Genomic DNA, 115,343 nt, shown 5'->3' with positions numbered 1-115,343 from the left:
TATTCCGTTCCACGTTGGGAAAAGACCCAATCTGATACACCTAATACATTGTCCGTCAATGTCGTATACAAATGGTTTTTCATTTGTTTTTGTTTTTCTTGACGAGCACCATTGATGACCACAGACCATAGCGGCAAAACAAATACCACGATCCCCAGCAACAGCAACATGACCAAAGCAAACCACACCGAAAAATAACCTAAGCCAATAATCAAAAAGATATATAAGATCCACGCAATCACTGTTGGGAAAATCGTGCGTAGATACAGATTTTGGATATGGTTGATATCTTCAGCCAATAAACCGAGGATATCTCCTGTACGATGGGCTTGTTTAAAGAAGATTGCATCTTTTTCAACCACATTGTATAACTTCAACCGCAGATTTGACGTCATACGCAATACCCAACTATGGCTCGTCAATCGTTCTAAATAGCGAAATACCGGTCGACCAATCCCGAATGCCCGTGTCAATACAATGGGAATATAAACCAGCAAGATATTTTCAGGGATCGAAGCAGATCGACTGATCAAGAAGCCAGAATTAAACATCAGAGCGCCGCCGCAAAAGAAGGTCAGAAAACCTAAAAACAACGCCAAAGCCAAGACATTCTTATATTTCGTCAAGAATGGTTTGACCCACGTATCGGTTTTCAACGACTGAAATAACCCAATTTTATTCAAGCTGTTTCCTCCTCATGCCACGAACCAAGTCCGTAAATGCGCCTTGTTTTTCTTGTAGTTCTGCGCGTGTGCCTCGCTCAACGATCTGCCCTTGATCCATTACAATGATCTCATCCATCTCTTCCATCCAGTGCAAGCGATGCGTGGCAAAGAAAACCAAGCGGTTCTCCATCAAAGGCAGCATACGTGCCTTTAGTGCAACTTCTGTTTCAATATCTAGATGCGCGGTTGGCTCATCAAAGAGCAGCACTTTTCGCTCCTGATCTAAGAAGGCACGGGCTAAGGCAATCCGTTGCGCTTGCCCCCCGCTAAGGTGACGTTCTCCTTCACCGAGCATCGTATCCAAACCTTGCGGCAACTCTTCCAGTAGCTCAGTCAGACCAGCAACCTCGATTGCCGCTAACACTTGTTCCTTCGTTGCAGTAGGCTGGTAGAAGGCCACGTTCTCTTGGAGCGTCATCCGATAGATATAAGGATTTTGCGGAATATAAATCAATTGTTCTTGCCAATCAGGTTGGCGCAGTGCTGTTACATCAACGCCATCAATATCTATCTGACCTGAAGCAGGAACAAAAAAACCACTCAAAAGATTGATCAACGTGGACTTTCCAGATCCGCTTAAACCGATGATACCAATTTTTTTAAACCCTGTGACAGACAAGTCAATGTCAGACAACGCCGTTTTCTCTTCGTAATCAAAGGTCACGCCTGACAGGGATAGGTTGGTTTGTTCTTGCCAGCGTGGGATTGAAACGGCATCGATTTCTGCTTCTGGTTGATTCAAAATTTCCGTAACTGCCGTCATTGCATTTTTGCCATCTAATGTTGCATGATAATCACTCGAAAAATCACGAATCGGTAAAAAATACTCCGGTGCCAAAATCAGAATCGTCAATGATGGAAACAAGAAAATCCCTTCATTGATCAGCCGCAACCCTAGTAAAACAGCAACGACTGCAATAGATAAGGTGGTAAAGAAATCCAATGCAAAGGTCGATAAAATCCCGACTTTGAGTGAGTCCATGGTAGCTTTTCTAAAACGTTCACTTGAAGCAAAAATGCTTTTGCCATATTTTTGACTCACACCAAACAACTTTAATGTATCGATTCCTCTCAACGTATCAATGAAATGGTTAGACAATAGTTGAAACGTGCGGTATTGTTTTTCGGCTTTGCTTTGCGCGGCATAGCCCAAGATGATCATGAAAATAATGATCAAAGGAAAGACCAGCAGCAAAACCACACCTGATTCCCAATCAAGGTAAAAAACCAACGCCAAAATCACCCATGGAATGATGGACATATTCATGATCTTCGCCAGAATCAATTGCAAGTAGTTCTCTACTTGATTGATCCCTTCCAAAAGCATCGTAGTGATATTCCCTGTCCCTTGTTGCTGCGCAATTTGAGGTCCTACACGAAAAAGTTTTTCTAAAAGTTGATCTCTCAAAGCGGCAGATTGTTGGTAACTATAGGTATCTAGCTTTTGTGAACGCAGATAAATCACACCTTGCCGAGCAATAAACGAACAAAAGAACAGCAGAATCCAGCCCCACTGTTCCTTTAAAGGATGTCCTTCCCATAAGCCAGTGATGGCACTTGCCAACCCATAGGCCTGCCCAATAATGAAGAGTGCTTGCAAGAAAGATAATCCTGCAAGCAAACCCAATAACTGCTTCATTCCAGGGAGTTTCATGATTTGTTTGTCAATCATTTATATCCCTCCAACGCCCCCGTATGCTTGATCCGTTTCCGGAAAATATAATAGCTCCAAGCTGTATACGCCAATACAAAAGGCAAAATCGTTAATGATAAATAGCTCATGATTTTCAAGGTATAACGACTTGAAGAAGCATCTGCAATCAGCAAGTCATAACTTGAATCTAGGGAACTAATCAGCACGCGTGGGAATAATCCCGTGAAAATCAAGACGACTAACGCAATCAACGTGAACCCACTGGCTAAAAATGCGGTCATTTCCATCCCTTTAAAGACACTGAAGTTCGCTAAGATAGTCAACAACACGATCACGATCAGCAATCCTAGTGTCGTCGCAAAGTGAAGGTCAAAGAAATCTGTTTCAAAATAGAGCATCACAGCAAATACGATCAATCCTGCATACAAAATACCATAAAAGACACTCGCATAATTGCGTGCCCGTGCCCGAATCGGTCCTTCCGTTTTCAAGGCAATATAGTTCAAGCCATGCAAGTAGCACAATAACGTCATCGCAATACCGCCGACCACAGAAAATGGATTGACATAATCTGTAAATGTTGCTGTCATATTGCCATCCGCATCCAAAGGCATCCCTTGTATCAACGCAACAAACATCAAACCGAAGAAGAAAGGCACCATCGTACTGCCGATCGTCAACGTCCAGTTCCAGATGTTTTTGCGTTCTTTCGGGAAGTTTGCCCGAAACTCAAAGGATACGCCGCGAATGATCAAACCGACCAAAATCAACAATAAAATCAAGTAAAATCCACTGAACAATGAGGCATACCAGTATGGAAATGAAGCGAACATTGCCCCGCCTGCCGTCAGCAGCCATACTTCATTGCCGTCCCAGACAGGCCCAATCGTTTGCACGATTTGGTCTTTTTCATCTTCGTTATGGGCCAAGGTCTGAACGGACATTCCTACACCGAAGTCAAATCCTTCTAAAAAGAAGAAGCCTGAGAATAAAATCCCAATCAATGTAAACCACAATAATTGTAAACCTGTCATCCTTAAAACGCCCCCTTGTCAAATGGATCATCATAGTCATTTTGACTAATTTCGCCAAAAGCGTCTTTTTCTGGACCATGGTTCATTTCACGTCGGACAAGATAAATCATCGTTGCACCCAATCCAGCAAACAATAAGAAGTAAACGATATTGGAAATCATTAATGAAGTAGCCGATACATTTGGCGACACACTATCTTCAATAGTAAACAACCCATAAACAGTCCACGGATAGCGGCCCAATTCTGTGATCAACCAGCCAGCTGTGTTGGCCAAGAAAGGTGTGAACAGCGTAAGGCCAGTCACCCAAAGCAGCCAGCGCTTCTCAAAGAGCCAAGGTTTCTTCTTACGCGTGAAGAACAGTCCTAAACCGGATACCAGCAGCATCAATGCCCCGAATCCAGCCATCACACGGAAACTCCAGAATAATGTATTCACAGGGGGATAATAATTCCGCTCCCCATAGCGGGCGATCAAATCTTGATTGACAGTATCCATCCCATCGATCGATCCGAACGGTTCATTAAAAGCCAAAATACTGAGCATATAAGGAATAGACACACCAAACACTTGATAATGCTCAGCCTCATTCGCCCAAGCCACCACAGTCCAGGCAGCCGGGCTGCCAGTATCTTCATACGCACCTTCCATCGCCGCAAATTTCATTGGTTGTTCTTCTACTAGATACTTCATTTGTTCATCTCCAGCAAGCAACACCGTAAATGAACCAAATAATGCGACGGCAAAACCAATACGCATTGATTTTTTGAAGAACTCGCGGTCGATATCTTGATCTTTTTTCAACAAACGAAAAGCCGATAAACCAGCCACGATGATCCCGCCCATAGCGATTGCGGCTGTGATCACGTGAAGAAATTCGTACCAAACTTGCGGGTTGGCTAATAACGCGCCAAAATCAGTCATTTCTGCCCGACCATTATTCAAGGTATACCCTACTGGATGCTGCATAAAACTATTGGCAGCCAATATCCAGAAAGCAGACAGCATCGATCCTAAGGTAACCAGCCAAAAGAACGTCACATGGACTTTCGGGCTCACACGATCCCAAGTAAAGATCCATAGTCCTAAGAAAGTTGACTCCAAGAAGAACGCCAACAAAGCTTCTAAGGCCAATGGTGCCCCAAAAATATCCCCGACAAATCGTGAATAATCAGACCAGTTCATGCCAAATTGAAATTCTTGAATGATCCCCGTCACCACACCAACAGCAAAACTTAATAGAAAAATATTGCCCCAGAACTTCGTCATGCGTTTATATTTTTCATCTTTTTTTATCACATATAATGTTTCCATGATTGCAACAACAACCCCTGTACCAATGGAAAAAGGCACAAAAAAGTAGTGGAAAATCGTTGTCATGGCAAACTGGATCCGTGCTAATGTCACAATATCCATTTTACATCCTCCTAAACTCTAACCAAATAAATGATAATAATTCCAATGAAAGAAAAATTCCAATTACGAATATACTCCTCTCATACTAAAAAAAGAAGCAACTTGCTTGCTATTATCGATTTTTAATCACTTCCTTTCTGATTCTTAAACATAAGGCGGTTTCATAGGCTTGTCAATCATTTTTTTGCAAAAAAAACCTACTATTTATGTTTATATTTTACCACCAATAATTGGTTAATACCAATTATTGACACTTTGTCACCCTCTGCTTATTTAACACTCTTTTCACACAGAAAGCAACGGGTCATTTAATAAAAGACCTAGGAAATTATCCGTCAACACCAATTGCTTGAGTTCTCGATACTCAGCCAATTGTTTTTTGAACCCTAAACGTTCCAACCAGAATAGTGTTTCATCCATGCGTTCTTCTGCCCCGGCTTCCCCTTTTAGCCAAGCCACCCAACCTTCATAAAAAGGCAAAAAAACAGCTTCCTTGACATGTTCTTCTTGCGCGATCCGTGTGCGCCAGAGTAGGAAGGTTTTTTCAGCATAGTCGTTTTCCTTCAATAAACAAAATATCGAAAAAATCGCCGTTAAGGTTTCATAGAAGATATCTTGATTTCCTGGCAGTTTGGCAAACTGATCGCTTTTCTTGATGGCAACCTGGAGACAACGCCACAACAAAGAAGGTTCCATAGAAATCCCCACACGTGCAAATAGCCGCAGTTCATAGACACCCCAAGTATCGGTGTTGAGTAAATATTGTTTTGCGCCAGATAGACAGGCACTATACTTTTCGCGCGCTGCCAACGATGGCAATCCACTAAAAATATCTTTCTTCATACAGTAGTCAAAATGAAATAATTGCAGCAAATGGTCGATCTCTAGTGAATAGTGTTGTTGCTGGTATAGGCATAATGATCGATATTTCTCTGCTAATCCTTGTAATTCTCCTACGTCACTAATCTCACCCATCGCCGCTACATAATCTAGGATCTCAGCCTGTATTGGAGAAAGGGTTTGCCCCGTTCGCAACAACTGAAACTCATCAAAGCGGACTTCAAGTTTGTCCAGCAAACGATGAAAGCGTTCGCAAGATATCGTGGTTTTGTCATTCTCAAATTGCGACAACAAAGACAAAGACAACTGTTCATCCACCAGTTCCTTCAATAGTAGACCTTTACTCTTTCGGATTGCTTTGATTGTTGCACCATAACTTTGCATGTAATCCACCTTCTTTTTCAATATATTGAATTTTAGACATCCTCTATCCTATTAGGCGGTATGCTCTAATTATCTTATAGAAACGAGGAAGAAGCTATGGTAAACCCTATAAAGAAGCAAATGCTTCACGTGAAACATTTACAAAAAAGCTTCAAAGACAATACCGTTTTGGAAGATGTCACCTTTGACGTCACTTCTGGCGAAGTTTTTGTCTTACTAGGGTCAAACGGCGCTGGAAAAACTACTCTAGTCAAAATTTTGTCCACCATCCTACCTTTTGATCAAGGAACCGCGTGTATCAACGGGATCGACTTGACCAAAGATCCGGCAGCGATTCGCGAGAAAATCAGCCTGACAGGTCAATTTTCCGCCGTCGATCAAGAACTGACAGGCCAAGAAAACTTGCTGATGATCGCTGCTTTGCGCCATGTCAAAAACAAACAGGAGATCGTGGAAGATTTGTTAACGCGTTTTGATTTGGTGGATGCCAGCAATCGACTAGTCAAAGATTACTCGGGCGGAATGCGCCGGCGATTAGACATCGCCATGAGTTTTATCGGCGAGCCTGACCTGCTCTTTTTGGATGAACCAACGACAGGTTTAGACCCGCAAAACCGCTTAGCCACATGGCACATGATCAAAGAGATCGCAGCGCAAGGACGAACGATTTTTCTGACGACCCAATACTTAGAAGAAGCTGAATTTTTAGCAGACCAAGTTGCCATTTTGCATGAAGGGAAAATCATCTTGCAAGGAACACCAACTGAAATAAAAAAACTGCACCCTTCGCAAACGATGGAAATCAACGTACTGACGAAAGAGCACTTGCAGACATTGCGTCAGCATCTTTCTGACGTTCCGTTACAAGTCAATGTGTCCAATCTCTCTCTGACATTGCCCGTCAGCCAAGACTTCCATCATGCCTTCACACTTTTACAAGATCTCAATCAATTACCGATCACCATCACCAGCTTTAGTCAAAAGAACGTTTCTTTAGAAGATATCTTTCTGACACTTGTCCAAGGAGGAACCCAATGAAAGCTATTCTAGAAACCAACACCTTATTCAAACGCAATCTCTTGCTATCGATTCGCAGTATGGAAACCTTGCTGAGCGGTATTTTGACCCCAGCGATTTTAATGATCCTCTTCGTCTATGTCTTTGGCGGAGCCATGCACGTCGGCGATACCGCTTATGTCGATTTTGTTGTTCCTGGTGTCCTCGTTCAGTGTATCGCCCAGAGTGCCTCCTCCGTTGGGGTAACTGTTACGGAAGACTTAAAATCGGGTATGGTGGAGCGACTGATGACCTTGAACATTTCTAAATCAGCTTTTTTAAATGGCCATGTCTTCGCCGCGACGCTTCGGAGCTTGATCAGCACCTTGGTCGTGTTGAGCGTTTCTCTGCTCATCGGTTTTCGCCCACAAGCCACACTTGCTGGCTGGGGGCTCGCAGTCCTATTGATCTTTTGCTTCACCTTCGCCTTTACTTGGATCTCAGTTTTGGTTGGACTCATCGCCAAAAGTTCCGAAATGGCTGCTTTGTTCACTGTCTTGATCACCCTTTTGCCCTACTTAAGCTCCGGTTTCGTGCCAACGGAGACCATGCCGCGGCCGTTAGCCATTTTTGCTGAATACCAACCAATGTCACCAATCATCCATGCACTTCGCGCCCTGATGATGCAACAACCACCTGCTCCATTGCTTCAAGCCTTCATTTGGTGCGGTGGAATCACTATCGTGAGCTGGTGCACGGCAACTCTTATATATCAGCGCCGCGTGTTGCGGGGGTAATCATTTTTTATGACAACTATGAAAAAAGAAGCAACAGTCCCTCGACCGTTGCTTCTTTTGACACTTATTTAATCTAAATTCTCGCCATTTGTTGCAATCACTTGCTTGTACCAATCAAATGATTTTTTCTTCGAACGATCCATTGTGCCGTTGCCTTCATCATCAAAATCAACATAGATAAAGCCATAGCGCTTGCTCATTTCACCGGTTGATGCACTGACAAGGTCAATACAGCCCCATGGGGTATAACCAATCAGGTCTACGCCATCTTCAATCGCTTCACCCATCGCTTCGATGTGGCGGCGCAAGTAATCGATGCGGTAATCATCTTCAATCGTCCCATCTTCAGTGAACGTATCGATAGCCCCTAATCCATTTTCAACAATGAACAATGGTTTTTGATAACGATCATACAACTCATTCAAAGCAATGCGTAATCCCTCAGGGTCGATCTGCCAACCCCACTCGCTCGCTTCTAAGAATGGATTACGCACACCACCTAGCAAATTGCCTTGCACTTCATCGACTTCTTCAGTGGTCACATCTACAGCAGAAGACATGTAATAACTGAAGCCTACATAGTCGACTGTGTATTGTGCAATCAAGGCCAAATCTTCTTCCGTAATGTCAAGATCCGCGCGATCAACACCATATTCTTTGTACAAACGATCCGTGAATGCTGGATACTTCCCACGGACTTGAACATCTGCACAATAATAGTTGAAGGCTTGGTTATGGATCAATGTTGCCGTTTGGTTGATTGGATTTGCATCGATACTATACGTTGTTGCATAAATGATCATACACCCAATTTGCAAATCTGGATTCAATTCATGACCGATTTTCACCGCTTTACTGCTTGCTACAAATTGATTGTGCCAAGCTTGAATCACATTTGTGAAGTTGTCCGCCCCTGTACTGTTGACCATCCCTTGGCTCAACGCAGAGAAGTGAAAAGCTGAATTGATTTCGTTGAATGTCATCCAATATTTCACTTTACTGTGGAAACGTTCCAATACCACTTTGGCAAAACGTTCATAAAAATCGATCAAAGCCCGGTTTTTCCATCCACCGTATGCTTTTGCCAAATGCAATGGCATTTCATAGTGAGAAATCGTGATCACAGGTTCAATCCCATACTTCAAGCATTCATCGATCAAGGCATCATAAAAAGCCAAGCCGGCCTCATTCGGTGTGGTTTCATCTCCTTGCGGAAAAATACGTGTCCAAGCAATCGAAAAACGGTAGCTCTTGAAACCCATTTCTGCAAACAAGGCAATATCTTCTTTAAACCGATCGTAATGGTCAATACCGCGATGATTTGGATACGTATATGTGTCTTCATCGATCGTCCAGTCAAACGTATCACTGCCTAAAATGGCTAAACGCTGTTTGCCTCCAGGCATTGCGTCTGCTACAGATAGTCCTTTGCCATCGCGATCAAATGCACCTTCTAATTGATTGGCAGCCGTAGCGCCGCCCCATAAGAAATTCTCTGGAAATTTTGACATCTTCTCTACTCCTTCACTTATCTTATTTTTTAGTCAATACACGTCTGTTGCCTCATATTGACCATTCCAACCATAGAAAAAACCCCGATAAACATAAAAAACCTAAATAAGAGTCGCTGCAAAGAGCGTTATCTTATTTAGGTTTTGCCTGATCGAGTCAGTAACAATCCAACGTGGGTTTTCTTGGATTAACTATACCATGAAGTATAAGGCTTGTCATCTTAAAATCGCTTACTTTTCTTTACAAGCTTTGGTTAATACTAGAAAAATAATGATGTCGACTTTAAAAATCCATAACTGCTCATCAATACTGAAACAAAAATAAGAACAGGGATTTCATTGATCGTATGATTAAATACCTAATCCATTATCCTGCATCGACTACTTCATCCAATGATTTAACGTATAGACGCCAAAAAGGTAAGTATATAACCAAGCCCACAAAAAATGCCATAACTGGAATAATAATTGTTTTCCAATCACCCGTACCTAAAGGTCCTAACAAAAACGGAGGTGTTGCCCAAGGAACCAATGCATAAAACTTGCCTAAAAAAGGACTTGCCATCAATAAATATCCGATGCCCGTAGCAATTGTTCCGCTTAGAACAAATGGAATCATTAAAAAGGGATTCAATGCAATTGGTAATCCATAAACTACTGGCTCAACAATTGTAAATAAACCCGGTCCAAAAGTTGTCCACCCTAAAGTCTTCAAAAATTTATTCTTAGAAATAATCATAAGAAAAATCAACGGCCACACTGCCGAAGTCCATATTGATAATCTAAGCAATCCCGTTTGGCCTAAACCAGCCAATACTTGGGGAAGTTCATTTGCCGGAACTCCCTGACTTAAAGCCTCTGCATTCTGGTTGATCCACATTAACCCAAAAGGGGTAAATAAAGAAAGCAGCATATTATCTCCATGTAACCCAATGCTCCACAAGAGTAATACTAGGAATGACAACAACATAGCTGTCCATATCGAGTCAGACCCCGATATTACTGGTTCCAAAACAGAATTCAAAAAAGCAACAAAATCAAAATTTAGTATTGAACGAATAAACCAAGCTACAGTAAAAGAGATTGCATATGGTATCAATGAAGCAAATGCCATCCCAACATTTGGCGGAACAGAACTTGGCATCTTTATCGTAATATTGTGATCGATACACCATTTAAGAATAGTGACACTTAACAAACTAGTAATGATACATGCAAATAAACCACTTGCACTAAAAGAATTGATTAAAATTCCACCATCACTATCTAATCCCCCTATGGTAAATAGAATGAATGTAGCAATTCCCATAAGCGCTGCACTTTTCGTACTTACCTTTTTTCTCTCCGCAAATGTATAAGGAATAGCTACTGAACAATAGAGTGCCATCATTCCTAAAGTAGCATTATTCAACCAAACAAAATTTGCTGTCCATGGTGATAAAAAAGGCAGTAAGGCCTTTCCGCTGGTGCCGACATCTGGCGAACCTAATACATAAAAAATTAGAAAAATTGAGCCAATCATTATAACAGGCATAACAGCAGTTAAGCCAGAAACAATAGAAAAAATAGCGTCAGTATTAGCAAATTTTCCTAAGGGTTCAGAAATCTTCAAAGCAAAATCAGTAAATCGATCCATTATACTTTTCTTCTTCATCTTATCACTTCTCTCATTTACTATTTTTCAAGCACTGATCATTGCTACGGGCCCAACACAATGTAGTTCTTGATTGACTTAAAAATAGCAAACAGTTCAACTTTGTGAAACCGCCGAACCAAACAATGGTAATCGCTTTCATTTATTTTAATTCTTTTTGAAATCTGGTTTCATGTATTGCTAATTACACTAATGTCTTGAAAATAAATTTCAAAGATAGCAATATTTATAGAAACCTCGGACCAATTTATGAAACATCTATATTTCTGCTTTTTTTCGGATGATATATTGAAAACGAAAAAAAGAAAGGAATGATTTTTATGTTAATAGTTGCTTATATTGGTTTTGGTAATAGTGTCACTCACTATCACCTCCCTTATGTTGAGGAGAAAAAAGATACAATTAAAGTAAAATATATTTATAGAAGAGAAGAAGATCGAATCGGGGATACCGAACGTGAAACATGGTATCCAAACTATATTTTCACTTCAAATATCAATGAGGTTATGGAAGATCCGGAGGTAAACTTGGTTGTAATCAATACCCCTGACGCATTTCATGTAGATTATTCTATATTAGCTCTTTGCAAAGGCAAAAACGTGCTGTGTGAAAAACCTTTCGCATTAACAAAAACTGATGCACAAAAGGTATTCCATTTAGCGGAGAAAAACAACTTGGTGGCAATGGCTAACCAAAATCGTAGGTTTGATGCTGATTTTCTTACATTAAAGAAAGTAATTGATTCTGGCGTATTAGGTGAGTTAGTAGAGTTGGAATCTCATTATGACTACTTTAAACCTGCTATCAAGGAGAATAAAAAATTTGGTTTTTTATATGGTTTAGCTGTCCATCCTCTAGACCAAATAATCAGTCTATTTGGAACACCTAATAAAGTTACTCTGGATTGTCGAAGTATAGATAATCCAGGACTAGCAGACGACTATTACGATATGGACTTATTTTACGCTCAGGGATTCAAAGCTACAGTGAAAACAAGTTGTTACGTCAAAATTGATTATCCAAGATTCATCCTGCATGGAAAAAAAGGGAGCTTCACTATGCCTAGTTTAGGGCATAACTCCAATAAAACATACAAACCAGGACCAATCTTACTAGAAGACACGGTTTATTCAGAATCACTTTGGGGGAACCTATCCTATGTCAGTGAGGATGGAACCGATGTACACCTGAAAGTTCCTATTGAAACAACAAACTATGGTGCCATTTATGATAATTTATTAGAAGCTATCGAAAATAAGCAACCAAAGATTGTAAAGAACGAAGAAGTATTAGCAGTTTTAGATATTATTGAGCAAGGTACTATAATTGCAAAGGAGGCGGTCAAATGAAGTTAGGCATAATAGGTGCAGGTATGATTGTCCATGATTTTTTAACCTTTGCTTCTGAGATTCCAAACTTAGATTTACAAGCCATTTGTGCCACAATTGCTGAGAAAGAAGTAATTGAGCACCTTGCTGATTCAAATAGCATAAACAAAACTTATACAGACTTCAAAGAATTTCTATTAGATGAAGATGTTGATACGGTGTACGTTGCTGTTCCTAATCATTTACACTTCCAATTTAGTAAAGACTCTCTTAATGCAGGGAAACATGTTATCTGCGAAAAACCCTTTACATCAAATTTAAGAGAAGCAAAAGAACTATTCGAATTAGCGGAATCAAAACACTTATTTATCTTTGAAGCAGTCAGTACTCGATTTTTACCAAATGTCCAAAAAATAAAAGAAGAATTACCTAAGTTAGGCAACATTAAAATATTTACAGCAAACTATTCGCAATACTCTTCTAGATACGATGCTTTTAAAAGTGGTGAAACATTGCCCGCATTTGATCCACAAAAATCTGGTGGCGCTTTAATGGATTTAAATATCTATAATATAAATTTAGTTGTTACATTATTTGGTAAACCCGATAATATAGACTATCATGCTAACATTCAACGAGGAATTGACACGTCAGGTATACTCGTACTGGACTATCCTACTTTTAAATTTGTCGGAATTGCTGCAAAAGATTGTAAAGCACCAATTATGACAAATATACAAGGCGATGAAGGATGCATCAGTGTTGATTCATCGGCCAATATTGTTAGTCAATTTACTTTAAGTTTAAACACTAAAGACTCTAAAACGGAAACGATGAATATAAACCATGGAAAACACAGAATGTTTCATGAATTTGAAGCCTTCATTTCTATTATCGAAAATGAAGACTTTTCACAAACAAAATATTTACAAGACATTACTTTGACTACTATGGATATTCAAACAACTGCGCGACTGAAAGCTGGTATTCTATTCCCATCTGATTGATTTCACACACTTCTATCTAAAACATTTTATATATGATATGTTAGGCATATAACTAATCATATAGGAGTGATTGTAATGATTTTCCAACAATTAGAAGATATTACAAAGTTCACATTTCAAGAACAAGCAATTGCTCAGTTTATAACTGAACATCCTGATCGATTAATTGATTTATCCGCTAAGGACTTAGCCAATAAAAGTTTTACAAGTCCTGCAACTGTTGTCAGATTTTGCAAAAAATTAGGGTTCAAAGGATATCCAGATTTTCAATTAAAATATGTAAAAGAATATACGAAAAAGTATGAACGTAAAAACTTACTTCTTTCACCTGATCTTTCTAGTATTGAAGTATCTTCCTATGTTTCTGCTGTTTATGCTGATACAATTCAAGAAACAAAGGATCTTTTAAATAAAGATACGCTCAATAGGGTAATCAATTTATTGTGTCATGCGCCAAAAATCGATTTTTATGCAAGCGATATCAATTTCCCCAGAGTACAATCTGCTTGCCTTAAATTAAACAATTTAAACATTCATGCTCAAGCTTTCAATTCATTGAATGAGTTCTATATTTCTTCCTCAGGAGCAGCCAACGCTATATCATTTGTGATCAGTCACTCTGGGAAAAATCAAACTATGATCGATATTGCTTATAAACTTAGAAAAAGTAATAGGAAAACTATCGCTATTACAAGTTTTTTAGAAAAAGATTTATCACTTGTCTGTAATGAAAGTTTCTATTTGTATTTCTCTTCAAATGAATCTTTTAGCGCCATTCAATATGGATTGTCATTAGAATATATCTTAGACACGATATATTCATGTTTAGTATTAAAGAAAAGCAAATAGAAAAAAGTGGACGTATAATCCTACGTCCACTCTCTATTTATGTCACTAAACAGTCTCTGTTGTCGTACTAACCGTTTCAACTTGTGCTGCTTGTGTTTCAGCTTCGGCCGCAGCTTCTGATTTTAATTTTTCCTTATCTAAGATTTTAACAAAAGGAATATATAAGACGCAGCCAGCTAGAACACAAACCACTTGCAAGACAGCAATCTGCCAACCTCCGGCTAAGAACCCGTTTAGAAAAATTGGTGTCCCAAACGGTACTTGCACGCCACTTAGGCGAGGTGCGATACCGCTCCAAATAGCTAAATAGGCAACTGACACCTGAACCAACGGTGTTAAAATAAACGGAATTGCCATGATTGGATTCAAAATCAACGGTAAGCCAAAAATCATTGGCTCATTGATTGTAAATAGACCTGGGACTGCACTTAGATTTGCGACTGTTCTTGATTGTTTGGACTTCGCAATCAGTAGAATCACAATAACTAACGATAAAGTTCCACCTGCGCCTCCAATACCTGCAAATAGATCATAGAAAGATTTGCTCAAGATATTTGGTAACTCTGATCTAGCTACACCTGAAGCCAAGGCGTCCATATTCTCCACATCCATCGGTAAATATAAAGCTGTAATAAAACTCCCAACTACTAATGAACCATGGATGCCAAAGAACCAAAGAGCCATTTGGATCAAGACGATCACTAACAAAGAGCCAACACTTGAAGATAAGCTTTGTAATGGCAGGGCTAAGATTTGATAAATAAAGTCAGAAAATGAGCCATAGGCTGTAAAACTAAAAGCCCAACTAATGATAATCGCAATGAAACCTGTGATGATCGCAGGAATCAGTCCAGCAAAAGTGTCCGTCACAAACTGTGGTACTCCTGCAGGCATTTTGATTGCAATATTTTTTTCTAAAATAAAACAATAGATTCTCGCAAACACCAATCCACAAATCATTGCGGTAAAAAGACCTTGCGCACCTAATTTGCTCATATCCAAAGTGGTTGTGTCTTCTAGCGTGATTAAAGGTGTCATCATTAAAAAAGCAAACAATGACACGATCCCTGCTGGAACAGCAGATTGCTTAAATTCCGTTGCTAGTCGATGACCAACTAGAAATGATGCATATACCGAGATGACGCCTACAGTCATACTATACCCAACAGAAAAATACCCGCCAATATTGATAGATGTAATAAAATTAGTCCAACCCTGAATAGGTAAGACGGCGAGCAATAAGGCAATCGATCCTATAATATTAATAGGTAATGTTGCCATCAATCCATTTGAAATAGCTTTTAAATAGCGATTATTTGAAATCTTATCAGCAAAAACTAGGACATTATCCATATATTTTTCCATCTTTTTCACTCCTTATTTTGTATGATCAACAGGACATCTTCTTGACACATATGCGGTTTGAATATAGTGACATTATCTGAAACAGTATAGCTAGGCTTGAAAAAACGTCTTTCTTTTAAATCAACGAGTGTCACATTTGTAATCGATACATCTCGAAGACAAATTTTGGTATTGCTTGGCAGATAGATCAGAGAATACCGTTGATCTTCAGTAATTGCCATCCGAATCTGGGCATGTGTATCAATCAAATGTTGTTGACACGGAATCAATTGATGGATTGATAGCAATTCAAATAGTTGCTTGATATAGCCATAATCATTAGCACCCGGAAAATGCAGTGCCTCTTGCCAAATCATCGGACTGTCAAATGCTTCCCCAATATCTTCAGCAAATGCAGATTCTTGTGTTTGCCAACTCCAAATTCCATGCGCCCCATAGGTGATACCAGCCGATCCGCCGGACAAAATAGATTGCCATGCCGCTTTTCGAACATCTCGTTGCTCGAAACGACCGTAAACCTGTCTGGCAAATCCCATCTGTTCATAACAAGGTTCTGAATTGATGATTGGTAATTGTGGTTCTAAATGACAAAAGTGTTCCGCAAGGGTGAACGGCATATCTAAAAATGAATGATTGTGCCCTGATTGATATAAAAACAGATCCAAATGAGAAACAATGGATGCTGGAATGTCTTTGAACCTTCCTTTGATATGGATCGTTTTCAATGTTTCTGGTGAGTGTGTTTCAAAATAATCAAACGCTTCCAAATAAGTGTCGATCGTGTCTTGTGTAGGGAAATCTGTATCCCCTCCAATAAAATATAATGGCTGAAACGCATCAAATGTATCGATGACTTGTTTGTAGTATATTTGTCGTTCTGCTTGGGAAATTATATTGATACCACCATCAAGATCACTGGCCCATGTATCTGCCACATAGTTTGACCATAGTACAACGAGTGCTAACGTGAAACCTTTTTCTTCAGCTATTTGACATAGTTTATGAGCTCTTTCAAAATATGCAGTGCGTACTTGTCCAAAGTCAAATTTCTTTCCATCAATTGGGTAAGGTAGCATATCAAAAGTGCCTTTACTGCGATCCCATTGGGGAAGAATGTTGATTTGAACGGTATTAAAACCTTGTTCTTTACGCTTATCTAAATAGGTGATCCAGTCATCTTCTTGAATGCTGGTAAAAGCACTCCAACAAGTATCTGCAAGATAAAAGAAATGATGGCTATCTCTTTGTAAGGTACGATTATTTGGGCTAACTGTTAGTTTCACTTATCTATTCCCCTTTCTCATGAATGCGTCTTAATCAGGCGTATCAATATAGGCATGAAGCCACCCTTCACAAAGGGTAAACCATTGCGCCACATGCGGATTGAGATGACTTGCCTTTCGAGCAGTAGTGCGATCCCCCAGCGCCAATCCATGTTCTCCTTTTTCGAAGATATGCATTTCAAAAGGACGTTTTTTTTCTCTTAATTTAACACCCAATTTGAGAGAATGGTCAACATCTACTAACACATCTTCTGTGGTATGCCAAATGAACATCGGTGGTGTCCATTCATCCACATAATGCAGCACATTCATTTGTTTGATTATTGTATCAGTTGGCTCTTTCGTGCCAAAGAACCGTTCATTGGCCGTCAAAGGTTTACCGATCAAAGATGATGCAAACCCTAAATCATCCGGCTCAAATGCTTGATCTTGATAGACGAGCGGATAGCCAGCAATCGCTAAATCAACTTTAAGATGGTCGCTGGTCACACCCAATATATCTGAGAGCATAGGGTCGTGCCATCTTGTTGCCAATTGCAAAGCCAGATGACCACCAGCAGAAAAACCGCAGACAATAATCTTTGTTTCGTCTACAAGCCATGCATCTGCCTGTGCACGAATATATTGAACTGCTTGTGCTGCTTCTATAAGTGCATTTTGCGGCACATGTTTTACTTGATCGCCTGTCGTGTACCAAAGAACGACACTATGCAAGCCTATACTATTGAATTTTAACGCAATGGCCTCTGCTTCTCGGTCACTTGTGAAGGCATAGCCTCCTCCTGGACAAACAATCACTAATGGCTTTTTTTTACCAACATTGAATTCTTGCGATTGGTGCAGCAAATATGTATCCACATATGCCGTATCATTGATTCGAAATCCTGTTGTATCCATCTTCTCTTTACTCCCCTTCCAAAGCTACAGACAAATCAATTAACCGTTTCCATTTTTCATATTTCAAACGAATCGTTGCTTGATCAGCTTCCGGCTGGATACGTTCTTGCCGCCAAGGATGCGCCATTTGTTGTGGTCTTGCCAAGGTCATTGTGCCAATCGCCGAGAATTCTTCTACTTCACTCACGATCACCTCTTTATGCAGCAATGTTGCCAACATGGTCATCAATGGGTGATTTTTTGACATCCCGCCATCGATCATGACGTGATTGATCATGCGGCCAGAGACTTCTTCCATGACATCGATGACTGCTTTGATCTGAAAAAGAATACTTTCTAAGACGGCCCGCAGTAAATCTTGCTGTGTCGTCGTACGTTTCATCCCTAAAAAGCTGGCTGTCAACTGGTTATGCCAAAATGGTGCCCCCATCCCTTGTAACGCTGGCACAAAATAGATTGCTTCATCTGTATCGCGAACCAATACTTGATCGCAAATCGCGGCAACGTTTGGCAATGGCGCAATCTGTTCACTGAACCAGTTGATGGCATCGCCGCATGAGCGAATAATGCCTTCTAATGCGAACACACAGCCTTTTTCTGTTTGCCAGGCAGTAGTGGTCAAAATGCGTTGATCCCTTAACTGGTTTTGCTGCTGTACTTGCATCATGATCGAGCAGCCTGTACCCATAGTGATTTTGACATCGCCGACTTCTTTGCACCCTTCACCAAACAATGCAGCCTGTGAATCAGCCAATACACCTATGATCGGAATCGTTTGATAATACCCAAAAATGGTATCTGCCGGGGTCAATTTGGGCAGATCTATCACATCAATCCCAAATAATTCGATCAATACCGGATCCCAATCCATCGTCGAAATATTATATAGTAATGTTCGACACGCATTGCTTGCTTCAGTGGCAAAGGTTGCCCCTTCAGTCAAGTTCCATAGCAGCCAACTATCCATAGTGCCAATCGCCAAATCACCGCTTCCCGATTTTTCTTTGATTGCAGTGATTTCTTTGACCAACCAGTTGATTTTGGTTCCGGAAAAATAGGGGTCGATCCTTAAACCGGTTTTTTGATTGATCATTGGTTCAAGACCTTTGGCAATCATCTCTGCGCAAATCCCAGCACTGCGGTTGCACTGCCAGACAATGGCATTATACAAAGGTTTGCCGGTACTACGGTCCCAAGCTACGATCGTTTCTCTTTGATTGGTGATCGATATTGAGGCAACCTCTGCTGGTGTAATTTCTTTTTCCGTGAATACATCACTCAAAAGTGTTTGTACATTGTGCCAAATTTCAAGCGGGTCATGTTCGACCCACCCGACCTTGGGATAAATCTGCTGATGTTTCTTGTCTTTGCGATAACCTATCCGGCCATTCTCAAACAAGAGCAATTTGGTACCAGACGTACTTTGGTCTAAAACTATTTGGTACGGTTTCTCCATATCACCCTCCAATGAACGCTCGCGCTGTTTTGGCAATCGATGCCCCATCTAAGCCATAGTGCGCAAACAATTCAGGTCCAGAACCGGTGATCAACGCATCGTCAGGAAAAGCCACGATTTTTTGGCGAATCCCGGTTTCTGCAGCCAGCACTTCCGCCACTGCCGCCCCTAAACCGTTATACAGGCTATGTTCCTCAACTGTGAGCACGACACCTGTTTTTTTGGCCACTCGCAGTACGGCTTCTTGATCGAAAGGCTTCAAGGAATGGACGTTCAAGACTGTCGCTTCGATCCCTTGCTCAGTGAGTAGTGCAGCAGCATCTAATGCTTGTCGCACTGTTTCACCAGTGGCAATCAATGTGACATCCGCGCCAGTGCGCATTTCCACAGCTTTTCCAATTTCAAAAGAATAATCTGTAGATGGATAGCAATCTTCCACGGGATTTCTGCCCAAGCGAATATAGGCAGGCGCATCTGATTGTGCCAATGCTTTGAACATTTGAATGGTTTCAAAGCGATCTGCTGGCAATAACACTTGCAAATTAGGGATGGCGCGGGCAACAGCAATGTCTTGCAAAGAATGATGACTCATCCCTAGCGCACCATAACTAACGCCGCCACTGATTCCCACAAGTTTGACATTTTTGTTTGAATAGGCGACATCGACTTTGACTTGTTCGATACTCCGCATACTTAAGAAACAAGCGGGCGATGCGACAAATGGCCGTTTGCCCATGTGGGCCAATCCAGCTGCAATGCTGACAATATTTTGTTCCGCGATCCCTACTTCAACGATTTGTTCAGGTAATGTATGAGCAAAATCCGCCAATGAAGCGGAGCCGCGAGAATCACTGGTTAAGACCGTGATGGCTGGATTCTTTTTGCCCTCTTCAATGAGCACATCACACATTGCTTGACGGTTTGCTATGTTATTCTTTCCCATTGCGTAAGACCTCCATCTGCGCGTCAATTTCTGATACAGCTTGCGCGAGTTGTTCTTCAGTTGGCACTTTATGATGCCAGTGGGCTTGATTCTCCGCTTCTGAGTACCCCTTGCCTTTTACTGTTTTGGCAATGATCATTTTGGGTTTATCTTTTTGATTTGGCTGTGACAAAACTTCGACCAAAGCGACCATATCATTGCCATCAACGATATGGACATCCCAACCAAAGGCACGCCATTTCTCGTCCAATGGTTCAACAGACATGACATCTTCAGATGCACCTGTAATCTGCAACCCATTGCGGTCGATAATTGCCGTCAAATTATCCAGTTTGTAATTTGCTGCAGCCATCGCGCCTTCCCATACTGACCCTTCAGCGAGTTCTCCATCTCCCAATAGCGTGTACGTGTGGTAAGGACGCTGATCAAGCTTCCCAGCTAAAGCAATCCCAACAGAAACTGGTAACCCATGCCCTAAAGAGCCGGTATTCATTTCAACGCCATCAACTTTATTATTGGGGTGACCAATCAAACGTGAATGGAGTTGAGAAAAAGTGAGCAGTTCTTCTTTTGTCAGAAAACCTTTATCTGCCAAAACAGTCCACAATACTTCCGCCGCATGTCCTTTGCTTTGTATATATTGATCGCGATCGATCATATTTGGTTGTGTCGCATCAACATGCATGACTTGGTAATACAGTGCGACGAGGATATCCGTACAAGATAAATCTGATCCTGTATGTCCAGTTTTGGCATGATAAATCAACTTTAAGACTTCTTTACGGATTTCTAATGCTTTCAATTTCAGTGCTGTGATCTCCATGGTCAATCTCCTCTCAAATATGCTTTCACATCTTCTTGGATTGGATCATAAAAGTCGGGTTGAACCCCTAAATATTTACATGCTTCATATAAAATCGGGACTACGTTTTTTCTAACAGCCGCCACATGATGGATATATGGCCCTTCAACTAATTTGAACTCTAATCGATTGAGATTTTCAAATTCTAAATACAAATAGGTCCCTTGATTGTATGGTCCATCAATGCCCTTACCTGTGCCCATCAATAGTGAATAGGCCCCATTGTCCCCATCAAAACGACATAATGTATACTCGTCTTTGATCGCGCGAAATGCCACGGATCCAGGATAATCAAAAACAAAATGACGTTGTGGTAAAATCGGTTTTGTTTCTGCTGTTGAATAAGCGAAGACCCCTAGATGCTGCAGCAATTCGCCGTTTTCATTTTCAGGATGACGGCAATTTACATCGGCGAAAATCGCCCGATGTTCTCCCAAAGAAGCCGCCTCAACCAATAACTCAGAAATCGCGCCATGGACATCTGTTTCACAAACAAATGGTAAACCCTCTTCTTGTAACAAAGACAATGAAGCATAGGGTAAAATACCAATTTCATCTTGTAAAGCTGTCCAGCATTGAATAACACCTGCATTACAGCCATAGGTTTGACACAAACTTTGCAAAGCGACTTTTAGCGCAGCAACCATCTCTAAGTCTTTCCCAGAGATTTGAACTTCGGTATTGGTTTTGAAATAGGTAATGACTGCTTGCACGTCATCTGCTTGCGTCTTTTTGACTTTTTCGATTTCTTGGACCAATTCTTTGATTGGAACTGGTGACAACGAAATATTGAATCTTTCCAATAACTCGCCTTCATTACAAATCACTGTCCAAAAATCAAATGGACGCGGCCCTACTTGCAAAATACGGGTTTGCTTAAATGTTTTGACGACATTACAGACTTTGATAAAATCTTGTAAACCGCGAGCGAATTCTGGTGAATCGATATCCGAATTTTTGACATACGTAAAAGGGACTTTGAATCGACGCAGTACTTTACCGATCGCGAATAGTCCACATTGTGTATCTCGCAGACGGGAGCCATCTGCTGCTGGTGTTTCATCTTTCGGGCCCCATAACAAAACAGGGACGTCTAGTTTTTTGGCCAATCGTGCGCAAGCATATTCTGTCCCAAAATTTTCATTGGCGATAAATAGACCATCTATTTTTGCAGCTTTAAATTTTTCAGCGATTTTTTCAACACCTTCATCATCATAAAGCAGACCATCTTCATTGATGTCCAAAATATCAACATAATCAATCGCTAGTTCATCCATTTTCTCACGGGTGAGATTGGCATATTCAATCGCTGCTTTTGCACTGAATAGATTTCTTCGTGTTGGTGCAAAACCGATTTTTACTTTGTCCATAAAAATCCTCCTAAAAATTTAGTTGTTTAGCTAAATGTTTATTTCATCAATAACTCTTTGTAACCGTCGCGAGCGAAATTCTTCTTCCGTTAGTAATATAATGTGCTTATCTGGAAATGCTGATGCGACTTTATCTTGATTGAAACGTGTATGCGGTGCCAATAAAAGACAATCAAATTCTTTTCCCGTCATAAAAATTTCTGAGAAAGGCGCGGAATGAATGATGTACGCTTCATTATTTGCACCTAATTGTTCTTTTAATGCTTGCACAAGAAGTGCAGAGGATAATCCTGTCGTGCAATATAGACCAATAGTTGTCATTCTGACACTCCTTAAAATGAAATCCCTTACTTTTACACCTTCACTATATCATAAGCTAAATATTTTGCAATACTTTTAGATAAATATTTTTGTAATAAAACTAAAAAAAGACTAAACACTCCAAAAGTGTTTAGTCTTTCCTATTGTATGCTCTCGCGTTCAACGATTGTGGTCCCCACGAGCATTTTCACATGATTGGTGTCTTCTGTAGTAATTTTTTCAAACAAACGCCTTACTGCCTGACGGCCAAGATAGACTTTATCCACTTTCACTGTGGTCAAAGGCGGACTGCAAAACTCTGCCAAAGGGATATCATCGAAACCAACAATCGTTACGTTTTCCGAAGATTGCGTTTCTTTGATGGCCTTCATAGCACCGATTGCAATATTGTCATTGACCGCAAAAAAAGCCGTCGGTAATTGGCGATCGTGTGCAATCATTGATTCTAAATACACCTTCATATCCTGATAGGAACCTTCTAATGTTGGTTCAACCAATGCTTCCGTTTCTTCATAATGAATCAAATCATGCTCTTGAATGGCTTGGAGAAATCCTTGTTTGCGTTCACGAAAATTATTGATTTGAAAAGTAGAATTGATAATGCCGATATCACGGTGCCCTTTGTCGATCATTTTCTCCACGATTTCATATGCACTGTCCCGATTATTGATTGCCACAAAATCAAAGTCTTGTGTGTTGAAAATCGTATCTAAAATCACTAATGGAACGCTGATTGATCGAAAAGCCTCCAAATCCTTTTTCTCTAACTCAGTACCTAAAAGCAATAAGCCATCTGCTGCTTCCGGCCGAATCGTTTCTAGCGGATCTTCGTTTGAAGCCAACGTGATATGAGAGATAACCAGTTCATACCCTAATGTACTGCACTCCATTTCGATCCCTCGTATGAGTTCAGAAAAGAACGGCGTATCTCCCACTACATTTCCTTGCTTATTCATCACGACAAATTTTATTTTCTGATTCTCTGTTTTTTTGATTTCCCGTTGATCAAAATAGCCCATATCTCTAGCGATTTTCAAAATCGCTTGTCTTTTTTGTTCACTGATCCCTTTGCGATTATTGATGGCATTGGATACTGTACCACTAGATACACCAGCTTGACGGGCGATATCGGAAATGACAACTTTCATCTATCCACCACTTTCTCATGTCTGTTCTTATAAAATTATATCAAAGCTAGCATCTTTTTACTACAAAAAAGCTAAATCAAACTAAATATTTTAGTTTGATTTAGCTTTTAACCTATTCCCCTTTATTCGCCACGCATTTTCACCCATATCATAAAGTGCAGTGGTGCAATGACTGTATCTTCCACTGGGCGTCCTTCAACCCCAGCACCAGTTTGATCAGCAACTAGAAGCCATTGTTCATTTTCTGCAGGTTTTGGTAAAGTCAATGTCCAATGATCTTCGCCGCTATTTGCCGCAACGATCAAGGATTGCCATGGATGCGTTGGTTCGGCATTCGGTATTTCATAAGCCACGATATTGTCAGATTGCGTGTCAAAGAAATGCATTCTGGCAGCAGTGCCCGTCGTCTTATCCCGCAACGGTGCAAAATGTTGACGGATTTGCCAAAGACCGCGATAGAGCGCACGCAATTCTTTGAACGCCTTGGCACGTTGCCAATCCAATTGGTTGATCGCTATCGATGATCGGAAGGAATTTTCATCGCCTTCTTTGGTACGTCCGAACTCTTCACCCGCTTGTGTCAAGACCGCTCCTTGACTTGTAAAAAGAAGAACTGCAGCTAATTTATTCCGAGCAAGCAGTGTCTGGTCTTGGCTATAAACCCGTTGATCCAGATCCGGTGTCATCGTAGCGACCAACTTATCCCAAAGTGTCAAATTATCGTGGACAGATGCATAGGCAACTACTTGTTGGGGAGATTTAGCCCAGCGATTCTCTGCATGATGGTCATCAAAACGTGTATTGCCTTGAATAGCAGTGGTCAAATCATGGAGATAAAACGTTTCTTTCGTTTGCGCACGTCCGTTCATACCTTGAATAAAGGCACCGTCCGTTTCTTCAAATACATCCCCTTTGATACTGTCCCGCAAATCATCACTAAAGACGGCGATTCTCTCATCCAATGCCCAGACATTGCTTTTGTTGGCTGGAATATTCGGCGCCATGATCTGGTTGCTGCCGGCATCCCATGGTTCGCCATATAAAATAACATGCTCCAAACCTTCTTCATCTAATCGCTGGCGCAATTGATTCATCGTATCCACATCATGCAAGCCCATCAAATCAAAGCGAAATCCATCAATTTGATACTCTTTTGCCCAGAACAAGACAGAATCATGGATAAACTTGCGCATCATTTTACGTTCTGAAGCCGTTTCATTGCCACACGCAGAACCGTCCGCAAAATCTCCCGCATTATTTTGTCGGTAGTAATAATCAGGTACCGTCAAATTAAACCATGATTTCTCCGTAATGGCCGTATGGTTAAAAACAACGTCCATCACAACACCGATATTTTCTTGATGCAATGCTTGAATCATTTGTTTACACTCGCGAATACGTACGGCTGGATCATACGGATCTGAAGCGTACTTCCCTTCAGGAGCATTATAGTTCTTAGGATCATAGCCCCAGTTATACGTTGTTGATGTTTCATCATTGTCATAGTCAAACATTGGCAATAAATGCACATAATTAATACCTAATTCCTTTAAATAGGCCATACCTGTCGCTTGGTCTGGATCGTTCAAAAGATGTGTATCTGGCTCCGTGAATGCCAAGTATTTGCCGCGATTTGCTGCTGAGATGCCACTATTCGCAGCACTGCTAAAATCTTCCACATGCAATTCCCAAATATACGCATCTGTGATAGCATCAGGTACTGTATAATTTGTTTCTAGCCAGCCTTTAGGATTGGTCGTGCGCAAATCAAGAATCGCACCACGATCCCCATTGATCCCTACAGCTTTCGCATATAAATCAACGGTTTCCACCGTTTCGGTACCACGAGTGATACGATAGGTATAAAACAATCCGTGGATATCTTGTTTCGTTGTCACTGACCAACAGTTATCTGCTTGTGTCATCGGAACTGTCATCAACTGATCTGCCTTACCAACTTCACCACTTTGGTAAATTATCACTTCTATTGCCTCTGCTTCTGGCGACCAACATTTAAAAGTCGTTTGGCCCTCTTGAAAGGTGACGCCTAAATCATTGCCTTGATACGTGTGTTCTTCCAAAAAACCGATCCGTTGATCGATTTGTATTTTTTTTAATCCGTAAATGCCTGTTTGTTCCAATGTCTTCTCTCCGTTCCTATCTTCAACAGTTTGTCTTCGATCCTGCTTCCTTAGTCTACCTTCTCATATTTCCTGAAAAAAGCCAATAGTAAAACACAGCGCAAGTACAGCCAGCCGCTGATGCTGAAAAAACAAGCGCTATATAGTCCGAATATAAATAAATAGGGCGATAACAACATCAGAAAAAAAGGAAACAGTGTGAGGCTATGCAACAAAATGGATCTGAATGGATGTTTTATGAGTAATTTGACATCAGTAACGAGGATAGACCGTAAACTACTGTTATACCTCGCTAAAGAGAAGAATACACATTGAAATAGATGAAAACAAATGATCGTACTGATACTTAATCCGATGATCCATCCATTAAGCAATTGATTCATTTGTATATAATACAGCCAGTTCACGCCTAATAACCACACAAATAATAGCAGTGCGATCCATACTACACTACTCTTGACAAATGACTGGCGAAATACGTGTAAAAACCTTGGCACGATCGCTACTTCTTTCCCTTGTGTAAGTTGAAGGAGAACATGAAATCCAGCTGTCTGGGCAGCACCGATCGTGACGATCGGTATGCTACTCAACAAAATCAACGCGTTTATGATCAGCAGCTGCCCAAACTTAGTAAATATTCGCGCGATCCATCCTTCTGAATGAAAAAAATAAATCATTTTAGATTACTCCTTCACCGAGCCAACCACAATACCTTGGACAAAGTATTTTTGCAATAGTGGATAGATAATCAACAAAGGCACTACAGCAACGACGATTTTTGCAGCATTTAAATTACGATCAGAAACAGCCAGTAAGCTTTGCAATTGTTCTGAACTTAAGTTACCTGCCCGCTGCATCGTTTCAGCGATATTGACTGACAAAGATTGAATATAGGTCATCAAAGGATAATTTTCAGTTTTTGTCATATAGATCAAACCGCTAAAGAAATCATTCCAGCTACCTACAATACTGAACAAAGAAACTGTCGCTAAACATGGTAACGACATGGGGATATAAATACGGGTCAAAATCTGCAATGGGTTTGCACCATCGATACGGGCAGACTCCTCAAGAGACTTAGGAATACCGCGAAAAAAGTTCATCACCAAAATCACACTACCAATTGGCACTGCACTTGGCAAAATCAACGACCACACTGTATTCAACAAACCCAAATTTCGCACAACCAAGTATGAAGGAATCATCCCCCCACTGAACAGCATCGCAAAAACCATAATTCCCATCAAGACACGACGCAAGCGAAACACTTTTTTTGTTTTTGATAATGGATAAGCCATCGTAACGATCATCAACAAGTTTAATAGCAGTGAAACGACCACACGAAAAACAGAAATGTTGAATGAACGCCAGAACTGCTGATCACCCATGATCTGTTCGTAAGCCGCAAAGGTCAGATCGACTGGCCATAAACCAACGCTATTGGCTGCTACAGCGTGACTGCTGCTCAAGGATATTGCCACTACGTTCATCATCGGAATCAAACAAGAGAGTGCCAATAAAATGACAATCATATAAATAAATCCATGACGTAAGCTAAATTTTTCTTTCATTTGTTTTTTCCTTTCCTAGAACATCACTCGATCGGTTTTCTTTTCAGCAATCTTATTCGATGTATAAATCAATATAAGACCAATCACAGATTTAACCAACCCAACTGCCGTACCAAGGCTGTAATCTCGGCCAATCAAGCCAATCCGATAAACATACGTGTCAATGATATCCCCACTTTGATAAACCACTGGAGAATATAAATTGTAGATTTGATCGAAGCCAGCATTCAAAATATTCGGTAAAGATAAAATAGTCATTAAAAGGATAAATGGCAGCATACCTGGCAAAGTAACATGCCAGACTTTTTTCGACCAACTTGCACCATCCATTGTTGCCGCTTCGTACAAGCCAGGATCGATTGCTGTAATTGCTGCTAAATAAACAATCGAACTATACCCAAAGCTTTTCCACACATCGGTTCCGATCAGTAAACGAGGAAACAAATGATTATTTCCTAAGAAGTTCAATGGCTCCAACCCAAAATTTTGCAGAATCTGATTGACTGTTCCATCTAAGCTGAATAAATTAACAACGACCGATGCTAAAATAACCCAAGATAAAAAATGAGGTAAATAAACAATCGTTTGAATCGAACTTTTCAACCACTTCATTCGCACCTCATTCAATAGAATCGCAAATAAAATCGGTACGATTGTATTAAAGACAATTTTCCAAAACGCGATAAAAATCGTATTCTGCGTAACTAAAAAGATATCTGGCAAACTAAATAAATAGCGGAAATGTTCCAACCCGACAAATTCCGAGCCCAACACCCCTTTTGCGGGGACATAATCCTGAAAGGCCATCAACAAACCAAACATAGGCCCATAAGAAAAAATTAAAATAAATATAATACCGGGAATAATCATGCCTAGAAAAAACAATTGATCTTTAGCAAAAATGCGCTTCTTTTTCTGGTTGACTACTTTCTCAGATGAAAGCTCCATTTCTTCACTCCTTTGACTTTAATGAACTGAGTAAAACCAAAAAACCGATCAACTATTGGAAATCAGCCGCACGGAACGTCCTGTCGACTTCATTCATCTTTGATCGGAAGTTTGGCAACATGATTTGATTTAAGGTACAAGATACCTACTCTCTTGCGTCAACGACCTCTTGCATTTCCGCTAGGATCGCAGCACCACCTTGGTTGTTCCATGTTTCGACATACGCATCGAAATTGTCTAATGATTCTTCGCCAGTAATAAACTTGATAAATGTTTCTTCTTCCAGTTTACCTACCTGTGCGCCATTACGCTCATTGGCTTCAATAGTATCAAATCGTGGTGGGATCACTTCATCCAAGATACCTTGCTCTCTCACGCCACCCATCACATTATTGACCGCCAAATACCTAGAAGCAAAGCGCGTCCAATCAACTGGGTCTGTATCTTCCGGCGATTCTAATGTCTGTTTGATCTTTTCGGCATTATCCTTGATAAAGAAATTAGAAATATCATCCATATCTGTTTTGCCTAATGCCGCATTAGAGGCTTCTACCGCATCATCGATTTCACTGTAAGCTTTTAAAAATACGACATTCCACGGGCGAACCGTGCCATCGACATCAATTTTGGCATAATCGTATATTTCTGGAAATTCCGCTTCTATGTCTTCTGATTGAGCGACTTCGCCATAGATCAAATTGATCATTTCCATGATTTTCTCAGGTTCTGAGAATCCTTTGCGGACCACGATATATTGACCCGTTCCTCGGTTTGCTATTGCATTGACTCTTCCATCACCATTGGCATTTTCAACAGCATAAGGCACGAACGCTGCATTCGGATCATTTTGCTTTGCTTGAACCAAACCCCAATCTGGCATATGCCATGGGCCAAAAATCACACCAGATTCACCATTGACCATCATTGCATGGATATCATCATACGTACGTGTACCAAATTGCGGATCCATGAACCCCTCATCTTGCCACTCTTTTAGCAGCGTCAACGCTTGTTTCATTTCATCTGTATTGGATCCATAATACATTTGTCCGTTTTCGTCTTGAAGATATGATTTAGGATAGGCGCCAAATGCATTCATGATCGCTGTTCCAGTATATGCTGTTCCACCATGACCTGAGGAAGAAAGCCAAAATGCGAGTGGTAGCCCTAATGCTTTGCCCGTATTCCCGAGGTCATTTTCCTGAAAAGCAATGGCTACTTCTTTGATTTCATCTAATGTAACGGCTTGATTGCCATCTTTATCTAATTCGATCCCTAGCTGATCCAACCAATCTTGACGCATCCAGACTAGATTTGGTCCAAAGTCATCGCTTGTCGAAGGAATGGCCATCAATCGATCATCAAAAGTTGCTGCCTCTAATTGAATACCATCAAAAGAATCATAAATATCTTTCAAAAAATCATCCGCATATTCATCGAATACTTCAGTTAAGTCCTCCACTAGGTCATTGTTGACTAATTCTTCTAATTCATCGCGGCTGCCGACAATCATGGTATCTGGCAGTTCACCAGAAGCGATTGCCAAAGACACTTGCCGATCATAGTCTTCCCCATGCGCTTCAAAAGCACTTTCCAACTCAATACCCAAGCGTTCTTTGATCAATCGCGTATAGGCATTGTCCCCATAAGTATCTCCCTCAGGAAGCTTAGAGTTTGGCGCAGTTTGGCGTCCAATCGTAATGATGACATCACCATCTTCATTCGTCTTGGCTTCTTCTGAACCGCACCCTGCCAATATCAATACTGAAGAAAATAAAGCAGCAAATGTCGCTATTCTTCTTTTCATTTTAGACCCTCCTTATTTTTGACTCATCCACATTATACGCAAACGATTTCACTATAGATATAGCACGATTTTCAGATTTATAGCACAATCTCCAGAAAGGATAAAACGTTTACAAAATCACTGTGTATTTTCTTTCATTTATCCTTTATCATGAGAAAAGAAAACAATCCATATGTTCGGTTGAAGAAAGGGAGGGAACACGGATGTATCAGTTGCTTATTGTAGATGATAGTTATGACCAAAGAGAGGTGATCAAATTTTTTGTCGCCCAGCGTGTAGAAAAATGGCTGATCCACGAAGCGAAGCATGGACGTGAAGGATGGGAAATGTTTCAAAAAGAACCATATGATCTAGTTATTACTGACGTAAAAATGCCTTTTATGGATGGACACGAATTTGCTCAGCGAATGAAAAGTAAGAGTCCTGAGACACCAATATTGTTTATTAGCGGCTACGAAGATTTTCATTTTGTCAAAAAAGCATTACAACTTCAGGCTGTTGATTATTTGCTAAAACCGCTTGATCCAGATTCCTTTAAAGAACAGATCAATAAAATGCTTGCTATCGTTCAAGCGCTGAATGATCAGAAAAAGCAAAAAAAATTAGACGATCGTCGATATTTGAAAGAGACATTGACGAAGCTTTTCCTCGGGATTCCTTGGCGAAAACTTTCTGACGAAGAGCAATCGATTGCACAATTTTTTTTAAAAAATAATGATCGTTTTACTGTGCTGCCTTTACCAAAAGACAGACACAATCCAGTCCCTTTTTTGGCTGCTTTGATCAATGAACGACCCGATATCTGTTTGTTGCCTATACATTCTACACATCTCATTTTTTTCGATTCTACAGGTTTGACAAAAGAATCACCTATTAAAAAAACGATCCATGACCTTTTTTTGTCACACTTTCAGACACCTCCTACATTTGTTACTAGCGAGCCAATTAGGCATCCGATCGCCACCTACTCTATATATCATTCATTATTGATGACAGATATGCATTCTTTTTATCATCAAGAAAAGAAACAAACCTGTTTGCTGTTGCCTGACCATCACTATATCGTAAAAACGGGGATTCCCTTGAAAATCAGTACGTATATACAGCAAAGTGATATAAAAAAAATCACACAACTCATTCAAATGGTTTATGCATCCTTTGAAGCGAGTGGTAGTGAAGCACCTGCAACTGTCAAATATTACTTTGCTACGCTTTATCAAACACTTGTGGATCATGCAAATGGCTTATTGGATGCTACTTCTCTAAGACAGCAAATAAGCCGAATTTTAGAAGCTGATAGCCTTGAAAAGACAATAGCCATTTTTGATGAAATTTTGTCTTTTCTCAATGAAAATATCGATCTTACTAAAAACGATCATCCCAGTGGGTATGTTCGCCAAGTCAAACATTTTATTTTTTCTAATTTCCATCAGGAACTTAGCTTAGAGATATTGGCTAATGAAGTGAATATCAACCCGAATTACTTGAGTGAACTTTTTAGTAAATATGAAGGGATGGGCGTGACAAAGTACATCAAGTCCTACAGAATCAAGCAAGCACAGACAAAACTAAAAAATAGTACCTACAGTATCCACTCCATTTCAAAGCAAGTAGGATTTAACCATTACTCCTACTTTTGCAGAACATTTCGTGAAATAGTGGGTATGACACCTGATGCTTATCGAAAGAAAGGAGTCTGAATGCGCAGCAGTATAAAGCAACGATTCAAAAATTTACGTTTTCAAAAGAAAATCATTGTGATTTCCATTCTTTCCAGTATCCTACCCTTGATTCTCTTGACTATCATAGGTGTATTTGTCATTCAATTTTTTATTCAGCAACAAGAAAAAAATGCCTATGATGATAATTTAACGAGCATTCGCTATCAATTAGAAACGAGGATCACCAGTTACCAAGATAGTTTGCTCTTCTTAGCGAACAATGCAAATTTGATTCAAGAGCTTTCAAAACAACGTTTCTCAAATTTTAGTCAATACGACCTATACAAAAATACAGTAGTCCCTTTATTTCAAAGTGTTACTTTTCAAAAAAATGATATCCATAAACTCACACTTTTCACATCCATGGATTTATATGATCATGGAGAGTACGTGAAGCAAATCAACGAAGAGAGTATTGTGCATGCTTTTGATCAGCAAAAAACGACTGAAGTCCGTAGTTATTTTGACCGGACCAATCAGATGCTCTATTTTTATACAAATATTTTTTTAAAAGGGAATGCTATCGATACGCAAAATTTCCTTGTCTTGACGATTGAACCCGATGCGCTTTTCACACACCTTAACGACATATCTAATGAGCCCTATGATTTGCTGGTTTATTCTGAATCAAACCACTTGCTCTTTCAATTTGACCGTCTATCCCAGCAAGAAGCGCTGCACGGCAATCAGTTGGTCAAAGCCACCTATCTACATGATGGTCCAATTACCCTAAGCAATCAGTGGCGCATTGTTTTTGTGAAGACCACTCAAACTGTGTTTAGCAGTATGTTTTATTTGATTACTGCAGCAAGTTTCATGTTTGTGATCGTATTGATCATTCTCATTCTCTCCAGCTGGTGGCTAGCCAAAACCGTGGTTCACCCCGTCAATGCTTTGACCAAACAAATGGCCGCGCTCTCCATGGAGCATTTGAAAATCGAAGACTTCTATGAATCAAAAGATGAAATTGGTCAGCTCTACTCGAATTTCCAGCAAATGCTCGATCAGATTCACAAATTGATCAATGACGTTTATCAATCTGAAATCAAACAAAAAAAATATGAACTACGGTCTTTACAGGCGCAAATCAATCCACACTTTTTCTATAATTCGCTTGCTTTGATTAGTAATACGGCAATGATCAATCGACAACCTGAGATTAGTGAGATGGCACATCTTCTTTCCAACTTTTATCGACTCAGTTTGAACCACGGCAATAGTCGATTAACCGTCCGTAAAGAGTTAGAACTCACGGTGACATATGCCAAGATTCAACAAAAAATGCATCATCATTCTTTTGACCTGCATATAGCGATCGATGAAGCGACAAAGGACTATGATGTGATCAATTTATTGCTACAGCCATTTGTCGAAAATGCGATTTTTCATGGCATCGATCATATAGAGGACGGGCGGCGTGGTGCTTTAACGATCCGCAGCTATTGCACAGAAGACCATTTAATATTTGAGATTCATGACAACGGACCCGGCATGTCGGAGGACCAATTACAACTGATCACACAAAAAACAAGCACACATTACGGTATCCATAACGTGTGCCAGCGTATCGCTTTGTATTACGGAGTTAAAGATGCCCTGTTGATCACTTCTTCACCCAAAAATGGAACACGCGTCCGCATAATGCTTCCCTTTTATTTGCCAAAAAGCTTGAATCATTCATTGACAAAATAAAAAACTGCGAAGATACGTTATCAAAATATTCTGAACCTTCCCATCAACAGTGTTCAGCAACTTCATCCCACATATTTAAGCCGGCATCGATCAAAGATTGTGGAATAATGTCTTTGTACGCTGTTTTAGGGTCAACGATCCTACGATACCAATAATCCTGAGTATCTTGTATAAATGCCGGCATATCCATCATGTCGGTATGTTTAGGATAGGTCAAGACAAGACCTACAAAAAATACCAACGCTTGATCGTGGATCATACGCAAATTTGTATAACCTGCTTTAGCAAAAATTTCAGAACGACTGACAGATTGAACAAAATACTGGTATGAAAAATCATTGATACAGTCTCCGCAGCCAATATCTTCTAAAAACAACGCAAAAAATAAATTCCTATTTCGACAGGCAAAGCTATAATAACTGGACCAATAGCTATAAAGTGGATCAATTTTTTCTCCATCCGCATTGGCTCTTTGATGAATATCTACAAACACGTCTTCAATCATCGCTTCTTTAAACCTCTGCATATTTGAAAAGTTTAAATAAATTGGTTGTGTCGATGTGCCAGCATAATCAGCAATCCTTCTCACGGTTATCTTTTTTTCATAATCCTCAGAAAGATATTTTTTAAAACACATAATCAAGTATTTCTTGGTAATTTTGGCTTTTCTCATCACTATCTTTGTCCTTTCTTTACAGCCATGTCCGCGATTCTGCTATCACCTCCCAGTTGAACCGAGCTAACTTGCTGCAACGTTTTCTTCCGCCTCTTCCTCACTTGACATAATGGGACACTGCATTGTATTGAGTAATAAATTAAATGGTTACTACTACTTTATCAAAAAAGGGAACAGTATCCTATATAAAAAGTCAAATAAAATGGTTTATTTTGTTTATATTGAATAATCACATCGATTTGCACTTACATTTAGGATCTCTCATTCTTAAGACTGATTTTTGTTTTAATGGGTTGTTCCTCAATACTATGTATTGTATAGTATTGATAAGAAATGGAGGGAAAGCAGTGGATGCACAATTAAAAAAAGGGTTGTTAGAGGTGTGTGTATTGGCTTTTCTACAAAGAGGTGATTCTTATGGGTATGAAATGGTCAAGCATATTTCTCCCTTATTGCCCATTTCAGAATCAACCCTCTACCCTATCCTAAAAAGATTAGAAGCCAGCCAATCGGTTCAGACGTATACAAAAAGTCATCAAGGGCGCACGCGAAAATATTATCAAATCACAGCACAAGGCAACACCCGGATCAATGAGTTTTTGACCACAGACTGGCCGCAATTGACCATGATCCATCGATTTATCAAAGGAGGCGTTTAAAATGGAGAGAGTGGACTTTATTAAAGAATTGGCAGCGGAGTTATCTTACAAGACTAAGCCGAGGGAAATACATCAGCTGATCGACTACTATGATGAAATGATCGAAGATTTGATAGAAGAAGGTTTGTCAGAAGCAGAGGCGGTGGCGCGATTGGGCAAACCTAAGGACCTCGTCAAAGCGTTGCATACAGAAGAGGAGATCGTAGTTGAGATTCCAAGGCGTTTTCATCCTTTTTTGTATGTCTTGCTGATATTAGGGTTTCCGTTGTGGGGAAGTTTGTTGTTGGCTGCTATCTTGCTGATGCTTAGCGTATTGCTCGTTTTATGGTGTGGACCCTTTACAACTGGGATTCTAGGGATAACAGGTGTATTAAGTGGGATTGCCAGTGTCGTTTTAAGTCCTTTATTGATCACTGACGGACTCTTTCTCCTGTTCTCACAACTCGGCGTTGGCCTTTTCTTATTTGGTTTTGGGTTGCTCTGCCTATTAGCGACTTATCGGATGAGCAAGTTGTTTTCAGGCCTTTCAATGGCCTGTATCTTGTGGCCAAGACAATTATTGACTAACTACAGAAAGAAGGTCATTTAAATGATTACCATCAATAAAAAATTTCTAGTCTCTGTCAGTTTGGCATTTATGTTTCTGGGTTTAATCGTAGGATTTATCGGTTTTGCCATGAGCGGTTTTTCTGTTCAATCTTACCAATTAGATGAACGGCACTGGTATCAATTGGTGAACTTCTATACAGAATAAAGAGCAAAAGTTCAATAATTTCACAGAATAGTGAAATTATTGAACTTTTCTTTTTAGATACAACGTATTACTATAAATATACATCCTGTATCCTATTTCATAGGGTAACCGAAAAAATCCATACCATCCTATGGATTTTTTTGTGTATCATTGAACAACATAAAAACGCGACACCGACTTTTGATCGCCCTTTGTACACGTCTCTCTATGTGCTCGACTACTCTTTGATTGCTTGAATTTCTTGAACTGTACCAATGGGGAACAAGCCTCGGAAAATGCCACGGATGATTGGTCCTGCTACAAAAAGCTGTAATGGCAAAGCAACGATCACGTTTTTACCAATATTGATCAACCAGTTGATCATCAGCGAATGTGCTGGATTGCCGTGCATGATCGCACCGAACAATGACATGAAGAAGACCATCCCAGCGATCATCAATGAAGAGATCAACCCGATTTTCTTCCAAGTTGCAGAGGCCGGGGTCAAGTATTTAAAAGCAAAACCTTTTGCAGGTCCTGATACGATGAACCAATCAAGAATGAATGCGATACAAAGTGCCAATGGCAACTCATTCCAAGCTAGCTGGAATGCTTCTAGAGATACACCTACTTGGAACATTAGGTTATAAACACTCATAAAGTACACCATAAAGAAACACATCAAGGTGGTATAAATCAAACTTTCTTTTTTGTTGATAGGCATGAAACAACTTCCTTTCTTTTTGTGTTACCCGACCATTCTAGCAGAATTAAAATTTTCGTGTAAGTAAAAATTTTCACATTTTCAAAAAAAGTTTTCATACCTTTTTAAGCACACCTCTTGACACAGTTCCCCCTAATCAGTAGAATAGCTAATAGATTAAATCGTACAGATAACAAGCGGTGACGCTTGTCGAGAGAGAGGCGGTTTCTATGTAAATAGAAACGGTCTTTTTTTCTGCGAATTTTTAGAGGTGAATTTATGGAAAATAACAAAAAACTCGTGGGGGCTATCCTCGCGACTGGACTGATGTCATTTGCAGGTGTTTTGATAGAGACAGCGATGAATGTCACCTTTCCAACCTTGATCCAACAATTTGGGATCACAACTTCAGATGTCCAGTGGGTCACAACGATTTATTTATTGGTGATTTCGATCATTGTCCCTATTTCGACTTTTCTTCTGAAGAGGTTCCAATTAAGAACCTTATTTTTGGCAGCCAATATGTTCTTTCTAGCCGGTTTGGTGATTGATTTTTTATCGCCGACATTTGCGATTTTACTGTTGGGCCGTTTATTCCAAGGTGCTAGTACCGGCATTGCACTTCCCTTGATGTTTCATATTATTTTGACGTATTCTCCTTATGAAAAACGAGGCGCAACGATTGGGTTAGGCAACTTAACGACCTCGATCGCTCCTGCAATTGGACCAACTTATGGCGGATTACTGACAGCCCACTGGTCTTGGAATGCGATATTTTTATTTTTGATCCCAGTTTTGTTGATCTCGCTATTTCTTGGCCTATCCTCGATTCCAAAAAACACCGTCCAAAGAAGTGGTCATTTAGATAGTCTCAGTGTCTTAGCGATCGTGATGCTCTTTAGTGGTTTCTTACTCTTCCTTAACCAATTGGGAACGATTGCTAGTCTTGTCCCACTTGCTATAGGTCTGATCGGCCTAGGACTGTTTTGGCAGCGTGCCAAAGGTCCTCATCCTTTGATTCGTTTGGATGTCTTGCAAAATCAAAGTTTCCGACTCTTTTTAGGTGGTTTTCTTGTGTGCCAATTTCTACTTTTAGGTGTGTCATTCGTCTTACCTAATTTCGTCCAAATCGTCTTAGGCAAAGACGCCTTTACTGCTGGTTTGATCATGTTGCCAGGGGCTGCCATTGGCGCAATACTGGCACCGATCGCAGGTCGGTTGCTGGATAAAGTTGGTCCTAAAAAACCGATTTTACTAGGAATGGTGCTCATTGTCATCGGCTGGTTGGCTCTAGCGCTCTTATTACGCAGCATATTCATTTGGGGATTGGTCGCAGGGCATGTATTTTACATGATTGGGATTGGCTTATCGTATAGCAATATGATGACGACGGGCTTGAATAAATTAACACCCGAATTGTATGCGGATGGCAACGCGATTTTCAATACGCTGCAACAATTTTCAGGGGCGGTTGCAACCGCCATTGTTGCAACGATCATTAATCTGTCACAACGCAATGCCGGGTATCTGCAAGGAACGATCCTTGGCTCCCAAATCGCCATGTTTGTGCTGTGGGCGATGGTATTGGTTATTCTTTTCTTTATGGTCCGCTACTTCTCCCAACCAGATCCTAAAACAAAATAAAAAAATCGTCATTGGCTTCTTCGTACTGAAGCCAATGACGATTTTTTTTGTTCCTTTAGTTCAATGTCGCAGAACCAATTTGATCTTTTGCTTTAACCGTTCCTGTTTTTGCCAATGAAAGTTGATCGACCTTCTCTGCATTGGTGATGACCGTTAATATATCAGTCTTCTTGCCAGCTGCTGTTACTGCATCTAGATCCATCACAGCAATCTGTGTTTCTGGTGTGACTGTATCGCCTTCGGCCACAGTGATCTCAAAAGGTGCACCTTTTAATTCAACTGTATCTAATCCCATATGAACCAAGACTTCTGCGCCACCAGGTGTAAGAATCCCAATCGCATGTTTGGTTTCAAAAATACTGGAGATTTTTCCCGCTACTGGCGCATAAATCAACCCATTGATTGGTTGGACAGCAAAACCATCACCCATCATTTTTTGAGAAAAGACGGGGTCTGATACTTCAGTGATCGCAATCATTTGACCATCCGCTGGCGCATAAAGTGTTTCCGTAGTTCCTGCAGCTGTTACAGGTGCTGCTGCTGTTGCCGCCGTGTCAGATACTTGTGGCGCAGGTCCTGTTGCAGGATCGCTCTCACCTTCAACCAAAGCCAAATCTGGTTCTAATTTATTGAGGAACTTCACTTTTCTTAAGATAAGTGTAAAGACGAACGTCAGAACGATCGTTAAGGCCATTGATAAGAAGACCATCGGATAATTTTCAATCTTAAATGATAGGAATCCTGGCAGTCCGCCGACACCAATGCCTAACGCCCGAGTATTGGTTGCTGTGATCAGCATACCGCCGAAAGCTGAACCAATCATTGCTGCAACAAATGGATAAACATACTTAAGATTGATCCCGAACATCGCTGGTTCTGTTACACCCATGTATGCTGAAATCGTTGCTGGCAGAGACACTTGCTCTTCTTTTTTGTTGCCACGGTGTAAAAACCAAATCGCAAATACTGCCGTACCTTGTGCGATATTTGAAAGCATGATCATCGGCCACAAGTTTGTTGTGCCGTAATCAGCGACAAGTTGTGTATCAATGGCCAAAGTTGTATGGTGCAACCCTGTGATAACCAAAGGTGCATACAAACCGCCGAAAACAAAACCAAATAACCAATTAAGTGGTGAAGTCAAACCTGCATTTACGACCCATGAAATACCAGAGCCAATTTGCCAACCAATAGGGCCTAAAATCATATGAGCTGCTAAAATAGTTGGTAACAATGAGAAGAGTGGTACAAAAATCATTGACACTGCTTCTGGAATCCATTTACGGAAAAACCGTTCAAGGTAAACCAACAAGAAGCCGGCCAACATCGCTGGTATAACTTGTGCTTGGTACCCAATTTTATCAATTGTAAAGAAGCCAAAGTCCCAAGTATAATTTTGAAGAATATCTGCGGCACTTGTAGAACTCACAGAATAAGCATTCAATAATTGCGGTGACACTAATGTAATCCCTAAAACAATACCAAGAATTTGTGTGGTACCCATTTTACGGGTAATACTCCAAGTAATCCCTACTGGTAAAAAGTGGAAGATTGCTTCACAAGGTAGCCATAAAAATCCATTTACCCCATTCCAAAATGTGGAAGCTTGTGTGATTGTTTGTCCATCTAAGAAACCAAGAGGAACACCTTCTAGAAAGTTTCGTAGACCAAGCATTAGCCCCCCAACAATAATTGCTGGTAATAAAGGTGTGAAAATTTCGGCTAATGTCCCGATTGCACGCTGAACGATATTTTGATTATTTTTGGCAATCGATTTACTTTGCTCTTTTGAAACGCCTTCAATTCCAGATACATCTGTAAAATCGTTATAGAATGTTGAAACATCGTTTCCAATAATTACTTGAAATTGTCCGGCATTCGTAAACATACCTTTTACGCTAGGAATCTCATCGATCGCCTTTTCATCTGCTTTTGATTGATCATTCAAAACAAAGCGCATCCGAGTGGCACAGTGTGTGACAGCCGCAATATTCTCTTTCCCGCCGACATACGTTAACAGCTTTTCAGCATCATCATGATACTTACCCATCCTAATAAACCCCTTTCATATACACTTGTATATATATGTTTTTATTTCGTGATAATCATAACTTTATATTTATTATTTTGCAAGCGTTTCATGCTGTTTTTTTAGATTTAAAATCAAGAATAATTTAAAAACATTTTCTGATTTTTAGCAAAAAGCTTATATGACAGCGTTTAAAAGAGTGTTTTTTTACAATAAAATAATAACTTCGGAATGTTTATTTGTTCAAAAGACAGCTAAAAAAAATAAAAAAACAAGTAAGATAAATTGTAAAAGCTTACAAAATAAGATATAATCATTTTGCATGTATAGACAAGTTAAAAGGAGGATATCTACTGTGAACATAATTACAGTGTCCAATGAACAGTGGTTGCTGCGAGAGGCCCATGGCGAAACAACCTCTTTTGCTGGACCATTATCAGAACGAGTAACCGAACTGACATCTTATTTAAAGGATACACAAACCGGTGGCGTCATATCAGAAACAATTGTATTTACCAATGAAGAAGGCACCTTTTCGCTTGACCAATGGTTAACTGAAAAATTAAATCAGCCTTTTGTCTGTGGAACTAAGGAAGCATTTGATGAAAAAAAGGCTGCTATTCCTTGGACATTGGAGTATTACGGCTATACACCTGGAAAAGATGAATATTCTGTCGAATCATTACTAACTGTCGGAAATGGCTTTATTGGGTTGCGTGGAACCACACCGGAAATGTCAATCAGCGAAGAAAATTATCCTGGCTTATATATTGCCAGCCTTTACAATACAGTAGAATCAGATGTGGCAGGACATACCATTCGCAATGAAGACTTTGTGAATGCACCTAATCTGCAAAAAATGTATATCATGATCGATGATGAAGTGATCGATATTGCCCACAATCAAATTGTATCTTTCAAACGAACATTGGATCTACGTACCGGGTTATTCCAATCAACGGCCGAAATTGAAACCAAACAGCAAAAACGCGTTCGGATCGAAACGAAAAAAATCGCGAATATGAAAGATATTCATCAATATAGTTTAGTTTACACATTTACACCACTGAATTTTTCAGGAGATGTGATATTGGTTAGTGAAGCAGACGGTGCTGTTTACAATTACAACGTAGCTCGTTACCGTAGTTTGACCAATCAACACTTACATGTACGTTCTGCAGATGCTGAGGAAGCCAAAGCACAGCTTGTAGCAGAAACCACAAATTCTCAAATTACAGTTGTTCAATCATCTGAAATATTTGCTTCGGCTTCTTTATCAGAGATAACCTCTGACGTAACTGCCACTGGTGTGAAGCAGTCCTTGCCGCTATCTGTTGAAGAAGGACACACCTATCAATTTGAAAAATCAGTCACTGTAGCAGCCTATCGTTCCAATGAGGAACAACCTGCTAGCCCATTGAGCCAATTGGCGCTTCCGCGCTTCGATGTGATGTACCAAGAGTCGCAACAAGCATGGGCGCAATTGTGGCAAGATGCGGCCATTGAAGTCACAGGTGATTTGATGTCGCAAAAAATGCTGAATCTGCACACGTATCATGTCTTGGTATCTGCTTCACCGAATGCCTACCAAGACTCCCTTGATGCTAGTATTACAGCACGGGGATTACATGGTGAAGCCTATCGCGGTCATATTTTCTGGGATGAGTTATTTATTCTGCCTTTCTATATCGTTCATTTTCCAGACACTGCCAAAGAAATCTTGCGATACCGCTATCGTCGCCTAGCAGCAGCCAAAACGGATGCCAAAAAAGCCGGCTATCAAGGTGCGATGTTCCCATGGCAATCCGGATTAGATGGCAGTGAGCAATCTCAAGAACTGCACCTGAATCCGATTAGTGGTGAATGGAAGGAAGATCACAGCCGCCTACAGCGCCATGTTTCATTAGCTATCGCTTATAACGTTTGGCAATATTGGCACAATACCAAAGATAAACAGTTTATGGCGGACTACGGTTTAGAACTGATGCTGGAAATCGCCCACTTTTGGCAAAGTGCAGCAACCTGGGATCAGGAAGCACAACGCTACTTTATCGATAAGGTGATGGGACCAGATGAATTCCATGAAAACTATCCCAACAGTGAAATTGGTGGCTTGAAAAACAATGCTTATACCAATATGATGGTGGTATGGTTGTTTGAAGAGATCGATCATTTACAAGCTGAAATCGATACAGACATCTTTACAGGTATTCTGCAAAAAACAGAGTTGACTCCTGCTGACCTAAATACAATGGCCGACATTCGGACAAAATTAGGTTTAGAAATCGATGCAGATGGAATCATTGCCCAATTCGAAGGCTACTTCCAATTAGAAGATTTAGACTGGGATCATTACAAAAAAACCTATGGCAATATTTACCGAATGGATCGCATTTTAAATGCTGAAGGCAAAAGTGCTGATTCTTATAAAGTAGCCAAACAAGCAGATAGTTTAATGATTTTCTATAACTTCTCCAAGCAGCAAGTCAATCAAATTTTGACTGATTTGGATTATGAACTGCCAAGTGACTATGTCGAAAAAAATCTCAACTATTATCTACAACGGACCTCTCATGGATCAACACTGTCCCGCATCGTTCATGCGCAACTAGCGGCTATGGTTGATGACCAAGAGTTGGCATGGTCGTTGTATCAAGAAGCGTTATCTTCCGACTATCGTGATATCCAAGGTGGAACGACCGCAGAAGGTATCCACGCTGGCGTGATGGCTGCAACATTGTTTATTCCATTAACGACTTTTGCGGGAATTGATCTTAGAGAACGACTTGTTCAAATTGCACCAAACTTGCCGAAAGCTTGGGCATCACTGGCCTTCTCATTGCACATCCGCGGTGTGCATTACCAAATCAATGTTACACATGAAACATTGACGATAACAGTGGATCAACCGGAAACGATCTTAGTTAAAGGCAAAGAGTATCAGTTGTCCCCTCAAGAGCCACAAACAATTACTTATTAGGAGTGTTCATGATGAAAAAAGGTTTTGTATTTGATTTAGATGGCGTAATTACCGATACCGCTAAATATCACTATATTGCATGGAAAGAACTGGGTGCAGAGATTGGTATTGAGATCGACTTGAAATTCAACGAACAATTAAAAGGAATCAGTCGTATGGATTCATTAGAACGTATCCTCTCTTTAGGCAACAAAAATGATGCGTATACTGAAATTGAAAAAGAAGCATTAGCCACGAAGAAAAACACCCAATATGTCCAATTGCTGCAAAGTTTAACCCCTGACGATCTATTGCCAGGTGTCAAAGAATTCTTAGCGCAAGCGAAAGAAAAAAATATTCCTTGTGCCATTGCTTCGGCATCAAAAAATGCGCCCTTTATTCTTGATAAATTAGGGGTGATGTCTGACTTCGCTACGATCGTTGATCCAGCCACATTAAAAAAAGGCAAGCCAGATCCTGAGATCTTTGTTCAAGCAGCACTTGCATTAGGTATCGAACCTGCTGAAGCAATTGGTTTTGAAGATGCACAAGCGGGTATTGATGGCATTAAAGCTGCAGGCATGTATGCGGTGGGTGTGTATTCCGGAGAAGCGCTTCATGGGGCTGATGTCATTGTCGAAAAACTGACAGAGTTGAACATTGACGAGCTACTGGCAAAATAGCAGATTGCTTTTCCAAAAATGCCTCGCTATAATAACCTGTGAGGAGGCAGTCGAATGAATAAGTTTAAAGAAATATTCTTAGATTTAGAACAAAAAATCGTGGCCAAAGAATACCCCCCACACACTTTGCTGCCAAGTGAGAATCAACTGATTCAAACGTATGGTGTCTCACGAGAAACAGTCCGTAAAGCGCTAAATCTATTGCGTAATGCCGGTTATATTCAAAAAAAACAGGGTAAAGGCTCGATTGTATTGGATCTCAATCGCTTTGATTTCCCGATCTCTGGCCTAACCAGCTTCAGAGAGTTGCAAGAAACGCAACGCATTCCTAGTGAAACCAAAGTGGTCGAAATTCGAAAAATAGCTGTTTCCCCAAAACTACACGAAATTACGGACTGGCCGGTAGCTGCTGAAGCCTGGAAATTAGTTCGCCAAAGAAAGATCGATGGTGAAGTCGTCATTTTAGACAAAGACTATTTAGACGCCTCGATTATTCAAGTATTACCGGAAAAACGCGCACAAGTATCGATCTATGATTATTTTGAAAATGATCTAGGATTGGAGATTGCTTATGCCCAAAAAGAAATCACTGTTGATCCGGTCAATAAAGAATTGCGTGATTTAATGGATCTCCATCCAGATGATCAGCACGTTGTGACAGTCCGCAGCTTAGTCTATTTAGAAGATACTCGTTGCTTTGAGTATACAGAATCCATTCACCGTTTAGACAAATTCCGTTTTGTAGATTTTGCTAGACGAAGAAAAATTTGAAGAAATCCATTACAATTAAAAAGACGGAAGATCCTTTCAAAAGTGATCTTCCGTCTTTTTTTTCAAAAAAAAAGCGCTAGGCAATCATGTCCTAGCGCTTTTGGCTATTTAGCATAGTCTGTTGCACGGGTTTCCCGGATAACAGTTACTTTGATATGACCTGGGTAATCCAGATCATCTTCAATTTTCTTACGAATATCCCGTACCAAGCGGACAGCATCCAGATCCGAGATTTCCTCTGGTTTGACCATCACGCGGACTTCACGTCCTGCTTGAACCGCAAAGCTGGAATCAACACCTTTGAAACTATTGGCGATATTCTCCAAGTTTTGTAGGCGGCGAATATAGTTTTCAAGTGATTCGCTGCGGGCACCTGGACGAGCTGCAGACAATGCATCAGCAGCAGCAACCAAGACTGAAATGACTGATGTGGCTTCAACATCACCATGGTGAGAAGCAATCGCATTGATCACTGTCGCATTCTCTTTGTATTTGGCCGCTAATTCAGCGCCAATTTCAACGTGAGAACCTTCGATTTCATGATCCAACGCTTTACCAATATCGTGTAGTAAACCTGCACGTTTGGCCAATTGAATATCTTCACCTAATTCAGCAGCTAGTACACCACTTAATTTTGCAACTTCGATCGAGTGATTTAAGACATTTTGTCCATAACTTGTACGGAAACGTAAACGACCTAAAATTTTGATCAAGTCAGGATGTAATGTGTGGGCACCAACTTCAAATGCTGCTTGCTCCCCATATTCACGAATATGTTCATCCATTTCTTTTCGTGATTTTTCGACCATTTCTTCGATACGAGCTGGATGGATTCGACCATCTTGAATCAATTTCTCAAGAGTCATTCGTGCAATCTCCCGACGAATTGGATCAAAACCAGATAAAACGACTGCTTCTGGTGTATCATCAATGATCAAGTCGATACCAGTCAATGTTTCCAATGTCCGAATATTGCGCCCTTCTCGTCCAATGATCCGACCTTTCATTTCATCGTTAGGTAACGAAACAACAGAAACTGTTGTTTCAGATACTTGATCAGCTGCACAACGTTGAATCGCTAATGACAAGAGATTCTTCGCTTTTCGATCTGCTTCTTCTTTTGCACGTTGCTCTGCTTCTTTGACCATGATCGTCAATTCATGATTTAATTCCTCTTCTGTTGACTTCATGATCAGTTCTTTTGCATCATCTCTAGACAAAGCAGCAATTCGTTCAAGCTCTTGCTGTTGTCCATCGATTAAGTTTTCTACTTCTTTTTCTCGCTCGTCAATTAATTGTTGTTTCTCACTAAGTCTGCCTTCTTTATCTTCAAGTGAGCGTTCTCGTTTTTCCAAAGAATCGTCCTTACGATCAAGAACTTGTTCTCTTTGGAGTATCCGATTTTCCTGTGATTTTAAATCAAGTTTGCTTTCTTTCAACTCACTTTCAATTTCTGACCGATACTTCTGATTTTCTTCCTTAGCTTCTAACAATGCTTCTTTTTTGAGAGTTTCTGCTTCTTTCTTAGCGCTTTCGATAATCCCAGTTGCTGAATTCTGTGCGCCGTTGATTTCTTTCTCATGACGAGATTTCGTCACAAAAACTCCTAATCCAAGACCGACAATTAAACCGATGATAGCGAGGAGAATGTAAAGTAGTTCCAATGAATCCACCTCCATACTATCTTTTTAAATATTTTGTAGTTTTGATAAGTAAATGATAACAAAATTATCAATCGTCTACTGCTATGTGGAAAACCACATAAGTTTATTCTAATGTTTGAACACAAGAGTGTCAACTTTAAATGATACGTAAGTTACTTTAAAAATCGCTTTTTACAAAGAGATTCACCCTTTGTTTTCAGTCGAAGACGAACAAAAAACCAAACAACGACGTTGTTTGGTTCATTTCTTTGATGATTATTCATCTAAAGGCAATTCATCTTGGCCTTCTTCAATCTCAATCGTTTCACCTGTACCGATACCATATGCATCCCGAACGCGCGTAGAAACTTCTTGCATCATTTCTGGATGTTCACGCATATAGTTTTTGGCGTTTTCACGACCTTGTCCAATCCGATCACCTTTATAAGCATACCACGCACCGCTCTTATCGACGATGTCTTGTTCAACTGCCATATCCAGCAATTCGCCTTCTTGGGAAATACCTAAACCGTACATCATATCAACTTCAGCTACTTTGAACGGTGGCGCTACTTTATTTTTAACAACTTTGATTTTTGTCCGGTTCCCGATGATATCAGTACCTGACTTCAATTGTTCTGCACGGCGCACTTCTAAACGAATCGTTGCATAAAATTTCAATGCCCGTCCACCAGGTGTTACTTCCGGATTACCAAACATGATGCCGACTTTTTCGCGGATTTGGTTGATAAAAATCGCGATCGTTTTTGTTTTGTTGATCGATCCAGATAATTTACGCAGTGCTTGTGACATCAATCGGGCTTGCAACCCAACATGGGCATCGCCCATTTCGCCATCGATTTCTGCCCGTGGTACCAATGCAGCTACAGAGTCGATAACGACGATATCCACGGCACCACTGGACACCAATGCATCTGCAATTTCTAATCCTTGTTCACCCGTGTCTGGTTGTGACAACAGCAGATCATCAATGTTGACGCCTAATTTTTGCGCATATTGCGGATCCAAGGCATGCTCTGCATCGATAAAGGCTGCTGTTCCACCATTTTTTTGGACTTCCGCAATGGCATGTAAAGCAACTGTTGTCTTACCAGAACTTTCTGGCCCATAAACTTCAATGATCCGACCTCTTGGGAAGCCGCCTACACCTAATGCAACATCCAGTGCCAATGAACCACTTGGGATGGTAGAGATTTGCTGATCTATTTTCTCTCCAAGTTTCATCACTGCACCTTTACCATAGTTCTTCTCAATTTTCTTTAGTGCAGCATCTAAGGCTGCTTTACGATCATCTGCCAAACGGATAATCCCCCTTATATTCATCACTTTCGTGTGTCATTCATAAGATAATAATAGCCTGTCTATCATAAAATTGCAAGAAAAAACGAACAAACATTCGCATTATCTTAATAATTCCTTACGTATTCGATCTAAGCCCGCCATGACTGCACTATGCCGAATATAGGCGCGGTCACGGCTAAACGTATAACATGCGCTTTTCACCTCAGAGGCTGAAGCCAGTGCGATCCAGACTGTGCCTTTAGGTTGATTTTCTAAAGGATCTGGTCCTGCTACACCTGTAAATGAAACAGCATAATCCGTTCCTGCTGCAAGGCGTGCTTGCACAGCCATTGCTTCTGCACATTCTGCACTGACTGTACCATACTGCGCCAGCAGCTCAGGATCGATGTCTAAGAGCTTGCTTTTCATCACGGCTGAATAAGTCACAAAGCCCCCAGGAAAGACTTCAGAAACGCCAGGAACAGTGCCTAATATCGCTTGGAACAATCCCGCAGTCAAGCTTTCTGCTGCAGTGATTGTTTTTCCCTTGGTCTTTAATAAATCAACGACGACCTCCACTAATGAATTTTGTTCACCATATCCATAAAAGAAAGTCCCCACACGTGACTGGATCACCGCTTCCAATTCATCCAGTTGCTTGATCCCTTCTTCAGGAACCGTGGTCTTCACTGTCAAGCGCAAGGTGACTTCATTAGGTTTTGCATACGGTGCGATCGTTGGATTGCTTTGTTCTTCGATCAAATCGGCCAATTCTGCAGCTAGCGCCGACTCTCCGATCCCATAATAGCGCAAGACACGGGAAATCAGCTGTTCTTTTTGAGGGAAAGCTTGTTTTAACAATGGTACGGCTTGTTCCAACACCATCTTCTTCAACTCACTCGGCGGCCCTGGCAATAATAGGTAGGCATGGGTTTCATTTTGATAAAATATACCTACGGCCAAGCCATTATTATTAGGTAAGGCAATTCCCTCTTTGAAGACGAGTGTTTGTCGCAAATTGTTCTCGGTCATGACACCTTTTCTCGTTTTAAAAAATGTGTCTAACTGCGCATAGCCTGCTGGATCTCTTACCAATTCTTGTCCTAAATGCTGGGCAGCGACTTGTTTGGTCAAGTCATCTTCTGTCGGACCTAATCCGCCACATAGCACAATCAACTCACTGCGCTTCTCAGCTGTAACCAATACTTCTGCCAAACGGTCTGGATTATCTCCAACCACACTATGGTAGTAGACATCGATGCCTAGTGCGGCCAATTCCTCGGATAAAAAAGTCGCATTGGTATTCACCACCTGTCCTAAAAGTAATTCTGTTCCGACTGCGATGATTTCTGCTTTCATGTTATTGCTCCTTCATAAACAAGTACGCACTTGATTGTTTTTATTGACAAAAAAAGTTCAGAAAACTTCTGAACTTTACGATCTTACATTGAGCCTTTAAAGACACTTGTATTTTTGATAAAATAGTCGACCCCGGAATAAATAGTGAAAATCAAGCATAGATACAACATGATTTGGTCAACAGGGATACCAATCAGTGCGAATGGCAAGTTATTGATGAATAAGAAAATGATCGCCACCATTTGTGTGGCTGTTTTGATTTTTCCTGGCCAGGCAGCAGCCATAACTTCACCGCTTTGTTCTACCAGCAATAGGCGCAAACCAGTCACAGCTAGTTCTCGACAGATAATGATCGATACCACCCATCCTGGTGCTTTGCCTAGCTCAACAAGCATGATGAAAGCAGTCATGACCAACATCTTATCCGCCAAAGGATCAGCGAATTTACCAAAATTCGTTACCAAATTTCTAGAACGGGCGATTTTGCCATCTAACCAATCTGTGATACTCGCTGCAGCAAACAAAATGGCTGCTACCAAATGAGTAATAGGCAAGACGACCTCTCCAACCGTCAATGTGCCTAAATCAATAGGCAATACCAAGACCAAGATAAAAATCGGGATCATAAAAATACGTAAAACTGTTAGTTGATTGGGTAAGTTCACGAAATAAACTCCTCTCTGCCGACTATTGTACGTAAAATCAGTCAAAGGTGCCACTAATTCTGCTTATTTGTCGGCGATATAATGCTTTTTATTCTGCAGTGTCTGTATAACTGATCGTCATGTTGACTGTTTTTTGCAATGATTCATATTGTTGATCTGTAAAATCAACGGTTTGACCATTTGCTTCAATCGTCACATATTGACTAGCCCCTAAAGTTAGGACCGCATTATCAGCACCTTCAGGCAAAGTGGTCGTTTGCGTTTCTCCTGCGGTCAGCGTGTATTGATAGACATACGCACCATCTACTTGTACACCGATCCAGCAACGGCCGTTTTGGCCAGTAAAGGTCAAGGTCAGCGGTGATTCTGCGTCTTGGACATCAATCGTGATCGCTGATTGGGAAGAGTCGCTAGCTGTCATGGTCATCTCTTTTTCAGTAGAACTCTCAGTTGTTGATTCCACCGAACTAGAACTGTTTATCGTACTACTGGTACTTTCAGTTGTAGTGGAAGAATCAGATGCAGAGTTTTCGACCACTAAAGAAGAACTGCCTTGAATCATGGGCGAAGCATTACGGTCTTGCCAAGCCATGTATCCGACAATACTCATGATCGTCAACGCAACCAGTCCTAATAATATCATGGGCAAATAACGGATAACAAAAGAACTGTTCTTCTCTGCTACATGTTGGGCTTTTCGCGAACCGCTCACAGTTTCCGGCTGCGGTCGTTTTGGCAATGGTGCAGCCAACGTATCTTTACCATCAAACACAGCGACTAGCTTATCCCCATCTTCACCAACAGCAGCGGCATATTGGCGAATAAATGCCCGCACATAAAAGGTGCCTGGCAATTGTGCAAATTGATCAGCTTCGATTGCTTCCAAATATCTTTTTTGGATTTTGGTCATCTGCTGCAACTCAATCAATGAAATGTTTTTATCTAAACGGGCTTGCCGTAATTTCGTTCCAATCGTTGTTTCGTGGGCCACTCGCTCATCTACTCCAGTCTTTAATCATCTTTATCAAAAAATCCTTGTATATATTGAATAGAATCTTTATTTTCGATTCCGTCTTGCCTACTAAATATAACATTTTTTTCTGGATTTTTTTTGGAAAACTAGAAAAAAGTTTTTACTCCAATGCTTAAAGAATACCATAAAAGAAAACCCATGGACCACGCTGCCTTCAACTCGCAAACAAAATTTAATACTTTTTATAAAAAATGGTAACTATTCATAATAAAAAGAATATCTTGACCAACATTTGACTGGGCATAGATGCTGCTTTACGCCTTCATCCAGTGTTTGGGTCAAAGATATTCAAAAATAACGGGTTTCACTCAACAACTAAATAAACGCTCATTTTGTTTCTGTCGGATACATATAAAAACGACTAAAGGCCTTTGGATCGACAAAAGACAGCCCGGCAGCTTTAACATCTGCTAAGGTGATGGATTGGATCACTTCCGGCAAGTCAAACAGTGTCGTGTCGCCAAACAGACTTTGGGTAAATTGATTGGCAATAAATTCTAGCGAATTCAACGATTGGAAATATTTACCCAACATTTTTTTCTTCAGTAAATCAAGATTTGCTTGATTGATCTCTGGATCTTCTCCAATACCCAACAAGATCTGTTCAATTTCTGCCAGCATGTCTTGCGGTGTTTCAGAATCTCCAGAAAAATCAGCAAAGTAAAAGCCGCGATCTAGATTGACTTCAAAACCAAAGGTATCATCGATGATGCTATCATCGTATAACCGCAGATAGTTGGCTGATGTATTGCCAAAGAGCATTTGGAATAACAGATTCAGTGCATTTTTGAAGCGCAGCAACTCCCGGCCATAAGTCGGTAGTTTATCTAGGTCACCTTTGATCCCTAGAACACCTTTTGCACGGGTGACTGGCATCTGCATGCTTGACTCTGGCATGATATCTGCTGCAGTTTCTGATGGAAATTGACGTATGATCGCTTTTGCTTCAGGAAAATCTTTATCTTTTTGGTTCTCTTTGATCCAAGTCATTGTTTCTTCTGGATCAATATTACCTACGATAAATAAGACCATGTTGCTAGGGTGATAGAACGTATTGTAGCAAAGGTAGAGGTCTTCGGCGGTGATATCTGCGATACTTGTCACAGTACCGGCAATGTCGATATGCAGAGGATGTTTGGGATATAGATTTTTAATGATCCCAAAGAACTGCTGCCAATTTGGATCATCATCATACATTTGGATTTCTTGGCCGATGATGCCTTTTTCTTTTTCGACAGTTTCTTCCGTGAAATAAGGGGCTTGGACAAAATCAAGCAAGGTCATCAAATTCTTCTGGATTTGATCTGTTGCTGAAAATAAGTAACTGGTTTTGGTAAAACTAGTAAAGGCATTTGCAGAAGCTCCTTGCTGACCAAATTTCTGAAAGACATCGCCATCTTCTTTTTCAAATAATTTGTGTTCAAGGAAGTGAGCGATGCCGTCAGGTACTTGTTTCAAGTCATCTGGATGATACCCGAAATGATTGTCGATCGACCCGTAATTTGTGCTAAATAGACCATAGGTTTTATGAAAATCAGCTTTGGGCAATAAGTATACCGTTAACCCATTATCTAAGACTTCTTCATACAGTGTTTCATTGATTTGCTGATAAACTTTTTTATTCATGCGTTGCCTCCTTATCTAAAAAGAACATCGCTTGCAGGTGCACTTGTTGTGCCAATCGCTTGACATCCGCGATACTGACATGTTCCAAACGCTGCATAAATGTGTCTTCGGTCATCTCAGAACCTGGCACCCATTGATTCAAGTAAGCTGTTTCGATCAATGCCTGCGGATTATCCAATGAAAGCAGATATTGATTTTTTAACATAGCTTTTGTTTGCGCTAATTCTTCCGCCGTTACTTCTCCTTGCTGCAAGCTTTGCAACTGTGCTTCAATCAACTGAAATGCTTGATCGCGGTTTTTGCCATCAATGCCTGTTTGGACGGATAGATAACCGCGAAATGTATCAATAGCGCTTGATGCGTAGTAGGCTAAGCTGGCCTTTTCTCGCACATTCATAAACAGTTTAGAGTGGGGAAAGCCACCAAAAAGTCCATTGAAGACCATTAAAGCGATTCGGTCTTCTTGATCATAATAGACACCTGTCTGATAGGCCAAGTTTAATTTTGCTTGCGTAATCGGTTCTCTGATGATTTTTTCGCGAATGACATTTTCAACTGGCTGTTGATAAAAAACATCCGTTTCTTTATCTGCTCGATCCGTAAATGGCAATTGTGCAAAGATTGTCTGAATCACTGCATCTTCTACATCACCGATCACAAAAATATCGATTTGGTCTTCAGTAAGCATTGCCTGATACGTTTGATATAATTCAGCCGCCGTAACGTCGATCAAATCTTCAGGGCGACCAAAGCTCGGGTATTTTTGGTGCGCATCATTGGCGAAATATAACTCTTGCAGCGCCAATGATGCTAACGCTTGCTTATCTTCTGCTACACTCTTCATGTATGAGATCAAATTGTTTTTTTCGATCGTGAAGTTTTTCTCGTCAAAAGCATCTCCTTGCGTATTCGGATGAAACAGCACTTGTTCAAGAAATGCTGCCGCTTCTGAAAACAATGTCGGATCAGCTACATATTTACCATTGACCAATGACATCGCTGCATTGATTTGATGGAGATTGCCTCGCTTATTCACATTCATACCAAAACTAGCGCCATATAATTCCGCCAATTTACTGCTAAAAGCTGTTTGGGTTGGATAGGCCAAACTTGTTGTTTCCAACAGGCTCGTTAACAATGTCCGTTTCGCTGTTTGCGCAACATTCAATGGCGCAGTGAAACGGACGAAAATACGAATCGTTTTATACTTTTTTGTTGGCAGTACCGTCAACCGGACGCCTTTTTTTAACTCGATCGTCATATGACACCCCTTCTAATAACAAAGATTATCTTCTCAATTATAGCATAGCCTGCTTGTTTTCTCCTTGAAACAAAGTTTGTCTTTTATTCGCGAGCGTTTTTTTTTATCATTCACCAGTTTTTCGCTATACTATGGGTAGAGTTTAGGAGGGAAATGTTATGATCAAAGAATTTAAAGAATTTATTTTGCGAGGCAATGTGCTTGATTTGGCGATTGGGGTCGTAATTGGGAGTGCCTTTACTGCTATCGTAACGAGTTTGGTCGAAGGGTTATTGACGCCGCTTGTTACATGGGTTCTATCGCTGTTTGGCAGCTCAGATGCCTTCGCAGGTCTTGTTTTATCACCAAAGGAAAATGTTGTGTTTGACTTTGGTCAAGTGATTAATGCTCTTATTACATTCTTGATTACGGCTTTTGTATTGTTCTTGATTGTCAAAGCAGTCAATAAATTGCGCAACTTGCATCCAGAAGAAGAGGAAGAAGCAGCACCAGAAATCACTGCTGAAGATTATTTAGAAGAAATTCGCGACTTGTTGAAAGCACAAGCGACTGGCTCTTTGCCAAATGAACAGTTGGATCAATTGTTTGATACAACGACAGACAAATAATCAAAAAAACGCCTTTGCCAAATCTTATGAATTGGCAAAGGTGTTTTTTCTCATACTGATATGCATGATACCGTCTTCTTGATACGGTGTACTGATTGCTTCAAAGCCATACTGTCCATAATAAGCTGCCAAATGTTCTTGGGCTTCGATCTGGATGTCGCGCATTGGATAAAGAACCTGAACCTGCTGCAAGATTTCCTGCAACAAACGATGGCCTTCTCCTTGCCCTCGATAAGCAGGTGCTACCAGCACGCGCCCAAAATGAACGACCTCGTCTTGTAAAAAGATCCGCGCATAAGAGATGATCATCTCTTGATCGTCGACTGACCATAAATGATACGCCCGCTGATCGATCGTATCGATCTCTTGATAGGCACATGCTTGTTCGACTACAAATACAGCCGTACGCACTTGCGCCAAACGGCAAAACGTATCAGCGGACATGTCTGCTAATCGTTTACATGTAAACACGCCACGTTCCCCTTTCTGAATGTGTCAAATGTAATCAAACAAAAAAGAGTCAACGATTTGTCAACTCTTCTGTCATCACACTGCTTCTGATAAAAATTCAATTTCAACTGTTCTTGTTAAGATGTCGGAGTAGCTGTAAGAAACGCGTTCAAATGAATTTTCATTTGGATCCAAATCTACGACAAAAACAGAAGGATATGTTTCTGTCAAAACACCGCGACGTTCGGTTTGACGCTTACGTCCAGTTTGAGCAACCAGCATAATCTCACTACCGATACGGCATTCTAAATCTTTCTTGATTGTTGCTAAAGTTGTTGGCATCGCATTCACCTCGAGCACCATCATACCACGAATGGCAGAAAATTTCAAGTTTACCACAAAAGAATTACACTTTCAATAAGTTTTTTATTAATCCATCATAATAAGCGCTATCATCTTTGATCTACCACGATTGAAAGCGCTTTTTATTTTGTCGTAAGGCAGCTTTTCTTGGGCAGCAATTTGTTCAAGTTCTAATCCTTTAAGGAAATTCATTATAACCAATCCTTCAAGTGTTGATAATCCTTTAGGGTAATTAGGCAGCGCATCATGAATGATCATTTGCGCTTCAATCCATTCTTTTTGTCGATTATTGTCTGTTAAAAAATGGCCGCCTTCATTGGCGATTTTTTCTTCTAGCGAGCAAGCTTCAGCCTGTGCTTTTCTTTTTTGCGCTTGTTGGATGCGCAGTAAACTACAAATACGATTTTCAAATGAGCGTTTGAACAAGACACCAATCGTTGTTCCTTTATCAGGATCATACGCCTTAAGACATTTATCAAAGATGATTCGTCCCTCTTGCAGCCAATCATCGAAATCGTAATCTCTCAAGAAGTATTTTTTGTGAAGAATTTCTACCACAGGCTGATACTTTCGAAACTTCTCTTCAAAATCATCTGAATATTGCCTTTCTTTACTTGCCATTTATGTCACTCCTTTTGTATGTGTTTGACTACAAAAAGAGCGTAACACAAATGGTTCCCCCACTTTCTCATTTACCAGATCATTTTTGTCCCTAACTCAAATCATGCAGCTTCTTGTTCAATTCTGCCAACTGTTCCGCAGTCCATGGCGAATTGCGGCGAAAGTCTGTAAAAGCAAGGTCTGTTTGATGCTGGTGGATATCCTTTTCAGTTTTTTCGATACTTTTGTAAAGTTCACGGGCAGATGTCCGTAAAGCCCCTTGAGAAAAAATCACCCACTGCTCGGCCAAATCACTTGTTGCCACAGTCACTTGTGTCAAGCGATTATTCAATTCACCGGCAACGCGTTCAATATAACTATCGGCAGTTTCGCCTTCTTCAGTAAAAATCACCTCTAGTTGGTACTTCGTGTAACTTTGGGTAACACCTGGGACCAACTGCGCATCAAAGACAACGATTATTTTTAATCCTTCGTATTTTGAATAATTGGATAAACGATGGAGCAAAGCCTCTCTTGCGTCTTCTAACCGATCTTGATTTTTTAACAGCACAAGTTCCGGCCATGCACCGATCATATTATACCCATCAACGATCAGCAGGGGATTCTTCATCAAGAAACCCCATTTCGACTCGTGTATGCTTGATACATCAACAAACCAGCGGCAACACTGGCATTCAAACTTTGGACATGTCCAGTCATCGGGATCGTCAACATTTGATCAACCTCTTTTTTGAGTCCTTCTCCCATGCCGCGGCCTTCATTGCCAATGATCAGACCGACAGACCCTTGGGCATTCCAAGTACGATAATCGCTGCCTGTCATGTCGGTGCCAAAAATCCAGAAACCGGCTTTCTTTAATTGTTGGACTGCTTGGGTCAGATTGGTGACCCGTGCCACTGGGACATGCTCTACTGCACCGGTAGAGGTTTTGACCACAACTGGGGTAATCCCGACTGCTCGATGTTTAGGAATAATGATGCCGTCAATGCCGCTTGCGTCTGCTGTTCTTAACATTGAGCCAAAGTTATGAGGATCTTCCAAATTATCCAAGATTAGGTAAATAGGGTTTTCTTTGGTCTGTTCCAGCAACTCATCAAGCGTCAAATATTGGTACGGGGTAATGGCCAATAACATGCCTTGATGCACCCCTTGATCACTCATTAGGTCCAATTTTTGTTTGGGCACCCATTTTACAGGTACCGCTTGTTCTCGCGCGGCTTCTTTCAAAGTATCAATTTTTTCTCCCCGTGCATCTTCTGATAGAAACAGTTTATTGCCTCGTCCTTCTTTTAAGGCTTCTGTTACTGCATGGAAACCGAAAACGAAATTGTCTTCAATCGCCTCATTGACTGTTTCTCTAGGACGTTCATTTTTGGGTTTAGCGTTTTTTTTGTTGGGGCGATTTCTTTGTTGTTTTTCTCGCATCATCTTCTCCTACTTTCTTAATACACCATTCTACAAGCTCGTCTAAGCGTTCTTTTTGTTCAGTCAGGTGCAAATACCCGATCAATGATTCAAAGCCTGTAGCAATGCGATAAGTGGTTATATCGGCATTTTTTGCACCAGTATGACTCTTGCTGTTTCGGCCACGGCGATAAAAATCATGTTCTTCTTCTGTCAGTATCTCATCATCTAGCATTTTTTGGATCAATGCCGCTTGCGCTTTGGCAGAAACATAATGGGTCGCCATGTGATGCAGCTGATTGGGCCTGGTCTGACCTTGTGACACTAAATAGTCGCGGATATAGACCTCATAGATTGCATCACCAACATAAGCCAATGCAAGACCATTCAATTGTTTATAATCTCTCATGCTTCTCTTCTCCATCTTGTTCCTTGTGCTGTATCTTCCAAAATAATGCCTTGTTCTTTCAACGTATCGCGGATTTGATCGCTACGGGCGAAATCTCTGGCTTGTCTGGCGGCGATCCGTTCATTGATCAACGTTTCAATATCTTCATCTAACAACGTATCCGTTACAAAGAAGATGCCAAAAATACTTAACCACTCACTGAATTTTGTGACTGCAGCATCTAAGATGGACAGATCCGTCGCCGGATCTTCTGTCGCTAGATTGATCCACTTCGCCAGTTCATATACGACGGTGATACCATTGGCTGCATTGAAATCATCATCCATCTCTGCAATAAATCGCGCTTCGAAATCGGCCAAAACGGGAATGTCTTCGGTGATCGTTTCATTGATATCGCTATTTGCCAATCTGAAACGTGCATTTTCATAAGTCGTGCGCAATTTTTGAAGATTGGTTTCCGCTTCTCTGACGGTGGTTTCACTGTATCTGATTGGTCGGCGGTATTGGGTCGTTGCCAAAAAGAAACGTAATACTTGCGGATCGATTTGTTGAACCATCTCATGGACAGTCACGAAGTTGCCCAATGATTTACTCATTTTTTCATCTTGCTCACCGATCGTGACATACCCGTTATGCATCCAATAATTGGCAAACGTATGGCCGGTTTTGGCTTCACTCTGGGCGATTTCATTTTCATGATGGGGGAAAGTCAAGTCTTGTCCGCCCCCGTGGATATCGATTGTATCCCCTAAGTGTTTCGTCGCCATTACAGAACATTCGATATGCCAGCCTGGACGTCCAGGTCCCCATGGGGAATTCCATGAAATATCACCTTCTTTGGCTGCTTTCCACAAAGCAAAGTCCAAAGGGTCTTCTTTGATACGTTGTTCATCGCCGGTGCGTTGACTTGCACCTACTTCTAATTCATCAATGGATTGATCGCTCAATTGGCCATAGGAAGCAAATTTGCGTGTACGGTAATAAACATCGCCTTGTACCGGATAGGCATAGCCTTTTTCAACAAGGACGGCGATAAACGCCACGATGTCTTCAATATGGTCCATCACCCGAGGGTTCATCGTAGCCGGTTTGACATTCAGCGCTGCTGTATCTTCGTTGAACGCTGCAATAAAGCGTTCTGCAACAACTGGTGCTGTTGTTTCTAATTCTTTGGCTGCGCGAATGATTTTATCATCCACATCCGTAAAATTCATCAAATAGTCAACTTCATAGCCCCGATATTCAAAATAACGGCGGATCGTATCGAAGGAAACAGTACTGCGACCATTACCAATATGGATATAGTTGTAGACAGTCGGTCCGCAAACGTACATCTTGACTTTATTTTCGACTAATGGTTGAAACGCTTCTTTTTTACGTGTCAATGTATTATAGATTTTGATCATCTTGATCTACCTTCTTTCCTTTGATTCGTGCTACTTTTGCCGGGATACCGACAGCAGTCGCTTCTGCTGGGATATCTGTCAATACGACTGCACTGGCGCCGATTTTTGCGCCTTCGCCTATGGTCACCGGCCCTAATATTTGGGCATGTGCGGATATAAACGCCCCTTTTTTGATTGTGGGATGCCGTTTGCCGCGATCTTTACCTGTGCCCCCCAATGTCACACCATGGAACAGTACGACATCATCTTCTACGATCGCTGTTTCGCCGATCACAACACCCATGCCGTGATCGATAAAAACCCCTTGTCCGATCTGTGCCCCGGGATGAATCTCGATCCCTGTCAGAAAACGCCAAAATTGGGCAGTCACTTTGGCTATGAAATACAACCGATGACGAAATAAAAAGTGCGTCCATCGATGCCAAAATAATGCATGAAAACCTGGATAGGTCACCACGATTTCCAATGTTGAGCGTGCGGAAGGATCATATTTTTTTGTCGCTGCGATTGCTCTTTTGAACCAAGTCATCTTCTCACCTGCTTTATGCTCACTTTATGTACAAAAAAAGCGTCTTTCAAATAAGTTTCCTTATCCAAAAGACGCTTTCTTGCGTGGTTCCACTTTTGTTTGCAGACAACTTGTCTGCCTCAAAGCGGGTAACGTTCGCTAGGCCGTCTTTGACTTGCGTCAAAGCCACTCATAGGTGCATTTCCTACTCTTTTATGATCACTTCCACCACCCGTGATCTCTCTAAAATAAAAGCAGCAGTACTTCGTCTATTCTTTGTGTTTATAATACGTTATTCAAATGATCAAGGGCTTTTTCTTTCCCTAATAATTCAACGGTATCCGGCAATTCTGGTCCATGGGTTTGACCTGAAACAGCCACACGGATCGGCATAAACAAATTTTTGCCTTTGATGCCTGTTTCTTTTTGGATCTCTTTGATCGCTGCTTTGACTGCTGCAGCTTCTACAACAGGCATTGCCGTTAACTTTTCTTTGAAAGCTTCTAAGACTGTTGGCACTGTTTCGCCAGCCAATACTTCTTTTGCTGCATCATCTAATACTGGATGTTCCTCAAAGAATAAATCGGACAACGCAACGATTTGCGCGGCATAACTCATTTGCGGTTGATACAATGAAACGATTTTTTGCAGCCATTCTTGTTTCTCAGCAGCAGTTGCTTCATCGATACGTCCCGCTTTGACTAAATAAGGCACACACATCTCCGTCAATTCTTTCAAGTCCATTTGTTTCATGTATTGGTTGTTGACCCACTCTAATTTCTTCGCATCAAAGGCGGCAGGTGATTTGCTTAAGCGTTCTGGGTCAAAAATCTTGATCAATTCATCTTGAGAAAAGATTTCTTCTTCCCCAACTGGTGACCAGCCCAATAATGCAATAAAATTGAACATCGCTTCAGGCAAATAACCTAGTTCGCGGTATTGTTCGATAAATTGTAAAATTGATTCATCACGTTTGCTTAGTTTTTTACCTGTTTCACTGTTGATGATCAAGGTCATATGACCAAATTCTGGTGCTTGCCAGCCAAAAGCTTCATAGATCATCAATTGTTTCGGTGTATTCGCAATATGATCATCCCCACGCAATACATGGGTGATTTTCATATGGTGATCATCGACAGCTACTGCAAAGTTATACGTTGGCATACCATCACGTTTTTGAATAACAAAATCGCCGCCAACATTATCAGATTCAAAGACGATCTCGCCTTTGACCATGTCATGAAACTTATATTCCGTATTGCGAGAAACCCGGAAACGAATGACAGGTTCCAATCCTTGCGCTTCTTTTTCAGCTTGTTCTTCAGGCGTCAAATTGGCACAGGTTCCGCCATAATGCGGCATTTCTCCACGCGCTCTTTGGCCTTCTCTTTCCGCTTCTAATTCTTCTTCCGTACAGTAGCACTTATACGCACGGTTGCTTGCAAGCAGTTGATCGATCAACGGTTGATATAGCTCACCGCGTTCTGATTGACGGTAAGGGCCGTAAGCACCTGGTGCAGCAGGAGATTCATCCCAATCCATTCCTAGCCATTTCAGGTTTTCTAACTGGCTTTTTTCACCGTCTGCAATATTTCTTTTTTGATCCGTATCTTCGATGCGGATGATAAAATCACCATCGTTGTGACGGGCAAATAAATAGTTGAATAAAGCCGTCCGGGCATTGCCGATGTGTAGATGTCCTGTTGGACTTGGCGCGTAACGTACACGTACTTTCGTCATTGTCTTCCTCTTCCTTCATCTCATTTTCAAACAATTGCTATTGTTTGAACACTTATTGGTCTGCTTATCACATGTTTGATAACAAACAGGACCCTCAGCTAGAATTGTACAATCAATAGCCAAAATAGTAAAGGCAACTGGCATATTTTACGCCAGCTGCCTTAGATTATTTGTCTGATTTCGTGGAATCATGGTTATCGATGCCACGTCCCGAGTGGGCTGGTTTAGCAAAAATCATTCGCCCAGCTGCTGTCTGCAACGCACTTGTGACAACAACATCAATATGTTCATTCATGTAATGTTGACCGTCTTCAACTACTACCATGGTTCCGTCATCAAGATATGCCACCCCTTGTTGACGCTCAGTACCAGCTTTCACGACGAGTACATGCATGTTTTCACCTGGGATCACTACCGGTTTGACCGCATTAGCCAACGCATTGATATTTAAGACCGGTACATTTTGAAACTCAGATACTTTGTTCAAATTATAGTCATTGGTCACAACGATACCATCTAACAATTTGGCTAACTTGATCAATTTACTGTCGACTTCAGAAATATCTTCAAAGTCGCCTTCATACATCTCAACTTCAATACCATCTTCTTTTTGCAGCGCGTTGAGAATATCCAAGCCTCTGCGCCCACGAACACGTTTCAAGCTATCACCAGAATCAGCAATATATTGTAGTTCATATAAGACAAAATTAGGAATCAATAGAACGCCTTCTAAAAAGCCCGTCTTGGCTATATCATAAATACGGCCATCGATGATCACACTGGTATCTAGAATTTTATACTTATGAAAATGATCCGCAAATTTCCGTTCCAGCATTTGCTGTTCTTCTTGGGTCTCAGTTTTCTTATTTTTTGGTGCAAAAACTTTCTTCCATTCATCGATACGTGTCGTACCGATTTGGAATCCTAGATAACCCAACAAAGCCATCACCAAGATAGGTGCTATCCCGTTGATAAAGGGAATATCCCAATTGTAAAAAGGGATTGAAACAATGACCCCTATCATTAATCCGATAATGGCACCTATTGCACCAAAAAGCAGATATGTGAGACTCAGTTCACTTAATTTTTCTTCAATTTTACGAATACCGGCTGCAACATATTTTGCTAATAGTAAAGATAATAAAAAGAAAATAAGGGCTCCAAGCAAACTATTAGTAATATTATTATTCAGCCATTGATTTTGGTTCTGCCCGATGGTCTGCCAAGCAATGGGCATCAATGAAATCCCCAGACTTGCTCCTGCCAGCACCATGAGTGCGGTAATGACTCGTTTCTGCATACAATTTCCTCCATACTCACATTTATTTCCATCAAATGCCAAAGTTCCGGCAATTATTTGCTGCTATCGAAAGGGAACATCGGCCAGAATCAAGCGGTAGGCTTGATTCTATATGATATTCAGACAAAGTTAGCGAAAAACTTTGCGCAAGGTTTCTGACAAAGTTGATACACCTTCTACTTCGATACCTTTGGGCGGCTTCCAGCCAGATAAATTATTTTTTGGCAAGTAGACTTTAGTGAAGCCTAATTTTTGCACTTCTTTTACGCGCTGCTCAATGGCATTTACCCGACGAATCTCACCGGTCAAACCGATCTCACCGATAAAACATTCGGTCGGACTGGTACCTTTTTCTTTATAACTAGAGGCGATACTGATCGCAATCGCCAAATCGATCGCTGGCTCATTTAATTTTACACCACCAGCTGCTTTTAGGTAGGCATCTTGATTTTGCAAAAGCAAACCAGCTCGTTTTTCCAATACAGCCATGATCAATGACACCCGATTGAAATCCAAACCAGTCGTCGTTCGCTTGGCATTGCCAAACATTGTTGGTGTGACTAAAGCTTGGATCTCGACCAATATAGGGCGACTGCCTTCCATTGCGACTACAATAGCTGATCCAGTCGCACCTTCTAATCGTTCTTCAAGAAAAACCTGTGATGGATTGGCTACTTCTTTCAAGCCACCTTCTTCCATCTCGAAAATACCAATTTCGTTGGTGGAACCAAATCGATTTTTGACAGCCCGTAAAATTCGGAAGCTATGATGCTTTTCACCTTCAAAATACAGGACGGTATCAACCATATGTTCTAACATTCGTGGCCCTGCAATCGATCCTTCTTTGGTGACATGGCCAACAATAAATATGGCAATACCATTGGTTTTAGCCAATTTTAAAAGCTCCGCTGTCGTTTCTCGTACTTGACTCACACTCCCTGCCACGCTTGTGATGTCGGGTTGCGTCATGGTTTGGATCGAATCAATGATCACATAATCTGGGCGAATCGTATCGATTGCCTTACTGATTTCTGACATATCCGTTTCTGGATATAGATAAAACTCAGTATCGATCGCGCCCAAACGTTCTGCACGCATTTTGATTTGTTCCGCACTTTCTTCTCCCGAAACGTATAGAACTGTTCCGCCAATTGCTGCCAATTGCTGTGATACTTGCAGCAAGAGCGTAGATTTTCCGATTCCAGGATCGCCACCGATCAGAATCAAAGAACCCGGCACGACTCCGCCACCCAAGACACGATTCAATTCGGCTAAGCGCGTCTGCACACGCGGTTCTTTTTTCGGCACAACATCTGCGATTTTCGTGGGTTGCATCCGTTGCCCCGTCAATGTGGTTCTTACCCGACGATCCGTGTTTTCTTGGATCACTTCTTCTACCATCGAATTCCAACTACCGCAATTTGGACATTTACCCAAATACTTAGGCGAACTGTATCCACAGTGTTGACAGACAAATTGACTTTTTGCTTTTTTTGCCATCTATTTCCTCCATGATCTACATTTATCCGACTAGTTGAATTAAGCTATTGATTAGAGGAACCGAAGCCGCCTTGACGGCTATTGGTCGTCACATCTTGATCTGCTTTTAAAAATGGCAAGAAAATCCCTTGCCCGATACGTTCACCTTTTTTGATTTCCAAATCTTTAGGACCAAAATTGGTGAATTGAAACATGATATGTCCTTCATTATCGGGATTATTATAATAATCACTGTCAATAACGCCGACACCATTTGTTAATACCAAAAAACGCTTCAACGGATTACTCGATCGATTCGTCAATTGTAAATACTCATCGTTCCCCATATAAGCCTTGATGCCCGTTGATACCAATGTTGGTTTCAGCTGTTTTTCATTCTCTTTATCAAAGATTGCTTTCACACCATCTATGAGTCCGGCTTTCCAGATACTTGGAATCACCATGTCTTCAGCTGCTTCAAAATCATAGCCAGCAGCATGATGCGTTGCCCGTTGCGGCAACTGGATATTTTTTTCTTGATAATCAGTAACGATCTCAAATCCTCGTAATTTCATAGACGCCTCCAATAATTAATAAAACATATAGTTATTTTAGCATAGGACAGCTGATTTTCTTCATGTAAAACACAATTATCGGAAAGTCTTTACAAATTCTTCTCATCCACACAATAAAATGTGAAAAAAGAGCATGACGAATCTGGCTTTTGCTAGTACAATAGTAAAAATATCAAAAAAAGGCGGTGACCTATGCGGGAGTCTTTACAATCCAAAAAACGAATCGTTGTCAAAATCGGTACAAGTTCATTGATTTACCCTAACGGCAATATCAATTTGTCGGGCATCGATGAATTGGCCTTCGTATTAACCGATCTGCAAAACCAAGGAAAAGAAATTATTTTGGTTTCATCAGGAGCCATTGGTGTCGGGATGAATAAACTGAACGTGAAAGAACGACCAAGAGAAATCCCAGAGCAGCAGGCAGTAGCGGCAGTTGGTCAATCAGAGCTGATGACTATTTATAATCAACGGTTTCAAACATATAGCCAACAAACAGCACAGTTACTCTTGACCCGTGATATCATTGAGTTCCCTCAAAGCCGACAAAATGTCTGTAATACCCTTGAACAACTTATCGCTATGGGGATCATTCCTATCATCAATGAAAATGACACTGTGGCTGTCGATGAATTAGACCATTTAACAAAATTCGGCGACAATGATCAATTATCCGCAATCGTGGCCGAATTGATAGACGCTGACCTATTGATCATGCTGTCTGATATCGATGGATTTTATTCGGCAAATCCCCTCACAGACAAGACGGCGAGACTGTATGATGAGATCCGTGAAATCACACCCGCACTTTTAGCGCAAGCCACTGGCAAAGGCAGTCCTTATGGGACCGGCGGAATGACCAGTAAGCTGAAAGCTGCGCAACGAGTACTTGCCAGCAATAGTCAAATGATTCTGGCCAATGGCAAACAGCCTAAAATGATCTTTGAGATATTGGCTGGTAATCAATTGGGTACCTATTTTTACAGACTAGAGGAGGAACATGCATGATTGATTTGACAAAGATTGGCCAACAAGCCCAAAAAAGTGCCCATGAATTAGGACTGCTTTCAACAAAAGACAAAAACAATTTGTTATTGCAGATGGCCGATGCGATTGAACGCAACACTGAGATGATTCTTGTTGCGAACGAACAAGACCTCGAAGCTGCGCGGCTGCAAAAGACCACGCCGACATTGTTGGATCGTTTAACCTTAACGCATGCACGCATTTTGGAAATGGCAAACGGAATGATAGAAGTCGCGCAATTACCTGATCCAATTGGACGCGTCGATCAAATGTGGCGCAATGCGGACGATCTGCTGATCGGTCAGCAAAGAGTGCCGCTGGGGGTCATTGGTATTATTTATGAGGCGCGGCCGAATGTAACCACAGATGCGGCCAGTCTTTGTTTTAAATCAGGCAATGCAGTGATTCTGCGTGGCGGAAAAGAAGCTTTTTATTCCAATCAAGCCTTAGTGGCTGTTTTACAGCAATCTCTAACTGACAATGGTGCTTCCCCCCATGCCATTCAATTCATTACCGATACTAGTCATGAAACAGCAGCTGAAATGATGCGTCTCAATAAGTACATCGATGTTTTGATTCCGCGAGGCGGTGCCGGATTGATCAAACGGGTCAAAGAAACTGCCACTGTGCCCGTGATTGAAACCGGTACGGGCAATAATCATGTCTATATCGATCAAGGTGCGCAGTTGCCCATGGCCTTGTCGATCGTGATCAATGCCAAAATCCAACGGCCCTCTGTCTGTAATGCGATCGAGACAATTCTTGTCCATGAAGCTGTAGCGGAAGCTTTTTTGCCGCTTTTAGCGGAACAAATAGCTGATCAAGTTGAATTACGGGGAGACGAAAAAGCCCGGGCTATTTTGCCCCAGGCTGAAGTTGCCACTGAAGAAGATTGGGCAACCGAATTTTTAGATTATATTTTGGCAATCAAAGTGGTTTCTTCACTAGATGAAGCCATCACACACATCAATCATTACAATACAAAACACTCAGAGGCCATCGTGACAGATGACTATTTTGCTTCGCAACGTTTCTTGAAAGAAGTGGATGCCGCAGCTGTCTATGTCAATGCTTCCACGCGATTCACAGATGGTTTCATGTTTGGATTTGGTGCAGAGATCGGTATCTCGACTCAAAAATTGCATGCACGAGGACCGATGGGTTTAGAAGCATTAACATCAACCAAATACGTGATTTACGGAGAAGGTCAGACCCGTTCATGATCTGGTCTTCCCCTTCGTACAACCCCCGCATTTACCATTTAGGCTATGCGGGGGTTTTGTTACTTCGTTACGTGTACCTCTTGATTCTGGTGTACAAAAGTCAGCGGTTCAATTTTGAATAATGCCAGTAATATCTGATTGGTCTGTTCGAAGATCTGTGCCTCTGTCATCTTTTTCGGACAAATAACTGTTTGGTCAGTGGTAGCAAATCGTGCATCGCGAAAGTTCTCGCTAAAGCGCACTTCCTGCGTGCCTTTTTGGTATATCAGCCCTTCCTCTTCTTCTAACCATAAACGCGTCTGCCAATGATTGACTTGAGCGATTGGCATGATCAAGGATCCGCAGTCCAATTGCTCTAATGCATATTCACGACCGTTGTCTAGCTGCATAGTAAACGTTCGTAGTGCGAAGGGTACGCAAGCATTACAGCCGCCTTCTGTTATCACTTCTTTACTTTTGATGATTGCCTTCATTACAACTTTCCTCCTTTATTTTATTATTCATGTTTAGTTTATCACAAATTGTCTGGCTGACGACTTAGGGAAAATTCCGTCTAAAGTTGGATGTGTGAAAAGGAAAATCTTGATATGCTAAGGATAAGTTAAAAACCATTTAGGAGGATTCACTATGAATACACAAAGTTTATTCGGAAAAATCGTTGCTGTCGTGGCCGTTTTGATTTTAGCATCTGCTGTTCTATCGTTAGTTTTAGGACTGATTGGCGGCTTGATTGGCTTGATCTTCCGCTTTGGGATCCCATTACTGATCGCCATTTGGATCGTTCGCTGGCTGACAGCTGTTCGTCAACGCCCAAGAAAATACTACCGCTAATCTCTTTACACAATAAAACCAGTGATCGCTGCAAGATTTCTCTAAGCAGCGATCACTGGTTTTATTTAATTATCCTAATGCAACATCCAAAATCATCATCAAAATAAAGCCCAGCATCACACCAAAAACAGCAAAATGACGCCGACTCGTCAAAGTTTGTTGCGCTTCCGGAATCAATTCTTCCACCACCACATAGATCATCGCACCCGCAGCAAATGCTAGTGCATAGGGTAAGACCGCAGACATACTTGTAACCAACAATGCACCAATCACACCCGCAATTGGCTCAACGATACCTGATGCCTGTCCATAGACAAACGCTTTTTTGCGGCTAAGTCCTTCTTGTCTTAAAGGAATCGACACTGCAGCACCTTCTGGAAAATTTTGGATCCCAATCCCAATCGCTACTGATAATGCCGCTAGAACAGCGGCTCTAGGATCATCCGCACTGGCAGCAGCACCAAAGGCAACACCAACAGCTAAACCTTCCGGAATATTGTGCAACGTGATTGAAAAGACAAGCAAAATCGTTCGCTTGAGATGGCTCGGCAGTCCTTCTGTTTCATGATTTGGACCAAAATGCATATGCGGCAGTGTTTTATCAGCAGCATATAAAAACAAGCCACCCAAACCAAAACCGATACTCACAACCAGCCAAGGGATATCACCGTTTTCCTGAGCGCGAGCAATTGCTGGGTCCAACAGTGACCAAAAGCTTGCAGCGATCATCACACCTGAAGCAAATCCCAACATCGTATTTAATACATTTTTGTTGATTTCTTTGAAAAAAAATACCAAGGCAGCACCCAAGGCCGTCATTGCATAGGTGAATGCCGTTCCAGCCAAGGCTTGTTGCCATGGAGACAAACTGACAAGCCAATCAACCATTTTTCGTCCTCCTAATAAATAGCTCTTACATTTACTCTAGCACAGGAGATGAATCGGTTCTACTATCAAGCTAAACTATGGATGATTTTTTGACAACTTTGTTCGTGAATGCCGATTTAATCCACAGGTTTACTTGAAAGTTTCAACATTCATCGCTATAATGCTAGAAGACTCCATGTCAATCTATATAAAGTGAGGAAAAGAATTGATTACAGTAAGTGATGTAAGTTTGCATTTTTCAGACCGCAAACTATTTGACGATGTTAATATTAAATTTACGCCTGGTAATTGTTATGGTTTGATTGGTGCAAATGGTGCTGGTAAATCAACTTTTTTAAAAATATTATCTGGTGAGATCCAGCCGTCAACAGGCAATGTATCTTTAGGTCCTGATGAACGGATGGCTGTCTTGAAACAGAACCATTATGATTATGAAGAATATGCAGTGATTGAAACAGTCATCATGGGCCATAAGCGCCTCTACGAAGTGATGAAAGAAAAAGATGCCATCTACATGAAAGAAGATTTTACAGATGAGGATGGCATACGCGCTGCTGAACTAGAAGGTGAATTTGCTGAGCTTGATGGATGGGAAGCTGAGCCAGAAGCAGCGGTTCTTTTACAAGGATTGAATATCCCTGAGGAATTGCATCATCTGCAAATGAAAGAATTAACGGCCGGGCAAAGAGTCAAAGTTTTGTTGGCACAAGCTTTATTCGGTAAACCTGATGTTCTCCTGCTAGATGAACCTACGAATGGTTTAGATATCCAATCGATCAACTGGTTAGAAGAATTTTTGATCAACTTTGAAAATACAGTCATCGTTGTATCTCATGACCGCCACTTCTTAAATAAAGTTTGTACCCACATGGCTGACTTAGATTTTGGCAAAATCAAACTATTCGTTGGGAATTATGATTTTTGGTTAGAATCTAGTCAATTGGCTGCAAAATTACAATCACAATCAAATGCAAAAAAAGAAGAGCAAATCAAAGAGTTGCAAGACTTTATTGCACGTTTCAGCGCCAATGCGTCTAAATCAAAACAAGCAACCTCTCGTAAAAAAATGTTGGATAAAATCACCCTTGATGACATCCAACCTTCATCTCGCCGTTATCCTTTCGTTGGTTTCAAACCAGAAAGAGAGATCGGGAATGATCTATTACAAGTGGACAATGTCAGTGTCACCATTGATGGCAAGCAAATTCTCAGCAATATCTCTTTCACATTGAACAAAGATGATAAAGTTGCGTTTGTAGCAAATAGTGATATTACAACCACCACTTTGTTCAAAGTAATCATGGGTGAGATCACCCCTGATACAGGCAGCGTCCGCTGGGGTGTAACAACACAACATGCTTACTTGCCTAAAGACACCACCACCGAATTTGATACCGACATGCCAATCGTTGATTGGTTGCGTCAATATGCTGGCAAAGAAGAAGATGACAACACCTTCTTACGCAGCTTCTTAGGTCGGATGCTCTTTTCTGGTGATGAAGTATTGAAACCTGTCAACGTCCTTTCCGGAGGCGAAAAGGTCCGTTGCATGCTGTCTAAACTGATGTTATCGAAAGCCAATGTGCTGGTATTAGATGATCCGACCAATCACTTGGATTTAGAATCGATCACTGCTCTAAATGATGGTTTAATGGCCTTTACCGGATCATTGCTGTTTGCTTCTCATGACCACCAATTTATCCAAACATTAGCGAACCGGATCATTGCGGTTTCTAGTAAGGGTGTCGTGGATCGTGCCGAAACGACTTATGATGAGTTTTTAGAGAACAAAGATGTTCAAAAAAGAGTTGCTGAATTAAATAATTAAACAAGAAAGCCAGTTGAACATTCAGGAATGCTCAACTGGCTTTCTTTATGGTTGACTTTAAGCACTAGCTACACGACTTGTGCCGAATGAAAAAACTGCAAGACAACCATACCCGGTATGACTAGATATCGTCGGACCTAGTGGGTAATGATAAATATCAACATCTGGAATTTTTTCACGCAAACTTGCAATCACTTTATCAGCGGCCTCATCATCGCCAGCATTCGCAATGTAGACAGTCCTTGTTTGTGTTGCTTGCAGATTGGCTATCGTATGATCGACAATGTTCTGGATTGATTTATTGCGCCCCCGCACTTTATCCACATTTCGCAGTTTTCCATCCATATCCACGGTGATGATCGGTTTGACATTCAATAAGCCGCCAATTGCCGCTGCAGTTTTAGAGATCCGTCCTCCTCGTTCCAACTGCTTCAAATCATCCACTGTCACCCAGGAATCAACTTGCATTTTGTGTTCTTCGACCCATTGGCTCACTTCCAGCAATGAAGCCCCTGCTGCTTTACGCTTGGCTGCCTCCGCAACCAAAAGCCCTTCACCTAAACTCGCTGATTTCGTATCGATCAGTGAAATATTGACTGTTTCGTATTCCTCTTTCAGTAATGCCACAGCTTGTACAGCACTTTGAAAAGAACCACTCATTCCTGAAGAAAAACCTAAATATAAAATAGGTGTTCCTGCATCTACATATGGACGAAAATGTTCCATATAGCGACCTACATTAATCTGAGATGTAGTCGGTTGTGCATGTTCTTTTAATTTTGCTAAAAACCAATCTGTATCAAAAGATTGACCCATATCATCCGTATACTCTTTCCCCTCTAACGCAACTACCATCGGAATATAAGCGACATCTAGTTCAGCCAATCGTTCCGCAGGTAGGTCACAACAAGAATCAGTTATCAATTGAAACATGATTCCACCCCTTTCATATCATTTATTATAGCAAAAAAAGCACAAGACAAAAGCATTCTCTCGCGTTGAAGCAAATGAAACAGCTGTTTTTTTGCTTTTCTGACGTGATTCATACATTATCTTGTGCTGTGCCGCTATTCGACACTGTTAGTTGTTTAGATTTGTGCCCAGACACTTTCTAAAATATTGGTTTGATTACGATCTGGTCCAACAGAGAAAGTAGAAATGCGAACACCGACTAATTCTGATACCCGATGGACATAGTTCCGAGCATTTTCAGGCAAATCTGCCAATGTTTTGCAGCCAGTAATGTCTTCAGACCAGCCAGGCAATTCTTCATAAACAGGTTTGCAGCGATTCAATTCTTTCAAGCTCGCTGGATAGTGATAAATTTCCTCTCCATCCAATTCATAGGCCGTACAAATCTTGACTGTATCCAATCCACTCAAAACATCGATTGAATTCAAAGATAGATTGGTGATTCCTGAAACGCGTTTTGAATGGCGCATCACAACAGTATCAAACCATCCTACACGACGAGGGCGCCCAGTTGTGGTTCCATATTCCCGACCAACTTCACGAATTTGCTGACCCGTTTCATCAAACAATTCTGTTGGAAAAGGACCATCCCCCACACGAGACGTATAAGCTTTACACACACCAACCACTTTATTGATCTTTGAAGGTCCAACCCCACTGCCGATGGTCACGCCGCCAGCTACTGGGTTCGAAGACGTCACAAACGGATACGTTCCTTGATCAATATCCAGCATCACACCTTGGGCCCCTTCAAATAAAACCCGTTTGCCCGCATCCAGGGCATCATTTAGAATCACTGATGTATCTGTCACATATTGCTTGATTTGCTGTCCATAAGCATAGTATTCTTCAAAGACATCATCAAAATCAATCGGTTCAGCATCGAACATCTTAACAAATTGACGATTTTTTTCTTCTAAATTGATTCGTAACCGTTCTTCAAAGATCTCTTTATCCAATAAATCTGCGATTCGAATACCGATCCGCGCTGCTTTATCCATATAAGCAGGTCCGATCCCTTTGATGGTTGTACCGATTTTATTTTCGCCTTTTGCGTCTTCTTGCAGCTGATCCAATTGGATATGATAAGGTAAAATAACATGTGCTCGATCAGATATTTTTAAATTTTTTGTTATTATATTATTTTCTTTTAAATATGCGAGTTCTTTTACCAGTGATTTAGGATTGACCACAACCCCATTTCCGATGACACTGATTTTATCTGCATAAAAAATCCCTGAAGGAATCAAATGCAATTTATAGGTCACACCGTCAAATTTAATTGTATGTCCCGCATTGTCGCCACCTTGATAACGTGCAATGACTTCTGCGTTTTCACTCAAAAAGTCCGTGATCTTTCCTTTACCTTCGTCGCCCCATTGTGTACCTACTACTACTACAGATGACATAAAATGACCTCTTTCTTTGATTAATGCATTCCTTATGTATTGTAACAAGTTTCGCAACGGCTTTCAATCTAAAATCGAATATTTAATTCGATTTATCTATTTTAAAGGTTAAAAAACGAACTATTTTTTTCTGAATAAAAAAAATAGCATTTAAAAGCGAATAAAAATAGCACACCCGATTTCAACAGGTGTGCCATAAGACGATGTGTTTATCCAAATTCTGTGCGTGGAGAAACCGAAGAAAACTTATTGTATTCTTTGATAAACAACAATTCCACAGTACCACGGGCACCGCTCCGGTTTTTTTCGATAATAACTTCAATGACATTATTGTCTTGCTGCTCTTCTTGGTTGTCGTCATCGCCTTCTTCGCTGCGGTAGTAATCATCTCGGTATAAAAAGGCCACGATATCTGCATCTTGCTCGATCGATCCTGACTCCCGGATATCACTCAACACGGGACGTTTGTCTTGCCGTTGCTCTACCCCCCGTGACAACTGGGAAAGCGCAATAACTGGTACTTTTAATTCTTTCGCTAATTTCTTTAATTGACGGGATATTTCTGATACTTCTTGTTGCCGATTCTCACGTCCAGTTCCTTCGATCAATTGCAAATAATCAATCAATATCAATCCAAGATTGCCTTTTTCTTGCGCCAATTTGCGACAACGGGCGCGAATCTCTGATATTTTGATCCCTGGTGTATCATCGATATAGATGCTAGCATTGGATAAACTACCCATAGCTACGATCAAATTGCGCCATTCTTCTTCAGACAATTGCCCGGTTCGCAAATGTCCGGCTTCAATCGAGCCTTCTGCACATAACATCCGATTGACTAGGGATTCGGCACCCATTTCCAAACTAAAAATAGCGACAGAACGATCTGTTTTGGTACCGACATTTTGTGCGATATTCAATGCAAAGGCTGTTTTACCCACGGCTGGACGGGCAGCAAGAATAATCAATTCTTCTTTTTGCAGCCCCGCAGTCATTTTATCTAATGCAGGATAGCCTGTTGGCAAACCTGTGATCTCTTCATTGTTTTGCGCCAATTGATCGATATTTTCAATTGTCCGATTTAAGACATCTGCAATTGATTGAAAGCCATTGCTATTTCGTTTTTCTGATACTTCCAGAATGCTTTTTTCTGCTTGATCAATGATGGATTGAACATCTTCATCTTGTTCAAAACCTTGTGTAACGATTCTGCTGGCTGTTTGGATCAGATTGCGCAAAGTGGCCTTGTCGTCAACGATCTTAGCATAATAGGCTATACTAGCCGCTGATGGTGATGCTTGACTGAGTTCCGTTAAGTACGTTAAGCCGCCGACATCTTCTAAACTGCTGCTTTTTTCGATTTCTGCTTTAAGGGTAATCAAATCAATTGCTTCACTGCGGTCATTCAATTGAATCATTGCTTGAAAAATTATTTGATGACTCCGTCGATAAAAATCTTGCGGTGCAATGACTTCCATTGCATCAATAATCGCTTCAGCATCTAAAAATATTGCACCGAGTACCGCTTGTTCCGCTTCTATATCTTGTGGAGGGACTTGGTTCTGCCACGCTTCATTCATACCTTTCGCTCCTCATCTAGTGTCCATTTATTCTACAAGATAACCTAGTAAAGTACAAGGCACCTTTTGTGAAATCCCCTGAAAAAGACCCAACATTTGACTGTTGGGTCTTTCCCTTATTCTTGGACCGTATGCACATTGATGGTTGCAGTCACTTGTGGATGGATCTTCACTGGTACTTGCGTAAAGCCTAACGCACGAATCGGTTGATCTAACTCAATTTTGCGTTTATCCAATTTGATCTTGTATTGTTTATTCAATGCATCTGCGATTTGTTTAGAAGGGATTGAACCGAACAAACGACCGTCCTCACCTGCTTTGGCTTGGATCTTAACAACCGTTTCCTCTTTTTCAAGAATTTGCTTCAATTCTTGTGCTTCGGCTAATACTTCTGCATCTTGTTTTTCTTTGGCTTTTTGCTTGCCTTTTAATTCAGCCACACTTTCATTATTGGCTGGTTTAGCGTAGTTATTTTTGATTAGGAAGTTTTGTGCATACCCATTAGGTACTTCCTTGATATCCCCTTTTTTTCCTTTACCTTTTACATCTTGTAAGAAAATAACTTTCATGTTTTGGTCACTCCTTATTATTGATCATGATTGATTAATTCATTGCGCAGGCGATCCTCTACTTCATCGATATTGCTGCCTTTGATTTGCGTTGCTGCATTGGTAAAATGGCCGCCGCCTCCCAGGCCTTCCATAATGGTTTGCACATTGACTTTGCCAGTACTCCGCGCACTGATCCCAATCAAATCGCCTGGTTGTTTGGTGATCACGAAAGCCGCATGGATGCCATTGATAGACAATAATGTATCCGCGGCTTTAGCTACAGTAACACTATCATATACGCGATCTTCATCCGCTGAGGCAATCACGATATCTTCTTTAAAGTGCTTGCTGCGTGATACCAACTCACTGATCATCAGGTAAGAATCTAAATCCGTACTCAGCATATATTGTACCAATGATGTATCTGCACCTTGATTCTTCAAATAACCAGCTATATCAAAGGTGCGCCCTGTCGTACGCACAGTGAAATTTTTGGTATCCACATAGATCCCTGCTAAAAGCGCAGTAGAAATAAATTTAGGCAATAATGATTTACGGGCTGCACGATATTGAATCAATTCGGCGACTAGCTCAGCTGCCGAGGAAGCTGATGATTCAATATACGTCAATAAAGGTTTATCAGGAAACTCATCGCCGCGACGATGATGGTCGATTACAGCAATCTTTTCAAATGTATCATAGACAGCTTGAGAAATCGACATTGATGGCTTATGGTAATCAACCATCACTAAGACACTTTCGTCATTTGATAGATCAATTGCTTCTTCGTCTGAAATCACAAGTCGCTGAAGGTCAGGATACTTTTTTAACTCCTCTAAAGCACGTTCAATGTCAGCAGTGATTTCTTTCGCATTCAGAATGATATAGCACTCTTTGTCACTCATCATTGCCATATAAGCAACACCAAAAGCTGATCCAAGCGCATCCATATCAGGGTAACGATGTCCCATGATAAATATCCGCTGATTCTCAGCAAAAATCTTTTTCAAGGCAGTACTCATAGCCCGAGAACGAACACGCGTTCTCTTTGGTGTGCCATCTGTATTGCCACCAAAAAATTGTGGTTTTGCATCTTCTATAGCTTCCCTGAGGACAACTTGATCCCCACCTCTGACCAATGCCACATCTAGATTATTTTGTGCTTCTTCACCAATCACTTCAAAAGATTCCTGGCCATACGCAATCCCCATACTGATGGTCAATGGCAAATCGTTTTTTCCAGCCACTTGTCGCACCCGAGTCAAAAATTGAAATTTATCGTCTTTCATTCGTTCAATATCAGAATCTTTTGCAACAAAAAGAAAACGTTCTGAATTGATACGCTTGTAAAAGACACTGTTTTCACTTGCCCAATCGGAAATCAGCGTTGTAATCAGCGAGTTCAAATAAGATACTTGTTTGTCATCTTTTTTTTCAATCAAATCGTCGTAATTATCAATTGAAATCAACCCAATTGCTGCCATTATTTAACCCCTCAATATTTTCTCCCAATTTATGATCTTTCGTTATCCTATTTTACCACAGTTTAGGAAATTAGGCGATGATGCAAAAAAATGTTTCACGTGAAACGCTAAGACATATAACAAGGTTCACTATATCCATTCATCTGTTATTGTAAACAAAAATAAAATAACAAATAACAAAAGATGAAAAGACAAAAAAATGACAAGCCTCTCAAGAAGCTTGTCATTTGAAGTCGATTTATTCTTCGCCTACGAATGGAAGTAATCCCATAATACGTGCGCGTTTGATTGCAATGGTAAGTTTGCGTTGGTTTTTCGCGCCTGTACCAGTTACACGACGTGGCAAAATTTTACCGCGTTCTGAAATGAAACGTTTTAATAATTCGATATCTTTATAATCGATATGTTCGATATGGTTAGCTGCAATATAGTCTACTTTACGACGTTTGCGTCCGCCTCTTCTTTGTTGTGCCATCCTATTTCCCTCCTATCAATTTCTTAGAATGGTAAATCATCGTCTGAAATGTCGATTGATGCGTTTCCGAACGGATCGGAATTATCACGATCAAAACTAGGCATTCCTGATGGTTGAGAGGATTGAGTTTGATTGCTTTGATTGTTACCAAATCCAGAAGAACTATTTGAATTATACGTAGTGTTATTGCTGCTGCCGCTGTCAGATGTCCGTCTTTGCTCAGAAGCATTTCTTGACTCTAATAATTGGAAGTTATCAGCAACGACTTCTGTTACATAAACACGTTGACCTTGTTGGTTATCATAAGAACGTGTTTGAATCCGTCCAGTGATCCCTAGCAATGTCCCTTTACGTGCATAGTTTGCCATGGTTTCCGCTGGTTTTCTCCAAATGACGCAGTTGATAAAATCAGCTTCGCGCTCACCACTTTGATTGGTAAAATTACGATTTACTGCCAAAGTAAATGTAGCGACACCCGTGCCGTTAGAAGTGTAACGTAAATCAGGATCTTTAGTTAATCTTCCTACTAGTACAACATTGTTAATCAAAGTTCATCATCTCCTCATCGCTTTTGTTTCACGTGAAACAATATTATGCTTCTTCTTTGACAATCATGTGACGGATAATGTCATCATTGATTTTTGCAAGACGGTCAAATTCGTTGATTGCACTTGCAGTTGTTGAAGAAGAAACTTTAACGATGTGATAGATACCCTCACGGAATCCATCCATTTCATACGCTAGACGGCGTTTTTGCCAATCTTTAGACTCGATAACTTCAGCGCCGTTATCAGTTAAGATTGAATCAAAACGTGCAATCAATGCGGATTTAGCTTCTTCATCAATGTTTGGACGAATGATGTATAAAATTTCATATTTCGTGTTTTCCATTGATTCTTCACCTCCCTGTGGACTTAGGCCCCTAGTTGACTAGGAGCAGAGAGAGTGGCCTGGTTAGACTACTCACAAATAATTATTATACACTTTTTACGTTCAAGTTGCAAGCTGTTATTCTAAATACAACCGACTTTGTTCCTTACATAAAGAATTACGCAAACAGATGGTGATTGAACCAAAAAAAAAAAACGAACCAAAAGTGGGTTCGTTTTTTTGTATAATCTGAAAAAATTTATTCTTCCGTATCTGTCGCTGTATCCTGACTATCTGCTAAATCTTGAACGGCCTGATTCATTACAGACGTATCTTCGGCTTGCGCGCGCTCTGTCGCTATGTCCAATTGCGGTTCAGGCTCTACGGTGGCCATTGTTACAACTTTGGCTTCGTTTTCCATCTTCATCAAGCGTACACCCAATGTGGCACGGCCAGTTTGCGAAACAGAAGCTACATTGAATCTGATCAAGACACCTTTATTGGTGATGACCATGATGTCTTCTTCACCAGAAACAGTCGTTAATCCAGCAAGAGGGCCATTCTTAGGCGTGATATTGGCTGTTTTGATCCCTTTACCGCCACGACCTTTGACTGGGTACTCAGAGCCTTTGGTGCGTTTGCCATAGCCGTTTTCTGTGATCACTAAGACTTCACTGTCTTCTTTGATCACAGCAGCTCCAACAACATAATCTGCTTCTCTTAGACGAATACCACGGACACCAGCAGCTGTTCGTCCCATATCGCGGACCAACGCTTCTTCGAATGTGACAGAATACCCTTTATGCGTACCGATGATCACTCTATCTTCCCCATGGGTTTCAATCACATTTACCAGCTCATCATTTTCTTTCAAACCGATGGCAATCAAGCCGTTGGCACGAATGTTCGCAAACGCAGTCACTGAAGTCCGCTTCACGATTCCTAGTCGTGTAGTAAAGAAGAGGTAACGTCCTTCTTGTGGTCCACCCGAAGCAGATATGATCGCTTCGATACGTTCGCTGGAGTCAATACCGAGCAAGTTGATGACAGGGATCCCTTTGGCTGCTCGTCCATATTCAGGGATTTCATACCCTTTGGCTTTGTAGACTTTGCCTTTATTGGTAAAGAAGAGCAGCGTATCATGTGTAGAACATGATAGCAGCGTTCGAACAAAATCTTCATCGTGAATGCCCATTCCTTGGACACCACGGCCGCCACGTCTTTGCGCACGGAATTCTGAATTTGCTACTCGTTTGATATAGCCATTATTAGTCAACGTTATAACGATTTCTTCTTCTTCGATCAAGTCTTCATCCTCAAGGCTGAGTACCTCACCTACAAGTAATTCAGTCCGGCGAGCATCACCAAAACGTTGGCCTAACTCCTGCAATTCTGTTTGGATGATTTCTAATACCCGATGCGGATGAGCCAAAATATCTGTTAAATCAGCAATCAATTCTAACAAACTTTGGTATTCATTCTCGATTTTATCTCGTTCTAAACCGGTCAGACGCCGCAAACGCATATCTAAGATCGCTTGTGCTTGACGTTCCGATAATTCAAAACGCTCCATCATGGTCGTCTTGGCAATATCATCAGAAGCTGATGCACGAATCAACGCAATGATTTCATCGATATGATCAAGAGCGATCCGCAACCCTTCCAAAATATGGGCGCGTGCTTCCGCTTTGTTTTTATCAAATTGCGTACGACGCGTCACAACTTCTTGTTGGTGCTCGATATAATTTTCTAGAATTCGTTTCAAACTCAGTATTTTCGGCACGCCTTTTTCAATGGCAAGCATATTAAAGCCGAAAGAAGACTGTAAAGCTGTCATTTTGTACAGATTGTTCAAGATGACTGATGCACTGACATCTCTGCGGACATCAATAACGATTCGCATCCCCTCTCGAGACGATTCATCCCGCAAATCAGTGATGCCTTCAATTCGCTTATCACGATGCAGTTCCGAGATTCGTTCGATCAGTTTGGCTTTGTTGACCATGTATGGCAATTCTGTCACTAAGATTCTTTCTTTGCCATTTGGCATTTCAGTCACTTCGACTTTACCACGAACAGTGATCGAACCTTTCCCTGTTTCGTATGCGCGACGGATACCTGATTTCCCCATAACGATCCCGCCAGTAGGAAAATCGGGTCCAGGCAGAACTTCCATCAATTCGCTCGTAGTTACATCAGGATTCTCCATCAATAAATCGATAGCTGCAATCACTTCATTCAAATTATGCGGCGGAATATTGGTAGCCATGCCGACCGCGATCCCCGTTGTTCCATTGACCAGTAAATTGGGGAATCTTGCAGGTAAGACAGCCGGTTCCCGTTCAGTATCATCATAGTTGCTTTGAAAGTCAACGGTATCTTTATTGATATCCCGCAACATTTCCATCGCCAGTTTACTCATTCTGGCCTCGGTGTAACGCATGGCAGCTGCGCCGTCACCGTCGACGGAGCCAAAGTTTCCATGTCCATCAACAAGCATATAGCGATAACTAAACGGCTGCGCCATACGAACCATTGATTCATAGATCGCACTATCCCCATGAGGGTGATATTTACCCATTACATCGCCGACGATCCGGGCAGATTTTTTATGTGGTTTATCTGGCGTTACACCCAATTCGTTCATGCCATACAAAATTCTGCGGTGAACTGGCTTTAAGCCATCTCGCACATCTGGCAAAGCCCTTGCAACGATAACACTCATCGCATAATCGATAAAGGACTCACGCATTTCACTCGTTAGATTGACGTCGTGAATATTTTGTTTTGCTTCACTCAAGCTGTTTCCTCCTCTGCGATTGGTTAGATATCCAAGTTTTTCACGTAATGTGCATTTTCTTCAATGAAGGCGCGTCGTGGTTCCACGCGATCGCCCATCAACATTTCAAAAACTTGATCCGCTTCGATCGCATCATCCACGCTTACACGCAACATCATCCGATTTTCTGGATCCATTGTGGTTTCCCATAGTTGATGGTCATCCATCTCTCCCAATCCTTTATACCGTTGAACGGTCGCTTTAGGTGTCGCAGGCAATGAAGCGATTTTGTCTTTCAAATCTTGCTCTGCGTTCTTTCCAGGTTGGATATAATGGATATTTTTTCCTTGTTTGACACCATATAAAGGCGGTTGTGCAATATACACATAGCCCGCTTCCACGATTGGACGCATGTATCTATAAAAAAGTGTCAATAACAATGTACGGATGTGGGCACCATCGACATCGGCATCTGTCATGATGACCAACTTGTGGTAACGGGCTTTTGACACATCAAAATCAGCACCAAAACCAGTCCCCATTGCGGTAAACAATGAACGAATTTCTTCATTTGCCAAAATCTTGTCCATGCTCGCTTTTTCGACATTCAAAATTTTCCCACGGATCGGTAAAATCGCTTGATATTCCCGGCTGCGTCCTTGTTTCGCAGACCCGCCTGCGGAATCTCCTTCGACGATGAACAATTCGCTTTTTTCAGGATCTTTACTAGAACAGTCAGCCAATTTACCAGGTAAATTACTGATTTCTAATGCGCCTTTTCGTCGCGTCATTTCGCGCGCACGTTTGGCCGCTTGCCGTGCTTTTGAAGCCAATAATCCTTTTTCAACGACTTGTCGTCCGACTGTTGGGTTTTCCATCAAGAATTTGGTAAAGTGTTCAGAAAACAATCGATCTGTGACTGTCCGTACTTCAGAGTTACCTAGTTTGGTTTTGGTTTGTCCTTCAAACTGCGGATCGGGATGTTTGATCGAGATGACTGCAGTCAATCCTTCTCGGACATCTTCACCGGTAAGATTCTCATCATTTTCTTTCATGACCTTTGATTTGCGGGCATAGTCATTGATTACCCGTGTCAAAGCCGTTTTAAAGCCAAATTCATGGGTGCCGCCTTCATACGTATGGATATTGTTGGCAAAGCTCAATAAATTGCTGTGGTAACTATCTGTATATTGCATAGAAACCTCAACAGTGATTCCTTGTTGTTCTCCCTCAAGATAAATTGGTTCGGGGAATAGTGCTGTTTTGCTGGCATTTAAATGCTCAACATAACTCTTGATCCCACCATCATAATGATATTCTTTCAATATCGGTTTTTCGCTGCGCTTATCTTCGATCGAGATTTTCAAGCCGCGATTCAAGAACGCCAATTCTCGAACACGCGTAGCCAATTTGTCAAAATTGAATTCTGTTGTTTCTGTAAAAATTTCAGGGTCTGGCACAAAATGGACGGTTGTCCCATGGCGATCTGTTTCATCAATGACTTTCAAATCTTCCACGACTGCCCCACGATGATATTCTTGGTAGTATACTTTGCCTTCTTTATACACTTTTACGTCTAGTGTTGTCGACAATGCATTCACCACGGAAGAACCTACACCATGCAAACCACCAGAAACTTTGTATCCGCCACCGCCGAATTTACCGCCGGCATGTAAAATCGTAAACACGGTTTCAACAGCAGGTCGACCCGTTTTGGCTTGGATACCGACTGGAATTCCCCGACCGTCATCAATGACAGTGATACTATTATCAGGTTCAATGATCACTTCAATACTGGTTGCAAAACCAGCTAACGCTTCATCAATCGAATTATCTACGATTTCCCATACTAAATGATGCAAGCCTTCTGAACTGGTTGAACCGATATACATCCCAGGACGCTTACGAACGGCTTCTAATCCTTCTAATACTTGGATCTGACTGGCATCATAGGCTTTGGCCCGTTCAACTAAATTTTTTTCTTCTTCTGTCATTCAGTCTATTCTCCTTTGATATGTCCTTGCTCTACATAAAAAATCTCTGCTTCTACAGACATTTTATCTTTTACATGATCTAATGTGGTCGTTGTCAGAAATGTCTGGACTTTTCCTTCAATCGTTGCCAATAAATGCAGTTGGCGGGAATCATCCAGCTCACTCATCACGTCATCTAACAACAATACCGGATATTCACCGGTTTCTTCTTTCATTAAGTCGATCTCAGCTAATTTGACACTTAAAGCTGTCGTGCGTTGCTGCCCTTGGGAACCAAAGGTTTGCACGTCCTTATCGTTGATCAAAAAATCTAAGTCATCTCGATGCGGTCCAACTAAAGTCATCTGACGAAATCTTTCTCGTTCTTTGACTTGTGCCAAAGAATGCGTGAAGTGTTGCTGGATATCTTGCAGCGTTTGACAAGTTGCAGGAATATTCGATAAGTAGTTGATCTGCAGCACTTCTTTTTCTTGACTGATTTTTTGATGAAGTGCATTGGCCCAATACCCCAGTCTTTGGACAAACTTTTGTCTAGCTAGGATGATTTTGCTGCCGAAATCAATCAATTGCTCGGTCAGTACATCCAGATAAACTTCATCAGTCTGCTTCTTTTCAGCTAATTGTTTTAAGTATTGGTTTCTTTGTTTCAAGACGGTTTGATATTGAACAAGATCATACAAATAGATTGGATCGATCTGTCCAATCTCCATATCAAGAAATTTGCGCCGCACTTGCGGACTTCCTTTGACCAAAGATAAGTCTTCTGGCGCAAATAAAATGACATTCAATTGTCCTATGTAACTACTCAGTTTTTTTTGTTCAATATGATTGACTTTGGTTTTGCGCCCTTTTTTTGATAAAAATAATTCTAACGGGATCGTGGAACGTCCGCGATCTACCAGACCAGAAATATAGGCGCCGTCCGTTTCCCAGCGAATCAACTCTTGTTCGCTGGATGTCCGATGGCTTTTGGTCATTGCCAAAACATAGATGCTTTCAAGGATATTGGTTTTCCCTTGTGCATTCTCTCCTAAAAAAATGACCAAGTTTTTGTTGAAGTGCAGCGACAACGTTTCATAATTGCGATAATTCTTGATTTGCAACTCATTCAGCCGCATCGCTGTCTTCTTTCTTGACCATAAAAAAAGTACCCTCATCAGGCAGCTCGATCATCATTCCCGCATATAGTTTACGGCCTCTTCTATTTTCAGGCTCTCCATCGACCAAAACGGTTTGTTCAGCTAAATACCACTTTGCTTGTCCACCGCTGCCAATCACGCTAGCTTCTTTCAACATTTGTCCAAGGGTCATGTATTCTGTTTCCAAAAAAATTTTCTTTTTCATAATTTCCCTCAATTCCGTCACAGAATGTGTACTTCTATTATACTCTTTTTTGCCTCAGAAAACAAATTCATCGGGATATTTTTGATTCTCAGAAGACTTACTCTTTTTAGATAAAAAATAAGCAAAAATAGAAAAAAGGGCTTAAAAACGATTTTAAGCCCTTTAAATAGATTTATTCATTTTCACTACGTATTTCATTGATTTTCAAAAGACATGAAAATCAATTGGTTCTGACAGGCGTGATCAGTTGGATAAACGTACCTTTGCTTTCTGTTGGTTCTAAAGTAAATGGACGGATCGCTGAAATAAACCGAATGACGATGCTTGTATCACCAAAAGCCCGTAAAGCAGCTTTCATATAGTCTGGATTGAAAGAAATCTCCAATGGATCACCGGTCACAGAGGCAAAGTTCAGATCTTCTTCAACTTTCCCGATTTCTGGAGAATTTCCATATAAAACAACTGCTTCTTCAGAAATAGCCAAACGTACGATATTATTGCGCCCTTCGTGTGAAAGCAATGATGCCCGTTCAATCGCTTGCAGCAGTTCAGGGACGACAAATTCGATTTCAGTATTGAAACTTGAAGGAATCAAACGATTGGTATCTGGGTACGTTCCTTCTAACAAACGTGAATAAAATTTCATTGTTTTGGTTTGGAACAAGACTTGATTATCCATGATACTGATTTGGATCGCTTCTTCTTCATCTGTCAATGAACGAGAAAGTTCAGTCAAACTTTTTCCAGGAATCACAATATTGAAGGCCGTGTCACCGCTGTCTAGAGGGATCACACGTTGGCTCAAACGATGTGAATCAGTCGCAACTGCGAGTAGTTTTTGATCCTCGAGAACAAAATGGACCCCAGTCAAAATTGGGCGACTTTCATGTTGAGAAACAGCAAAAACTGTTTCACTCACGATTTTGTTTAGGATATGCCCCGGGATCTCGATGGCGTTTTGGCTTTCAACAACTGGTAAGTGTGGATAGCTATCTGCATCTAAGCCATTCACCGTAAAATTGGCTTTACCGGAAGTGATTGCCACTTGGTTGTTTTCTAATACTTCTAAAGTCAATGTACTTTCTGGTAATCGACGAACGATTTCACTGAAGAAGCGTGCTTGAAGAACGATCGCCCCTGTTTGTTCGATGTTCATTTGGGCTTTCTCATTGTCAGCACTAAGAAATGTTTCAATCGAAATATCAGCATTGCTGCCAGTCAATGTTAATCCTTGGTCCGTCAGTGTGATTTTGACACCTGTTAAAATCGGGATAGTCGTTTTTGTTGAAATGGCACGTTGAACAGTTTGTAGTTCTTGCATGAATTCTGAGCGGTTTAAAGTTAGTTTCATAACGGGACTCCTTTAATTTATAGTTATTAAATAAAAGTAATAGTAGTAATAGGCTTGTTAGTAATGTGGATAACTTTAGTTTAGCGTGATAGTACCAACGAAAACGCCTGTGAATAACTTGTGGATAACTTTTCACGTTTTTTCCTTATTATCCACAGCTTAGCTGAAGAGAATGTGTTTGATTTCAGCAATCTCATTTTTGATCGTGGCATCTGTTTCAACCAAATGTTGAATTTTTTCGTGGGCATGAATGACAGTTGTATGATCTTTACCGCCGAATTCACCGCCGATTTTTGGTAACGAACTGTCTGTGAGTTCTCTTGAAAGGAACATTGCGATCTGGCGTGGAACAACAATACCTTTGACGCGTTTTTTGCCTTTTAAGTCAGTCACATGAATGTGGTAATATTTAGCCACCTCTTCTTGGATCTGTAGAATAGATACTTGGGTAGACCCATGGCTTGATTTGAGTGCTTTGATGGCTTCAGCTGCCAAACTAGTGGTGATATCTGAATTTTGCATCGTTGCAAAAGCTTGGACCCTAACTAAGGCTCCCTCGAGTTCTCGGATATTCGAATCAATCTGCCCAGCAATATAACTTAATGTATCATCAGGTATCTCCAATCGCTCTGCTTCGGCTTTTTTCCGTAAAATAGCCGTACGGGTCTCTAAATCAGGTGGTGTGATGTCTACCGATAATCCCCAAGCAAAACGGGAAACCAAACGTTCTGGTAAAGTAGGGATCTCGTTGGGCAATCGATCACTGGTCAAGACGATTTGCTTATTGTTGCGGTATAACTCTTCAAACGTATTAAAGAATTCTTCCTGAGTTCCTTCTTTATTCACCAAAAATTGGATATCATCTACGAGTAAAAGATCGACATTGCGATATTCGTTGCGAAAGTCTTCCATTTTGTTTTTTTGGATCGAAGTGATGAAGTCATTGGTGAAGTTTTCACTACTGACATATTTGATTTTGGCTGTTGGTCGTTTTAGGAGCATCTGATGACCGATCGCGTGCATCAAATGGGTTTTACCTAAACCAACCCCTCCATAGAAGAACAGCGGATTATAAATAGACCCAGGATCTTCAGCAACAACGAGGGCAGCAGCATGGGCCATTTGATTGCCTTTTCCGATGACAAAGGTATCAAATGTATATTTTTCGTTCAAAATAGTTTTAGGCGGCTCTTCAGAATTGTTGGTCGTTTTTTGCAAAGCTGCAGGTGTTTTTAGTGCTTCAGCTTCTTCAACAGTCACAAAACTAGGAATCAATTCCTCACCAGTCCTCATAAATCCCATTTCGACGATTTTGGCAGCTAGATTTTTTTCCCAATAAGATTTATGAAGATCGCTGGGTACTTCAATCAGCAGCTGATTTTTTTCAAAAGACAAGACATTGGCAGTTTCGATCCAAGCACTGTAACTGGCTGGATTTAACTCTTCTTTAAAGGATCTTTGCAGATCTTGCCAAATAGAATCAGCAGATGGCATAAATTGTCCTCCCATAACTAAAAATAGATATAACTAAAATAGCACGGATTGGAAAAGTTTTCCACAGATTAAATTAAAAAAGGTGAGAAAAAAATACTTTTCCACACCGTAGGATAAAAATAAAAAAGAAAGGCACATATCCAAAATAGGGTTTTCCACAAGGTAGTTCTATCTGTTGATAACTTGAATATCAGAAAGGTTATCCACACGCTAATGTATAATATAAGCGTTGGTATTAAAAGGATTTTCCATACTTATCAACAGACAAAAACTGAAATGTGGATAAGTTTTATACAGGCTGTTTATTTGTGGAAAAGCAGGAAATAACTCTGAGGAAAAAGTTTTCCACAATTTTTGGTTATAAACAGCAAACACACGGATTTCACCGAGATTGTGGATAAAAGAAGCTAAATTTAGCGCAACTTGTTATTGACAAAGTAGTGCTTGACTCGTTATACTATCAAAGTATGTCTGTGCGCATAAGCAAGCTGCTAATGGAGGTGGAAATATATGAAAAGAACGTATCAACCAAATAAACGTAAACGTCAAAAAGTTCACGGATTCCGTAAACGTATGAGTACTAAAAATGGACGTCGTGTTTTAGCTAGCCGTCGTCGTAAAGGCAGAAAGGTTATTTCTGCATAAGCCACTGTTTGCCAGTGGTTTTTTTTATGCCGTTTTTTAGGAATTTAGTGCCTGATGTAGGGCAAATATGGTATGATTGACAAGTGAGTGGTTACGTATTCAAGGACGTAATAAAGCATAATCGAAAGAAGTGAAGGAACCGATATGAGAAAATCTTATCGTGTAAAATCAGAGCAAGATTTTCAAAAAGTTTTCCAGACAGGGAATTCTTTTGCAAATCGGAAATTCGTGGTCTATGTCTTGCCGAAAGAACAGCCGCATTTTCGTGTCGGTCTATCTGTTGGAAAGAAAGTTGGCAATGCGGTCAAACGCAATGAAGTGAAAAGAAAGATTCGTGCGAGTTTGATCGATATGAAGCCGCGCATTTCACCAGCGATCGATTTTATCATTATTGCGCGCCCAAGCACGGCTGCTTGTTCCTCAAAGGAAATTTATTCGAACTTGGCGCACGTGCTGAAACTTGCGAAAATCATACAGTAATAGAAAGGAATTAGTTACGTGAAAAAAGGAAAACGCGTCTTATTGCTTTTGGGAGTTCTCTCATTAGTAGTTGTTTTATCTGCCTGTGGTGCAACAGGTGAAGTTAATGCGCAAAGCACGGGAATTTGGGATCGCTATGTCGTGTATTATTTTGCAGAGGCGATCAAAGCTTTATCATTTGGCAATGCCGGGATCGGGATTATTCTCTTTACATTGATCATTCGTGTGATTTTGATGCCGTTGATGCATTTCCAAACGAAAAGCATGCGGAAGACCCAAGAATTGCAGCCGAAAATCAAAGCATTGCAACAACAATATGCGTCAAAAGATACTGAAACACAAAGTAAATTAAAAGAAGAAACCCAAAAATTATATGCAGAACACAATGTCAATCCTTATGCTGGATGCTTGCCTTTGTTGGTTCAAATGCCGATTTTAATGGCATTATGGCAATCGATCTCGCGGGTACCTGCCTTGCAGGAAGGGAAATTTATGTGGCTGCAATTGGGGGATCGTGATCCTTACTTCATTTTACCGATTTTGGCGGCATTGTTTACTTTTGCTAGTACGTATTTATCAAGTATGAGCCAAGTAGAGTCAAATGCGAGTTTGAAAATCATGAATTTTGCGATGCCATTGATGATTCTTTTGATGGGGATCAATATTGCCAGCGGGCTATCCTTATACTGGGTCGTTTCAAATGCCTTCCAAGTTGTACAAACGATGATTTTGAACAATCCATTCAAGATTCGCCAAGAACGTGAAGAAGCAGCCCGTAAGGAACGAGAACGGGAACGAGCTTTGAATAAAGCATTGAATCCCAAGAAAAAACGCAAAAAATAAAAAGGAGGCTGCACTGCAATGCCGATTTATGAAAGTCTTACAGTAGAAGAAGCGATTCAAGAAGGATTGCAAGTTCTTGGATTGACCAAAGATCAAGCAATCATTGATGTACTTGATGAAGGTAAAAAAGGATTTTTGGGAATGGGGAAAAAACCAGCGCGTGTTTCAATCGAAAAAGCCTTGGTAGAACCTGCACCTATAACTGATACTGAACCAGAACCAGTCATTGATCAAGTCACTGTGTCAGAGGGTATCGTAGATACAGTGACTGAAGTTGATGGCCCTAGCCAAGCGCAACAGAAGACAGATCTGTCAGATGAAGAAGCTTTGGCACAATTGGGACTCTATTTGACCAATATCTCAAAAGCATTGCAGGCACCAGCCTTAGTCAAAACTGTACGTCAAGATGGTTTGATCGTATTTCAATTGGAAACGGACAAACAAGGTATTTTGATCGGCAAACATGGAAAGACTTTAAATGCGTTGCAATATTTAGCGCAAGTCTATATCCACCGTATCGCTAAAAATAAGTTGTCTGTGGTCATCAATGTAGGGGATTATCGGGAAAAGCGCCAAGCAATCCTTGAACGTTTGGCCAGTCGCACTGCTGAAAAGGTCAGAAGAACTGGACGTCCCGTTTTCTTAGAGCCGATGCCGGCGTTTGAGCGGAAACAGATCCATTCGGTATTGAGCAAAGATACAAACGTTCAAACCCATTCTGAAGGGGATGAACCCTATCGCTATTTGGTCGTAGAACCGGCAACCAAAAAAATTTGATTTTAAAAGAGGAAAGGCGCTATATCAGGCCTTTCCTCTTTTTTTGTCTCGAAACCTATTTGACAAGCCTTTTGAAAGCAAGTATTCTTGATTACAAATCATTCTTATCAAAGTCAACATACATGATGTAGGTCAAACTTTGGTAAAAAGAAAAGAGTCCTGCTGCGGACTCTTTTTTTTGACGATTTTTTCTGTTTAGCTGTTGTTAACCGCCGATCGTAGATTGAGTAAATTGTACGACTGTGCCATAGGCAAAAATTTCTAGAAACGTTTTGTCCCCTTCAACGATACGATCATGCTCGAAATGACAATTGATGACTGCGTTGGCACCATAACGATGGGCTGTTTCTTTCAAACGCATTGTCACATCAGACATTAATTCACTAAGATCGATACTTGTATCGAAAAGATCAACTTCGATCTTGTCCGCCGCGAAGACGATATCCCGTACGATGTAAGGTCGATTGACGTTTCCAGTTGATAAAATGATTTCTTTGATACGGGCTGAAGTATCTGTGTTTTTGGTCGTATCCATAAGCTTTCCCTCGTTTCATTCTTTTCCTTTATTTTAGCGTGTTTTGGGTCTATATGCAAAATTTAAAAGTTTTCCAAGAAACTTGCGGTGTAAACGAAAATGTGCTAATCTATTCCCAGAATTTAATTGACAAGCAGTCAAAGTGCGAAGTCTACTCGTTGGGTTCAATCAACGGGTGGAGTGGGCACTTTTTTTTATGGAAAAAAATAGGAGGTGCTAGAACATGGCGAATATTACCCAAGAATTTGATACGATTGCTGCAATTTCAACTCCCCCTGGAGAAGGCGCAATCAGTATTGTCCGATTAAGCGGCGATCAAGCTATCGCTATCGCTGATAGAATCTTCACCAGCAGTAAGTCTTTGGCAGAAGTGCCAAGTCATACGATCCATTACGGTCATATCATAGACCCTGTCGAGGAACGTTTGATGGATGAAGTAATGTTGTCCGTTATGAAACAGCCGCGGACGTTTACCCGTGAAGATGTCGTTGAGATCAATTGTCACGGAGGGATCGTTGTCGTTAATCAACTTTTACAACTTGTGCTGCGCCAAGGGGCACGTCTGGCAGAACCGGGTGAGTTTACCAAACGGGCCTTTTTAAATGGTCGTGTGGATCTTTCTCAAGCAGAAGCAGTCATGGATTTGATCCGCGCCAAAACAGATAAGGCTATGAATTTAGCAATCAATCAGTTAGATGGGAATCTCTCGCACTTGATTCGCCAATTAAGACAAGATATTTTACAAACATTGGCACAAGTAGAGGTCAACATCGACTATCCAGAATATGATGATGTGGAAGAGTTGACCACTCGTCTGTTGTTGGAAAAGGCTCAGATGGTCAAAGCACAAATCGAAAGTCTGTTGGCTACTGCGCAACAAGGCAAAATTTTGCGGGAAGGATTGAGCACCGCAATCATTGGGCGGCCAAATGTAGGTAAATCTAGTCTGCTCAACCATCTATTAAAAGAAGAAAAAGCCATTGTGACGGATATTGCCGGCACAACGCGCGATGTGATTGAAGAATATGTCAATGTTAGAGGTGTGCCATTAAAGCTGATCGATACTGCTGGTATTCGGGATACAGAAGATGTAGTCGAAAAAATCGGTGTTGAACGCAGCCGCAAAGCATTGAAAGAAGCCGAACTGATTTTGCTGGTACTGAACCAAAGTGAAAAGCTCACGCCGCAAGATCAACAGTTGCTGACCTTGACGGAAGGTGCCCGACGGATCATTTTATTGAACAAGACGGATTTACCTGCCCAAATCACTTCCGAAGAGCTAAGATCATACATCACGGATGAGCCAGTTTTCTCAGTATCTGTGTTGAACAATGAAGGCTTAGATCAATTAGAACAAGCGATTGCGGATCTCTTTTTCGGCGGTAAAACAACAGACAAAGATGCTTCCTATCTGTCCAATACCCGACACATCGCTTTGTTGGAAAATGCTGCGTACTCGTTATCAGAAGTGATCGAGGGCATTGAAGCGGGCATGCCCGTGGATTTAGTACAGATCGATATGACACGGTGTTGGGATTATTTAGGAGAAGTTGTTGGAGACAGTGTGCAAGATGAATTGATCACCCAATTGTTCAGTCAATTTTGTTTAGGAAAATAAAGACGCCTACAGGGCGCAGAGGAGAACTACATGCAAGAATATCAAGCAGAAAATTATGATGTGATCGTTGTTGGTGCCGGTCATGCTGGTTCCGAAGCAGCACTAGCTGCTAGTCGGATGGGTGCCAAAACGTTGTTGCTAACAATCAATTTAGATATGGTCGCATTTATGCCTTGCAATCCTTCCGTAGGAGGTCCTGCCAAGGGCGTTGTCGTTCGCGAAATCGATGCCCTCGGGGGAGAGATGGGTAAAAATATCGACAAAACCTATATTCAAATGCGGATGCTTAATACTGGTAAAGGACCAGCAGTCAGAGCACTGCGGGCCCAAGCAGACAAGCATGCCTATGCAGCCGAGATGAAACGGACCATTGAACAAACAGACAACTTGACGTTGCGCCAAGGCATTGTCGAAAAATTATTGGTGGATGATGGCCAATGCCATGGAGTGGTGACTTCGACTGGTGCGCGCTATGAAGCGTCAGCTGTCGTGATCACTGCGGGAACTGCTTTGCGTGGTGAGATCATTATCGGCGAGCTGAAGTATTCTTCAGGTCCAAATAATTCACAACCATCTATTGGTTTAGCCGATCATTTAAAAGCGTTGGGCTTAGAGATCGCCCGTTTTAAAACTGGCACACCGCCACGGGTCAAATCAAGTACCATCAATTATGATGTGACAGAAATTCAGCCTGGTGATGAACAACCCAATCATTTCAGCTATAGTACACCAGATGAACACTATAACCAAAATCAAGAACCATGTTGGTTGACCTATACCAATGAAGGCACCCACCAAATCATTCAAAACAACTTGCATCGGGCACCAATGTTCACCGGAATCGTTGAAGGTGTTGGGGCAAGATATTGTCCGTCAATTGAAGACAAGATTGTTCGTTTTGCGGATAAATCTCGGCATCAATTGTTCTTGGAACCGGAAGGCTTGCATACGGAAGAAGTTTATGTGCAAGGGTTATCGACTTCAATGCCAGAAGATGTGCAAGTGCAAATGCTGCATTCAATAGCTGGGTTGGAAAAGGTAGAGATGATGCGGACAGGTTATGCGATTGAGTACGATGTCGTAGTACCGCACCAATTACGACCAACATTGGAAACCAAAGTCATTGAAAACTTATTTACTGCTGGACAAACCAACGGCACAAGCGGATATGAAGAAGCAGCCGGCCAAGGATTGATTGCTGGTATCAATGCAGCGTTGAAAATCCAAGGAAAGGATCCGTTTATCATGAAACGCAGCGATGGCTATATCGGCGTTATGATCGATGATTTGGTTACTAAAGGCACCAATGAACCGTACCGATTATTGACATCAAGAGCAGAATACCGGTTATTGCTGCGTCATGACAATGCCGACCTTCGCCTAACAGAAGTTGGTCATCAGATTGGTTTAGTCAAAGAGGACCAATATCGCAGTTACTTGGACAAGAAAGCTGCTGTAGAAAAAGAAATGGCCCGGTTGAAAAAAATCCGGATCAAACCAACACCAGAAGTCCAAGCGTACTTGACAGGTAAAGGCACCGCTAATCTGAAAGATGGTGTCCTTGCTTATGATTTCTTGCGACGTCCAGAAGTGACTTATCATGAAATGTTGGCCTTTATCGAAGCCGATGATACACTGAAACCAAAAGAAATCGAACAAGTGGAGATTCAAATCAAGTATGAAGGCTATATCAAAAAAGCGCTCGAAAAAGTCGATAAGCTAAAACGAATGGAAGCCAAACGCATCCCAGAAATGATTGATTATGCTGCCATCAATGGTTTAGCAACAGAAGCCAAACAAAAATTGCAAAAAATCCAACCTGAAACGATTGCCCAAGCCAGCCGCATCAGTGGGGTAAATCCCGCAGATATCAGTATCTTGATGGTGTATATCGAACAAGGGAAGATTGCGAAAGTAGCAAAATAAATAAAAAAACAGGATGACAAACGATGCGCATACAAGTGCTCAAGCGGTTTGTCTTCCTGTTTTTTTAGTTGTCACGATAGTCGATTTCCTGTTGTTTGGTGCCATCTTGTTTATAAATCGTCAAGATAGATTGTTTGTTTTGTGCGATTTCTTTGCCTCTAGCCACAGCCTCTTCTTTTTTGTCGAACTGATCACTGGCACGCGCAGCACCTGTAGAACGAACTTTCCACTGGTCATCTTGATAGCGGACCGTTACGTTAGCGTCTATTAATTTTTCGGCGTTTTGATTGACTTCATGGGCATCATTTTTCTGGGGACTTTTTTCTTTTTGGAAAGCTTTCTTTTCAGCCTCTGTTGCATGATCAAACCATTTCTCAGCTTGACTGGTGGCAATTGGAATCGCACGGTCATCGTCATAACCATCGGCTAACAGCGCATTGGCGATCGAAATAGCTTTCTTGCGGACCAACGGATCTAAATTTTTCATTGATACCGGATAATCATTTACGTTCCAAGGCATATCGATTCCTCCTAAAGGACTATTCTATCTAATTAGTGTACTTGCTTCTGAGAAAAAGGGAAATGATATGCATTTTTTTGAAGTGTAGCCCTTTTCTTTTTCCATAAATCAAGAAGAGGTAGATTCTTTTTGGTTATACAAGCGTTATATTTCCCAAAAAAAATCGAATGGTTTAGAATTTTAGTATAGAACAAAGGAGGACGTATAAATGAGTGAACCTATATTGATTGATCCACGAGATATGTATCACACTGGCAAATTCAGTAAACAGGAACAAGATACGCCTGCTTTACAAGACGAGATGCAGCCAGAACCAGACTGTGGTGAAGAATCTTATGTTGGCAATCAGCAATTGGAGAATCGACGGGTCTTGATCACAGGTGGTGATTCAGGGATCGGTCGTGCAGCAGCGATAGCATTCGCTCGGGAAGGTGCCGACATTGCGTTACACTTTTTCCCAGGGGAAGAAAAAGATGCGAAAGAAGTGACGCATTATATAGAAGAAGCTGGACGCAAGGCGATTTTGTTGCCATATGATCTGCGAGATGAATCTGCCCCGCAAGAAATCATTGACAAAGCGGTGGCTGCGTTAGGCGGATTGGATACGCTTGTGTTGAATGCGGCGCAACAAATCACCCGACCATCCATTACAGAATTGCCGATCGAACAAGTAAAAGATACCTTTATGGTCAATATTGTTTCGATGTTTGCTTTGGTCAAAGCCGCAGAACCGCATTTACCTGCTGGCGGAGCCATTGTCACAACCACATCTGTCCAAGCTTTTAGTCCAAGTGCTCATTTAATGGATTATGCAGCTACGAAATCAGCTATTGCGAGTTTTACTGTTAGTTTGGCGAAACAGTTTGCAGAAAAAGGGATTCGCGTCAATGGTGTAGCGCCAGGGCCGATTTGGACGCCCTTGCAACTAGATCATGGTCAGCCAGAGGATGCTTTACCAGAATTTGGTCAGCAAGCCTTATTGAAACGGGCTGGTCAACCAGCAGAGTTGGCACCAGTCTATGTCTTTTTGGCATCGAACAAAGCCAGTTATGTGACTGCACAAATCTATGGTGTTACAGGTGGCGAAGCAATCAATTTGTAAACCCCTATTAAATAAATAAAGCAAAGGAGGAGGTGTCTTATGAGTAAAGGGTGGAAAATCGTATCGATCATCATTTCATTGGTCTTTATTACTGTTTTATTGCCAATTGTTTTAATGAGTAATCCGTATATGCAATTGCCTTTTGGGTTAGACAGAGAGGGCAATGTAGTGTCTTATTTCTTCAATAATTTGTTTATGCGGCAATATATGTTTTGGGTAGCAGCAGTCTTCATCATCCTGTTTTTGATTGTGATTTTAGTGGTTTTGTTTTATCCGAAAACAAAAACGACCTTTGTATTGAAAGAAGATAAAGGAACGTTGACCATTGACAAAAAAGCAATCGAAGGACTTGTACGGACCAAAGTCAGTGACAAAGAATTTGTTGAAGGTCCCAAAGTATCAGTCAAAGCAACAAAACATCGTCTGCTGATCAAAATCAAAGGCAGATTAAAGCGGACATCCGCTTTAGTTGGAAAGACCGAAAACTTAATGGCAGAGATCCAACAAGATGTCCAACGTGTATTAGGCTCTAGTGAAAAAATCAAAGTTGAAGTCAATTATGCCAATTTTGAGCAAAAAGAAACCCCAGAAAATCCACGTGTAGAATAGGAGGGCTATCATGAACGAAATCCAACAATACAAAATTCCATTGATTTTCGGCGCGATTGGCCTAATCATCGCACTACTCTTTGTCACGATCGGTTTTTTCAAAACAGTGCTGATCTTATTGCTGACGGGCCTTGGATTTCTATTGGGATTATATGTACAACGTACCGGTATTTTAGATGAATTTTTAAATCGACAATAAAACACTATCTTATAGGAGGAATTTTACATGAGTAATCCAAATGAATTAAACAATGAAAAACCAATTAGTGCACATCCAGATCCAGAAGTACCAAATACAACACATAACCCGAATGAAAATTCGGTACCAATGACAGAAGCGCCTGACCCAGTGGTACCAGGTGCGCAACGTGCAGCGGATCCTAAACCAGGAGGACCAAAACCCGGTGACCATCCAGCACCAGGCAATCCGAAACCAGCTGGTGATCATCCAACACCGCCAAAACCAGGTTTTTCTGGTCCAACAGGGAGCACACCGGTTGATGGGGAACTAACATATGATGATAAAGTGATTCAAAAAATCATTGGTATTGCTTTGGAACATGTGGACGGTTTACTGACTGTGGACGGCGGCTTCTTCTCAAATATTGCTGAAAAATTAGTCAATACCGACAATGTCACATCGGGTATCAGTACCGAAGTAGGGAAAAAACAAGTAGCGGTCGATTTAGATATCGTAGTAGAATATGGCCGCAACATTCCCGATGTGGCAGAGCAAGTCAAAGAAGTGATCGAAAAAGAAGTCACAAATATGACGCAATTAGAAGTGATTGAAGTCAATATCAATGTGGTGGATGTCAAAACAGTTGCCGAATATGAAGAAGACAGTGAAACTGTGCAAGACAAAGTGTCTTCTGCGGCCTCAAAAACCGGCGATTTTGCGTCACGCCAAACAGACAAAGCCAAACATGCGGCATCAAAAGCTTCTGATCGAATCGAAGAATACAATGAACCTAGAGTAAAATAGGGCGTAAATAAAAGAAGCATCGACGCTGGTCGATGCTTCTTTTTTTATGAAAAAAAGCCGACCAGCAAGTTTGGCAGCCTTACTGGTCGAGGAAAAATGAAAAAAGTTTTTTTGGATTGACATCACTATACTGCGTATAACTTAAAGTAAACTTAAACTGGAAAATGTATCCATTTAAAAAAGCATAAATTCTCTTTTTTCCCATTGTCTGACCCTTGCAACAAGGTGCTTTTTGCGTTAAAGTAGGAATTAGTCTGTGAAACATTTTCTGTTTCACGAAATAGAAAGGATACACTATGCAACCTGAAGAATTTCAACAAGCGTTAGCTGAACACGGCATTGCATTAACAGCAACGCAAATGGCGCAATTTGCTACATATTATGCGTACTTGATCGAGTGGAATCAAAAGATGAATTTGACGGCGATCACGGAAGAAAAAGACGTTTATTTAAAGCATTTTTTTGATTCTGTGGCGTTGGCATTTGAGACAGATCTGACAACAGATGGTCATTTGTGTGATGTTGGATCAGGTGCCGGTTTTCCAAGTATTCCTTTGAAGATCGTCTTTCCTGAATTAGAGGTCACAATAGTTGATTCGCTGAACAAGCGGATTACCTTTTTGAACAATTTGGTTGCTGCGCTTCATTTAGACGGTGTGCATCTGTATCATGATCGTGCCGAAACCTTTGGCCAGAACCCGCAATTTCGCGGACAATTTGACTATGTGACTGCTCGTGCTGTTGCCAGATTGAATATCTTGACTGAATTATGTTTGCCACTGGTAAAGAAATCAGGATATTTCTATGCCTTGAAAGCAGCTAAAAGTGAAGAAGAGTTTGTTGAAGCAAAACCAGCAATCTCACAACTAGGCGGAAAGTTCATCACGGAAAAAAGTTTTTCATTGCCCGTCAGCGGCGATGAGCGGCATGTATTGATTATTCAAAAGACCAAAGAAACACCTAAAAAATATCCGCGTAAACCAGGAACGCCAGCGAAACAACCAATCAAGTAGGAGGAAGATCAATGGCTCGTATTATATCAGTTGCAAACCAAAAAGGCGGCGTCGGTAAAACGACCACCACGGTCAATCTTGGTGCCAGCCTGGCATTTGTTGGGAAAAAGGTCCTGTTAGTCGATATAGATGCCCAAGGTAATGCCACTAGCGGTGTCGGTATCCGCAAACCAGATGTAGATAAAGATATTTATGACGTTTTAGTCAATGAAACCCCCATTGTCGAAGCCATTTTACCAAGTAGCCGCGAAAATTTGGATATCGTTCCAGCAACGATCCAATTGGCCGGAGCAGAAATTGAATTGACGTCGATGATGGCCCGAGAATCACGTCTTAAATCGGCATTGAATGAAATCAATGAACAATATGATTATATTTTTATCGATTGCCCCCCTTCGTTAGGTCATCTAACGATCAATGCCTTTACAGCAAGTGATTCGATTTTGATCCCTGTACAATGTGAATATTATGCCTTAGAGGGATTGAGTCAGTTGTTGAATACAGTTCGCTTAGTTCAAAAACATTTTAACCCAGAATTAGAGATCGAAGGCGTGTTGTTAACGATGTATGACGCACGTACAAATCTTGGTGCTGAAGTTGTTGAAGAAGTTCGTCGCTACTTCCAAGAAAAAGTCTACGAAACGATCATTCCACGGAATATACGGTTATCAGAAGCACCTAGTCATGGATTGTCGATTATTGATTATGACCCACGTTCTAAAGGTGCTGAAGTTTACCAAACGTTAGCAAAGGAAGTGTTAGCACGTGAAGAATAAAGGGAAAGGATTGGGACGCGGGATCGATGCCTTGTTTCAAGACCTGCAAGGTTTAGAAGAAGTCGACATCAAAACCGAAAAACTCGTTGAGATTCCACTCAATGAGTTACGTCCAAATCCATATCAACCACGGAAGACCTTTGAGGAAACATCTTTGCAGGAATTAGCCAATTCGATTCAACATGCAGGTGTCTTTCAACCAATCATTGTGCGCCAATCTACGGTCAAAGGCTATGAGATCATTGCTGGAGAACGGCGATTTCGCGCCTCAAAACTAGCCGGTAAAGAAACGATTCCAGCGATTATCCGCAATTTTGATGAAGAAGCGATGATGCAAGTCGCCGTTTTGGAAAACTTGCAAAGAGAAGATTTGAATCCACTAGAAGAAGCAGAAGCTTATGATATGTTGATGAAAAATCTTAAATTGACGCAAGCAGAAGTAGCAGAGCGCTTAGGAAAGAGTCGACCTTATATAGCCAACTACTTGCGATTGTTGACGTTGCCGAAACTTGTCAAAGAAATGGTGCAAGACAATCGGTTGTCAATGGGGCAAGCCCGAACGTTGTTAGGTTTAAAAAATAAAGATCAGATCTTGAAGTTAGCCAATCGTTGTGTCAAAGAAAACTTTACGGTTCGTCAATTAGAACAGTTGGTATCCGAAATGAATGATACCAAAAACGAAAAGAAAAAAGTCCCTCGTTTGATTCGCGAAAAGCCGTATTACTTACGAGAAAGCGAAGACCGTTTAATGGATAAATTTGGAACAAATGTCGAGATTCGCGAAAAAGAAGGTAAAGGCAAAATCGAGATCGAATATTTATCTCAAAAAGATTTGACCCGTATTTTAGATTTGCTGCACATTCAATTTGATGAAGCTTGAGGTGATAAAGAATGTATGATCTTGGGGATATTGTCGAAATGAAGAAACCCCACGCCTGTCAGGCGAATCGATGGGAAATCATCCGTATGGGGGCTGATATCAAAATCAAATGTACCAATTGCGGCCACATTGTGATGATGACCAGGCGCGATTTTGATAAAAAAATGAAAAAAATCCTAGAAAAAAAAGAGAAAGAGTGAATGAATTATGGCGTTAACAGCCGGAATCGTCGGATTACCTAACGTAGGGAAATCGACTTTATTTAATGCAATCACGAAGGCAGGCGCGGAAGCGGCCAATTATCCCTTCGCAACGATCGACCCGAATGTAGGAATGGTAGAAGTACCAGATTGGCGCTTACAGAGACTAACAGAGTTGGTCCAGCCTAAAAAAACAGTACCAACCACGTTTGAATTTACGGATATTGCCGGCATCGTGCGAGGTGCCAGCAAGGGAGAAGGGTTAGGCAATCAATTCTTAAGCCATATTCGTCAAGTAGATGCGATTTGTCACGTTGTGCGTTGTTTTGATGATGACAATATTACGCATGTGGAAGGCCGTGTTGATCCGATCGCCGATATCGAGACCATCAATTTAGAATTGGTTTTAGCTGATTTGGAATCTGTCAATAAACGTTACACACGGGTAGCCAAAATTGCTAAAACGAAAGATAAAGATGCCGTAGCTGAATTGGCAGTATTGGACAAAATCAAACCTGTATTAGAAGAAGGCGTTTCTGCTCGTTCGATTGAATTTACTGAAGAAGAACAACGGATCGTCAAAAGCTTGTTTCTGTTGACGACTAAACCCGTTCTTTATGTAGCCAACGTTGCTGAAGATGATGTGGCCGATTTCGAAGGCAATGACTATGTCAATACAGTCAAAGATTTCGCCAATAGTGAAAATGCGGAAGTCATTGTGATCAGCGCACGTGCTGAAGAAGAGATTGCTGAGCTGGAAGAAGAAGACAAAGCAGATTTCTTAGAAGCGCTAGGCATTGAAGAGTCAGGTTTGGACCAATTGATTCGGGCTGCCTATGATCTACTAGGCCTGGCTACGTACTTTACAGCTGGTGAGCAAGAAGTTCGTGCTTGGACATTCCGTAAAGGAATCAAAGCCCCACAAGCTGCCGGCATTATTCATACAGACTTCGAGAAAGGGTTCATCCGTGCGGAAACTGTTTCCTTTGAAGACTTGAACCAATATGGCACGATGCATGCAGCGAAAGAAGCCGGTCGTGTTCGTTTGGAAGGGAAAGAATACATCGTGCAAGATGGCGATGTCATGTTGTTCCGTTTTAACGTATAAAGGGCTTTCTTCCTAGGGATTTTGTGGTAAAATGTCCATTGTGAAGAAAACGCGCAGAAGGGAGAATCAATTCATGGAACCAGAAACTCTGCGAAATTATGTTTCCGAAAATCGTGAATTAGAACAACAATTAACAAAACGCAATCAACAATATATTTTTGATTTAAAAAAATCACTAGAAGCAGCCAATCTTTCTGAGGAAGAAAAAACAATTGCCTTACATGATATGTTACCGATCCTTGTACAGGAACAAAAAGGCGGCAAAACAGCGCGACAATTGTTTGGTACAGTATCCGAAAGAACAGAGGCAATCATCAATAAACCCGTTGAGCAAAAAGAATCAGGACCATTTCTGATGTGGCTAGACAACACGCTGTTGATATTAGGTATCTTTGGCTTGATGTTGGGTGTCATGGGCGTCTTTACTCGCGGACAAGCACAGCCATATGGTCTGTTGACGTTGTTCTTGATGGCGATTTTAGCTGGTTGGGTGTTCTATTTGATGTATAAATATATGTATCAATATGAACGACCAGGCGCAGATAAAAGCAAGCGACCTAAAATGTGGAAAATCATTCTGATTTTAGTTGGAGCATTTTTACTGTGGATCGTTGCGATTTCTCTTTCTGCGATGATACCAGCACCATTTAATCCGCAAGTAGATCCCGTCATCGAAGCCGTGATCGGCGCAGTGGCATTGGCGGCTAAATATTACTTGAAACGTAAATACAACATTATCAGCAGCTTATCAGTACCAAGAGGCTGATCAGTGAATCAGTTGGTTCTCTTATAAAAAGAGAGCCAACTGATTTTTTTTGCTTGACAATATATCTAAAAGACCTATAATAAGCAAGTCGATAGGTCTAAAAGACTGATAAGAAAAATTGCAAAGGAGGCAATCATGTACGATTTATTATTGTTGGGCTCCCTGGTTGGCGGGGATAAAACCGGCTATAAGTTGCAAAAAATCGTTGGTTCTGCTTTACAACCGATGCGTAAAGTTTCAAGCGGTGTGTTATATCCATCTTTAGAGAAGTTAGAAAAAGAAGGATTGGTTATGTCTAAAAATCTGCAAGATGTGCGGAATACGAAGTTATGGCATATCACCCCAGCGGGTACTAGCCGTTTTGCCGAATTGATGCGAGCGGATATTCCTTCTGATGCCAAACGAAACGATATGATCCATTTCAAATTACGCTCGTTAAATAGTGTGTCTGTTTCGGTTCAATTAAAAATCTTGACTGACTTTCAGGCATTTATCGAAAGTGATCTTTTATTTTATCAACAAGCGCAACTTGATATGCAAGATCATCGGGAAACATATCCTGAGCAAGCAGCTCGTTTCGATGTGATTGTGTCAGCTTATGATCTTGATATCCAATTGGCGCAAACAAAACTTTCATGGATCAAGCAACAGATCGAACAGCGAAAAGCAACTTGTAAAAAAGCAACTGAATGAATATATAGGAGTGTTGAATCATTATGGAAAAAACGTCAAAAAAATGGTTTTCATTAATTGCCTTGTCGTTAGGTGTTTTTATGGGACTTTTGGATGTAACAGTCGTGAATGTAGCATTGCCTACGATGCAAAAGGCCTTTGATGCACCTTTTACGCAACTACAATGGGTATTAAATGCCTATACACTAGTTTTTGCAGTTACCTTATTGGTTGTATCTAAACTAGGAGATATGTATGGACGAAAAAAGATTTTCTTAGGTAGTTTGGTGATCTTTATCGCAGCTTCTGTCTTGAATGGTTTCGCTCCATCTTTGCTGATACTGGATATTGGTCGCGGTATCCAAGCTGTCGGCGGTGCGGGCATGATGTCTTTATCAATGGCATTGGTTGCTTCTAACTTTGAAGGAAAACAGCGAGGATTAGCTTTAGGGATTTTGGGTTCAGTCATTGGTTTGTCTTCTGCTTCTGGCCCATTAGTGGGTGGTCTATTGGTGGATGCCTTTGGCTGGGAATCGATTTTCTTTATTAATTTGCCGATCGGGATCATCGCCGTCTTGATGACCATACGTTTTGTTGATGAAACTCCCAGTTATGGCCGAGATGAAAAGATTGATCTGCTCGGGATGGTTCTTTCAACTGCGGCGTTGTTTAGCGCCATTTACGGGTTGATTCAAAAGGAAACCAATGTTGACTGGGCATGGACAGATCTAAGAGTTGGTGGCTGGTTGGCGTTAGCGATCATTTTTTTGATTTTGTTCATCATTACAGAAGCAAAAGTCAAAGACCCAATGATGAATTTAAAAATGTTCAAAAATATCAATTTTGTTGGCTCAGTTATTGTGGCATTTGCTTTAGGCTCAGGCATTTATGCATTTAATACGTATTTAACCGTTCTGATGCAAAATTACATTGGCTGGTCTGCTTTTGATACAGGCGTCCGTCAACTGGCACTTTCAGTGTGGTCATTGATCTTAGGACCTGTTGTTGGTATTTTGGGCAACAAGTTTGCGAAAAAGTGGATGATCGCTGCAGGATTGTTGATCAGTGGAGGAGGCTTCTTGTTCTTGATTGGTCAACTGTCACCGACAATGGGCTATGCCCAACTTTGGCCGACATTAGTGATGATCGGTATTGCCAACGGTATCGTCAACCCATTGCTGAATTCAGCTGGTTTAGAAGGGGTTGCCCCACAAGAAATGGGGATGGCTTCAGGATTATTAAATGTTTTCCGTCAGTTTGGTACCAGCTTTGGTGTGGTGATCCTAGGACTAGTTGAGGCAAATCGTTATGCAGAAGTTGTCAATGCCCAGGCAGATAATATGAACTTACCAATCAAATTAACGGATAGTTTGGTTAGTGCGGGGCCGTTTTCTGGCCATGAAATTGCGTTTTCGGACACAGTGAACCAAGCACCTTTTGCTGCTGAATTACAAAAGACTGTTGTTCAAGCATTCGATAGCGGATTGACCCATATATGTTATGTCGCAGGTATCGTTGTCGTGATCGGGGCTATTGGTGCGGCAATCTTTATGCGAGAAAATAAAACAGTAGTATAAAAAAGATTCTTCAATAGAGCACAGCATCAGCTGCTACAGTCAGAAATTTCTTTAAAAGATTTTCTGACTGTTTTTCTATCCAATCTACTGGTGGAGAAGAGAGTAAACACTTGGACAAAAACTTTCAAAGAGAATTCCCTGTGATTATGAGAATTTCTGACCCATTTACTAACGATAAATAAGAAAACTGTCCGAATGGTTGACTTATGAAAAAAATTTTGCTATTTTTTTTAAAATACCTAAAAATTTTAAGGAGTGGTTACAAAAATGTCCAACTGGGAAACCAAATTTGTAAAAAAAGGGTTAACGTTCGATGATGTCCTATTGATTCCTGCTGAAAGTCACGTATTGCCAAATGATGTGGATATGCGTGTGCAGCTTGCCCCCAATATTACGCTGAATATACCAATCATGAGTGCCAGTATGGATACAGTAACTGATAGTAAAATGGCTATTTCTATGGCTCGCCAAGGTGGGTTAGGCGTGATTCATAAAAATATGAGTATTGCTGCCCAAGCAGATGAAGTCCGGAAAGTGAAACGTTCAGAAAGTGGCGTAATCATTGATCCATTCTTCTTAACGCCAAGCCATCTAGTAGCTGATGCGGAACATTTGATGAGCAAATACCGTATTAGCGGTGTACCGATCGTTGAAACTATGGAAAACCGCAAACTTGTGGGTATTATTACCAACCGCGATATGCGCTTTGTAACTGATTATACGATGGCGATCGATGATGTGATGACCAAAGAAAAATTGATCACTGCCCCTGTGGGTACGTCACTGAAAGATGCTGAAAAAATCCTGCAACAACACAAAATCGAAAAATTACCAATCGTTGATGAAGAAGGCCGTCTAAGTGGTTTGATCACCATCAAAGATATCGAAAAAGTGATTGAATTCCCAAATGCTGCTAAAGATACCCATGGTCGTCTTCTCGTAGCCGCAGCTGTCGGTGTGACTAGCGATACCTTTGAACGGGCGCAAGCATTGTTAGACGCTGGTGCTGATGCGATCGTGATCGATACAGCCCATGGACACAGTGCCGGTGTATTGCGCAAAATCTCAGAAATTCGCAATCAATTCCCTGAAGCAACGTTGATTGCTGGAAACGTAGCAACTGCAGAAGGGACAAAGGCACTCTATGATGCAGGCGTCGATGTTGTCAAGGTTGGTATTGGCCCAGGATCAATTTGTACAACACGGGTCGTTGCTGGTGTAGGTGTACCGCAATTGACAGCTATCTATGATGCAGCTTCTGTTGCCCGTCAATATGGCAAAGCGATTATTGCAGATGGCGGCATCAAGTATTCAGGTGATATCGTCAAAGCATTAGCAGCTGGTGGTCATGCAGTGATGTTAGGCAGCATGTTAGCCGGTACGGATGAATCACCAGGTGAATTTGAAATTTATCAAGGCCGTCGTTTCAAGACGTATCGTGGCATGGGTTCATTAGGTGCAATGGAAAAAGGGTCGAGTGATCGTTATTTCCAAGGTGGTGTCAATGAGGCCAATAAATTGGTTCCAGAAGGCATTGAAGGACGTGTCGCATACAAAGGCAGTGTTTCTGATATTATCTTCCAAATGATCGGTGGATTAAAATCAGGAATGGGCTATGTTGGTGCAGCTAATCTACAGCAATTACGTGATGAAGCTCAATTTATCCAAATGAGTGGCAATGGACTGAAAGAATCACATCCTCATGATGTTCAAATCACGAAAGAAGCACCTAATTACTCCGTTAAATCATAATAGTTTTCACGTGAAACATTCAAAAAGACATCTGTTCCTTCGCTCAAAGAAGCGAGGAACAGATGTCTTTTTTGATAATACACTCAGTTAAATCACAAGAACCAATTTTTATTCATTCGATTTCAATGCATCGATCATATTGACACGGGTCAGCTTTACATGCGTAACGAACATCACGATGACAGTAAAAAGAATCGTCATGCCGCCTGCTAAAGCATACGCTGGCCAATTGATCACAAGAGGAAAGACCATGTTTTCCATTGATGCTTGCATAAGAATAAAGTCGGTCAAGAAGTATCCCACAGCATAACCTGCCAAAATACCAAACAAAGTAAAGACAATATTTTCGCGAACGATATACATAGTGACTTCCTTGTTGTAAAAACCAAGGACTTTGATGGTCGACAACTCGCGAATCCGTTCGGAAACATTAATGTTGGTTAAGTTGTACAACACAACAAAGGCTAATGCTCCAGATAATACAACCAATATCAAGACAATAGAGTCCAGATTGCCCATGGATTCATTTTGTGTATTGATTTGGGTAGATAAAAACGTCGTGTTCTTGACGCTATCGGTTTCCAATAACGCGGTAGAGAGGTTTTCTTCTTGCTTTTGATTCATGGTATCACTCTTGAGCAACAAGGTATTTGGCGTAAAGTCGCTGTCAGTGATTGCTTCATAGGTTTCTTGCGAAAGGTACAAAGAATTTCCTAAGTAGTTCTCAGCAATCCCGCTGATTTTTACAGTAAAAGATTCTTGATCACTTGTATAGAAAGTCAGGCTATCACCTACGTTGATATCATAAAGTTCGGCATATTTCATGGTTAAAACCGCACCATTGTCATTCAACGATAACGCGTTACCCTCCAATGAGGTCAAATGTACATAGTCTGTGAAAGTATCATTGTCGGCAGGAACCATCAACGTCAAACTTTGCTTGCCTTGGTTTTCAGGACGAATTTCAATATTCTCACTGTTGACAGCTAAAGTATCTGTTACGCCCGTATCTTTACCGAGCGCAGCTTCGGCTTTTTTCAATGTGGCCTCTTTGCTGTCGGTGAGTGTAACAACTGCTTGATAATCGGTGATCGGTCCAAATTGTTTGCTGGTCACTGAACCCAAAGAATCCTTTAACCCGACACCAGCGACCATCAATCCGGTACAACCTGCAATGCCGATGATTGCCATCACCATACGTGATTTGTAACGGAAAATATTCCGAAAACTGACTTTTTGATTAAAACTTAGACGTGACCACAATGGGGTGATACGTTCTAAGAAAATACGTTTCCCAGGTTTAGGTGCGCGTACTTGTAATAATTGGGCAGGTTTTTCCCGTAATTCCTTGATCAAAACGAACAGGCAAGCACCAAGTGCGGCAATCAAAAAGGCACTAGCGGCTAAAATGATGGGGGACCAGACATAATAAACGCGAATCCCATCCAACAGATAACGATCACTCGATAAGAAGTAAATCAAGCGCGGCAACAACTCAGTGCCCAGAATGGCGCCGCTGAGGATGCCAATCGCTGAAGAGAGTAAAGCATAAATCAAATATTTGATTGAAATTTCTGCTTTTCCGTAACCCAATGCTTTCAAGGTGCCAATTTCTTTTCTATTTTCTTCCACCATTCGCGACAATGTCGTAAAGGTGATCAATGCAGCTATAAAGAAGAAGAATACTGGAAAGACATTGGCGATAGCTGCAATTCGATCAGATAAACCGCCATATTCTTGGAACCCTGGATTGTCTTTCCGTTGATTATATAGATAGGTCGGTTCTTCTAACGCATCTAAGTCTGCTAGGTTATCGTTTATCGTCTGTTGTGCGTCGTCTAGTTGTTCTTGTTGTGCATCAAGTGTTTCTTGCTGTTGTGTCAATTCCGCTTCGCCAGCAGTGACTTCAGTTGTTAGGGCTGCTTGTTGTGCTTGCGGCAATTGACTTAATGCCTCTTTTTGAGTGGCAAGCTGTTCCTTAGCAGCATCAAGCTGCTCTTGTGCATCATCCAGTTTGGTCTGATTGTCCGTCAACTCGTCTTGTGCAGGCGTAATATCTTCCATGGCTTCTGCTTTGATTTCAGCCAACCGCGTTTGCGGTCGATCAGCAAAAAGTGCTTCAATCGTTTCTTGATGGTTGTCCATTTTCTCTTCATATGCATCCGAATAGGTTTCCAAGGATTGGACATCATCAAAGGAGAAGTAAAGAATCGATTTGACATCCATCGTAAACGTGTCTTCAGGTATATAGGCAAAGTAGGATACAACGCCGCTGCCTATATTCGCATAGCCACGCTCTGCAACACTGATATACATGGGCGAATCAGCAAAACCAACGATCGTGTAACTTTCTTGCGATAAGTTTTCTGTCTGATCAAACGTATACGTATCGCCCAATTGGTAGCCGTAGTTTTTGGCTTCTGTGTCTAACAGGATTTCATCTTTATTTTTAGGCAGATGGCCTTCTTTGATCAGCAGCTGATTCAATGTGTGGTCGTTGTTGTAAGAATTGACTTGCACAACTTCATCACTGTTTACTGCAGCATAGAACTGATAAGCAGATTCAACTTGTGCATCAGATTTTTCTGCAAGAGCAATATCCTCATCTGTCAGGCCCATCGTGGAAGTGACTTGTAGATCTGCTAATTGATGTCCATCGACATAGGCGCTTGCTGAATGATTTAAAATCGGGCCTGTTGCCTTAACGCCGACGAAAAGAAAAGTACCAAGAAAAATAATCAAGGTAATGGCAATAAAGCGGCCTTTTGATTGGCTGATCTCACGAAAACTGGCTTTTAAATAGGTCTTATTTTTCATCGGATTCTCCTACCAAACGATATCATCAATTGAGATCGGCTGTTTATTTTCTTCAATTGAACGTACAGTAGCATCATTGATATGGATCACACGATCAGCGATTGGTGCGATGGCACTGTTATGGGTGATGATCAATACGGTATTGCCATTTTGACGACTAGCATTTTGCAAGAGTTTTAATACTTGCTTACCTGTTTCAAAATCCAAAGCGCCCGTGGGTTCGTCACAGAGCAGCAATTTCGGATTCTTTGCTAAGGCTCTTGCGATGGAAACCCGTTGCTGCTCACCACCGGAAAGTTGGGCGGGAAAATTATTTTTTCGATTTTCCAATCCAACTTGAGCCAATACTTCATCTGGATCAAGTGCATTAGGGGAGACCTCTGTTGCGAGCTCAATATTTTCTTTGGCAGTCAGATTCGGCACCAAATTGTAAAACTGAAATACAAAACCAACGTCTTTCCGACGGTATTCTGTCAATTGTTTGTCCGAGAATTGGGCGATGTCGACTTGATCAATAATGATTTTTCCTTCATCCGGAGAGTCCATTCCACCTAATATATTTAAGACAGTTGATTTCCCTGCTCCGCTGGGGCCTAATATCACCACTAACTCGCCTTCTTCGATTGAAAATGAAAGGTGATCGTTGGCAGTAATCGTCGTTTCACCCATCTGATATCTTTTGCATTCATTCTTTACTTCAACATAACTCATTAAAAATCCTCCATTTATTAAACACGTGTTGATTTAATCACATGGTGTTAGTATACTAATAAAGAAAAGCGAGAGCAATCCTCAATGCTTATGATAATGTTATGAAATAAACAAATGGAAGGAATCTGTTGAAGTGAAAGGAGTATCAGATGGCTGGAGTAGCGGGAAATCGTCGCACCTTGTATTCAAAGAAAGTGATTAGACAGGCGTTTCAAGATTTATTATTAGAAAAAGACTTCACCAAGATAACGATCAAAGAAATTTCTGAGCGGGCAGATATCAATCGGGGCACTTTTTATAAATATTATAAGGATACAGCCGCATTACTTGAAGAAATCGAAGAAGAATTGGTCCATGAAATTGCGGATAATCTACAAAAGGAAGATTTATCTCTTGATCTATGGCTTGCTAAATTATTAAAGCTATTATATGAGAACCCAAGTACGACGCATTTGATTTTGTTGAACAACAGTCATTTATTGAACCTTTTGTTAACTGAGATCCGACCAGAGACATTCAAAAGATTTCAATTATACTTTACACATGCGTCAACAGCGGAGTTAGAGCTATGTTTAAGCTATTTCGTTTGCGGATCAATAGGATTGATTGAACGATGGCTGAAAGATTTTCCAGAGATGTCACCTCATGCGGTAGCTACATTACTCGTCCAAATCTTTGCTACGAATGTGTATGATCGATAATAGGAAAAAACCGCTGATTTATTTGATCAGCGGTTTTTTGTGATTTTGCTTATTCAACGACACGTTCGTCAGACATCCCAAAGTATTGATGTAATGGTTTTTGTTTACCAGCCAATAATTGATCAACTGTTACAAAAGTATATCCTTCATCTTTTAACATTCTGATGATTCCGGGTACAGATTTAACAGATTCTGGATGAATGTCATGAATCAAGATAATGGCGCCGTTAAAAACATTTTGTTTAACGACAGCATTGATTTTCCCAGGATCTTTTGACTTCCAATCCTGTGAGTCAATATCCCATTGAATAATCGGCATACCAATCGTTTCAGCACTTTTCTGATCGATTGCGCCATAAGGCGGGCGTAAATTTCTTGGTAGACTACCAGTGGCTTTGAAAATGGCTTTGTCTGTTTTAAAGATTTCATCTTTTAAATCATCAGTGGACAATGTGTTCAACTGGGGGTGAGAATAAGAATGGCTGGCTATTTCATGACCAGCTTCAGCAATTTTCTTCGCAGAATCTGGATATTGTTCTACCATTTGACCCAGCATAAAGAAAGTCGCTTTCACATCGTTTTGGTTCAAAATATCTAGTAAGTCTAGAGTAGAAGAATCATTTGGTCCATCATCGAAAGTCAGTGCAACATATTTTTTATTTTCATCTAGAACAGGTAAAGCATCTTTGACACTTCCTGAATCAACCAAATCTGTATCGATAAAAGCAGCGATATCTTTATAGTCCAGTGTGATCTTATCTACACCTGTTTGATTTTCAGGCAACTCAAGGGTCAATTGCTTAGGATCATAGGTCATTTTTGAATCAAAAGTAATTCGATCCATATTTAGAACGGCATCAATAATTTTATTTGGGTCATCAGCTTGTTCCAGGATTTTTTGTTGGATGACTTGTTGTACACCCAGAAGACTCGCTTCATCAGGAATCAAATCTTTGAGGGTCAATTCAGCATTTGTTTTTTCTGAAACATAGATAGAAGATTCTGTGACCGAATCTGGTTCTTGGAATTTACCAGTTTCACGGTTCCAGACATAGCTATCAGCTTGCAATGAATAAATAGATACATTGGATGAAATAGACTTGGATTTTATTTGTGCAATCGTGACCACTTCATTTTCAGAATGTTTCTTTCCCAAATCTTCAACCATCGCTGTTAATTTACTTGTGGCATCACTGATTGGGCTGGTACTGTCATCTTTTGGATGGTAGATGATCTCTTTTCGTTCCCCATTTGCTAGAGTCTGACTTTGATTGGCTAATCCGCTCTGTGCTTGTTCTTCAGAAATACTGTCGAGTAAACCACTAGCGGCTGTTTCAAATTTTGCTTTGGCTTCTTTTTCTTGTTGTTGCAGCGTATAGGCTATATAGCCTGCTGTTGCAATAATCACTATGACCAATAATGTGATCAAACCAAGAATATATTTTCCATAAGGCGTTTTCTTCTGATTTGAAGTCAAGTTTTTTGACTTATCTGAGATTGGTAATCTCTCAGGTTCTCTTGAATTTAATGCATCATGATTACTTTTTGTATGTTCAAATGATGGATCTATTTGTTTTTTATGCAAATCACTCCGGCGAGCATAAGACTCTTTATCAGACATTTGACGTACTCCCTTCATCTATCATCATAAAGTAAACTAACCGTAACATAACTGTAACATTAGCACAATGGTCACGAACTTATTCTTATTATATTTAAAGAAACGTTGCTTTTTTCTAATATATTATCTAAAAAAAACGCATGTTGTTATATAGAGCTCTTTATGAGATGGGGAAAAAGAAGAAAAAGGTCAAAAAAAACTATGACTACGCAACAGGTAGTCATAGCAAGCTTTTATGCTTTTTCGATTTTGGTCAAACCACCCATGTAAGGAACAAGCACGTCTGGGATCGTTACACTGCCATCTTCGTTTTGGTTATTTTCTAGAACAGCAGCGACGGTACGACCGACTGCTAATCCAGAACCATTCAAGGTATGCATATATTGTATTTTTCCATCAGATTCACGGTAACGGATCATGGCACGTCGTGCTTGAAAATCTTCGCAGTTTGAACAAGAACTGATTTCGCGATAAGTATCTTGTGCGGGGATCCAGACTTCTAAATCATATGTTTTCGCTGCTGAAAAACCCATATCTCCCGTGCATAATGCCATGACACGATAAGGTAAGTTTAATTTTTGGAGAATGTCCTCAGCGTTGCTGGTCATTTTTTCTAATTCTTCATAAGAATGTTGCGCGTCACTAAATTTGACCATTTCAACTTTGTTGAATTGGTGCAAACGTATCAAACCGCGCGTATCACGACCAGCACTGCCAGCCTCTGAACGGAAAGATGGGCTTAATGCTGTGAAATAAATAGGGAGATGGGCGCCATCTAATATTTCACCATTGTAATAGTTTGTCAATGGCACTTCTGCTGTTGGAATCAATGTCAAATCAGTATCTGCTAGTTGGAAAACATCTTCTTTGAATTTAGGAAATTGTCCTGTGCCAAACATTGATTGGCTATTGACGATGTAAGGCGTCATCATTTCTGTATAGCCATGTTCATATACATGTTGGTCCAACATGAAGTTGTACAATGCGCGTTCTAAGCGGGCACCCAATCCTTTATAGTAAACAAATCTGCTGCCTGAAACTTTAGCGCCTCGTTCGAAGTCTAAGATTCCCAGATCTTCAGCAATCTCCCAGTGCGGTTTAGGCTCAAAATCGTAATTTTTTGGCGTTGACCAACGACGCACTTCTACATTGTCCGCTTCATCTTTCCCAACAGGTACAGACTCATTTGGCAAATTAGGCAATGTCGTTGCAATATGTTTGATTTCTTCGTCGATCTGACCAATCGATTCATCCAATTCTTTGATTTGAGTACCGACTTCTTTCATTTGCATGATTTTATCTGCTGCATCTGCTTTGGCGCGTTTCAAAGCGGCAATCTCAGCTGAAACGTCATTGCGCATTTTTTTCAATTCTTCTGTTTTGACCAATTGCTGTCTGCGTTGTTCATCAAGTGATAAGAACTGTTCAAGCACATCTGCTTTTACACCTCTTGTTGCTAGTTTTTGTTGGACAGTTTCAAAATTTTGACGAATCATTTTTACATCTAACATGTTTGTATCCTCCTTTTTTGTATACAAAAAATGGTTATTCCTATCCCTTGTTGCTTGGGACGAAATAACCATTCGCGGTGCCACCCAAGTTCAGCTGTTGCTGCCCTTGATACTCGTATCGTGAGCCGACGATTTTTCTTTCGAAAAATACACATCAAAGAACTGGATTCTATTCATCTCATCACTGATTCTCACCAACCATCAGCTCTCTGGATAGGATATGAATATACTAGGTTCTGTGTTTTTATATTATTTATCATAGCATAACGAAAAATAGGGTTTTCGTCAACCGTAGTTCTGTGTTCCTGCAAGGTTATTACGTTTCAATGGTAAGTGAATAATGAAGGAGGTCCATTCTGGCGTTGATTTTGCATAGATATAGCCACCATGAAGCGCAACGATACTTTGTGCAATGGCCAAGCCTAAGCCAGTACCACCTGTTTCTTGGGAGCGTGATTCTTCAACTCGATAGAAGCGATCAAAAAGTGAATCTAGTGCTTGCTTAGGAATCATTTGACCATTGTTTTTTACGGTTAGAATTGCTTCGGTACCAACTTTTTCAACTTCCATACGGATCGTGTCGGCGCCTTTACCATACTTCAACGCATTGGAGAGGAGATTATTGAATACACGGACAAGCTTTTCGGTATCTCCATCCATTTCAATATGGTCTGGTCGTGTATAGGTTTCAATCTTGATTCCTTTGCGTGTGGCTTCTAACTCGAAGTCTGCTGCAAGCTGTTCGACAAATTGGGCCATATCAAAAGGAACTAAGTTAATAGGAACACTTGGTTGTCGTACCTTCGTGTACTCGAACAAGTCGTCCACCAGTGATTTCATTTGTTTGGCTTTCACATAAGCTGTATGCGTATATTTTAATAGCTCTTCCTCAGAGTGATACTGCCGATCCTCGATCAATCCCAAGTAGCCAATGATTGATGTCAGTGGTGTTCGAATATCGTGGCTCACATTCGTGATCAGTTCATCCTTTGATTGCTCAATTCGTCGTTCATCTTGAATGGCGGCTACTGTACTGTCAACGAGTACATTGATATTTGATACTACCCGATTAAGATCTCCACGCAGTTCAAAAGGGATGCGATGATCATAATTACCTTCAGCAATATAATGCAGTTCACTGATAATATGCCGCAACTGCATTTGATGGTAACGACGGATCAAGCGCCAATACAAAACGATAACATCCAATAGGAAGAACAAGGGAAGAATAAAATTTCGACCGCTTCTAAAAATATCAGTATTGAATGCATCAGTAAATGCTGTCTTCGATTCATAGATGGCTTCTACTAAAAGCGGCGAATTTTCGCGCACCGAAGTACCAACGACAATAATTGCGACATTTAATAGAAGTAAAAGAACAACAGTGATGATACCTTCAGCAAAAAGCTCGCTGATTTCTTTAGAAGTTAGTGTAATACGTTTCTTTTTTTCGACTGGTTTACTTCGCATCTATTTTGTAGCCAACTCCCCACACAGTTTGAATGACTTTTTCTCCATCAGTTGCTTCTTCGATTTTATCTCTCAGGTGACTTACATGGACCATGACGGTTTTCGCTGAAACGACGCTCTCTTGCTTCCACACGCGTTCAAAAATCTCATCAGCACTGAATACGCGGTTAGGGTGGGAGGCAAGCAAATATAAGATACCAAATTCTAATGCGGTCAGTTGGATCTCATTGCCATCGATCGTTTTGACCTCATGAGAGTCACGGTTGATGATCAGTGAACTAACTTCTAATATTTCCGGTTGGTTTGAAGGGGTCTGCATTTTGGTCCTTCTTAGTAATGATTTCACACGAGCCATGACTTCTAAAGGATTGAAGGGTTTTGTTACATAATCATCCGCACCAGCAACCAACCCGCGAATCTTATCCATGTCAGTTGTTTTGGCAGTTAACATGATAATTGGAATTTGCGATTCCTTGCGCAATTCTTTAACTACCTGCATGCCATCCATTTCTGGCATCATGATATCCAATATAAGAAGTTCGATCTCAGCAGTGGTACGAATTTTGGACAAAGCTTCTTTACCATCATACGCCTTGACCGCTTCATACCCTTCGTTGTGTAAATAAATACTCAATAGTTCAACAATCTCTTTATCATCATCTGCTACCAATATCTTCATATGTATCCTCCTAGGAACAATATTCTTTTCTCTATTTTAGCAAATAATCAACAAAATGAACAAATTCAGACTTAAATTTATAAGAATGATAGGAATTCGAGAGAAGCAGAAAAGAAAACACGAACAATGTTTGGATGAAATGAGTGATTTGAATGAATTAACGAACAAAAATAAAGAAATAAGCATCCAATACCTTTGGAAACGCACTATCTAGAAACGTTGTTCTATCAAGCGTTTTAGGGTTGACGAATGGAATGAAAGTTGGTATATTATTACATGTGCCAAATAACTAATACATTCAAAAAACTTTTTTGAAAAAAAGGTTGACGCACAACAGAACAGATGATATTATAACGAAGTCGCAAAAATAAATTGATTGATCGTTGTTGATATGACAACAAATTAATTGAAAAAAGTTGTTGACAAATAACAAATCATTTGTTATTATGATTAAGTTGCTAAGGCAGCCGACACGTTGTTGCAAAACAACGAGCCAAAAAAACTTTTATAAAAAGTGTTGACAATCACTTGTCACTCTGATATGATATAAAAGTTGCTAACGCAACACTGTAGACCTTTGAAAACTGAACAAAGCAAGCAAACGAACCAATGTGTAGGACGC

At 40.9% G+C, this 115,343-nt stretch carries 106 protein-coding genes and 2 other annotated features (1 of these 108 running past the window's edge); of the genes, 39 read left to right on the top strand and 67 right to left on the bottom strand.

Going from position 1 to position 115,343, the window contains the following annotated elements; genetic code table 11:
- The 5 genes from cydC to AEQ18_RS13880 all read right to left on the bottom strand — a co-directional run.
- A protein-coding gene (gene cydC / locus AEQ18_RS13900; RefSeq protein ID WP_054116951.1) for a thiol reductant ABC exporter subunit CydC crosses the window boundary here: on the bottom strand, positions 1–683 show its beginning. It extends 1,069 nt beyond the left edge of the window; the window shows 683 of its 1,752 coding nt (coding positions 1–683); the start codon lies at positions 681–683; its stop codon lies beyond the left edge, outside the window.
- Complete coding sequence (gene cydD / locus AEQ18_RS13895; protein WP_054116950.1) at positions 676–2,397, bottom strand: thiol reductant ABC exporter subunit CydD; 1,722 nt, start codon at positions 2,395–2,397, stop codon at positions 676–678. The genes cydC and cydD overlap by 8 nt, the downstream gene beginning before the upstream one ends.
- Positions 2,394–3,413 carry a cytochrome d ubiquinol oxidase subunit II gene (gene cydB, locus AEQ18_RS13890; RefSeq protein WP_054116949.1) on the bottom strand — a complete coding sequence of 340 codons (1,020 nt, stop codon included), beginning with the start codon at positions 3,411–3,413 and terminating at the stop codon, positions 2,394–2,396. Before cydB ends, cydD begins: the two co-directional genes overlap by 4 nt.
- Before the next feature lie 2 nt (positions 3,414–3,415).
- Positions 3,416–4,828, bottom strand: coding sequence for a cytochrome ubiquinol oxidase subunit I (locus tag AEQ18_RS13885; protein ID WP_054116948.1), 1,413 nt, complete (start codon positions 4,826–4,828; stop codon positions 3,416–3,418).
- A 285-nt stretch (positions 4,829–5,113) separates the two neighbouring features.
- Positions 5,114–6,052 carry an Rgg/GadR/MutR family transcriptional regulator gene (locus tag AEQ18_RS13880; RefSeq protein WP_054116947.1) on the bottom strand — a complete coding sequence of 313 codons (939 nt, stop codon included), beginning with the start codon at positions 6,050–6,052 and terminating at the stop codon, positions 5,114–5,116.
- 120 nt (positions 6,053–6,172) lie between these two features.
- On the opposite strand from AEQ18_RS13880, the gene AEQ18_RS13875 reads away from it, so the two are divergent.
- Positions 6,173–7,090 (top strand): ATP-binding cassette domain-containing protein, encoded by a 918-nt coding sequence (locus AEQ18_RS13875; RefSeq protein ID WP_235505558.1) that lies wholly within the window; start codon positions 6,173–6,175, stop codon positions 7,088–7,090.
- Positions 7,087–7,845, top strand: a complete 759-nt coding sequence (locus AEQ18_RS13870; RefSeq protein ID WP_054116945.1) for an ABC transporter permease — start codon at positions 7,087–7,089, stop codon at positions 7,843–7,845. Before AEQ18_RS13875 ends, AEQ18_RS13870 begins: the two co-directional genes overlap by 4 nt.
- Before the next feature lie 68 nt (positions 7,846–7,913).
- On the opposite strand, the gene AEQ18_RS13865 is transcribed toward AEQ18_RS13870, so the two are convergent.
- Positions 7,914–9,356 carry a glycoside hydrolase family 1 protein gene (locus AEQ18_RS13865; RefSeq protein WP_054116944.1) on the bottom strand — a complete coding sequence of 481 codons (1,443 nt, stop codon included), beginning with the start codon at positions 9,354–9,356 and terminating at the stop codon, positions 7,914–7,916.
- Positions 9,357–9,723: 367 nt separating this feature from the next.
- On the bottom strand, positions 9,724–10,992 hold the full coding sequence (locus AEQ18_RS13860; protein ID WP_235505550.1) for a PTS sugar transporter subunit IIC: 1,269 nt from the start codon (positions 10,990–10,992) through the stop codon (positions 9,724–9,726).
- 338 nt (positions 10,993–11,330) lie between these two features.
- On the opposite strand from AEQ18_RS13860, the gene AEQ18_RS13855 reads away from it, so the two are divergent.
- From AEQ18_RS13855 to AEQ18_RS13845, 3 genes are all read left to right on the top strand, one after another.
- Entirely contained in the window at positions 11,331–12,359 is a 1,029-nt protein-coding gene (locus AEQ18_RS13855; protein ID WP_054116942.1) for a Gfo/Idh/MocA family oxidoreductase, read from the top strand.
- A complete protein-coding gene (locus AEQ18_RS13850; RefSeq protein ID WP_054116941.1) occupies positions 12,356–13,345 on the top strand; it encodes a Gfo/Idh/MocA family protein in 990 nt (329 codons plus the stop codon). The genes AEQ18_RS13855 and AEQ18_RS13850 overlap by 4 nt, the downstream gene beginning before the upstream one ends.
- 75 nt (positions 13,346–13,420) lie before the next feature.
- Positions 13,421–14,194, top strand: a complete 774-nt coding sequence (locus AEQ18_RS13845; protein ID WP_054116940.1) for a MurR/RpiR family transcriptional regulator — start codon at positions 13,421–13,423, stop codon at positions 14,192–14,194.
- Between the two features lie 45 nt (positions 14,195–14,239).
- On the opposite strand, the gene AEQ18_RS13840 is transcribed toward AEQ18_RS13845, so the two are convergent.
- From AEQ18_RS13840 to AEQ18_RS13775, 14 genes are all read right to left on the bottom strand, one after another.
- Positions 14,240–15,559 carry a PTS sugar transporter subunit IIC gene (locus AEQ18_RS13840; protein WP_054116939.1) on the bottom strand — a complete coding sequence of 440 codons (1,320 nt, stop codon included), beginning with the start codon at positions 15,557–15,559 and terminating at the stop codon, positions 14,240–14,242.
- 5 nt (positions 15,560–15,564) lie between these two features.
- On the bottom strand, positions 15,565–16,842 hold the full coding sequence (locus AEQ18_RS13835; protein WP_054116938.1) for an apiosidase-like domain-containing protein: 1,278 nt from the start codon (positions 16,840–16,842) through the stop codon (positions 15,565–15,567).
- A 30-nt stretch (positions 16,843–16,872) separates the two neighbouring features.
- Positions 16,873–17,739: an alpha/beta hydrolase gene (locus tag AEQ18_RS13830; protein ID WP_054116937.1), complete on the bottom strand. Its 867-nt coding sequence runs from the start codon at positions 17,737–17,739 to the stop codon at positions 16,873–16,875.
- A gap of 7 nt (positions 17,740–17,746) precedes the next feature.
- Positions 17,747–19,195: an FGGY-family carbohydrate kinase gene (locus AEQ18_RS13825; RefSeq protein WP_054116936.1), complete on the bottom strand. Its 1,449-nt coding sequence runs from the start codon at positions 19,193–19,195 to the stop codon at positions 17,747–17,749.
- Position 19,196: 1 nt separating this feature from the next.
- Complete coding sequence (locus tag AEQ18_RS13820) at positions 19,197–20,138, bottom strand: transketolase family protein (protein ID WP_054116935.1); 942 nt, start codon at positions 20,136–20,138, stop codon at positions 19,197–19,199.
- Positions 20,125–20,961: a transketolase gene (locus tag AEQ18_RS13815; protein ID WP_054116934.1), complete on the bottom strand. Its 837-nt coding sequence runs from the start codon at positions 20,959–20,961 to the stop codon at positions 20,125–20,127. Before AEQ18_RS13815 ends, AEQ18_RS13820 begins: the two co-directional genes overlap by 14 nt.
- 2 nt (positions 20,962–20,963) lie before the next feature.
- Entirely contained in the window at positions 20,964–22,370 is a 1,407-nt protein-coding gene (locus AEQ18_RS13810) for an L-fucose/L-arabinose isomerase family protein (protein ID WP_054116933.1), read from the bottom strand.
- A gap of 30 nt (positions 22,371–22,400) precedes the next feature.
- On the bottom strand, positions 22,401–22,691 hold the full coding sequence (locus AEQ18_RS13805; RefSeq protein ID WP_054116932.1) for a PTS sugar transporter subunit IIB: 291 nt from the start codon (positions 22,689–22,691) through the stop codon (positions 22,401–22,403).
- A gap of 140 nt (positions 22,692–22,831) precedes the next feature.
- A complete protein-coding gene (locus AEQ18_RS13800) occupies positions 22,832–23,839 on the bottom strand; it encodes a LacI family DNA-binding transcriptional regulator (protein WP_054116931.1) in 1,008 nt (335 codons plus the stop codon).
- Positions 23,840–23,961: 122 nt separating this feature from the next.
- On the bottom strand, positions 23,962–25,980 hold the full coding sequence (gene pulA, locus AEQ18_RS13795; protein WP_054116930.1) for a type I pullulanase: 2,019 nt from the start codon (positions 25,978–25,980) through the stop codon (positions 23,962–23,964).
- A 50-nt stretch (positions 25,981–26,030) separates the two neighbouring features.
- Positions 26,031–26,657, bottom strand: a complete 627-nt coding sequence (locus AEQ18_RS13790; protein WP_054116929.1) for a DUF624 domain-containing protein — start codon at positions 26,655–26,657, stop codon at positions 26,031–26,033.
- 6 nt (positions 26,658–26,663) lie between these two features.
- Positions 26,664–27,551, bottom strand: coding sequence for a carbohydrate ABC transporter permease (locus tag AEQ18_RS13785; RefSeq protein WP_054116928.1), 888 nt, complete (start codon positions 27,549–27,551; stop codon positions 26,664–26,666).
- 15 nt (positions 27,552–27,566) lie between these two features.
- Positions 27,567–28,499, bottom strand: a complete 933-nt coding sequence (locus tag AEQ18_RS13780; RefSeq protein WP_054116927.1) for an ABC transporter permease — start codon at positions 28,497–28,499, stop codon at positions 27,567–27,569.
- 145 nt (positions 28,500–28,644) lie between these two features.
- Entirely contained in the window at positions 28,645–30,306 is a 1,662-nt protein-coding gene (locus AEQ18_RS13775) for an extracellular solute-binding protein (RefSeq protein WP_054116926.1), read from the bottom strand.
- A 203-nt stretch (positions 30,307–30,509) separates the two neighbouring features.
- Here AEQ18_RS13775 and AEQ18_RS13770 point away from each other — a divergent pair, with 203 nt between their 5' ends.
- Both AEQ18_RS13770 and AEQ18_RS13765 read left to right on the top strand, forming a co-directional pair.
- Positions 30,510–32,006, top strand: a complete 1,497-nt coding sequence (locus tag AEQ18_RS13770) for a response regulator transcription factor (RefSeq protein WP_054116925.1) — start codon at positions 30,510–30,512, stop codon at positions 32,004–32,006.
- Positions 32,007–33,719 carry a sensor histidine kinase gene (locus tag AEQ18_RS13765; RefSeq protein WP_054116924.1) on the top strand — a complete coding sequence of 571 codons (1,713 nt, stop codon included), beginning with the start codon at positions 32,007–32,009 and terminating at the stop codon, positions 33,717–33,719. It abuts the gene before it with no gap.
- Positions 33,720–33,762: 43 nt separating this feature from the next.
- On the opposite strand, the gene AEQ18_RS13760 is transcribed toward AEQ18_RS13765, so the two are convergent.
- Entirely contained in the window at positions 33,763–34,392 is a 630-nt protein-coding gene (locus tag AEQ18_RS13760; protein WP_054116923.1) for a TetR/AcrR family transcriptional regulator, read from the bottom strand.
- A gap of 350 nt (positions 34,393–34,742) precedes the next feature.
- On the opposite strand from AEQ18_RS13760, the gene AEQ18_RS13755 reads away from it, so the two are divergent.
- From AEQ18_RS13755 to AEQ18_RS15790, 3 genes are read left to right on the top strand one after another with little or no spacing between them, the layout of a single operon-like run.
- The gene (locus AEQ18_RS13755; RefSeq protein ID WP_054116922.1) at positions 34,743–35,054 is read left to right on the top strand and encodes a PadR family transcriptional regulator; all 312 of its coding nucleotides are present in this window, start codon (positions 34,743–34,745) and stop codon (positions 35,052–35,054) included.
- Between the two features lies 1 nt (position 35,055).
- Positions 35,056–35,643, top strand: a complete 588-nt coding sequence (locus AEQ18_RS13750) for a DUF1700 domain-containing protein (RefSeq protein ID WP_054116921.1) — start codon at positions 35,056–35,058, stop codon at positions 35,641–35,643.
- A complete protein-coding gene (locus AEQ18_RS15790) occupies positions 35,644–35,808 on the top strand; it encodes a hypothetical protein (RefSeq protein ID WP_162838232.1) in 165 nt (54 codons plus the stop codon).
- 217 nt (positions 35,809–36,025) lie between these two features.
- Here the strand turns inward: AEQ18_RS15790 and AEQ18_RS13745 are convergent, their stop codons facing one another.
- Positions 36,026–36,511: a hypothetical protein gene (locus AEQ18_RS13745; protein WP_054116920.1), complete on the bottom strand. Its 486-nt coding sequence runs from the start codon at positions 36,509–36,511 to the stop codon at positions 36,026–36,028.
- 258 nt (positions 36,512–36,769) lie between these two features.
- On the opposite strand from AEQ18_RS13745, the gene AEQ18_RS13740 reads away from it, so the two are divergent.
- A complete protein-coding gene (locus tag AEQ18_RS13740; protein WP_054116919.1) occupies positions 36,770–38,134 on the top strand; it encodes an MFS transporter in 1,365 nt (454 codons plus the stop codon).
- Between the two features lie 55 nt (positions 38,135–38,189).
- Here AEQ18_RS13740 and treP read toward each other — a convergent pair whose 3' ends face one another.
- On the bottom strand, positions 38,190–40,184 hold the full coding sequence (gene treP, locus AEQ18_RS13735; protein ID WP_054116918.1) for a PTS system trehalose-specific EIIBC component: 1,995 nt from the start codon (positions 40,182–40,184) through the stop codon (positions 38,190–38,192).
- A 334-nt stretch (positions 40,185–40,518) separates the two neighbouring features.
- Between treP and AEQ18_RS13730 the strand changes: the two genes are divergently transcribed.
- Genes AEQ18_RS13730 through treR form a run of 3 tightly spaced genes read left to right on the top strand, consistent with a single transcriptional unit; the run spans position 40,519 to position 44,576 of the window.
- The gene (locus tag AEQ18_RS13730; protein ID WP_054116917.1) at positions 40,519–43,143 is read left to right on the top strand and encodes a glycoside hydrolase family 65 protein; all 2,625 of its coding nucleotides are present in this window, start codon (positions 40,519–40,521) and stop codon (positions 43,141–43,143) included.
- A gap of 11 nt (positions 43,144–43,154) precedes the next feature.
- The gene (pgmB, locus tag AEQ18_RS13725) at positions 43,155–43,805 is read left to right on the top strand and encodes a beta-phosphoglucomutase (RefSeq protein ID WP_054116916.1); all 651 of its coding nucleotides are present in this window, start codon (positions 43,155–43,157) and stop codon (positions 43,803–43,805) included.
- Positions 43,806–43,859: 54 nt separating this feature from the next.
- Positions 43,860–44,576, top strand: coding sequence for a trehalose operon repressor (gene treR / locus AEQ18_RS13720; RefSeq protein ID WP_054116915.1), 717 nt, complete (start codon positions 43,860–43,862; stop codon positions 44,574–44,576).
- 104 nt (positions 44,577–44,680) lie between these two features.
- Here treR and rny read toward each other — a convergent pair whose 3' ends face one another.
- From rny to yfmF, 7 genes are all read right to left on the bottom strand, one after another.
- On the bottom strand, positions 44,681–46,255 hold the full coding sequence (gene rny / locus AEQ18_RS13715; protein WP_054116914.1) for a ribonuclease Y: 1,575 nt from the start codon (positions 46,253–46,255) through the stop codon (positions 44,681–44,683).
- 240 nt (positions 46,256–46,495) lie between these two features.
- Positions 46,496–47,539: a recombinase RecA gene (gene recA, locus AEQ18_RS13710; protein ID WP_054116913.1), complete on the bottom strand. Its 1,044-nt coding sequence runs from the start codon at positions 47,537–47,539 to the stop codon at positions 46,496–46,498.
- Positions 47,540–47,641: 102 nt separating this feature from the next.
- A complete protein-coding gene (locus AEQ18_RS13705) occupies positions 47,642–48,880 on the bottom strand; it encodes a competence/damage-inducible protein A (RefSeq protein ID WP_054116912.1) in 1,239 nt (412 codons plus the stop codon).
- Between the two features lie 83 nt (positions 48,881–48,963).
- The gene (gene pgsA / locus AEQ18_RS13700) at positions 48,964–49,545 is read right to left on the bottom strand and encodes a CDP-diacylglycerol--glycerol-3-phosphate 3-phosphatidyltransferase (protein ID WP_054116911.1); all 582 of its coding nucleotides are present in this window, start codon (positions 49,543–49,545) and stop codon (positions 48,964–48,966) included.
- Positions 49,546–49,633: 88 nt separating this feature from the next.
- Entirely contained in the window at positions 49,634–50,536 is a 903-nt protein-coding gene (locus tag AEQ18_RS13695) for a helix-turn-helix domain-containing protein (protein WP_054116910.1), read from the bottom strand.
- A gap of 369 nt (positions 50,537–50,905) precedes the next feature.
- Positions 50,906–52,204, bottom strand: coding sequence for an EF-P 5-aminopentanol modification-associated protein YfmH (gene yfmH / locus AEQ18_RS13690; RefSeq protein WP_054116909.1), 1,299 nt, complete (start codon positions 52,202–52,204; stop codon positions 50,906–50,908).
- Positions 52,197–53,465 carry an EF-P 5-aminopentanol modification-associated protein YfmF gene (gene yfmF, locus AEQ18_RS13685; protein ID WP_054116908.1) on the bottom strand — a complete coding sequence of 423 codons (1,269 nt, stop codon included), beginning with the start codon at positions 53,463–53,465 and terminating at the stop codon, positions 52,197–52,199. Before yfmF ends, yfmH begins: the two co-directional genes overlap by 8 nt.
- Before the next feature lie 158 nt (positions 53,466–53,623).
- Here yfmF and mscL point away from each other — a divergent pair, with 158 nt between their 5' ends.
- Positions 53,624–54,073, top strand: a complete 450-nt coding sequence (mscL, locus tag AEQ18_RS13680; RefSeq protein WP_054116907.1) for a large conductance mechanosensitive channel protein MscL — start codon at positions 53,624–53,626, stop codon at positions 54,071–54,073.
- A gap of 24 nt (positions 54,074–54,097) precedes the next feature.
- On the opposite strand, the gene AEQ18_RS13675 is transcribed toward mscL, so the two are convergent.
- From AEQ18_RS13675 to AEQ18_RS13620, 12 genes are all read right to left on the bottom strand, one after another.
- Positions 54,098–54,544, bottom strand: a complete 447-nt coding sequence (locus AEQ18_RS13675) for a GNAT family N-acetyltransferase (RefSeq protein ID WP_235505548.1) — start codon at positions 54,542–54,544, stop codon at positions 54,098–54,100.
- A 75-nt stretch (positions 54,545–54,619) separates the two neighbouring features.
- The gene (locus AEQ18_RS13670; RefSeq protein WP_054117044.1) at positions 54,620–54,865 is read right to left on the bottom strand and encodes a Veg family protein; all 246 of its coding nucleotides are present in this window, start codon (positions 54,863–54,865) and stop codon (positions 54,620–54,622) included.
- A gap of 87 nt (positions 54,866–54,952) precedes the next feature.
- Positions 54,953–55,507 (bottom strand): sigma-70 family RNA polymerase sigma factor, encoded by a 555-nt coding sequence (locus AEQ18_RS13665; protein ID WP_054116906.1) that lies wholly within the window; start codon positions 55,505–55,507, stop codon positions 54,953–54,955.
- A 91-nt stretch (positions 55,508–55,598) separates the two neighbouring features.
- Positions 55,599–56,117: an NYN domain-containing protein gene (locus AEQ18_RS13660; RefSeq protein WP_054116905.1), complete on the bottom strand. Its 519-nt coding sequence runs from the start codon at positions 56,115–56,117 to the stop codon at positions 55,599–55,601.
- Positions 56,117–56,932, bottom strand: coding sequence for a 23S rRNA (guanosine(2251)-2'-O)-methyltransferase RlmB (rlmB, locus tag AEQ18_RS13655; protein ID WP_054116904.1), 816 nt, complete (start codon positions 56,930–56,932; stop codon positions 56,117–56,119). Before rlmB ends, AEQ18_RS13660 begins: the two co-directional genes overlap by 1 nt.
- Positions 56,886–57,320 carry a Mini-ribonuclease 3 gene (locus AEQ18_RS13650; protein WP_054116903.1) on the bottom strand — a complete coding sequence of 145 codons (435 nt, stop codon included), beginning with the start codon at positions 57,318–57,320 and terminating at the stop codon, positions 56,886–56,888. Before AEQ18_RS13650 ends, rlmB begins: the two co-directional genes overlap by 47 nt.
- Positions 57,317–58,726, bottom strand: a complete 1,410-nt coding sequence (cysS, locus tag AEQ18_RS13645; protein WP_054116902.1) for a cysteine--tRNA ligase — start codon at positions 58,724–58,726, stop codon at positions 57,317–57,319. The genes AEQ18_RS13650 and cysS overlap by 4 nt, the downstream gene beginning before the upstream one ends.
- Positions 58,710–59,255, bottom strand: coding sequence for a serine O-acetyltransferase EpsC (gene epsC / locus AEQ18_RS13640; protein WP_054116901.1), 546 nt, complete (start codon positions 59,253–59,255; stop codon positions 58,710–58,712). The genes cysS and epsC overlap by 17 nt, the downstream gene beginning before the upstream one ends.
- A 64-nt stretch (positions 59,256–59,319) precedes the next feature.
- Positions 59,320–59,520: a binding site (T-box leader), on the bottom strand.
- Complete coding sequence (gene gltX / locus AEQ18_RS13635) at positions 59,517–60,974, bottom strand: glutamate--tRNA ligase (protein WP_054116900.1); 1,458 nt, start codon at positions 60,972–60,974, stop codon at positions 59,517–59,519. (Overlaps the previous feature by 4 nt.)
- Positions 60,975–61,140: 166 nt before the next feature.
- A complete protein-coding gene (locus tag AEQ18_RS13630; RefSeq protein ID WP_054116899.1) occupies positions 61,141–62,274 on the bottom strand; it encodes a PIN/TRAM domain-containing protein in 1,134 nt (377 codons plus the stop codon).
- Between the two features lie 129 nt (positions 62,275–62,403).
- Positions 62,404–63,774 carry a DNA repair protein RadA gene (gene radA, locus AEQ18_RS13625; RefSeq protein WP_054116898.1) on the bottom strand — a complete coding sequence of 457 codons (1,371 nt, stop codon included), beginning with the start codon at positions 63,772–63,774 and terminating at the stop codon, positions 62,404–62,406.
- 44 nt (positions 63,775–63,818) lie between these two features.
- On the bottom strand, positions 63,819–64,328 hold the full coding sequence (locus AEQ18_RS13620; RefSeq protein WP_054116897.1) for a hypothetical protein: 510 nt from the start codon (positions 64,326–64,328) through the stop codon (positions 63,819–63,821).
- Between the two features lie 192 nt (positions 64,329–64,520).
- On the opposite strand from AEQ18_RS13620, the gene proB reads away from it, so the two are divergent.
- Both proB and AEQ18_RS13610 read left to right on the top strand, forming a co-directional pair.
- Positions 64,521–65,336: a glutamate 5-kinase gene (proB, locus tag AEQ18_RS13615; protein ID WP_054116896.1), complete on the top strand. Its 816-nt coding sequence runs from the start codon at positions 64,521–64,523 to the stop codon at positions 65,334–65,336.
- Complete coding sequence (locus tag AEQ18_RS13610; protein WP_054116895.1) at positions 65,333–66,577, top strand: glutamate-5-semialdehyde dehydrogenase; 1,245 nt, start codon at positions 65,333–65,335, stop codon at positions 66,575–66,577. Before proB ends, AEQ18_RS13610 begins: the two co-directional genes overlap by 4 nt.
- Positions 66,578–66,636: 59 nt before the next feature.
- Here the strand turns inward: AEQ18_RS13610 and AEQ18_RS13605 are convergent, their stop codons facing one another.
- Entirely contained in the window at positions 66,637–67,050 is a 414-nt protein-coding gene (locus AEQ18_RS13605) for a DUF4809 family protein (RefSeq protein WP_054116894.1), read from the bottom strand.
- 154 nt (positions 67,051–67,204) lie between these two features.
- Between AEQ18_RS13605 and AEQ18_RS13600 the strand changes: the two genes are divergently transcribed.
- Complete coding sequence (locus tag AEQ18_RS13600; protein WP_054116893.1) at positions 67,205–67,408, top strand: hypothetical protein; 204 nt, start codon at positions 67,205–67,207, stop codon at positions 67,406–67,408.
- A gap of 69 nt (positions 67,409–67,477) precedes the next feature.
- Here the strand turns inward: AEQ18_RS13600 and AEQ18_RS13595 are convergent, their stop codons facing one another.
- Positions 67,478–68,296 carry a ZIP family metal transporter gene (locus AEQ18_RS13595; RefSeq protein WP_054116892.1) on the bottom strand — a complete coding sequence of 273 codons (819 nt, stop codon included), beginning with the start codon at positions 68,294–68,296 and terminating at the stop codon, positions 67,478–67,480.
- 205 nt (positions 68,297–68,501) lie between these two features.
- Here AEQ18_RS13595 and AEQ18_RS13590 point away from each other — a divergent pair, with 205 nt between their 5' ends.
- On the top strand, positions 68,502–70,124 hold the full coding sequence (locus tag AEQ18_RS13590) for an ABC-F family ATP-binding cassette domain-containing protein (protein ID WP_054116891.1): 1,623 nt from the start codon (positions 68,502–68,504) through the stop codon (positions 70,122–70,124).
- A gap of 57 nt (positions 70,125–70,181) precedes the next feature.
- Here the strand turns inward: AEQ18_RS13590 and AEQ18_RS13585 are convergent, their stop codons facing one another.
- From AEQ18_RS13585 to dnaA, 14 genes are all read right to left on the bottom strand, one after another.
- Positions 70,182–71,057 (bottom strand): DegV family protein, encoded by an 876-nt coding sequence (locus AEQ18_RS13585; protein WP_054116890.1) that lies wholly within the window; start codon positions 71,055–71,057, stop codon positions 70,182–70,184.
- 155 nt (positions 71,058–71,212) lie between these two features.
- Positions 71,213–72,505, bottom strand: coding sequence for an adenylosuccinate synthase (locus AEQ18_RS13580; protein WP_054116889.1), 1,293 nt, complete (start codon positions 72,503–72,505; stop codon positions 71,213–71,215).
- Positions 72,506–72,714: 209 nt separating this feature from the next.
- Positions 72,715–74,085 (bottom strand): replicative DNA helicase, encoded by a 1,371-nt coding sequence (gene dnaB, locus AEQ18_RS13575; protein WP_054116888.1) that lies wholly within the window; start codon positions 74,083–74,085, stop codon positions 72,715–72,717.
- Positions 74,086–74,201: 116 nt separating this feature from the next.
- Positions 74,202–74,654 (bottom strand): 50S ribosomal protein L9, encoded by a 453-nt coding sequence (gene rplI / locus AEQ18_RS13570; protein ID WP_054116887.1) that lies wholly within the window; start codon positions 74,652–74,654, stop codon positions 74,202–74,204.
- Positions 74,655–74,671: 17 nt separating this feature from the next.
- A complete protein-coding gene (locus AEQ18_RS13565; RefSeq protein WP_054116886.1) occupies positions 74,672–76,120 on the bottom strand; it encodes a DHH family phosphoesterase in 1,449 nt (482 codons plus the stop codon).
- 238 nt (positions 76,121–76,358) lie between these two features.
- Positions 76,359–76,595, bottom strand: a complete 237-nt coding sequence (gene rpsR / locus AEQ18_RS13560) for a 30S ribosomal protein S18 (protein ID WP_005226367.1) — start codon at positions 76,593–76,595, stop codon at positions 76,359–76,361.
- Between the two features lie 23 nt (positions 76,596–76,618).
- Positions 76,619–77,143: a single-stranded DNA-binding protein gene (gene ssb / locus AEQ18_RS13555; protein WP_054116885.1), complete on the bottom strand. Its 525-nt coding sequence runs from the start codon at positions 77,141–77,143 to the stop codon at positions 76,619–76,621.
- Positions 77,144–77,186: 43 nt separating this feature from the next.
- On the bottom strand, positions 77,187–77,486 hold the full coding sequence (gene rpsF, locus AEQ18_RS13550; RefSeq protein ID WP_054116884.1) for a 30S ribosomal protein S6: 300 nt from the start codon (positions 77,484–77,486) through the stop codon (positions 77,187–77,189).
- Between the two features lie 238 nt (positions 77,487–77,724).
- Complete coding sequence (gyrA, locus tag AEQ18_RS13545; protein WP_054117043.1) at positions 77,725–80,217, bottom strand: DNA gyrase subunit A; 2,493 nt, start codon at positions 80,215–80,217, stop codon at positions 77,725–77,727.
- A 71-nt stretch (positions 80,218–80,288) separates the two neighbouring features.
- On the bottom strand, positions 80,289–82,238 hold the full coding sequence (gene gyrB / locus AEQ18_RS13540; protein WP_054116883.1) for a DNA topoisomerase (ATP-hydrolyzing) subunit B: 1,950 nt from the start codon (positions 82,236–82,238) through the stop codon (positions 80,289–80,291).
- A 5-nt stretch (positions 82,239–82,243) separates the two neighbouring features.
- On the bottom strand, positions 82,244–83,356 hold the full coding sequence (gene recF / locus AEQ18_RS13535; RefSeq protein WP_054116882.1) for a DNA replication/repair protein RecF: 1,113 nt from the start codon (positions 83,354–83,356) through the stop codon (positions 82,244–82,246).
- Complete coding sequence (gene yaaA, locus AEQ18_RS13530; protein ID WP_054116881.1) at positions 83,343–83,582, bottom strand: S4 domain-containing protein YaaA; 240 nt, start codon at positions 83,580–83,582, stop codon at positions 83,343–83,345. The genes recF and yaaA overlap by 14 nt, the downstream gene beginning before the upstream one ends.
- 220 nt (positions 83,583–83,802) lie before the next feature.
- Positions 83,803–84,933, bottom strand: coding sequence for a DNA polymerase III subunit beta (gene dnaN, locus AEQ18_RS13525; RefSeq protein ID WP_054116880.1), 1,131 nt, complete (start codon positions 84,931–84,933; stop codon positions 83,803–83,805).
- A gap of 159 nt (positions 84,934–85,092) precedes the next feature.
- Positions 85,093–86,427 carry a chromosomal replication initiator protein DnaA gene (gene dnaA, locus AEQ18_RS13520; RefSeq protein ID WP_054116879.1) on the bottom strand — a complete coding sequence of 445 codons (1,335 nt, stop codon included), beginning with the start codon at positions 86,425–86,427 and terminating at the stop codon, positions 85,093–85,095.
- A gap of 510 nt (positions 86,428–86,937) precedes the next feature.
- Here dnaA and rpmH point away from each other — a divergent pair.
- The 4 genes from rpmH (at position 86,938) to jag (ending at position 89,172) form a co-directional block, all read left to right on the top strand.
- Complete coding sequence (rpmH, locus tag AEQ18_RS15510; protein WP_002356012.1) at positions 86,938–87,072, top strand: 50S ribosomal protein L34; 135 nt, start codon at positions 86,938–86,940, stop codon at positions 87,070–87,072.
- Between the two features lie 144 nt (positions 87,073–87,216).
- The gene (gene rnpA, locus AEQ18_RS13515) at positions 87,217–87,552 is read left to right on the top strand and encodes a ribonuclease P protein component (protein WP_054116878.1); all 336 of its coding nucleotides are present in this window, start codon (positions 87,217–87,219) and stop codon (positions 87,550–87,552) included.
- 18 nt (positions 87,553–87,570) lie between these two features.
- Positions 87,571–88,395 (top strand): YidC/Oxa1 family membrane protein insertase, encoded by an 825-nt coding sequence (locus tag AEQ18_RS13510; protein ID WP_054116877.1) that lies wholly within the window; start codon positions 87,571–87,573, stop codon positions 88,393–88,395.
- 18 nt (positions 88,396–88,413) lie between these two features.
- Positions 88,414–89,172: an RNA-binding cell elongation regulator Jag/EloR gene (jag, locus tag AEQ18_RS13505; RefSeq protein ID WP_054116876.1), complete on the top strand. Its 759-nt coding sequence runs from the start codon at positions 88,414–88,416 to the stop codon at positions 89,170–89,172.
- A gap of 205 nt (positions 89,173–89,377) precedes the next feature.
- On the opposite strand, the gene AEQ18_RS13500 is transcribed toward jag, so the two are convergent.
- Positions 89,378–89,707, bottom strand: coding sequence for a heavy metal-binding domain-containing protein (locus AEQ18_RS13500; RefSeq protein ID WP_054116875.1), 330 nt, complete (start codon positions 89,705–89,707; stop codon positions 89,378–89,380).
- A 223-nt stretch (positions 89,708–89,930) separates the two neighbouring features.
- On the opposite strand from AEQ18_RS13500, the gene mnmE reads away from it, so the two are divergent.
- Positions 89,931–91,325, top strand: coding sequence for a tRNA uridine-5-carboxymethylaminomethyl(34) synthesis GTPase MnmE (gene mnmE / locus AEQ18_RS13495; RefSeq protein ID WP_054116874.1), 1,395 nt, complete (start codon positions 89,931–89,933; stop codon positions 91,323–91,325).
- 30 nt (positions 91,326–91,355) lie between these two features.
- On the top strand, positions 91,356–93,251 hold the full coding sequence (mnmG, locus tag AEQ18_RS13490) for a tRNA uridine-5-carboxymethylaminomethyl(34) synthesis enzyme MnmG (protein WP_054116873.1): 1,896 nt from the start codon (positions 91,356–91,358) through the stop codon (positions 93,249–93,251).
- A 64-nt stretch (positions 93,252–93,315) separates the two neighbouring features.
- Here mnmG and AEQ18_RS13485 read toward each other — a convergent pair whose 3' ends face one another.
- The gene (locus tag AEQ18_RS13485; protein ID WP_054116872.1) at positions 93,316–93,771 is read right to left on the bottom strand and encodes a DUF2188 domain-containing protein; all 456 of its coding nucleotides are present in this window, start codon (positions 93,769–93,771) and stop codon (positions 93,316–93,318) included.
- 208 nt (positions 93,772–93,979) lie between these two features.
- On the opposite strand from AEQ18_RS13485, the gene AEQ18_RS13480 reads away from it, so the two are divergent.
- The 13 genes from AEQ18_RS13480 to guaB all read left to right on the top strand — a co-directional run bounded on the left by AEQ18_RS13480 (position 93,980) and on the right by guaB (position 105,211).
- Positions 93,980–94,873: an SDR family oxidoreductase gene (locus tag AEQ18_RS13480; protein WP_054116871.1), complete on the top strand. Its 894-nt coding sequence runs from the start codon at positions 93,980–93,982 to the stop codon at positions 94,871–94,873.
- A gap of 39 nt (positions 94,874–94,912) precedes the next feature.
- Positions 94,913–95,482: an alkaline shock response membrane anchor protein AmaP gene (amaP, locus tag AEQ18_RS13475; protein WP_054116870.1), complete on the top strand. Its 570-nt coding sequence runs from the start codon at positions 94,913–94,915 to the stop codon at positions 95,480–95,482.
- A gap of 10 nt (positions 95,483–95,492) precedes the next feature.
- The gene (locus AEQ18_RS13470; protein WP_054116869.1) at positions 95,493–95,681 is read left to right on the top strand and encodes a DUF2273 domain-containing protein; all 189 of its coding nucleotides are present in this window, start codon (positions 95,493–95,495) and stop codon (positions 95,679–95,681) included.
- A 27-nt stretch (positions 95,682–95,708) separates the two neighbouring features.
- Positions 95,709–96,467 (top strand): Asp23/Gls24 family envelope stress response protein, encoded by a 759-nt coding sequence (locus AEQ18_RS13465; protein WP_054116868.1) that lies wholly within the window; start codon positions 95,709–95,711, stop codon positions 96,465–96,467.
- 296 nt (positions 96,468–96,763) lie between these two features.
- A complete protein-coding gene (rsmG, locus tag AEQ18_RS13460; RefSeq protein ID WP_054116867.1) occupies positions 96,764–97,480 on the top strand; it encodes a 16S rRNA (guanine(527)-N(7))-methyltransferase RsmG in 717 nt (238 codons plus the stop codon).
- 11 nt (positions 97,481–97,491) lie between these two features.
- A complete protein-coding gene (locus AEQ18_RS13455) occupies positions 97,492–98,256 on the top strand; it encodes a ParA family protein (protein ID WP_054116866.1) in 765 nt (254 codons plus the stop codon).
- Entirely contained in the window at positions 98,246–99,136 is an 891-nt protein-coding gene (locus tag AEQ18_RS13450; RefSeq protein ID WP_054116865.1) for a ParB/RepB/Spo0J family partition protein, read from the top strand. Before AEQ18_RS13455 ends, AEQ18_RS13450 begins: the two co-directional genes overlap by 11 nt.
- An 11-nt stretch (positions 99,137–99,147) precedes the next feature.
- Positions 99,148–99,336, top strand: coding sequence for a DUF951 domain-containing protein (locus AEQ18_RS13445; RefSeq protein WP_054116864.1), 189 nt, complete (start codon positions 99,148–99,150; stop codon positions 99,334–99,336).
- Between the two features lie 7 nt (positions 99,337–99,343).
- Positions 99,344–100,444 carry a redox-regulated ATPase YchF gene (gene ychF, locus AEQ18_RS13440; RefSeq protein ID WP_054116863.1) on the top strand — a complete coding sequence of 367 codons (1,101 nt, stop codon included), beginning with the start codon at positions 99,344–99,346 and terminating at the stop codon, positions 100,442–100,444.
- A gap of 73 nt (positions 100,445–100,517) precedes the next feature.
- Positions 100,518–101,210: a DUF1129 domain-containing protein gene (locus AEQ18_RS13435; protein ID WP_054116862.1), complete on the top strand. Its 693-nt coding sequence runs from the start codon at positions 100,518–100,520 to the stop codon at positions 101,208–101,210.
- A 135-nt stretch (positions 101,211–101,345) separates the two neighbouring features.
- Positions 101,346–101,903, top strand: a complete 558-nt coding sequence (locus AEQ18_RS13430; RefSeq protein ID WP_054116861.1) for a PadR family transcriptional regulator — start codon at positions 101,346–101,348, stop codon at positions 101,901–101,903.
- A gap of 23 nt (positions 101,904–101,926) precedes the next feature.
- Positions 101,927–103,459, top strand: coding sequence for an MFS transporter (locus AEQ18_RS13425; RefSeq protein ID WP_054116860.1), 1,533 nt, complete (start codon positions 101,927–101,929; stop codon positions 103,457–103,459).
- Positions 103,460–103,726: 267 nt separating this feature from the next.
- Positions 103,727–105,211: an IMP dehydrogenase gene (gene guaB / locus AEQ18_RS13420; RefSeq protein ID WP_054116859.1), complete on the top strand. Its 1,485-nt coding sequence runs from the start codon at positions 103,727–103,729 to the stop codon at positions 105,209–105,211.
- Between the two features lie 108 nt (positions 105,212–105,319).
- Here the strand turns inward: guaB and AEQ18_RS13415 are convergent, their stop codons facing one another.
- The gene (locus AEQ18_RS13415; RefSeq protein WP_054116858.1) at positions 105,320–108,028 is read right to left on the bottom strand and encodes an FtsX-like permease family protein; all 2,709 of its coding nucleotides are present in this window, start codon (positions 108,026–108,028) and stop codon (positions 105,320–105,322) included.
- 9 nt (positions 108,029–108,037) lie between these two features.
- On the bottom strand, positions 108,038–108,739 hold the full coding sequence (locus AEQ18_RS13410; protein ID WP_054116857.1) for an ABC transporter ATP-binding protein: 702 nt from the start codon (positions 108,737–108,739) through the stop codon (positions 108,038–108,040).
- Between the two features lie 149 nt (positions 108,740–108,888).
- Here AEQ18_RS13410 and AEQ18_RS13405 point away from each other — a divergent pair, with 149 nt between their 5' ends.
- Positions 108,889–109,440, top strand: coding sequence for a TetR/AcrR family transcriptional regulator (locus tag AEQ18_RS13405; RefSeq protein WP_054116856.1), 552 nt, complete (start codon positions 108,889–108,891; stop codon positions 109,438–109,440).
- A gap of 49 nt (positions 109,441–109,489) precedes the next feature.
- On the opposite strand, the gene AEQ18_RS13400 is transcribed toward AEQ18_RS13405, so the two are convergent.
- From AEQ18_RS13400 to AEQ18_RS13385, 4 genes are all read right to left on the bottom strand, one after another.
- Positions 109,490–111,061, bottom strand: a complete 1,572-nt coding sequence (locus AEQ18_RS13400; RefSeq protein WP_054116855.1) for a polysaccharide deacetylase family protein — start codon at positions 111,059–111,061, stop codon at positions 109,490–109,492.
- 233 nt (positions 111,062–111,294) lie between these two features.
- The gene (gene serS / locus AEQ18_RS13395; RefSeq protein ID WP_054116854.1) at positions 111,295–112,572 is read right to left on the bottom strand and encodes a serine--tRNA ligase; all 1,278 of its coding nucleotides are present in this window, start codon (positions 112,570–112,572) and stop codon (positions 111,295–111,297) included.
- A 52-nt stretch (positions 112,573–112,624) separates the two neighbouring features.
- Positions 112,625–112,820, bottom strand: a binding site (T-box leader).
- A 37-nt stretch (positions 112,821–112,857) separates the two neighbouring features.
- A complete protein-coding gene (locus AEQ18_RS13390; protein ID WP_054116853.1) occupies positions 112,858–114,042 on the bottom strand; it encodes a sensor histidine kinase in 1,185 nt (394 codons plus the stop codon).
- Positions 114,032–114,721 carry a response regulator transcription factor gene (locus tag AEQ18_RS13385; protein ID WP_054116852.1) on the bottom strand — a complete coding sequence of 230 codons (690 nt, stop codon included), beginning with the start codon at positions 114,719–114,721 and terminating at the stop codon, positions 114,032–114,034. The genes AEQ18_RS13390 and AEQ18_RS13385 overlap by 11 nt, the downstream gene beginning before the upstream one ends.
- Between the last annotated feature and the right edge of the window lie 622 nt (positions 114,722–115,343).

Source organism: Enterococcus sp. RIT-PI-f (genome assembly GCF_001297065.1).
GTDB lineage: Bacteria > Bacillota > Bacilli > Lactobacillales > Enterococcaceae > Enterococcus_D.
Note: the sequence above shows the minus strand (reverse complement) of the source record. Positions and strands in the feature narration are given on the sequence as shown.

Coding starts and splice junctions, on each gene's coding strand:
- rpsR (WP_005226367.1), bottom strand. CDS start 76,595: ATGGCACAACAAAGAAGAGGCGGACGCAAACGTCGTAAAGTAGACTAT.
- AEQ18_RS15790 (WP_162838232.1), top strand. CDS start 35,644: ATGATTACCATCAATAAAAAATTTCTAGTCTCTGTCAGTTTGGCATTT.
- ychF (WP_054116863.1), top strand. CDS start 99,344: ATGGCGTTAACAGCCGGAATCGTCGGATTACCTAACGTAGGGAAATCG.
- pgmB (WP_054116916.1), top strand. CDS start 43,155: ATGAAAAAAGGTTTTGTATTTGATTTAGATGGCGTAATTACCGATACC.
- AEQ18_RS13840 (WP_054116939.1), bottom strand. CDS start 15,559: ATGGAAAAATATATGGATAATGTCCTAGTTTTTGCTGATAAGATTTCA.
- mnmE (WP_054116874.1), top strand. CDS start 89,931: ATGGCGAATATTACCCAAGAATTTGATACGATTGCTGCAATTTCAACT.
- AEQ18_RS13500 (WP_054116875.1), bottom strand. CDS start 89,707: ATGGATACGACCAAAAACACAGATACTTCAGCCCGTATCAAAGAAATC.
- AEQ18_RS13830 (WP_054116937.1), bottom strand. CDS start 17,739: ATGGATACAACAGGATTTCGAATCAATGATACGGCATATGTGGATACA.
- AEQ18_RS13455 (WP_054116866.1), top strand. CDS start 97,492: ATGGCTCGTATTATATCAGTTGCAAACCAAAAAGGCGGCGTCGGTAAA.
- yfmH (WP_054116909.1), bottom strand. CDS start 52,204: ATGAATAAAAAAGTTTATCAGCAAATCAATGAAACACTGTATGAAGAA.
- gyrA (WP_054117043.1), bottom strand. CDS start 80,217: ATGCGTGAGTCCTTTATCGATTATGCGATGAGTGTTATCGTTGCAAGG.
- AEQ18_RS13410 (WP_054116857.1), bottom strand. CDS start 108,739: ATGAGTTATGTTGAAGTAAAGAATGAATGCAAAAGATATCAGATGGGT.
- AEQ18_RS13465 (WP_054116868.1), top strand. CDS start 95,709: ATGAGTAATCCAAATGAATTAAACAATGAAAAACCAATTAGTGCACAT.
- AEQ18_RS13745 (WP_054116920.1), bottom strand. CDS start 36,511: ATGCCTATCAACAAAAAAGAAAGTTTGATTTATACCACCTTGATGTGT.
- yaaA (WP_054116881.1), bottom strand. CDS start 83,582: ATGAAAAAGAAAATTTTTTTGGAAACAGAATACATGACCCTTGGACAA.
- treR (WP_054116915.1), top strand. CDS start 43,860: ATGAATAAGTTTAAAGAAATATTCTTAGATTTAGAACAAAAAATCGTG.
- AEQ18_RS13775 (WP_054116926.1), bottom strand. CDS start 30,306: ATGAAAAGAAGAATAGCGACATTTGCTGCTTTATTTTCTTCAGTATTG.
- AEQ18_RS13480 (WP_054116871.1), top strand. CDS start 93,980: ATGAGTGAACCTATATTGATTGATCCACGAGATATGTATCACACTGGC.
- guaB (WP_054116859.1), top strand. CDS start 103,727: ATGTCCAACTGGGAAACCAAATTTGTAAAAAAAGGGTTAACGTTCGAT.
- rsmG (WP_054116867.1), top strand. CDS start 96,764: ATGCAACCTGAAGAATTTCAACAAGCGTTAGCTGAACACGGCATTGCA.
- rpsF (WP_054116884.1), bottom strand. CDS start 77,486: ATGGAAAACACGAAATATGAAATTTTATACATCATTCGTCCAAACATT.
- AEQ18_RS13415 (WP_054116858.1), bottom strand. CDS start 108,028: ATGAAAAATAAGACCTATTTAAAAGCCAGTTTTCGTGAGATCAGCCAA.
- gltX (WP_054116900.1), bottom strand. CDS start 60,974: ATGACGAAAGTACGTGTACGTTACGCGCCAAGTCCAACAGGACATCTA.
- dnaN (WP_054116880.1), bottom strand. CDS start 84,933: ATGAAACTAACTTTAAACCGCTCAGAATTCATGCAAGAACTACAAACT.
- radA (WP_054116898.1), bottom strand. CDS start 63,774: ATGGCAAAAAAAGCAAAAAGTCAATTTGTCTGTCAACACTGTGGATAC.
- AEQ18_RS13850 (WP_054116941.1), top strand. CDS start 12,356: ATGAAGTTAGGCATAATAGGTGCAGGTATGATTGTCCATGATTTTTTA.
- AEQ18_RS13865 (WP_054116944.1), bottom strand. CDS start 9,356: ATGTCAAAATTTCCAGAGAATTTCTTATGGGGCGGCGCTACGGCTGCC.
- rplI (WP_054116887.1), bottom strand. CDS start 74,654: ATGAAAGTTATTTTCTTACAAGATGTAAAAGGTAAAGGAAAAAAAGGG.
- recF (WP_054116882.1), bottom strand. CDS start 83,356: ATGCGGCTGAATGAGTTGCAAATCAAGAATTATCGCAATTATGAAACG.
- AEQ18_RS13385 (WP_054116852.1), bottom strand. CDS start 114,721: ATGAAGATATTGGTAGCAGATGATGATAAAGAGATTGTTGAACTATTG.
- rnpA (WP_054116878.1), top strand. CDS start 87,217: ATGAGAAAATCTTATCGTGTAAAATCAGAGCAAGATTTTCAAAAAGTT.
- AEQ18_RS13820 (WP_054116935.1), bottom strand. CDS start 20,138: ATGGGAAAGAATAACATAGCAAACCGTCAAGCAATGTGTGATGTGCTC.
- AEQ18_RS13870 (WP_054116945.1), top strand. CDS start 7,087: ATGAAAGCTATTCTAGAAACCAACACCTTATTCAAACGCAATCTCTTG.
- AEQ18_RS13585 (WP_054116890.1), bottom strand. CDS start 71,057: ATGTTTCAATTGATAACTGATTCTTGTTGTGACCTACCTGCGGAACGA.
- AEQ18_RS13660 (WP_054116905.1), bottom strand. CDS start 56,117: ATGAAGAATCCCCTGCTGATCGTTGATGGGTATAATATGATCGGTGCA.
- AEQ18_RS13785 (WP_054116928.1), bottom strand. CDS start 27,551: ATGAAAGAAAAATTTAGCTTACGTCATGGATTTATTTATATGATTGTC.
- AEQ18_RS13620 (WP_054116897.1), bottom strand. CDS start 64,328: ATGAAATTACGAGGATTTGAGATCGTTACTGATTATCAAGAAAAAAAT.
- AEQ18_RS13805 (WP_054116932.1), bottom strand. CDS start 22,691: ATGACAACTATTGGTCTATATTGCACGACAGGATTATCCTCTGCACTT.
- AEQ18_RS13485 (WP_054116872.1), bottom strand. CDS start 93,771: ATGCCTTGGAACGTAAATGATTATCCGGTATCAATGAAAAATTTAGAT.
- gyrB (WP_054116883.1), bottom strand. CDS start 82,238: ATGACAGAAGAAGAAAAAAATTTAGTTGAACGGGCCAAAGCCTATGAT.
- dnaA (WP_054116879.1), bottom strand. CDS start 86,427: ATGCCATCTGCTGATTCTATTTGGCAAGATCTGCAAAGATCCTTTAAA.
- AEQ18_RS13815 (WP_054116934.1), bottom strand. CDS start 20,961: ATGGAGATCACAGCACTGAAATTGAAAGCATTAGAAATCCGTAAAGAA.
- cydB (WP_054116949.1), bottom strand. CDS start 3,413: ATGACAGGTTTACAATTATTGTGGTTTACATTGATTGGGATTTTATTC.
- AEQ18_RS13770 (WP_054116925.1), top strand. CDS start 30,510: ATGTATCAGTTGCTTATTGTAGATGATAGTTATGACCAAAGAGAGGTG.
- AEQ18_RS13880 (WP_054116947.1), bottom strand. CDS start 6,052: ATGCAAAGTTATGGTGCAACAATCAAAGCAATCCGAAAGAGTAAAGGT.
- AEQ18_RS13605 (WP_054116894.1), bottom strand. CDS start 67,050: ATGAAGGCAATCATCAAAAGTAAAGAAGTGATAACAGAAGGCGGCTGT.
- AEQ18_RS13845 (WP_054116940.1), top strand. CDS start 13,421: ATGATTTTCCAACAATTAGAAGATATTACAAAGTTCACATTTCAAGAA.
- epsC (WP_054116901.1), bottom strand. CDS start 59,255: ATGACTTGGTTCAAAAGAGCAATCGCAGCGACAAAAAAATATGATCCT.
- mscL (WP_054116907.1), top strand. CDS start 53,624: ATGATCAAAGAATTTAAAGAATTTATTTTGCGAGGCAATGTGCTTGAT.
- AEQ18_RS13445 (WP_054116864.1), top strand. CDS start 99,148: ATGTATGATCTTGGGGATATTGTCGAAATGAAGAAACCCCACGCCTGT.
- AEQ18_RS13400 (WP_054116855.1), bottom strand. CDS start 111,061: ATGTCTGATAAAGAGTCTTATGCTCGCCGGAGTGATTTGCATAAAAAA.
- AEQ18_RS13595 (WP_054116892.1), bottom strand. CDS start 68,296: ATGGTTGATTGGCTTGTCAGTTTGTCTCCATGGCAACAAGCCTTGGCT.
- AEQ18_RS13405 (WP_054116856.1), top strand. CDS start 108,889: ATGGCTGGAGTAGCGGGAAATCGTCGCACCTTGTATTCAAAGAAAGTG.
- cysS (WP_054116902.1), bottom strand. CDS start 58,726: ATGATCAAAATCTATAATACATTGACACGTAAAAAAGAAGCGTTTCAA.
- AEQ18_RS13650 (WP_054116903.1), bottom strand. CDS start 57,320: ATGAGAGATTATAAACAATTGAATGGTCTTGCATTGGCTTATGTTGGT.
- serS (WP_054116854.1), bottom strand. CDS start 112,572: ATGTTAGATGTAAAAATGATTCGTCAAAATTTTGAAACTGTCCAACAA.
- AEQ18_RS13705 (WP_054116912.1), bottom strand. CDS start 48,880: ATGAAAGCAGAAATCATCGCAGTCGGAACAGAATTACTTTTAGGACAG.
- AEQ18_RS13860 (WP_235505550.1), bottom strand. CDS start 10,992: ATGGATCGATTTACTGATTTTGCTTTGAAGATTTCTGAACCCTTAGGA.
- treP (WP_054116918.1), bottom strand. CDS start 40,184: ATGGGTAAGTATCATGATGATGCTGAAAAGCTGTTAACGTATGTCGGC.
- AEQ18_RS13600 (WP_054116893.1), top strand. CDS start 67,205: ATGAATACACAAAGTTTATTCGGAAAAATCGTTGCTGTCGTGGCCGTT.
- AEQ18_RS13750 (WP_054116921.1), top strand. CDS start 35,056: ATGGAGAGAGTGGACTTTATTAAAGAATTGGCAGCGGAGTTATCTTAC.
- AEQ18_RS13790 (WP_054116929.1), bottom strand. CDS start 26,657: ATGATTTATTTTTTTCATTCAGAAGGATGGATCGCGCGAATATTTACT.
- yfmF (WP_054116908.1), bottom strand. CDS start 53,465: ATGACGATCGAGTTAAAAAAAGGCGTCCGGTTGACGGTACTGCCAACA.
- AEQ18_RS13435 (WP_054116862.1), top strand. CDS start 100,518: ATGGAACCAGAAACTCTGCGAAATTATGTTTCCGAAAATCGTGAATTA.
- AEQ18_RS13875 (WP_235505558.1), top strand. CDS start 6,173: ATGCTTCACGTGAAACATTTACAAAAAAGCTTCAAAGACAATACCGTT.
- AEQ18_RS13580 (WP_054116889.1), bottom strand. CDS start 72,505: ATGTCATCTGTAGTAGTAGTAGGTACACAATGGGGCGACGAAGGTAAA.
- AEQ18_RS13740 (WP_054116919.1), top strand. CDS start 36,770: ATGGAAAATAACAAAAAACTCGTGGGGGCTATCCTCGCGACTGGACTG.
- AEQ18_RS13825 (WP_054116936.1), bottom strand. CDS start 19,195: ATGGAGAAACCGTACCAAATAGTTTTAGACCAAAGTACGTCTGGTACC.
- jag (WP_054116876.1), top strand. CDS start 88,414: ATGCCGATTTATGAAAGTCTTACAGTAGAAGAAGCGATTCAAGAAGGA.
- AEQ18_RS13425 (WP_054116860.1), top strand. CDS start 101,927: ATGGAAAAAACGTCAAAAAAATGGTTTTCATTAATTGCCTTGTCGTTA.
- AEQ18_RS13470 (WP_054116869.1), top strand. CDS start 95,493: ATGAACGAAATCCAACAATACAAAATTCCATTGATTTTCGGCGCGATT.
- rny (WP_054116914.1), bottom strand. CDS start 46,255: ATGGAGGTGGATTCATTGGAACTACTTTACATTCTCCTCGCTATCATC.
- AEQ18_RS13565 (WP_054116886.1), bottom strand. CDS start 76,120: ATGGCAGCAATTGGGTTGATTTCAATTGATAATTACGACGATTTGATT.
- proB (WP_054116896.1), top strand. CDS start 64,521: ATGCGGGAGTCTTTACAATCCAAAAAACGAATCGTTGTCAAAATCGGT.
- AEQ18_RS13760 (WP_054116923.1), bottom strand. CDS start 34,392: ATGAGAAAAGCCAAAATTACCAAGAAATACTTGATTATGTGTTTTAAA.
- AEQ18_RS13630 (WP_054116899.1), bottom strand. CDS start 62,274: ATGCAGAAACGAGTCATTACCGCACTCATGGTGCTGGCAGGAGCAAGT.
- AEQ18_RS13610 (WP_054116895.1), top strand. CDS start 65,333: ATGATTGATTTGACAAAGATTGGCCAACAAGCCCAAAAAAGTGCCCAT.
- AEQ18_RS13430 (WP_054116861.1), top strand. CDS start 101,346: ATGTACGATTTATTATTGTTGGGCTCCCTGGTTGGCGGGGATAAAACC.
- rlmB (WP_054116904.1), bottom strand. CDS start 56,932: ATGCGAGAAAAACAACAAAGAAATCGCCCCAACAAAAAAAACGCTAAA.
- amaP (WP_054116870.1), top strand. CDS start 94,913: ATGAGTAAAGGGTGGAAAATCGTATCGATCATCATTTCATTGGTCTTT.
- AEQ18_RS13670 (WP_054117044.1), bottom strand. CDS start 54,865: ATGCCAACAACTTTAGCAACAATCAAGAAAGATTTAGAATGCCGTATC.
- mnmG (WP_054116873.1), top strand. CDS start 91,356: ATGCAAGAATATCAAGCAGAAAATTATGATGTGATCGTTGTTGGTGCC.
- AEQ18_RS13665 (WP_054116906.1), bottom strand. CDS start 55,507: ATGGCAAGTAAAGAAAGGCAATATTCAGATGATTTTGAAGAGAAGTTT.
- AEQ18_RS13390 (WP_054116853.1), bottom strand. CDS start 114,042: ATGCGAAGTAAACCAGTCGAAAAAAAGAAACGTATTACACTAACTTCT.
- AEQ18_RS13885 (WP_054116948.1), bottom strand. CDS start 4,828: ATGGATATTGTGACATTAGCACGGATCCAGTTTGCCATGACAACGATT.
- dnaB (WP_054116888.1), bottom strand. CDS start 74,085: ATGAATGAAGCGTGGCAGAACCAAGTCCCTCCACAAGATATAGAAGCG.
- cydD (WP_054116950.1), bottom strand. CDS start 2,397: ATGATTGACAAACAAATCATGAAACTCCCTGGAATGAAGCAGTTATTG.
- AEQ18_RS13765 (WP_054116924.1), top strand. CDS start 32,007: ATGCGCAGCAGTATAAAGCAACGATTCAAAAATTTACGTTTTCAAAAG.
- AEQ18_RS13780 (WP_054116927.1), bottom strand. CDS start 28,499: ATGGAGCTTTCATCTGAGAAAGTAGTCAACCAGAAAAAGAAGCGCATT.
- AEQ18_RS13800 (WP_054116931.1), bottom strand. CDS start 23,839: ATGAAAGTTGTCATTTCCGATATCGCCCGTCAAGCTGGTGTATCTAGT.
- AEQ18_RS13855 (WP_054116942.1), top strand. CDS start 11,331: ATGTTAATAGTTGCTTATATTGGTTTTGGTAATAGTGTCACTCACTAT.
- rpmH (WP_002356012.1), top strand. CDS start 86,938: ATGAAAAGAACGTATCAACCAAATAAACGTAAACGTCAAAAAGTTCAC.
- AEQ18_RS13810 (WP_054116933.1), bottom strand. CDS start 22,370: ATGGACAAAGTAAAAATCGGTTTTGCACCAACACGAAGAAATCTATTC.